97 protein-coding genes (2 of these 97 cut by a window edge) are annotated in these 115,343 nt (G+C 44.1%); 51 read left to right on the top strand and 46 right to left on the bottom strand.

Annotated elements, in window-relative coordinates:
* The 5 genes from R7R24_RS07690 to cobT all read right to left on the bottom strand — a co-directional run.
* Positions 1-1,125, bottom strand: the 5' portion of a protein-coding gene (locus R7R24_RS07690; RefSeq protein WP_054729866.1) for a M3 family oligoendopeptidase. It extends 672 nt beyond the left edge of the window; the window shows 1,125 of its 1,797 coding nt (coding positions 1-1,125); its start codon is at positions 1,123-1,125; its stop codon lies beyond the left edge, outside the window.
* 128 nt (positions 1,126-1,253) lie between these two features.
* On the bottom strand, positions 1,254-1,868 hold the full coding sequence (cobC, locus tag R7R24_RS07685; protein ID WP_042521940.1) for an alpha-ribazole phosphatase: 615 nt from the start codon (positions 1,866-1,868) through the stop codon (positions 1,254-1,256).
* Positions 1,869-1,879: 11 nt separating this feature from the next.
* Positions 1,880-2,413, bottom strand: coding sequence for a bifunctional adenosylcobinamide kinase/adenosylcobinamide-phosphate guanylyltransferase (gene cobU, locus R7R24_RS07680; protein ID WP_042521941.1), 534 nt, complete (start codon positions 2,411-2,413; stop codon positions 1,880-1,882).
* On the bottom strand, positions 2,410-3,216 hold the full coding sequence (locus tag R7R24_RS07675) for an adenosylcobinamide-GDP ribazoletransferase (protein WP_213883550.1): 807 nt from the start codon (positions 3,214-3,216) through the stop codon (positions 2,410-2,412). Before R7R24_RS07675 ends, cobU begins: the two co-directional genes overlap by 4 nt.
* On the bottom strand, positions 3,216-4,259 hold the full coding sequence (gene cobT / locus R7R24_RS07670) for a nicotinate-nucleotide--dimethylbenzimidazole phosphoribosyltransferase (RefSeq protein ID WP_005377883.1): 1,044 nt from the start codon (positions 4,257-4,259) through the stop codon (positions 3,216-3,218). Before cobT ends, R7R24_RS07675 begins: the two co-directional genes overlap by 1 nt.
* A 248-nt stretch (positions 4,260-4,507) precedes the next feature.
* Between cobT and R7R24_RS07665 the strand changes: the two genes are divergently transcribed.
* From R7R24_RS07665 to purT, 7 genes are all read left to right on the top strand, one after another.
* Positions 4,508-5,197, top strand: coding sequence for an NAD(P)H-binding protein (locus R7R24_RS07665; RefSeq protein ID WP_054577910.1), 690 nt, complete (start codon positions 4,508-4,510; stop codon positions 5,195-5,197).
* Between the two features lie 200 nt (positions 5,198-5,397).
* On the top strand, positions 5,398-6,771 hold the full coding sequence (locus tag R7R24_RS07660) for an L-cystine transporter (RefSeq protein WP_005377885.1): 1,374 nt from the start codon (positions 5,398-5,400) through the stop codon (positions 6,769-6,771).
* A 157-nt stretch (positions 6,772-6,928) separates the two neighbouring features.
* A complete protein-coding gene (gene sbcB / locus R7R24_RS07655; RefSeq protein ID WP_053306939.1) occupies positions 6,929-8,350 on the top strand; it encodes an exodeoxyribonuclease I in 1,422 nt (473 codons plus the stop codon).
* Between the two features lie 55 nt (positions 8,351-8,405).
* A complete protein-coding gene (locus R7R24_RS07650; protein ID WP_005377887.1) occupies positions 8,406-8,780 on the top strand; it encodes a CidA/LrgA family protein in 375 nt (124 codons plus the stop codon).
* Between the two features lies 1 nt (position 8,781).
* Positions 8,782-9,459, top strand: coding sequence for an LrgB family protein (locus tag R7R24_RS07645; protein WP_053306940.1), 678 nt, complete (start codon positions 8,782-8,784; stop codon positions 9,457-9,459).
* A 430-nt stretch (positions 9,460-9,889) separates the two neighbouring features.
* Positions 9,890-10,777: a cytidine deaminase gene (gene cdd / locus R7R24_RS07640; protein ID WP_005377892.1), complete on the top strand. Its 888-nt coding sequence runs from the start codon at positions 9,890-9,892 to the stop codon at positions 10,775-10,777.
* 143 nt (positions 10,778-10,920) lie between these two features.
* Positions 10,921-12,096 (top strand): formate-dependent phosphoribosylglycinamide formyltransferase, encoded by a 1,176-nt coding sequence (gene purT, locus R7R24_RS07635; protein ID WP_191115719.1) that lies wholly within the window; start codon positions 10,921-10,923, stop codon positions 12,094-12,096.
* A 72-nt stretch (positions 12,097-12,168) separates the two neighbouring features.
* Here purT and R7R24_RS07630 read toward each other — a convergent pair whose 3' ends face one another.
* Positions 12,169-12,819: a thiopurine S-methyltransferase gene (locus tag R7R24_RS07630; protein WP_021707633.1), complete on the bottom strand. Its 651-nt coding sequence runs from the start codon at positions 12,817-12,819 to the stop codon at positions 12,169-12,171.
* 315 nt (positions 12,820-13,134) lie between these two features.
* Between R7R24_RS07630 and R7R24_RS07625 the strand changes: the two genes are divergently transcribed.
* Positions 13,135-13,914 carry a phosphoribosylglycinamide formyltransferase gene (locus R7R24_RS07625; protein WP_025766820.1) on the top strand — a complete coding sequence of 260 codons (780 nt, stop codon included), beginning with the start codon at positions 13,135-13,137 and terminating at the stop codon, positions 13,912-13,914.
* Between the two features lie 121 nt (positions 13,915-14,035).
* On the opposite strand, the gene ihfA is transcribed toward R7R24_RS07625, so the two are convergent.
* Positions 14,036-14,332: an integration host factor subunit alpha gene (gene ihfA, locus R7R24_RS07620; RefSeq protein WP_005377899.1), complete on the bottom strand. Its 297-nt coding sequence runs from the start codon at positions 14,330-14,332 to the stop codon at positions 14,036-14,038.
* A 534-nt stretch (positions 14,333-14,866) separates the two neighbouring features.
* Between ihfA and R7R24_RS07615 the strand changes: the two genes are divergently transcribed.
* On the top strand, positions 14,867-15,748 hold the full coding sequence (locus R7R24_RS07615) for an AEC family transporter (protein ID WP_005377901.1): 882 nt from the start codon (positions 14,867-14,869) through the stop codon (positions 15,746-15,748).
* A 213-nt stretch (positions 15,749-15,961) separates the two neighbouring features.
* Here the strand turns inward: R7R24_RS07615 and pheT are convergent, their stop codons facing one another.
* From pheT to R7R24_RS07585, 6 genes are all read right to left on the bottom strand, one after another.
* The gene (gene pheT / locus R7R24_RS07610; RefSeq protein ID WP_191115718.1) at positions 15,962-18,367 is read right to left on the bottom strand and encodes a phenylalanine--tRNA ligase subunit beta; all 2,406 of its coding nucleotides are present in this window, start codon (positions 18,365-18,367) and stop codon (positions 15,962-15,964) included.
* Positions 18,368-18,385: 18 nt separating this feature from the next.
* Entirely contained in the window at positions 18,386-19,369 is a 984-nt protein-coding gene (gene pheS, locus R7R24_RS07605; protein WP_005385470.1) for a phenylalanine--tRNA ligase subunit alpha, read from the bottom strand.
* A 191-nt stretch (positions 19,370-19,560) separates the two neighbouring features.
* A complete protein-coding gene (locus R7R24_RS07600) occupies positions 19,561-20,736 on the bottom strand; it encodes a hypothetical protein (protein WP_054577913.1) in 1,176 nt (391 codons plus the stop codon).
* Positions 20,737-20,746: 10 nt separating this feature from the next.
* Complete coding sequence (locus R7R24_RS07595; RefSeq protein ID WP_025766823.1) at positions 20,747-21,538, bottom strand: outer membrane lipoprotein-sorting protein; 792 nt, start codon at positions 21,536-21,538, stop codon at positions 20,747-20,749.
* Positions 21,539-21,556: 18 nt separating this feature from the next.
* Positions 21,557-23,935 carry an efflux RND transporter permease subunit gene (locus R7R24_RS07590; RefSeq protein ID WP_182016173.1) on the bottom strand — a complete coding sequence of 793 codons (2,379 nt, stop codon included), beginning with the start codon at positions 23,933-23,935 and terminating at the stop codon, positions 21,557-21,559.
* A 250-nt stretch (positions 23,936-24,185) separates the two neighbouring features.
* The gene (locus R7R24_RS07585) at positions 24,186-24,974 is read right to left on the bottom strand and encodes a TetR/AcrR family transcriptional regulator (RefSeq protein WP_005377913.1); all 789 of its coding nucleotides are present in this window, start codon (positions 24,972-24,974) and stop codon (positions 24,186-24,188) included.
* A 270-nt stretch (positions 24,975-25,244) separates the two neighbouring features.
* Between R7R24_RS07585 and R7R24_RS07580 the strand changes: the two genes are divergently transcribed.
* The gene (locus R7R24_RS07580) at positions 25,245-25,430 is read left to right on the top strand and encodes a hypothetical protein (protein WP_005377915.1); all 186 of its coding nucleotides are present in this window, start codon (positions 25,245-25,247) and stop codon (positions 25,428-25,430) included.
* Here R7R24_RS07580 and R7R24_RS07575 read toward each other — a convergent pair.
* From R7R24_RS07575 to thrS, 6 genes are all read right to left on the bottom strand, one after another.
* Positions 25,423-26,232 (bottom strand): helix-turn-helix domain-containing protein, encoded by an 810-nt coding sequence (locus R7R24_RS07575; protein ID WP_005377917.1) that lies wholly within the window; start codon positions 26,230-26,232, stop codon positions 25,423-25,425. The genes R7R24_RS07580 and R7R24_RS07575 overlap by 8 nt on opposite strands.
* Before the next feature lie 366 nt (positions 26,233-26,598).
* The gene (locus R7R24_RS07570) at positions 26,599-26,916 is read right to left on the bottom strand and encodes a heavy metal-binding domain-containing protein (protein ID WP_005377919.1); all 318 of its coding nucleotides are present in this window, start codon (positions 26,914-26,916) and stop codon (positions 26,599-26,601) included.
* Positions 26,917-27,105: 189 nt separating this feature from the next.
* The gene (gene rplT / locus R7R24_RS07565) at positions 27,106-27,459 is read right to left on the bottom strand and encodes a 50S ribosomal protein L20 (protein WP_004727974.1); all 354 of its coding nucleotides are present in this window, start codon (positions 27,457-27,459) and stop codon (positions 27,106-27,108) included.
* A gap of 40 nt (positions 27,460-27,499) precedes the next feature.
* On the bottom strand, positions 27,500-27,694 hold the full coding sequence (gene rpmI / locus R7R24_RS07560; protein WP_005377932.1) for a 50S ribosomal protein L35: 195 nt from the start codon (positions 27,692-27,694) through the stop codon (positions 27,500-27,502).
* A 121-nt stretch (positions 27,695-27,815) separates the two neighbouring features.
* The gene (gene infC / locus R7R24_RS07555) at positions 27,816-28,367 is read right to left on the bottom strand and encodes a translation initiation factor IF-3 (protein WP_080276913.1); all 552 of its coding nucleotides are present in this window, start codon (positions 28,365-28,367) and stop codon (positions 27,816-27,818) included.
* Between the two features lie 3 nt (positions 28,368-28,370).
* Positions 28,371-30,299: a threonine--tRNA ligase gene (thrS, locus tag R7R24_RS07550; RefSeq protein ID WP_005395892.1), complete on the bottom strand. Its 1,929-nt coding sequence runs from the start codon at positions 30,297-30,299 to the stop codon at positions 28,371-28,373.
* Positions 30,300-30,702: 403 nt separating this feature from the next.
* Between thrS and R7R24_RS07545 the strand changes: the two genes are divergently transcribed.
* Positions 30,703-31,680, top strand: a complete 978-nt coding sequence (locus R7R24_RS07545; RefSeq protein WP_053303168.1) for a DUF3187 family protein — start codon at positions 30,703-30,705, stop codon at positions 31,678-31,680.
* A gap of 6 nt (positions 31,681-31,686) precedes the next feature.
* Here the strand turns inward: R7R24_RS07545 and R7R24_RS07540 are convergent, their stop codons facing one another.
* Positions 31,687-32,430, bottom strand: a complete 744-nt coding sequence (locus R7R24_RS07540; RefSeq protein ID WP_017821818.1) for a sporulation protein — start codon at positions 32,428-32,430, stop codon at positions 31,687-31,689.
* A gap of 248 nt (positions 32,431-32,678) precedes the next feature.
* Between R7R24_RS07540 and hutC the strand changes: the two genes are divergently transcribed.
* The 6 genes from hutC (at position 32,679) to R7R24_RS07510 (ending at position 40,157) form a co-directional block, all read left to right on the top strand.
* On the top strand, positions 32,679-33,386 hold the full coding sequence (hutC, locus tag R7R24_RS07535) for a histidine utilization repressor (protein WP_017634851.1): 708 nt from the start codon (positions 32,679-32,681) through the stop codon (positions 33,384-33,386).
* A gap of 129 nt (positions 33,387-33,515) precedes the next feature.
* Positions 33,516-34,766, top strand: coding sequence for an imidazolonepropionase (gene hutI / locus R7R24_RS07530; RefSeq protein ID WP_054577915.1), 1,251 nt, complete (start codon positions 33,516-33,518; stop codon positions 34,764-34,766).
* A 1-nt stretch (position 34,767) separates the two neighbouring features.
* Positions 34,768-35,778: a formimidoylglutamase gene (gene hutG, locus R7R24_RS07525; protein ID WP_054577916.1), complete on the top strand. Its 1,011-nt coding sequence runs from the start codon at positions 34,768-34,770 to the stop codon at positions 35,776-35,778.
* A 73-nt stretch (positions 35,779-35,851) separates the two neighbouring features.
* Positions 35,852-37,549, top strand: coding sequence for a urocanate hydratase (gene hutU / locus R7R24_RS07520; protein ID WP_054578031.1), 1,698 nt, complete (start codon positions 35,852-35,854; stop codon positions 37,547-37,549).
* An 11-nt stretch (positions 37,550-37,560) separates the two neighbouring features.
* A complete protein-coding gene (hutH, locus tag R7R24_RS07515) occupies positions 37,561-39,096 on the top strand; it encodes a histidine ammonia-lyase (protein WP_017821814.1) in 1,536 nt (511 codons plus the stop codon).
* A 335-nt stretch (positions 39,097-39,431) separates the two neighbouring features.
* Positions 39,432-40,157, top strand: coding sequence for a DUF3581 domain-containing protein (locus R7R24_RS07510; protein WP_054577917.1), 726 nt, complete (start codon positions 39,432-39,434; stop codon positions 40,155-40,157).
* A 110-nt stretch (positions 40,158-40,267) separates the two neighbouring features.
* Here the strand turns inward: R7R24_RS07510 and R7R24_RS07505 are convergent, their stop codons facing one another.
* Together R7R24_RS07505 and R7R24_RS07500 are read right to left on the bottom strand one after the other, a co-directional pair.
* Complete coding sequence (locus R7R24_RS07505) at positions 40,268-40,729, bottom strand: methyltransferase family protein (RefSeq protein WP_054577918.1); 462 nt, start codon at positions 40,727-40,729, stop codon at positions 40,268-40,270.
* A gap of 73 nt (positions 40,730-40,802) precedes the next feature.
* Entirely contained in the window at positions 40,803-43,838 is a 3,036-nt protein-coding gene (locus R7R24_RS07500; protein ID WP_054577919.1) for an FAD-binding and (Fe-S)-binding domain-containing protein, read from the bottom strand.
* A 261-nt stretch (positions 43,839-44,099) separates the two neighbouring features.
* Here R7R24_RS07500 and R7R24_RS07495 point away from each other — a divergent pair, with 261 nt between their 5' ends.
* The 7 genes from R7R24_RS07495 (at position 44,100) to R7R24_RS07465 (ending at position 50,083) form a co-directional block, all read left to right on the top strand.
* Positions 44,100-44,780, top strand: coding sequence for a DUF3334 family protein (locus R7R24_RS07495; protein WP_005388843.1), 681 nt, complete (start codon positions 44,100-44,102; stop codon positions 44,778-44,780).
* Positions 44,781-44,988: 208 nt separating this feature from the next.
* Positions 44,989-45,684 (top strand): DUF2786 domain-containing protein, encoded by a 696-nt coding sequence (locus R7R24_RS07490; RefSeq protein ID WP_005377954.1) that lies wholly within the window; start codon positions 44,989-44,991, stop codon positions 45,682-45,684.
* Positions 45,685-45,901: 217 nt separating this feature from the next.
* Positions 45,902-46,561, top strand: coding sequence for an OmpA family protein (locus R7R24_RS07485; protein WP_005377956.1), 660 nt, complete (start codon positions 45,902-45,904; stop codon positions 46,559-46,561).
* Between the two features lie 76 nt (positions 46,562-46,637).
* The gene (locus R7R24_RS07480) at positions 46,638-47,612 is read left to right on the top strand and encodes a molecular chaperone DnaJ (protein WP_054577920.1); all 975 of its coding nucleotides are present in this window, start codon (positions 46,638-46,640) and stop codon (positions 47,610-47,612) included.
* A gap of 177 nt (positions 47,613-47,789) precedes the next feature.
* The gene (locus tag R7R24_RS07475) at positions 47,790-47,972 is read left to right on the top strand and encodes a hypothetical protein (protein WP_005377960.1); all 183 of its coding nucleotides are present in this window, start codon (positions 47,790-47,792) and stop codon (positions 47,970-47,972) included.
* A 411-nt stretch (positions 47,973-48,383) separates the two neighbouring features.
* Positions 48,384-48,776, top strand: a complete 393-nt coding sequence (locus R7R24_RS07470) for a SulA-like leucine-rich domain-containing protein (RefSeq protein ID WP_005377962.1) — start codon at positions 48,384-48,386, stop codon at positions 48,774-48,776.
* 203 nt (positions 48,777-48,979) lie between these two features.
* Complete coding sequence (locus R7R24_RS07465; RefSeq protein ID WP_033905133.1) at positions 48,980-50,083, top strand: phosphoribosylaminoimidazolesuccinocarboxamide synthase; 1,104 nt, start codon at positions 48,980-48,982, stop codon at positions 50,081-50,083.
* Between the two features lie 78 nt (positions 50,084-50,161).
* On the opposite strand, the gene R7R24_RS07460 is transcribed toward R7R24_RS07465, so the two are convergent.
* The 3 genes from R7R24_RS07460 to R7R24_RS07450 form a co-directional block, all read right to left on the bottom strand.
* Positions 50,162-51,835, bottom strand: coding sequence for an alkaline phosphatase D family protein (locus R7R24_RS07460; RefSeq protein ID WP_054577921.1), 1,674 nt, complete (start codon positions 51,833-51,835; stop codon positions 50,162-50,164).
* A 329-nt stretch (positions 51,836-52,164) separates the two neighbouring features.
* Positions 52,165-52,542, bottom strand: coding sequence for a hypothetical protein (locus tag R7R24_RS07455; RefSeq protein WP_005377965.1), 378 nt, complete (start codon positions 52,540-52,542; stop codon positions 52,165-52,167).
* 288 nt (positions 52,543-52,830) lie between these two features.
* The gene (locus R7R24_RS07450; RefSeq protein ID WP_053306966.1) at positions 52,831-55,185 is read right to left on the bottom strand and encodes a helicase-related protein; all 2,355 of its coding nucleotides are present in this window, start codon (positions 55,183-55,185) and stop codon (positions 52,831-52,833) included.
* Positions 55,186-55,403: 218 nt separating this feature from the next.
* On the opposite strand from R7R24_RS07450, the gene R7R24_RS07445 reads away from it, so the two are divergent.
* The 3 genes from R7R24_RS07445 (at position 55,404) to R7R24_RS07435 (ending at position 59,571) form a co-directional block, all read left to right on the top strand.
* A complete protein-coding gene (locus R7R24_RS07445) occupies positions 55,404-57,092 on the top strand; it encodes an NAD-dependent malic enzyme (protein ID WP_005377977.1) in 1,689 nt (562 codons plus the stop codon).
* Positions 57,093-57,246: 154 nt separating this feature from the next.
* Positions 57,247-57,981: a vancomycin high temperature exclusion protein gene (locus R7R24_RS07440; protein ID WP_005388862.1), complete on the top strand. Its 735-nt coding sequence runs from the start codon at positions 57,247-57,249 to the stop codon at positions 57,979-57,981.
* 219 nt (positions 57,982-58,200) lie between these two features.
* A complete protein-coding gene (locus R7R24_RS07435) occupies positions 58,201-59,571 on the top strand; it encodes an SLC13 family permease (RefSeq protein WP_005377981.1) in 1,371 nt (456 codons plus the stop codon).
* 142 nt (positions 59,572-59,713) lie between these two features.
* Here R7R24_RS07435 and R7R24_RS07430 read toward each other — a convergent pair whose 3' ends face one another.
* Positions 59,714-61,051 (bottom strand): GGDEF domain-containing protein, encoded by a 1,338-nt coding sequence (locus R7R24_RS07430; protein WP_053306954.1) that lies wholly within the window; start codon positions 61,049-61,051, stop codon positions 59,714-59,716.
* Between the two features lie 334 nt (positions 61,052-61,385).
* Between R7R24_RS07430 and R7R24_RS07425 the strand changes: the two genes are divergently transcribed.
* The gene (locus R7R24_RS07425; protein ID WP_053306955.1) at positions 61,386-62,216 is read left to right on the top strand and encodes a DUF2797 domain-containing protein; all 831 of its coding nucleotides are present in this window, start codon (positions 61,386-61,388) and stop codon (positions 62,214-62,216) included.
* Between the two features lie 90 nt (positions 62,217-62,306).
* Here the strand turns inward: R7R24_RS07425 and R7R24_RS07420 are convergent, their stop codons facing one another.
* Both R7R24_RS07420 and R7R24_RS07415 read right to left on the bottom strand, forming a co-directional pair.
* Complete coding sequence (locus tag R7R24_RS07420; protein WP_053306956.1) at positions 62,307-63,542, bottom strand: cysteine desulfurase-like protein; 1,236 nt, start codon at positions 63,540-63,542, stop codon at positions 62,307-62,309.
* Positions 63,526-64,182: a 2OG-Fe dioxygenase family protein gene (locus R7R24_RS07415; RefSeq protein ID WP_005377989.1), complete on the bottom strand. Its 657-nt coding sequence runs from the start codon at positions 64,180-64,182 to the stop codon at positions 63,526-63,528. Before R7R24_RS07415 ends, R7R24_RS07420 begins: the two co-directional genes overlap by 17 nt.
* A 359-nt stretch (positions 64,183-64,541) precedes the next feature.
* Here R7R24_RS07415 and trxB point away from each other — a divergent pair, with 359 nt between their 5' ends.
* The 3 genes from trxB to cydC all read left to right on the top strand — a co-directional run bounded on the left by trxB (position 64,542) and on the right by cydC (position 69,106).
* Complete coding sequence (trxB, locus tag R7R24_RS07410; RefSeq protein WP_054577922.1) at positions 64,542-65,501, top strand: thioredoxin-disulfide reductase; 960 nt, start codon at positions 64,542-64,544, stop codon at positions 65,499-65,501.
* A gap of 103 nt (positions 65,502-65,604) precedes the next feature.
* Positions 65,605-67,392 (top strand): heme ABC transporter permease/ATP-binding protein CydD, encoded by a 1,788-nt coding sequence (gene cydD, locus R7R24_RS07405; protein WP_054577923.1) that lies wholly within the window; start codon positions 65,605-65,607, stop codon positions 67,390-67,392.
* Positions 67,385-69,106, top strand: coding sequence for a heme ABC transporter ATP-binding protein/permease CydC (cydC, locus tag R7R24_RS07400; protein WP_054577924.1), 1,722 nt, complete (start codon positions 67,385-67,387; stop codon positions 69,104-69,106). The genes cydD and cydC overlap by 8 nt, the downstream gene beginning before the upstream one ends.
* 97 nt (positions 69,107-69,203) lie before the next feature.
* Here the strand turns inward: cydC and R7R24_RS07395 are convergent, their stop codons facing one another.
* From R7R24_RS07395 to R7R24_RS07385, 3 genes are all read right to left on the bottom strand, one after another.
* Positions 69,204-70,535 carry a D-serine ammonia-lyase gene (locus R7R24_RS07395; protein WP_054577925.1) on the bottom strand — a complete coding sequence of 444 codons (1,332 nt, stop codon included), beginning with the start codon at positions 70,533-70,535 and terminating at the stop codon, positions 69,204-69,206.
* A 90-nt stretch (positions 70,536-70,625) separates the two neighbouring features.
* A complete protein-coding gene (gene serC / locus R7R24_RS07390; RefSeq protein WP_005378000.1) occupies positions 70,626-71,720 on the bottom strand; it encodes a 3-phosphoserine/phosphohydroxythreonine transaminase in 1,095 nt (364 codons plus the stop codon).
* A 137-nt stretch (positions 71,721-71,857) separates the two neighbouring features.
* On the bottom strand, positions 71,858-73,126 hold the full coding sequence (locus R7R24_RS07385; protein WP_005378002.1) for a DUF945 family protein: 1,269 nt from the start codon (positions 73,124-73,126) through the stop codon (positions 71,858-71,860).
* A 186-nt stretch (positions 73,127-73,312) separates the two neighbouring features.
* Between R7R24_RS07385 and R7R24_RS07380 the strand changes: the two genes are divergently transcribed.
* The 3 genes from R7R24_RS07380 (at position 73,313) to R7R24_RS07370 (ending at position 76,587) form a co-directional block, all read left to right on the top strand.
* Positions 73,313-75,253 (top strand): ATP-binding protein, encoded by a 1,941-nt coding sequence (locus tag R7R24_RS07380; RefSeq protein ID WP_053349539.1) that lies wholly within the window; start codon positions 73,313-73,315, stop codon positions 75,251-75,253.
* Positions 75,250-75,747: a response regulator gene (locus tag R7R24_RS07375; RefSeq protein WP_005378005.1), complete on the top strand. Its 498-nt coding sequence runs from the start codon at positions 75,250-75,252 to the stop codon at positions 75,745-75,747. The genes R7R24_RS07380 and R7R24_RS07375 overlap by 4 nt, the downstream gene beginning before the upstream one ends.
* A gap of 291 nt (positions 75,748-76,038) precedes the next feature.
* Complete coding sequence (locus R7R24_RS07370) at positions 76,039-76,587, top strand: hypothetical protein (RefSeq protein WP_005378006.1); 549 nt, start codon at positions 76,039-76,041, stop codon at positions 76,585-76,587.
* Positions 76,588-76,780: 193 nt separating this feature from the next.
* Here the strand turns inward: R7R24_RS07370 and R7R24_RS07365 are convergent, their stop codons facing one another.
* The gene (locus tag R7R24_RS07365; protein ID WP_005378007.1) at positions 76,781-77,368 is read right to left on the bottom strand and encodes a TfoX/Sxy family DNA transformation protein; all 588 of its coding nucleotides are present in this window, start codon (positions 77,366-77,368) and stop codon (positions 76,781-76,783) included.
* A gap of 369 nt (positions 77,369-77,737) precedes the next feature.
* Here R7R24_RS07365 and R7R24_RS07360 point away from each other — a divergent pair, with 369 nt between their 5' ends.
* From R7R24_RS07360 to R7R24_RS07340, 5 genes are all read left to right on the top strand, one after another.
* Positions 77,738-78,658 carry an HDOD domain-containing protein gene (locus R7R24_RS07360; RefSeq protein WP_005378009.1) on the top strand — a complete coding sequence of 307 codons (921 nt, stop codon included), beginning with the start codon at positions 77,738-77,740 and terminating at the stop codon, positions 78,656-78,658.
* Positions 78,659-78,804: 146 nt separating this feature from the next.
* The gene (locus R7R24_RS07355; RefSeq protein ID WP_005378011.1) at positions 78,805-79,710 is read left to right on the top strand and encodes a lysine exporter LysO family protein; all 906 of its coding nucleotides are present in this window, start codon (positions 78,805-78,807) and stop codon (positions 79,708-79,710) included.
* 208 nt (positions 79,711-79,918) lie between these two features.
* Positions 79,919-80,431 carry a hypothetical protein gene (locus tag R7R24_RS07350; protein WP_017634875.1) on the top strand — a complete coding sequence of 171 codons (513 nt, stop codon included), beginning with the start codon at positions 79,919-79,921 and terminating at the stop codon, positions 80,429-80,431.
* 211 nt (positions 80,432-80,642) lie between these two features.
* Positions 80,643-82,289, top strand: coding sequence for a pyridoxal-dependent aspartate 1-decarboxylase PanP (gene panP, locus R7R24_RS07345; RefSeq protein WP_054577926.1), 1,647 nt, complete (start codon positions 80,643-80,645; stop codon positions 82,287-82,289).
* 311 nt (positions 82,290-82,600) lie between these two features.
* Complete coding sequence (locus R7R24_RS07340) at positions 82,601-83,455, top strand: MurR/RpiR family transcriptional regulator (protein WP_005378021.1); 855 nt, start codon at positions 82,601-82,603, stop codon at positions 83,453-83,455.
* Positions 83,456-83,531: 76 nt separating this feature from the next.
* Here the strand turns inward: R7R24_RS07340 and R7R24_RS07335 are convergent, their stop codons facing one another.
* Complete coding sequence (locus R7R24_RS07335; protein WP_191115713.1) at positions 83,532-84,776, bottom strand: iron-containing alcohol dehydrogenase; 1,245 nt, start codon at positions 84,774-84,776, stop codon at positions 83,532-83,534.
* 378 nt (positions 84,777-85,154) lie between these two features.
* On the opposite strand from R7R24_RS07335, the gene R7R24_RS07330 reads away from it, so the two are divergent.
* Positions 85,155-85,421 (top strand): GrxA family glutaredoxin, encoded by a 267-nt coding sequence (locus tag R7R24_RS07330; RefSeq protein WP_005378026.1) that lies wholly within the window; start codon positions 85,155-85,157, stop codon positions 85,419-85,421.
* Positions 85,422-85,596: 175 nt separating this feature from the next.
* Positions 85,597-87,279: an aspartate:alanine antiporter gene (locus R7R24_RS07325; RefSeq protein ID WP_005378028.1), complete on the top strand. Its 1,683-nt coding sequence runs from the start codon at positions 85,597-85,599 to the stop codon at positions 87,277-87,279.
* 78 nt (positions 87,280-87,357) lie between these two features.
* On the opposite strand, the gene fabV is transcribed toward R7R24_RS07325, so the two are convergent.
* The 8 genes from fabV to R7R24_RS07285 form a co-directional block, all read right to left on the bottom strand.
* Positions 87,358-88,560, bottom strand: coding sequence for an enoyl-ACP reductase FabV (gene fabV, locus R7R24_RS07320; protein ID WP_005388648.1), 1,203 nt, complete (start codon positions 88,558-88,560; stop codon positions 87,358-87,360).
* Positions 88,561-88,734: 174 nt separating this feature from the next.
* Entirely contained in the window at positions 88,735-91,017 is a 2,283-nt protein-coding gene (locus tag R7R24_RS07315; RefSeq protein WP_085569573.1) for an acyl-CoA dehydrogenase, read from the bottom strand.
* A 71-nt stretch (positions 91,018-91,088) separates the two neighbouring features.
* Entirely contained in the window at positions 91,089-91,724 is a 636-nt protein-coding gene (locus R7R24_RS07310) for a TetR/AcrR family transcriptional regulator (protein WP_005378033.1), read from the bottom strand.
* Between the two features lie 718 nt (positions 91,725-92,442).
* Complete coding sequence (gene nhaA, locus R7R24_RS07305) at positions 92,443-93,594, bottom strand: Na+/H+ antiporter NhaA (RefSeq protein WP_005378034.1); 1,152 nt, start codon at positions 93,592-93,594, stop codon at positions 92,443-92,445.
* Positions 93,595-93,924: 330 nt separating this feature from the next.
* Positions 93,925-95,049, bottom strand: coding sequence for a lipocalin-like domain-containing protein (locus R7R24_RS07300; protein WP_191115712.1), 1,125 nt, complete (start codon positions 95,047-95,049; stop codon positions 93,925-93,927).
* Positions 95,049-97,502, bottom strand: a complete 2,454-nt coding sequence (locus tag R7R24_RS07295; protein ID WP_170890566.1) for an ABC transporter permease — start codon at positions 97,500-97,502, stop codon at positions 95,049-95,051. The genes R7R24_RS07300 and R7R24_RS07295 overlap by 1 nt, the downstream gene beginning before the upstream one ends.
* Entirely contained in the window at positions 97,483-98,154 is a 672-nt protein-coding gene (locus tag R7R24_RS07290) for an ABC transporter ATP-binding protein (RefSeq protein ID WP_170890565.1), read from the bottom strand. The genes R7R24_RS07295 and R7R24_RS07290 overlap by 20 nt, the downstream gene beginning before the upstream one ends.
* 187 nt (positions 98,155-98,341) lie before the next feature.
* Positions 98,342-99,718 (bottom strand): MATE family efflux transporter, encoded by a 1,377-nt coding sequence (locus R7R24_RS07285; RefSeq protein WP_318119476.1) that lies wholly within the window; start codon positions 99,716-99,718, stop codon positions 98,342-98,344.
* Between the two features lie 94 nt (positions 99,719-99,812).
* On the opposite strand from R7R24_RS07285, the gene R7R24_RS07280 reads away from it, so the two are divergent.
* Positions 99,813-101,264, top strand: coding sequence for a DUF2867 domain-containing protein (locus R7R24_RS07280; RefSeq protein ID WP_054577931.1), 1,452 nt, complete (start codon positions 99,813-99,815; stop codon positions 101,262-101,264).
* Positions 101,265-101,294: 30 nt separating this feature from the next.
* Here R7R24_RS07280 and R7R24_RS07275 read toward each other — a convergent pair whose 3' ends face one another.
* From R7R24_RS07275 to rsuA, 3 genes are all read right to left on the bottom strand, one after another.
* Positions 101,295-101,957: a DUF2913 family protein gene (locus R7R24_RS07275; protein WP_005378053.1), complete on the bottom strand. Its 663-nt coding sequence runs from the start codon at positions 101,955-101,957 to the stop codon at positions 101,295-101,297.
* On the bottom strand, positions 101,957-103,159 hold the full coding sequence (locus R7R24_RS07270) for a Bcr/CflA family multidrug efflux MFS transporter (RefSeq protein WP_206946636.1): 1,203 nt from the start codon (positions 103,157-103,159) through the stop codon (positions 101,957-101,959). Before R7R24_RS07270 ends, R7R24_RS07275 begins: the two co-directional genes overlap by 1 nt.
* A gap of 436 nt (positions 103,160-103,595) precedes the next feature.
* Positions 103,596-104,297: a 16S rRNA pseudouridine(516) synthase RsuA gene (gene rsuA, locus R7R24_RS07265; protein ID WP_005388670.1), complete on the bottom strand. Its 702-nt coding sequence runs from the start codon at positions 104,295-104,297 to the stop codon at positions 103,596-103,598.
* Positions 104,298-104,418: 121 nt separating this feature from the next.
* On the opposite strand from rsuA, the gene R7R24_RS07260 reads away from it, so the two are divergent.
* From R7R24_RS07260 to rplY, 5 genes are all read left to right on the top strand, one after another.
* Positions 104,419-106,170, top strand: coding sequence for a DEAD/DEAH box helicase (locus R7R24_RS07260; RefSeq protein WP_021707635.1), 1,752 nt, complete (start codon positions 104,419-104,421; stop codon positions 106,168-106,170).
* Positions 106,171-106,325: 155 nt separating this feature from the next.
* Complete coding sequence (locus R7R24_RS07255) at positions 106,326-106,691, top strand: PepSY domain-containing protein (protein WP_372008595.1); 366 nt, start codon at positions 106,326-106,328, stop codon at positions 106,689-106,691.
* Positions 106,692-106,767: 76 nt separating this feature from the next.
* The gene (locus R7R24_RS07250) at positions 106,768-107,427 is read left to right on the top strand and encodes a response regulator transcription factor (protein ID WP_005378073.1); all 660 of its coding nucleotides are present in this window, start codon (positions 106,768-106,770) and stop codon (positions 107,425-107,427) included.
* On the top strand, positions 107,417-108,766 hold the full coding sequence (locus R7R24_RS07245) for an ATP-binding protein (RefSeq protein ID WP_005378071.1): 1,350 nt from the start codon (positions 107,417-107,419) through the stop codon (positions 108,764-108,766). Before R7R24_RS07250 ends, R7R24_RS07245 begins: the two co-directional genes overlap by 11 nt.
* Before the next feature lie 283 nt (positions 108,767-109,049).
* The gene (gene rplY, locus R7R24_RS07240) at positions 109,050-109,328 is read left to right on the top strand and encodes a 50S ribosomal protein L25 (RefSeq protein ID WP_005378066.1); all 279 of its coding nucleotides are present in this window, start codon (positions 109,050-109,052) and stop codon (positions 109,326-109,328) included.
* Between the two features lie 146 nt (positions 109,329-109,474).
* Here rplY and R7R24_RS07235 read toward each other — a convergent pair whose 3' ends face one another.
* Positions 109,475-109,990 (bottom strand): GNAT family N-acetyltransferase, encoded by a 516-nt coding sequence (locus tag R7R24_RS07235; RefSeq protein WP_054577932.1) that lies wholly within the window; start codon positions 109,988-109,990, stop codon positions 109,475-109,477.
* 758 nt (positions 109,991-110,748) lie between these two features.
* Here R7R24_RS07235 and ushA point away from each other — a divergent pair.
* Positions 110,749-112,437, top strand: a complete 1,689-nt coding sequence (gene ushA / locus R7R24_RS07230) for a bifunctional UDP-sugar hydrolase/5'-nucleotidase UshA (RefSeq protein WP_042522004.1) — start codon at positions 110,749-110,751, stop codon at positions 112,435-112,437.
* A gap of 415 nt (positions 112,438-112,852) precedes the next feature.
* Complete coding sequence (locus R7R24_RS07225) at positions 112,853-113,074, top strand: hypothetical protein (protein WP_005386686.1); 222 nt, start codon at positions 112,853-112,855, stop codon at positions 113,072-113,074.
* 135 nt (positions 113,075-113,209) lie between these two features.
* Here the strand turns inward: R7R24_RS07225 and R7R24_RS07220 are convergent, their stop codons facing one another.
* On the bottom strand, positions 113,210-113,458 hold the full coding sequence (locus tag R7R24_RS07220) for a DUF1289 domain-containing protein (RefSeq protein WP_005378062.1): 249 nt from the start codon (positions 113,456-113,458) through the stop codon (positions 113,210-113,212).
* A 184-nt stretch (positions 113,459-113,642) separates the two neighbouring features.
* Here R7R24_RS07220 and R7R24_RS07215 point away from each other — a divergent pair, with 184 nt between their 5' ends.
* Both R7R24_RS07215 and R7R24_RS07210 read left to right on the top strand, forming a co-directional pair.
* Positions 113,643-114,089: an META domain-containing protein gene (locus tag R7R24_RS07215; RefSeq protein ID WP_005378077.1), complete on the top strand. Its 447-nt coding sequence runs from the start codon at positions 113,643-113,645 to the stop codon at positions 114,087-114,089.
* A 435-nt stretch (positions 114,090-114,524) separates the two neighbouring features.
* Positions 114,525-115,343, top strand: the 5' portion of a protein-coding gene (locus tag R7R24_RS07210; protein ID WP_042522009.1) for an ABC transporter substrate-binding protein. 342 nt of this gene lie beyond the right edge of the window; 819 of the gene's 1,161 nt are visible here — the first part of the coding sequence; it begins with the start codon at positions 114,525-114,527; the stop codon falls past the right edge of the window.

The raw sequence follows: 115,343 nt of genomic DNA, 5'->3' as shown, positions 1-115,343 counted from the left end.
ACTCCAAGTCATAAACACAAGTGGTGTTCGCGTTGCTGGCAGTTTGGTGCAGTATGCGCCAAGACGCTTGTTAGCATTTGGCGCGGCATCAATCCAACCATTTTGTACCATCAAACGGACAAACTCCGACATCTCAGGGTTTACTGTTTCAAATGCTTCACAAATAACATCAATCGCTTCATCAAAGTCGTAAACCTTCGCTTCACCGCTCAAAGCAGGCATAGCCGCCAGATGATTCCAAGGTTTCATCTCATCCAGACCATGTACTTGCGCCATCAATAAACCCGCTTTCTGACCAATAGCTCGACTGTCTTTGGCTACGGTCATCATCGCATTTAAAGTTTCAGCTTGGATTCGGCTACCATGCAAACTCGGCTCTAGGAAGTGAACTTCACGCTTCGTAGAACGCTTTTTGTTTTCAGTTAAGCGCCATCCTGCTAACGCATTCAAAATCGCAGCGAATGATTCTTGGTGCGTTTGCATTGCATCTTGTACGCCTCGCCACGCGGCTTCTTGACGCTCGAATTCAGAACCATAAAGAATGCTTGCCGCTTGAGAAAACCCAAGCTCTTCACTATTACCATCTGTGTACTCAAGCTTCACTTTCAATGAGCCAGTCAGGTTATCGTATAGGTTACCCCAAGCCGATTTGCCATCCACACTCATCGCAGCCAGTAACTGTTCTTCTGCGTTGCTAAGACGAGTATCCGCCAACTTTCTAGAATTCAAGATAGAAAAAGCTTGCCCACTGATATCAGGATTCTCATGGTCTAACACGCGCAAGATAAACTCTTCGTCGGCATGCGTTAGTGTCAAATCAAAGGGACTGAACGCTTGGGAAAGCTCCGAAAAGATGCGGGTCATTTTACCAAGTAACGATTTCGCTTCGGCGTTTGTTGCATCAACAGAAGCATAACAACTCGCAAAATTTGCAACTGTACCCGCTAAACGACTCGCGGCTTCATTGGTCAAAATCGCATTTTGCATGATCTCTACGTTGCCACAATCTGCTGATTGTTTATTCAAAAGATCAATACATTGTTCTACAAGAGCAATATCGTCTTGAATTCGTGGGTCAGAAAGGTCGTTATAAACGATGGACAAATCCCAACTCGGCGTTGTCATTTCTATATTTCCTTTTTATGTAACTGAGTCAATTTTCGCTTCCTGCACCTAGCAGATGGGCTTCCACTGACATCTTCCGTGACTATGCCCGTAAGCAATATCGTTCTGGGCATTTTAATATTTATAAATTAACGAGTTAAAAGAGGTACGCCAATCGAACGCACCGAGGCGTAAATTTGCTCATCTATGGTAATTGTTAAATGCGTGACAGAAGCGTTTCCTATCGACAACGTCGAATACCACTTTGGGTTACGCCAATCTAACTCCAATACATGAGCAAGAATCATACGAATGACGCCACCATGCGTGACGATAAGTAGATTGTCATTGATATCGTTGATGATTTGAGACCAAACGCGACATATGCGCTCAGAAAATGTGCTTAAGCTCTCAGCATTCGGCAACGTATGTTGTGCTGGCGATTGCCAAAAAGCATCTAGCTTTTTCCACTGCTTAGTGAGCATATCAAAAGGCATACCATCAAAATCACCAAATGCCATCTCTTGTAAAGACTCATCCGTCATTACTGGTAATAATTGCTGTTCAGCAATGATGTTTGCCAGTTCTTGACAGCGTGAAAGCGGAGAAGAAATTATTCCACCCACACCTCGTCCACTCTCGGCCCAAGCCCGAGCAATACTCTCTTGATCAGCAGGCGTAACTTTTACATCTGTTTGGCCATGGAGTCCTGGTGGAGCGTCTACTTTTCCATGACGCACAAGATAGATATTGAGTGTTTTCATTTTGTTCCATCCTACTCTTTAAGAACCAACGGCAAACCAGCAGCAACAAAGGTAACGCGATGGCAAACACTGGCTAGTTTTTGATTCATCCGTCCTGCATTATCCACAAAATAACGACTAACCGCCCCCAAAGGTACAATGCCCATTCCAACCTCGTTAGAGACGAATATTAACGTCGCATCTGAGCCACGTACCACCTGTATAAGCTTTTCAATTTCTGCTTCTAGCTTCTCATTGGAACATTCATCACCTAACTCAAATATCCAATTGTTGAGCCACAAGGTTAAACAGTCGATCAATACAACATCGGTGATAGCGAAATTTGTCAGTAACTCAGATAAATGAAGGGGGCATTCATGCTCTTGCCACTCGCCCCCGCGTTGCTTTTGATGATGCGCTATTCGCTCTCGCATTTCTTGGTCAAATGGCAGCGCGGTTGCAACATAGTGTAATGCTCGCTGAGAAGCGACCGATAATTGCTTAGCTGTTTTTTCTGCCAAATGCGACTTCCCAGAGCGCGCGCCACCGAGTATCAATTGCTTCATGAGGAGTGATACAACCCAATCATAGTGAGATAAATAAGCAGTTCCGACAACTGTTGCGCTGCGCCAAGGCAATCCCCCGTAAAGCCGCCAATTCTCTTGGTTAACCAACGTTTGAACATCAAACGAAATACCACGAGAACAAGCGATATCAAGATCGCATCCGCGATACCAAGCACAAGCAATGTTACGCCACCAGTAAACAACAAAATGGAGACTTCTAGAGAAGACTGGCGACTTGCTAGCGGTTTACTTTTCGACGTATCACTGTCACTGACATAAGGCATGTCATAAATAAGCGTCGCTGCTAGTGCTCGGCTTGCGGTGTAAGCGACGACAATGACCAACCAAAAGTGCGGCAAGTTAGTCAGTTCACTCCAAAAAACATACTTAGCCAATAACGCCATAATGAGAGTGGCGGCACCATAAGTGCCAATACGACTGTCTTTCATAATAGAGAGGCGTCGCTCTACGGTCATGCCACCGCCAATGCCATCCGCCATATCGGTCAAGCCGTCTTCGTGAAAAGCCCCAGTTAACAATAAGCTAAACACCATCGTTAATACTATGGCAACCGACTCTGGGAAAAAAATTGAGGTGAGCGAGAATACCAAAGCGCAAAGTGCTCCAAGCACGAGACCAACTAACGCAAAGTAACGGCCTGCCTGATTCATGCGTTCTTCACTGTAAGGCAACGCTTGGGGCACGGGTAAGCGGCTAAAAAAACTGGTAGCTAATAGAAATAACTCCCACTGGTATCTTAACGATGACGGCGTGACTTTCTCAGAATTATCAGGGACTGACACTATACTGTAACTCCTGCACTCTCGAAGCTCGCCATTTTGTTGTAAAACTGAGCGGCAGCTTTTAACAAGGGTAAGGCAAGAGCGGCTCCTGTTCCCTCCCCTAGCCGTAAACCAAGGTCGAGCAGAGGTTCTGCTTTAAGATGTTCCAATACAAATTTATGTCCATTTTCTTCAGAGCGATGGGCAAACAACATGTATTCACGCGTTTCTTCGTCTAACAACGTCGCAATATAAGCCGCTACCGATACGATAAACCCATCCACTAAAACTGGAGTTTTAAGCCGCTTGGCTTCTAAAAAAGCGCCCACCATTTGTACGATTTCAAAACCCCCAACCTGTGCGAGAATCGCTTTGGTATCAAGACCTCGACATCGGTTTACCCCCTGTGCTACCAGTTTATATTTGCGGCTCAACTGCTGTTGATTGATTCCGGTGCCAACGCCAACACAATAATCAATATCTAATGAGCTCAGCGCCGATAACAGTGCTGAGGCCGAACTGGTATTACCGATGCCCATCTCGCCGAACATTAAGAGGTTTGAACCATGCAAAATGGTATGCTCAGCAATCTTCGCACCATATTCTAAACCTAACGCCACTTGTTCTGGGGACATCGCGGATTGTTTAGAAAAATTAGCCGTACCGTTACCCAACCGTTGTTCAACCAAGTTGGGATGGGATTTAAATTCTGGAACCAGCACATCAATAGGAGCCAACATGCCGCAATCTATTACTTTGAGTTGAATGCCATTAATGTCGCAAAAACAGTTGATGGCTGCGCCGCCAGCGAGAAAGTTAGCCACCATTTGCTGAGTGACTTCGCTTGGCGCAATGCTCACACCCTCCTCTGCAACGCCGTGATCTCCAGCAAATACCAGCATGCTCGGTTTGCAGATAGCGATGGAATCAACTGGCTGAGGTTTATTCTGACTTTGAATAAGAGCTAACTGCAGTGCCACCTTTTCCAATAAGCCTAAAGAACCGACGGGTTTGGTTTTGTTATCTATGCGTGCTTGTATCTCCGCAGCAAAAGAGTCATCCATTTTTTACGTTCCTTTGATGTTGTCTGGGTGAGAGGTGTTCTGTTGTTCAAGAGGTCTTGTTCAGCGACAGTTTTTGCGCGCCCACTATTGTATACACTTGCATCCAATTGGGGCAGCGCTAATCAAGTTTATCTCAGGATAGTCTGCCGAGTTCGCAGAGCGTCTCACCTTTCTTGCACGAGATTATAAGTAACTCGTTGAAATCCGCTACAATAGCTTAGACTATGTTCCCATATAGGAGAAAAGATATGGATAACAACACCTGCGCAATCATCACCGGTGCAACTGGCTTAGTAGGCTCAAAAGTCATTGCAAACCTCATAAATCAATCAGGTGTTGGAACATTATATTATCTTTCTCGCCGCCCACTCGATGGCGTCCTAGATGTGGACAACAAGCTTATTCCTCTCATTGATGCAGACCTTTCTATCCACCAATGGGATGAGAACCAACCAACACCAACCATCGGCTTTATCTGTTTAGGCACGACCCTTAAGCAAGCAGGCAGTAAGGATAATTTGCGTAGAGTAGATGTTGATCTGGTGTGCAAAGTCGCCCAACAAATGAAAACAATCGGAGTCAAACGCCTTGCGGTTGTTTCTAGCCTCGGTGCAAATAGTAAATCGCCATCCCATTACTTAGCTTGTAAAGGACAAATGGAACAACGAATCGAAGCTATGGATTTTGAGGAAATCGTATTTGTTCGCCCAGGCCCGCTTGTTGGTCAACGTCAAAACCCAAGAATGGACGAGAAGTTAGTACAAACTCTGTTTAAGGTAATTCGCCCACTTATGCTAGGCAAACTGTCCAACTTTTTACCTATTCGAGCAGAAGATGTCGCCAAAGCGATGATTTATCAACTTTTCAGTTATCAAGAAGACTCGGTGGTTTACTTACAAAGGAAAGAAATGCGTGAATTACTGCATCACTACGAATAACCATTTTGTACAATTAACGTGCTAATTCACACTCTCACGCGACTTAGATCTCGTTTTTATATTCATTTTAGATCTAGCTAATACCCGTTTGTCATTTTTAAAGTTATATCACGAGCGTTATCTTACGCTCCATAAATAAATCCGTATAAAACCCCGTATAAAAAACAACCGCCACTTCGGCTGGTTGATAAGGTCAAATTATGAATTTTGCAGTGATAGCCTCTCTAGCCGTCTTTGTTGGAATATTGTTCTTTCTATTTAATCAGCAACAAAAGAAACACACTCTTTCACGTCTCGTTTTGATCGGTCTTGTTACCGGTTCTCTTTTTGGTCTTGCTTTGCAACTCATTCACGGTGAAGGCAACAGCGCAATTGCTCAAACACTTGAATGGGTAGGCATTGTAGGCAGTGGCTACGTTGGTCTACTGAAAATGGTCATCATGCCACTAGTATTGGTATCGATGATCTCTGCAGTTGTTAAGTTGGAGAAAGGTGGATCTTTAGGTAAAATTTCTGGCCTGACCATCTCTGTTCTTCTAGTAACGACTGCAATTGCTGCACTTATCGGTATTTTGGTGACAACGACATTTGGCCTGTCAGCAGAAGGGTTAACTGAAGGTGCGCGTGAAACCGCTCGTATCGCCGTTTTAGAAAGCCGTGCCGGTACAGTAAGTGACTTAACTATTCCTCAAATGCTAGTTAGCTTCATTCCAACCAACCCATTTGCTGATCTAACAGGTGCTCGCTCGACATCAATTATCGCTGTTGTGATTTTCGGCGTGTTAACTGGTATCGCCGCTCGTAAAGTGATGATGGAAAAAGCAGAGTTGGAATCACCGATTCGTACTTTCGTAGAAGCTGCTCAATCTATCGTTATGCGACTAGTGAAGATGATCATGGCCCTAACGCCATACGGCATCGCAGCACTGATGGCAAAAGTGGTAGCGACATCAAGCGCAGGCGACATCCTAAACCTACTTGGCTTTATTGTGGCGTCTTATGTTGCTATCGCACTGATGTTTGTTGTTCATGGCGTATTAGTCTCTTTTGTCGGCGTTAGCCCTGCGGAATACTTTAAGAAAATCTGGCCTGTACTGACCTTCGCGTTTACATCTCGTAGCTCAGCAGCAACAATTCCACTAAACGTAGAAGCGCAAATCACGAAGCTTAACGTACCACCAGCGATTGCAAACCTATCAGCATCGTTTGGTGCCACTATCGGCCAAAACGGCTGTGCGGGTATCTATCCTGCAATGCTTGCAGTGATGGTAGCTCCGACAATGGGCATCAACCCACTTGATCTACACTTTATCCTGTCATTGATTGCGATTATCACCATCAGCTCATTTGGTATTGCAGGTGTCGGCGGCGGTGCGACGTTTGCAGCCTTGATTGTTCTTCCTGCAATGGGCTTACCTGTGACCATCGCGGCACTGCTTATCTCTATTGAACCACTGATTGACATGGCACGTACCGCACTAAACGTTTCAGGCTCAATGACTGCGGGTACAATTGCTAGCCGAGTGCTGAAGTCACCAGAAAGTGAAGCAACATTGGAAGAAACACGAGCATAGAACTCAAATTCCTTCCAAAGCGATAAAACATAAAATATCAAGCCGATGGTTCGCCATCGGCTTTTTTCATTTTCAAAAATTCAACTTGCATCTTTCGTTGCTAGTCAAGGCGTTGAATGGTCTAATACTGTCATCGGTTTTGTAAACGGTAAGCAGAATGCACCAAGATAATCAGCCCACTTTTTTCTTCTTTGATTATGAGACATGGGGAACCAACCCCGCGAAAGATCGCCCAAGCCAGTTTGCAGGTGTTCGTACAGATGAAAACTTTAATATCATCGGCGAGCCTTTAGTCATGTACTGTCAACCACCGGCTGATTATCTTCCGTCTCCTGAAGCTGCGCTTATTACTGGTATTACTCCGCAAAAAACGGTTCAAGAAGGCCTTTCTGAGCCAGAGTTTATCGCTAAGATTCACACTGAACTCGCGAGACCAAATACCACCAGTTTAGGCTACAACAGCATTCGCTTTGATGACGAAGTGACCCGTTATACTTGTTATCGCAACTTTATCGATCCATACGCATGGAGTTGGCAAAACGGTAACTCACGTTGGGATTTACTCGATGTACTACGCGCGTGCCATGCCCTTCGCCCAGAAGGCGTAGAATGGCCAGAAAACGAAGATGGCTTCACTAGCTTTAAATTAGAACACTTGTCTGTGGCTAACGGCATAGAACATAGTAACGCGCACGATGCCATGGCAGATGTGATTGCGACTATCGAAATGGCAAAGAAAGTAAAAGCAGCGCAACCAAAATTGTTTGATTACTTTTTTTCTATGCGCCAAAAGCGCAAGCTCAATGATTTAGTCGACATCGTCAACATGACACCGTTGATGCACGTTTCAGGCATGCTAGGGCGCGAATGTCAGTACACTAGCTGGATTGTGCCTGTTGCTTGGCATCCAACCAATAATAACGCCGTTATCACCATCGATTTAGCGAAAGACCCTCAACCTATTCTTGAGCTATCCGCAGAAGAGCTGCACGAAAGACTCTACACTAAGCGCGAAGATCTTGGTGAATTGCTACCAGTGCCAGTTAAACTAGTTCATTTGAACAAATGCCCTATTCTCGCCCCTGCAAAAACGTTAACGGCGGAAAACGCAGAAAACATCGGCATTGATCGTCAGAAGTGTCTCGATAATTTGGCACTACTTCGCCAGCACCCTGAGATTCGAGAAAAACTAATCGGCTTGTTCTCTATCGAACGTCAATTTGAAAAAAGCGATGATGTGGACACTCAACTTTACGACGGATTCTTCTCTCCGGCCGATCGCGCAGCCATGGATATCATTCGCGAAACCGATCCGAATAATCTTGCTGCATTAGACATTGAATTTGATGACAAGCGTATTAAACCTCTATTGTTCCGCTATCGTGCGCGTAACTTCCCAGGCACATTAGACGAGCAAGAACAAAGACGCTGGGCACTACACTGTCGAGAAGTGTTTGAAAGCCAAATTGAAGAGTACATGCTGAATTTAGAAAACTTAGTTCACGAACATGAAAGTGACGAAAAGAAGATTGCGATATTAAAATCCGTGTACCGTTATGTAGAGAGCTTAGCTTCCTAACTCCTCCTAATACAAGCGCACCTTATGGTGTGCTTGTTGTTTATATACTGTCAAAATGATTAAAGAACGATTCTTACAACTGATCCAACTGCTCATTTCAATCTTCCTCATCATGGGAGCACTTGGCATCGGAATTACCATTCAAAAGTTCACTGGCGTTTCCGTTCCAGGAAGTGTCATCGGTATGCTCGTACTGTTTTTCTCCATGACTCTTGGGCTTGTAAAAGTCGACTGGGTCAAACCGGGCGCCACGCTATTTATCCGCTATATGATCTTATTGTTCGTTCCTATCAGCGTCGGATTAATGCAGCATTTCGACCTACTACTCGCGAATGCGCTCCCTATCATCGCTAGCGCGGTTGGCGGTTCACTCATTGTACTGGTCAGCCTCGCTTGGCTGCTAGATTACTTGCTACAGGAGAAACACTGATATGTGGTTAGTTGTTACCATTGTGGTTTTTCTTATCGCTCGCCAAATCGCAATCAAAGTGAACAATCCTCTAGCAAACCCTTTGCTGATCAGTATCGCAGTGCTCATTCCTTTGCTTACTTACTTAAATGTGCCATTTGAAACGTATTATGCGGATAACGAAGGAATTAGCTTTTTGCTTCAACCTGCTGTAGTTGCTCTGGCTTATCCACTATATGAACAACTACCACAAATTAAAGCAAACTGGCGAATCATCACTTTCGCTTGCACAGTAGGCAGTGTGATGTCGATGATGACAACCACCTTGATCGCAGTCGCTTTCAAAGCGGATATCAGTTTAATCGCGAGTCTAGTGGGTAAATCCGTCACTACACCAATAGCGATGGAAATATCGAGTCACCTCGGTGGTGAAGCCGCCGTTGCAGCGATCTTGGTTCTGATTGTCGGTTTATTGGGCGCAATTTTGGCATACCCAATTTACAACTTGATTGGAATTAAACACCCGATTGCACGTGGTCTGACAATGGGTACAGTCTCTCATGCCCTAGGCACCGCTACTTGTGCAGAGAAACAGCCCATAGATGCCGCGTTCTCATCACTCGCATTGGTTTTATGTGGGATCATAACTTCTATTTTGGCTCCAAGTTTTTTTGCTTTGGCGGTCTGGCTATATCAATAGTTAAGCGCTCTCGGTCTGCCCTCCTTCCGGCAGGCCGTAGCCTTTCCATTTCTTACTTATCCCTTTCAAAATCCTATCTTATCTAGCAACCTCACCCAGTAATATCGTGAAGGGACTTGATCGAGATATACATTCATAGCGTTAGCATTCTAGATGCTACCACTCGCTCTAGATTACGTAGGTATAAAGTAGCATAGCGGTAAAAGTCGCGTTAGTAACATACTCCTGCTCCTTGGTCATATGAATATATACTGATATGGTTAATTGTGAGACGGAGATAACGCTTCACACCTGTGCAATCGAATACATGTGTGAGCTCACTCTAATTATGTAACAGAATTATCAATTGCATTATTTATCGTGATCTAACGCACGGAACATTTCTATCTTTCACATAGAATAACTGTCCATGCAATAACAAGGATTCAACATGAAAAGTCGCATTGAACAGGCGCTAGCAGGCGCTCCAGAAGCACTTTCCAAACAACTTGCTCCTATCATCCAAGCTGATGATTTTGATGCTACGCTTTCAGTTCAACAATTTGAGCAGTTGCTTTCAGCTACCGGTCTATCAGACAAAGAGCTTCGTGTTGCGCTACTTCCTTTTGCCGCAGCGTACTCCTATGCTCCCCTTTCTGACTTTTATGTCGGCGCTATCGTTCGTGGTCTTTCAGGTCGCCTTTACTTCGGTGCCAACATGGAATTCTTTGGTGTACAGTTGGGTCAAACGGTTCACGCAGAGCAGTCTGCGATTAGCCATGCTTGGATGAAAGGCGAACGTGGTGTTAAGGATATCACTATCAACTTCAGCCCATGTGGTCACTGCCGCCAGTTCATGAATGAGTTATCTACCGCAAACGAGCTTAAAATCCAGCTCCCAGAACGCGAAGAAAAGTCACTTCATGAATACCTGCCTGAAGCCTTTGGACCAAACGATCTCGGTATCGAGTCCGGCTTAATGGCAGAAGTTAAACACCAATTCTCATGTGATGATGAAGACGCACTCATCCAAAGTGCAGTTGAAGCGATGAACATGAGCCACTCTCCATACACCAACAACTTGAGTGGTTTAGCATTAGAGATGACTAGCGGCCGTGTATTCCAAGGCGCTTATGCAGAAAATGCAGCGTTTAATCCTAGCTTGCCACCGCTACAAGTTGCGCTAATCCAAGTTTTACTTGCGGGTGAAACCTTTGACAGCATCAAAGCCGCTGCATTGGTAGAAAACTCTGAAGGTAAGATCAGTCACTTAGCCGATACGCAATCAACGTTGGAAGCGTTGAATCCAGATATTCCGCTTAGTTTTGTCAACGTATAAACGACAAATTCAACAAAAAGCTCTACAACATGTAGAGCTTTTTTATTACCTAAAAACCAAAAGCAAACGTTTGCTTTGTCATAAAACTTCAGTATGATCTCCTGCAATTTCTGTCTCATCACTCTATTTTGTAAGGGAACACTATGTTTGGCACTGCAACTAGCGCAAATGCTACCCGTGTATTACTTTTAGGTTCTGGCGAACTCGGTAAAGAAGTCGCCATTGAATGCCAGAGACTTGGTTTAGAAGTGATTGCTTGTGATCGCTATGCCAATGCTCCAGCGATGCAAGTCGCTCACCGTAGTTATGTTATCGACATGTTAGATGGGAACGCCTTAGAAGAAGTTATTACGAAGGAACAACCTACTTACGTCGTACCAGAAATTGAAGCCATCGCAACCGGCAAACTGGTAGAGCTTGAAGAAAAAGGACTGAATGTTGTTCCAACCGCTAAGGCAACCAGGCTAACAATGAATCGTGAAGGTATCCGACGTTTGGCAGCAGAAGAACTGGAATTGACGACTTCACCTTATCGTTTTGCAGATAACTTTGAAGACTTCAAAGCCGCGGTTGAGCATGTGGGTATTCCGTGCGTGGTGAAGCCTGTGATGAGCTCTTCAGGTAAAGGGCAAAGTGTTATCAAGACCGAAGACAACGTTACAAAAGCATGGGATTACGCTCAGGAAGGCGGGCGTACGGGTGCAGGTCGCGTTATCGTGGAGGGTTTTATCGACTTCGATTACGAAATCACTTTATTGACCATCAGAGCCGTTGACGGTGTGCATTTCTGTGCTCCAATTGGTCATCGTCAGGAAGATGGCGACTACCGCGAATCATGGCAACCGCAAACTATGTCAGAAAACGCAGTAAAAGCAGCTGAATACACGGCTGAGAAAGTGGTAAACGCGCTCGGTGGCTACGGCATCTTTGGTGTAGAGCTATTTGTTAAAGGCGATAAAGTCATTTTCAATGAGGTCTCTCCTCGCCCTCACGATACGGGTATGGTTACAATGATTTCACAGGAAATGTCTGAGTTTGCTCTCCACGTGCGCGCGTTTACCGGAATGCCAATTAATAATATTGTGCAATATGGCCCATCTGCGTCTGCTGTTATTCTTGGACAAGGAACTTCCACAAACATTCGCTTTGAAAACCTAAGCAAAGCTTTAGCTCAACCTCAAACACAAGTTCGTCTATTCGGTAAGCCAGAAATCGATGGTCGCCGCCGTTTAGGTGTTGTCCTTACGCGACGAAAAACCACCGAAGAAGCCGTTCAAGATGCTGTTGAAAGTGCTTCAAAAGTGAATATCATTTATTAAATACGAACCACTCATACAAAAATAGCGCAGCTCAAATTGCTGCGCTATTTCGTGTTCCAAACCGAAGAGAGCCTATTCACTCTCGATTAAGTACACTTCTTCAGAGAAGCGACTTAAGCCTTTTTTCGCAATTTTAGGATGATTCTCGTCAGCTTCATCTACGTTCAAACAAGTAACTTTGTAACCTGAAAATAACTGCTCAATCTCTTCGACCGGCACGCTAAATGGAGGCCCCGCCATCTCTTCTTGAGGATAGTTGAGTGTAACAAGCAAAATACGACCGCCTGGGTTCAAAAGTTGCTTGAGACGCTCTACATACTCCTCTCGCATATCTTGCGGTAAAGCAACCAACGCGGCGCGATCATAAATGATATCGGCTTGAGATACTGGTGCAGTGAAAAAGTCCCCAGTATAAATAGAGAGCTCATCAAATTGATAAAGCTCGTGCATGCCATTAAGAGGCGTTACCGTTGGCGTGTAAAAATGTTCAGCAAAAAAGGCACGCACAGCAATATGGCTTAGCTCAACACCTTCAACCGAATCATGCTTCATCGCTAGCCAAATCAAGTCTTCTGACTTTCCACATAAAGGAACTAACACTTTATCTTCACGCTTTGGATTAGTGTGTTTCCAATATACTGGTAATAGCGGGTTTACATCTTCCAAGTGAAATCCGATCTGATTGCTGGCCCATTTGTTATGCCAAAATTCTTGGTCTCTCATTTTACTTTCTACTTGTCGGCTGTTTTCATTTTGAGAGGTAAGACTAACGTTTTTTTTCAATTTGTCTATGCCGTTCATCTTTGGTTAATACTGCGGTGATAGGATGTAATCGGTCTCATAGGAGACGCGCCTTTATCTGATAATCAGAATAAAGAAAAGAGAAATGGTGATCTAACGCACGATTCTACTTCAAGATAAAACTGAAACCTTGGAATCTTTCGTAATGGCCCCATTTATAAGTTAGTACCTGATTTGCCGAACTTAGCGACCTTTATGTTCCCTATTTTCTAAGTACAAGCAAGTTAAGGAGAGTGAATGAGCTTATTTCTTCGTACTACAGCATTGATGCTTTTGGTACTTAGCCGTGCACCGGCATTTGCCGCACTTCCAATTACCCCTGCGCCTAGTGGCGAACAAAATCGTTCAACCAGCCAAAACGAAGTTTGTTCGAAACTTTTTAAACACAGCCTTAGCGGTTTATATGGCATTCAGTCAATCGACACCACACCAACTCAGCCATATTCTGACTTCGACATCCTTTACAGCAAAGCTCACCAAGCACAATTTGAACTTGAAACTATCTGTAAGAGTACCGCACTTCTTAATGACGCTCAGCCATACTTCGCAGGCGTGAAATCCAAACAACGAGCAGAAGAAAAGATAGCTTTAGAGTTAGATGGGAAAGTTGAACGTATTACTGACCTAGCACGTGCAACGATTGTAGCTGAAGACGTCGCGAGCTTAGTCTCCATTTATGAAACGTTAGAGCGTGAAACAACTATTGTGAAAGTAAAAAATCGATTCAAAAAACCTGGCCCTTCAGGATATAGAGACTTGAACTTGCTCGTTCGTTTACCAAAAACAAACCTAGTAGCCGAAGTTCAACTGCACTTGAAAGCAATCGCAGATGTAAAAAGCGGTCCCGAACACGACCTATACGAAAAAATCCAGAAACTAGAACGTCAAGCGATGTTGGAAAAACGTGAGCTAAGCGAAATAGAGCTTGCCTCTATTCGCAACATGCGTACACAGTCTAAGAACTTGTACCAACAAGCATGGCAACCATACTTAACAACGCATCTAGAAGCGGCGTAACCGATATCATTAAGCGTCTCTCATAAACAGAAAAACCACCGCATTGCGGTGGTTTTCATTTGTATGCACACGAATTTTACGCAAAAAAAGACCACGCCTTAGCGTGATCCATTTATTCGGCTTACTGTACTTTCTTCAGGTTTTCTACACGAGCTTTTAACTTCTGACCCGGGCGAAAAGTCACTACACGTCGAGCAGTAATTGGAATATCTTCACCAGTTTTCGGGTTACGACCAGGTCGTTCATTCTTGTCACGAAGATCAAAGTTACCAAAACCTGACAGTTTTACCTGTTCGCCACTTTCCAGTGCCTTACGAATCTCTTCAAAGAACACTTCCACCGTTTCCTTGGCGTCCCGCTTACTAAATCCTAATTTATCAAACAGGTTTTCTGCCAGTTCGGCTTTTGTGAGCGCCATAAAACTTTCCTCAAAGCTATGTTAAACAATGCTACGTTAGTGTAGCGCCAGAGCAGTTTTACCCTACCAATTCAACAACATATCGGGGTTACATCAGGAAGTGTATGACAAGCTTATGATTTTCGCCAACTTTTTTCTTGGCGAACAAAAGGAATAGCACTACGTAAATTATTGTTAAACGCCAGAAATTTGATATTTTTGTTTTTGTTTCATCTTTATCAGGAAAAACATCCAGATTATAAAACTAAAAGTAGTTTAAATATCAACATTAAACACTATTTAATAAAAATATCAGATATTGGTTATTTAACAGACACTTAACATAGAACTTGTCGTAAATTCAGTGATTTGTATGTAACTCGATACGTAACAATTAGATTAAAAGGTATGACCACCTGTACTTTGTAACTGTGCTTAGAAAGCTTGATTAAACCCACGCTTCTCGCTGTTTAACGATGACGCCATATATAAAGATTGATAATGTGGAAGTTCGTGTATTTCCTCATTAGCTTCTTACACTGCTTCTAGGCGACCATGATTAATCAAATCATAAATATTCTTTTCCCTGTTTTTGCTCTTGTCGGAGTTGGCTATTTGGTCGGTCGTTACATCAAGCCTGACTTTCGCCCAATAAACCGCATTAATATTGAGGTATTCACGCCAGCACTGGTATTTTCGTCACTCGTTAGCATGCCGCTCGATTCAAATCAGGGGCCGCTTCTTTTGGCGGCAATTGTCGCGGTTTTAATTCCCGCACTACTCATGATCCCGGTATGTCGATGGACGTCACTCTCGTTTAAAACCTGGGCGCCACCACATATGTTTCGCAATAGCGGAAATCTAGCTATTCCTTTGTTTACCTATACGTTTGGAGAAATTGCGCTGTCGTCAGCAGTGCTTTTATTTGTCGTGTCAGCATGCTTGCATATCAGCTTAGGCGTAATGCTGCTTAGTCATGGCAACCCTTTTAAGCAAATAGTCAAGATGCCAATCTTTTTAGCAGCGTCGTTGGCTCTGTTTCTCAACGTGTCAAATGTGGGTGCATGGGCGCCTTTATACGAAGCCACGGCTCTACTTGGGCAAGCGGCCGTACCCGTGATGCTTTTATCTCTGGGGGCACAAATGTGTCATTTAAGATTGGACGGTTTAAAGATTGGTGTGTTGTGTACCGTGCAGTCACTGGCAACTGGTGCTGTCGCTTTTGCACTTATTTATTGGTTAATTCCCCTTCCAACGATGCAATTACAAATGATGGTGCTCTTCACAATGCTGCCGCCAGCCGTCATGAATTACCTATTTGCGGAAAGGCTGAATATAGAACCCATGAAAGTGGCGTCAATGGTACTATTTGGCAACTTTTTCAGCATTCTTACGCTACCTCTTCTGCTTAGCTATACCCTCTCACTCGCTGCCTAACCGCCAACAAGCTATCGTTAGCGTGTATTAGCTGAAAAACAATACGTTCCTAATCTCGGGTAAGGGCCATCCCTAGTTTGGTCTAGTATTTTAAAGTAATGAGGGATGGTGCGAGCAGTAAGGAACTTGAACAACGATAAGGTAATCCTAAAAATAAAAAACCCTGCCAAACTGGCAGGGTTTTCATTTCTTAAGAAGATACGTTACGCGAGATTAGTCACGCAGAGACGCACCAAACTTCTCAGAAACGTGAGCAACGATAGCGTCAACCGCACCAGCGATATCAGCATCTTCAAGCGTACGCTCAAGTGACTGTAGAGTCAGAGCGATTGCTAGGCTCTTCTTACCATCTTCAACGCCTTTACCTACGTAAACGTCGAACAGTTTCGCATCTTTAAGGAACTCGCCACCTTGCTCTAGACAAGCGTTAACGATGTCACCAGATGCAACAGCTTCATCCACTACTACCGCGATATCACGACGGTTTGAAGGGAATTTAGAAAGTGCTACCGCTTCTGGGATCACTTTGCTGTTGATTGCAGACCATTCGATTTCGAATACGATAGTACGACCGTTTAGACCGAACTTACGCTCAAGCTCAGGGTGAACGGTACCGATCACGCCTACTTCTTTGCCGTCTACGATGATTGCCGCAGATTGACCTGGGTGAAGAGCTGGATTAGCTTTTTTGCTTTCAGGTGACAGTGCAGCGAAAGAGTACGCTTTTTCGTTCGCAGATAGCTCTAGAATCGCTTCTAGATCGCCCTTAAGGTCGAAGAAATCAACCGTGTTAGTTTCGATATCCCAATGTTCTTCACCGCGAGTACCAGCAATAACACCTGCAAGCATAGGCTCTTGACGCATGCCGTTTTCTGCAGATTCACATGGGATGAAACGTAGGCCATATTCGAATAGACGAACGCGTGGCTGTTGACGCTTTTGGTTGTGAACAACCGTGTTCAGCAGACCTTGGATAAGACCAAGACGCATTGCTGACATGTCTGCAGAAATTGGGTTTGGAAGCACTAGAGGCTCAACACCAGGTACAACTAGCTTTTGTTGCTCGGGCTCAACGAAGCTGTATGTAATTGCTTCGTGGTAACCACGATCAACAAGAAGATCACGAACGCGTTTCAGTGGAAGATCCGCTTCAACGTGGTTGTGCATCTTAAGTGCTGCTGCTGGGTGTTGGTTAGGAATGTTGTCATAACCGTAGATACGGCCAACTTCTTCAATCAGGTCTTGCTCGATAGCGATATCGAAACGCCATGTTGGCGCTACTGCCATCCAACCTTCTTCTGAAGCTTCAACAGTCAAACCTAGACGCTCTAGGATTTCTACTACGTCGCTATCTGCAATGTGGTGACCTAGCAGGTTGTCTAGCTTAGTACGACGTAGAGCAACTTTGTTTGGCTTAGGTAAGTCTGCTTCAGACTCTACTGCAACAACAGGTGCTACTTCACCGCCACAAATTTCAACAAGAAGCTGTGTTGCACGCTCCATTGCGCTTACTTGCAGTGCGTAATCTACACCACGCTCGAAACGCATTGAAGAGTCAGTGTGCAGACCGTAGCTGCGTGCGCGACCACGGATGTGGTCAGGTGCAAAGAATGCACACTCTAGTAGAACGTCTTTAGTCTCAGTTGTTACACCAGACTCTTCACCACCAAAGATACCTGCGATTGCAAGTGCTTTGTTGTGATCAGCAACAACTAGTGTATCTGCGTTTAGCTCTGCTTCGCTGCCGTCAAGAAGTGTTAGCGTCTCACCTTGCTCAGCCATACGAACTACGATGCCACCTTCGATCTTCGCTAGATCGAATGCGTGCATTGGTTGGCCTTGCTCTAGAAGAACGTAGTTAGTGATGTCTACTACAGGGTCGATAGAGCGAATACCACAACGACGCAGTTTCTCTTGCATCCATAGTGGCGTTTCAGCTTGAACGTTTACGTTCTTAACTACACGACCTAGGTAACGAGGACACGCAGCTGGCGCTTTCACTTCGATAGACACTTTATCGTCGATTGAAGGGGCAACTGCTTCTACTGATGGCTCAGTCACGTCAGCGCGGTTAAGTACGCCAACTTCACGAGCTAGACCACGAATGCTGAAACAGTCTGCGCGGTTTGCTGTTAGGTCTACGTCTACTGTTACGTCGTCTAGACCTAGGAATTCACGGAAATCAGTACCGATTACTGCGTCTTCTGCTAGTTCCATGATGCCGTCTGACTCAACGTCGATACCTAGTTCGGTGAATGAACAAAGCATGCCGTGAGAAGGCTGGCCGCGTAGTTTCGCTTTTTTGATTTTGAAATCGCCTGGAAGAACAGCACCAACTGTTGCTACTGCTACTTTCAGACCTTGGCGACAGTTAGGTGCGCCACAAACAATGTCTAGAAGCTCTTCTTCACCCACGTCAACTTTAGTTACGCGCAGTTTGTCTGCATCTGGGTGTTGACCACATTCAACAACGTGACCGACTTTAACGCCAGTAAAAGAACCAGCTACAGGAAGAACGTCGTCTACCTCTAGGCCGGCCATTGTAATTTGGTGAGTTAGCTCGTCAGTAGTAACCGCAGGGTTTACCCACTCACGAAGCCATGATTCGCTGAATTTCATGTTGATGAACCCTCTGGATTACTTGAACTGTTTTAGGAAACGAAGATCGTTCTCGAAGAACGCACGTAGATCGTTCACGCCGTAACGAAGCATTGTTAGACGCTCAACACCCATACCGAATGCGAAACCAGAGTATTTTTCAGGATCGATACCTACGCTACGTAGCACGTTCGGGTGAACCATACCGCAGCCTAGTACTTCTAACCATTTACCGTTTTTGCCTTTCACGTCTACTTCAGCTGAAGGCTCAGTGAATGGGAAGTAAGATGGACGGAAACGTACTTCTACTTCTTCTTCGAAGAAGTTACATAGGAAATCGTGCAGGATGCCTTTCAGCTGAGCAAAGTTTACGTTCTCATCAACCAGCATGCCTTCCACTTGGTGGAACATTGGCGTGTGCGTTTGGTCGTAGTCGTTACGGTATACACGGCCTGGTGCGATGAAACGGAATGGTGGTTTACCATTTTCCATCGTACGGATCTGTACGCCTGACGTATGAGTACGAAGCATCAAGTCTGGGTTGAAGAAGAAAGTATCGTGGTCAGTACGCGCTGGGTGATCAGCTGCGATGTTTAGCGCATCGAAGTTGTGGAATGCATCTTCGATCTCTGGGCCAGCCTCGGTGTTAAAACCAAGTTCGCCAAAGAACTTCTCAATACGCTCTACAGTACGAGTTACTGGGTGTAAACCACCGTTTTCAATACGACGACCTGGTAGTGTTACGTCGATTGTTTCTGCTGCTAGTTTCGCTTCAAGCTCAGCACGTTGTAGTGCATCTTTACGAGCTGCGATAGCTTGCTGAACGACGCCTTTCGCTTTGTTGATCTCTTGACCAGCTTCACGGCGTTCTTCTGGTGGTAGTTTGCCTAGGCTTTGAAGTTGAGCAGTTAGCTCACCTTTTTTACCCAGATACTGAACACGCACTTCATCAAGTGCGACTAGCGATTCGGCAGCTTCAATTGCAGTGCTCGCGCTAGCAATGATCTCTTCTAGATGTTGCATCGTTTCCTCATCTACCTGTAGGTAGTGTCCATAAGGGAGTGATTGGTTTTTTGATAGCTGTACATAGTAGCCAAACCGGGCACCAATGCCAAATTGAATTACGAAAAGAAGAGGTTATTGAATAAAAAGAGCACAAAAACGTCAAAAATGTCATCTTTAGTTAATCTGCCGTTTAGTTGTGCCCTTTTGTTTTAGAAATAGTATTGAATAGATAGCTCGATAAAATCGTCATCTCTAGCGAAGTAGAGCAAATCATTTGGTGTTTCATTTTTAAACAACCAAGCATCAATTTGCCACTTAACGTGATTCGATATTCGGCTCGATGCTTCTAACTTAGCATTGTAAACATCATCGTTATCTAAATCCTTCGTAATTCCCGTCAATACTTCCGTTCCGTCCTCATCATTGAGCGCCCAACGAATACCTGCAAACACATCATTTTGACCGATAGTTTGTGCGTTGTTCCCACGACTGTCATAGAGGTACTCACCAATAACTCCCACATCCCAAACCGTGTCAAATGCACCGACGAAGGTATACTCAAAACCCGTCACAAGACCGACATGATTATCAGCGCTATCTCGATAAACACTTTCTAGTTTCCATAACCAATCGCCAACGATTCCTTGCACATCCAGACCGACATGACTCATCAGAGCGTAGTAAGGCTTTAATTCTCCGTACTCAAAACGAAAGTAAGGATCCCGGTTTGTTCCATATAAATAGCTCAGGCCTACGTCCCAATCGCCAAGCATTTTCGAATATCGAAAAGCCACATCTACGTGCTTCTCTTCTCTGCTTGATTCATAGATAGCATCATCAGAGACAACGGGGTCGGTTCGCAAGCGGCCATCTGTACCCGCAAACGTTCGTTCCCTAAAGTAAGGTAACAACATTGCGTGGACGGTGCCCCAGTCTTTGAAAGAGGTAAAATGTAACATCGGCTGACCGAGTTTATCTTCACCATCGACGGCTTCAATGGTATCTGTTTGGTTTACTACATCAACTAAATGGGCTGATTCAGTCACTCCCCAAAAGACCTTACTAATCCCAACTCGAAGCTCATAATCATCCCAATAAGTCAGATAAAGTGCCTCTCGTATGTCACCATGACTTCGCTCATCGTCTAGACCATCCAGACGATAGAAAGGTGTGAAAGTAAAGTTTGCATCACCATTTTGCATCTCCCAGTAAAATTCTGGCTGCAAAACCAATGACGTTTGCGCTTTGCTCTGACCCTGAGAGCCCGTTTTAAAAAACTGACGATGCTCAATATTGACTTGTCCTGCAAGCTCGACGGCAGTCAGAGGCATCGAGTAAAAAAAGGCTGCTGCACTAAGCAACAACCCAGCATTTAATCGCTTCATTTTTCCTCCACTATCTCACTCGCTTCAACACATTCTTATGAAAGTCATTGTCTTGTAATCCAGTGTTAAAACGCATTTCGCTAGTCGTTAGCTCAGTACTTTTTCCTGTTTGATGGTTTGTCATCGCCATAGTGTGCGCTCGCCAATATTGGTTGAGATATTGCTTGTAATCGGAAAAAGAAAGCGTTTTTAACAAAGAGCCTTTGCGGTCGTAAAACTCAACTTTAAGTGGACGATAATGCGCTTTATCTAACCATACCGTTTGCTTGGTATAACCTGAGTTCTTATCGGTCGGAATTTGCTCTACGACGAAAACATCTTGCCCGTTTATGCTGTCATCTTTTAGGTAGTTGAAACGGTATTTTTCAATCTCAAAGGAACTGAGATCCTCATACGCGAATTCACTGCCCATAAAAGGACCTGATTTGTTACGCGAGGAAATACGTTTCACACGTTTCAGTGCAGGAAGGTAAAGCCATTGGTCATCGGCACCCACCGTATGAGAATGGTTAAGAAACGCCGTGCCTTTTACATCTCTCGGTTCATCAAATATCGTGAGCCCTTTGTCACCATCGCCATCAACTTCGAGTGATTGTAAGCGCATTAAACGTGTGCTGCTTTCTCCTTGCGCGTTTCGCAGAATCATTTGCATCGTAGCAACAGAATCCCCCCACCCTTCATCACGGGCTTTGCGCTCTTGGGCAATTTCTAGTCCTTTGGCTTCATCCGCCAACACCGCATGACTCATAATAAGCGAGACAGAAAGTACTGATACTTTTAAGGCATTTTTTACTAAATTCATGTTCGATCCTTTAATTCGTTATGACTGAGTAACAGTCTTGGTTTGAGAGTCAGTTGATTTAAGCTTATTTCGGCGCTCCACCTCGTCGTAAACGCCTTTGTCAAACAACATCAGTAGAGTCGGTAGGAAGATGAAATCCACAACAAGGGCAATAAAGATGACAATGGCACTCAGCTGTCCCATATCGGCATTTAAACGGAAGCTCGACATCGCCAGAACAGAGAAACCAGCAACAAGCACGACCGTCGTAATCCAGAGTGCGCGCCCCACGGTACGAAAGGCGTAGCGAACCGCTTGCTCCGCACTGTGGCCATCTTTACGAGCGTGTTGATATTTAGAAAGAAAGTGAACGGCGTCATCGACAACAACACCAAGCGTTAATGTCACAACGACAGACAATCCCAAGTTAATCTCGCCAGAAACCAGCGCCCAAATACCAAAACCAATAAGCGCAGGAGCAATATTCGGGACAAGACTAATTAAGCCAAGCTTGAACGAACGCAAGGCAAAGATCAGTAATGCAGAGATTAAGACAAGAGTAATGGGCAAGGTTGACAGCATGCTGGCCATATTCGTTTCACCAATATGCGCAAACATCAGTGAAGGACTAGACGCAACAACATCATATTGAGGCGCGTTTTCGTTAAACCATTGGTAAATGCGATTTTCCAAATCAACAAGCTCGACGCTGCCCAAGTTCTCCACGGTGAGAACCATCTTGATCGACGACTTATCTACATTGATTTGGTTGTTCAAATCTAAACCATACGGTAGTGACATTTCATAAAGCAGCAGATATTGAGCCGCTAATTCTCTGTCTTGAGGGAGCGAGTAATAAGCCTGATCATCTCCATGCATGTTCTTGTTTAGGCGCTTATAAACATCGCTCAAGGTCGCAACATGGTCCGTTTCTGGCTGCAACCTTAGCCAGTCAGTAAATTTACCCACGGAATTGAGAAAATTAGGATCGGCAATGCCCTGCGATTCGTTGGTTTTTATCGCGATACTGATGTTCGCCATGCCACTGATTCGCTCTTCCATAAAATCAGCCGCTCGGCGAAATTCATTGCTATGGCCAAAGTACTCGACGGATTCATCATTGACTTTGTTCAGCGGAATCAAGCTCGCACTCGCGACAATAACAAGCACCGACAACGGCAATAACGCATGTCGCTTTGACACCACGAAATCTCCTAAATGATCCATAAAGTGCTTTCTTTCATCAGAAGTATCCGACTTCACCGTAACCGGAAGGATATTAAGCAAGGCGGGAAGTAACGTGATGGAAAGGAAACAAGCAACCATGACGCCAAGGGCTGATAGGTTGCCGAAATCTCGCAGGATTGGAGAATCCGACATATTCATCATTAAAAAGCCGATCGCGGTGGTAATGGAGGTAATCAAGATAGGCATGAAATTGAGCGCAATACTTCGCTCAATAGAGTGGGCTTTACTAAAGCCGTTTTGCATAGACTGACGCATTGTCGCGATGATGTGTACACAGTCTGCGACGGCAAGCGTCATCACCAAGGTAGGCACATTAACGGTCGCCGTGCTTAAGAACATACCAGCCCATCCTGACAAGCCCATTGTAACCATAACCGAGCCGATAATAACGATGAGCGTCGCGATGACGCTAAGCAATGAGCGCAACATGATGGTCAGAAACACCAATATCACTAGTAACATAGTTGGCACTAATGTTGCGCTATCGTCTTGGGCTGCGGTCATAAACGCGTAGTTCATTGCAATAATACCAGCCTTGTGGAATTCCGTGTCTGGGTACACTTGCTGATAACGCTCAATCATTCCGTTTATGTAAGCAACCACCTCTTGTACTTCAGCAGTTTTATCTATTTCAGGGAGTTGGACCGTAATGTTTACGACCGTGACATCTCCTTTTTCAGAAATCAGTGAACTTTTCAAAACCGGCTCACTCAACGCAATACTTTTGACTTTCTCTATTCGTTGAGGTGTCAATTCATATTCGCTATACAGTAAATCTTCGACAAGAAGATCATCTTCAAACGCTTCGGTATGCTGGTAGTTAGCGAGGGAATCAACGCGGGTGGAGTATGGAACTTGCCACGCCTCGTCAGTGATCTGCTGAATAAGAGATAATGTGCTAGGAGTAAAAACAGTGCCGCTCTTTGGCGCTATAACCAAAGCAAGACTGTCAGATTTTGCAAAGGTGGTTTGAATTTCATCAAACGCAAGTAACTGCTCATTTGTTCCATCAAAGAAGATGTCGTAATCTCCTCTAAAGTAAAGATTTTTTCCTCCAATGGTTGCTATGAAAATCAATAAAACGGTAGCAAGCATCACCAATACACTGTAATTCGTTGGTAGCTTACCCCACCCTGAACGGGCGTATTGTTGAACGTTGTGATGTGGCATCACACTCTCCTTTTGTGACGTTTCGTCAAATTTAAAAACTAAAAAAAACAGCAAATGCTGTAAATAACCAGACAAACTCGACATGCAAACTTTAGATCGAATGAATTTGGCTACATAAGTTAGTTTTTAGTAACTTCCTATGCTTCTCGTGATCATTGGCTGAACGCCAACCTTCGAGATTCAATGACGATTCGTCACAATAGTGCGATAAAAAAGCCAACCATAACGTCAGATTGGCCTTTCCAGTTTATTAGCGATTCACTGACTCTAAATAAGCAAGCTCTTCACTAAATAACTCCTGCTCCACTCGACGCCAGGTTTTACGGTAGTCCCATTCTGTAGATAAAGGCGACCAACCTAAACCATCAAGTAACATATTCGCGTTGTGCAGTACTGAGAATGGGTCTTGAATTCGCTGAATACATCGACTGTTCGATGCATTTTGCGCCAAAGCGTTTGAACCGAATGCAATAGACCAGTTGGCGAATACAATAGCATCAGAACCAATTGCGGGAGAAAACTTAAGATCACCACATTCTACCGCATTGTTCACCAGCGCATCAGCACCATCTATTACTTGTTCTTCCAAGTTATTCAGTTCATTCACACGTTTAGGCGAAGCCTTCTCTAGAACCCAAGGCGTCTTTGCAACAATCGCACAAGTTGATAGTACTGGCTCCATACGAGCGTAAATACGATAACCTACATGCATCGCAATGATTTTTTCTCTGGTATTGCCATTAAATTTGGCGGTACGTTCGAAAAATATTGCTTCGCTTTTCAGCGAATGAATACAAAGCGCAAGAATCACATCTTCTTTGCTGCAAAAATGATTGTAGATCGTCCCTTTAGAATAAGGGCTTGACGCTGTAAGTTTGTCCATCGTTAAGTTGGCAAAGCCTTGCTCTTGAACTAGAGACTTAGCCAATTGAATAAGCTCTATCTCACGATCAGCAATCGCCTGTTGCTTTTTTGTTAGCCCTGAAGACACACGACATCCGTCTTGCTTACTATATTTTTTACAGCGAAAGTTAAACATAATCCTTTGATCCGTATACCAACACACTCCCAATAATTGTAACACGATTCTTTAATACAGGAACGTAACTAAAGTTGACGAACCGTCACAAATGACACTTCGTCATAATAGATCAAAAAACAAACATTTCAAGTATGAATTTATAATTAGAAGATAAATAGCCACCAATTATGCATACCCAAGTAGCTACAGAATGCTTGGTTCAACGAGAATGGTTTCTTTGTAGAGGAAGCGAGAGAGGCTTTGGGAGGAACAACGAAGGAAATCAGCATGTTAAAAATAACGAAAGTAGATGCTGAACAGGTATTATTCGAAATAAGCCCAAAACACTTTAAGTCTGAATTAAGAGCAAACACCGCTGAATGCCCTACTTACAAAGTATTTGCTGTCTTAGGCTTTTTCTTTTGCAACGCCCTTTCAGAAACTCTCTTCAAAAAAGGCTCAAAATCTATATAGATAGGCTTGGCTTATCACCTGCAGATGCGATGGCATAACGAATATCATCAATAAATCGCCCCTCTGTCTCAATAATGCCGTCAGAGAATGTGACTGGCTGATGTGGCCCAGCAAGTAGAACAATATTAGTAAAATCAGAGACATTAAAGTTCTCTGCTACAACATTTTTGGAATGAAAATCGATGACGGTCTTTGCGACTTGATCTTCCAGTAACAAAAGCTGTTCTTCGGTAATTTTCATACGCGCCAAAGCAACGCGAACACACTTATCGTGGGTAGTCGTCTGCTCTTTTATGATTTCGGTATATTTGTCGTTGAGCTTGGAGTTCTCTGCATAGCTATAATATAAAGGTCCGTGCAGCGTTATATTTTTATCTTCATCAACGTAAACGAGATCCAACAACTCTAATGCTTTTAAGTAATCGGACATGCTCTGCTCAGACAAGTCATACTTTTTCTTTAAAATAGAATAGCCGTCTTTACCTCGTAACATTCTCAATTCACGATAAAAGTCGTAAAGGTGAGGGAATTGAAAGAATACTTCATCCTGTGTGCGACTAAAGTAATCCTCGTCTTCACCTTGCAATTGATTTGCGAGCTTTTGTAGTTCATCTAACGTGCAATCAACCGCTCTACAATATTCCAGCAACTTATCTAAAGCGAGATTCGTGCTTGTAAGATGTCTCTTAAAGGTAGATAGTGGCATACCCATTTTCTCAGATAGCTCTCGATATGTTAGCCCTTTTGTTTTAATCGCTTGGCGTAATGCGGCTAGCAAGTATTCGGGAGTCAGATCTCTCATCTACAATTCCTTTTGGCAATGTTACAGCTGTATAGTATTTGTAACAATTTAGAACCGCTTGGCAAGGTATAAGTTCATATTTTTATAAGAAAAACATGAATTAATATACTGAAAAGAGAATTCACACAACAAATGAAAAATTCAATATGAATTCAATTTCATTATAGATATAAAATAATATGCAAAATAAAAGTGAAGCAATTACTCTAAATCATCGTGATTAATTTTAATAGTAACGTAAAGTTGAGAATATAAACCTATTCTCTCTACAAAAATCTAGAATAATTAACCTAAAAGGAACAGAACGGTAAATGCATAATAATTCACCGCTCTCTATTAGCATTTTTGCAATGCTATTCAAGTAGACTAGTCCGCTAGTTTCACTGCAGTACCAAATGCCAAAATTTCCGAAGAACCATCTACGATTGAGCTTGTGGTAAATCGAATCCCTACAATTGCATCGGCACCTTTAGATTCAGCGTCCGCCACCATGCGCTGTATAGCAATATCACGCGCGTCGGTCATCATTTCCGTGTAACCACGAATTTCGCCGCCAACAATGCTCTTGATACCCGCCATGAGGTCACGGCCAATATGCTTTGATTGAACAACATTACCAGTTACAACCCCTCTGATTTCAGAGATCTGCTTGCCAGGAATGCTTTCGGTCGTTGTGTAGATCATTTTTAATCCCTTATAAACGTAAAAATTTATACCCAAGCTACCTTATAACTAACATAAGATGCTAACCAATAAATTGAGAAGACTGATAAACAATACTCTAAATAGCCAAGCTAAAAGTCATTTGGGTATAAATTTTAGCAATAAAAAAGGAGAGCTAATGCTCTCCTTCTCTTAATCCTAAACTGCTAATTAAAGAGCAGCTTTCGCTTTTTCAACTAGAACTGCAAATGCAGCTTTGTCGAATACTGCGATGTCCGCAAGGATCTTACGGTCGATCTCGATAGATGCTTTCTTAAGACCATTGATGAAACGGCTGTAAGATAGACCATTTTGACGAGATGCCGCATTGATACGTGCAATCCATAGTTGACGGAATTGACGTTTCTTAGCGCGACGGTCACGGTAAGCGTATTGACCAGCTTTAGTAACTGCTTGGAAAGCTACGCGGTAAACACGTGAACGCGCACCGTAATAACCTTTAGCTTGTTTTAGAACTTTCTTATGACGTGCACGAGCTTGTACACCACGTTTTACGCGAGGCATTATGCTTCTCCTAAACTAAACGATTGATAACTAAAAAGAATTAAGCGTATGGCAACATACGGATTACTGCAGCCACTTCACATTTTGGAAGGATTGCATTCGGACGTAGTTGACGCTTGTTCTTAGTAGTACGCTTAGTCAGGATGTGACGTTTTGTAGCGTGCTTGTACTTAATACCACCAGCAGTTTTCTTAAAACGCTTAGCAGCACCTTTGTTGGTTTTCATCTTAGGCATGATGAATAACTCCGCATTGAGTAGGTTTAATAAACAACGTAATTAGGGCGAACAAAACCTAGCCGTTATGCCTTTATCGAAAGGAAAGCGGCTAGGTTTTAATTACTTGATGAGCCGTTAATTACTTCTTTTTAGGGGCTAGCACCATGATCATCTGGCGACCTTCAATCTTCTTAGGGAAAGATTCAACTACAGCAATTTCTGCAGTATCTTCCTTAAGACGATTTAGAACGTCAACACCGATGTCTTGGTGTGCCATCTCTCGGCCACGGAAGCGAATTGTTACTTTCACTTTGTTGCCTTCTTCAAGGAAACGCGTCAGGTTGCGTAGTTTTACCTGATAGTCTCCAATATCAGTTCCAGGACGGAATTTTACTTCCTTGATCTGGACCTGCTTTTGCTTCTTCTTCTGCTCTTTAGCAGTTTTGCTCTTCTCGAAGAGGAACTTACCATAGTCCATCACACGACAAACAGGTGGCTCGGCGTTAGGACTGATCTCAACGAGATCCATACCAGCTTCTTCAGCAGCTGCAATGGCTTCTTGAATCGATACAACACCAACTGATTCACCGTCAGCGCCTGTTAGTCGAACTTCACGAATACCACGAATTTCACCGTTGATACGGTGCGGGTTTTGTTTTACCGGCTGTTGGCCACGTCTTCCGCCTTTAATAGCTTATTCCTCCAGATTGAGCTTACGGCTAGAGATCTCGTCTTGGATGTATGCAATAAAATCATCCACTTTAAATTTACCAAGATCTTTACCTTTACGAGTACGCACTGCAATTTCGCCAGCTTCCATTTCTTGGTCACCAACAACAAGCATATACGGTACACGCTTCAAAGTATGTTCGCGGATTTTAAAGCCAATCTTCTCATTTCTCAAGTCCGCTTTAGCTCTAATTCCACTTTTTTGTAGTTTTTGTACTATTTCTTGAACATAACCTGACTGTTTATCAGTAATGTTCATAAGAACTGCTTGTTCTGGCGCCAACCAAGTTGGGAAGAAACCAGCATATTCTTCGATAAGGATACCGATGAAGCGCTCTAGTGAACCTAGAATCGCACGGTGAATCATTACCGGTACAAGACGTTCATTGTTTTCACCTACATAAGTTGCACCTAAGCGACCTGGTAGGTTGAAGTCTAGCTGGACAGTACCACACTGCCACGCACGGTCTAGACAATCGTATAGTGTGAATTCAATCTTAGGACCGTAGAACGCACCCTCGCCTTCTTGAATTTCGTATGGAATATCCATCGATTCAAGAGACTGCTTCAATGCTTCTTCAGATTGATCCCAGATTTCATCTGAACCTACACGTTTCTCTGGACGAGTAGACAGTTTCACTACGATGTTGTCGAAACCAAATGTTTGGTACGTATCGTACACCATCTTGATACAGTTTGTTACTTCTTCTTGAATTTGGCTCTCAGTACAGAAAATGTGAGCGTCATCCTGAGTAAAGCCACGTACACGCATAATACCGTGTAGTGCACCAGATGGTTCGTTACGGTGACATGAGCCAAACTCAGCCATACGTAGCGGTAAGTCGCGGTACGATTTTAGACCTTGGTTGAAGATCTGTACGTGACCTGGACAGTTCATTGGCTTAATCGCGTATTCACGGTTCTCAGAAGAAGTTGTGAACATTGCATCAGCGTATTTGTCCCAGTGCCCAGAGCGTTCCCAAAGAACACGGTCCATCATAAGTGGACCTTTCACTTCTTGGTAACCGTACTCATCTAGCTTAGCGCGGATGAATACTTCTAGATCACGGAAGATAGACCAACCATTGTGATGCCAGAACACCATACCCGGTGCTTCTTGCTGCATGTGGAATAGGTCGAGTTGCTTACCAATCTTACGGTGATCACGCTTCGCCGCTTCTTCTAGGCGAGTTAGGTGCGCTTTCAGTGCTTTCTTGTCGTGGAAAGCCGTACCGTAGATACGTTGAAGCATTTTGTTGTCGCTGTTACCACGCCAGTAAGCACCTGCAACATTCAGCAAAGTGAAGTGTTGACAGAAGCTCATGTTAGGAACGTGAGGACCACGACACATGTCGATGTATTCTTCATGGTGGTAAAGGCCTGGACGATCATCACGAGATACGTTTTCGTCTAGGATTTCCACTTTGTATGGTTCGCCACGTGATTCAAACGTATCACGCGCTTCCTGCCAGCTTACTTTTTTCTTAACCACTTCGTACTTGGTTTTCGCTAGCTCTTTCATACGCTTTTCAATCTTTTCAAGATCTTCTTGCGTTAGAGATTCGTCTAAGTCGATATCGTAGTAGAAGCCATTGTCGATGGTTGGACCGATCGCCATTTTAGCTTGAGGGTAAAGCTGCTTAAGAGCGTGACCAAGAAGGTGAGCACAAGAGTGACGAACGATTTCTAGACCGTCTACTTCATCTTTAACTGTGATGATTTCAAGGCTTGCGTCTTCTTCAATTAGATCACACGCATCAACGCGGTTACCGTTTACACGACCAGCGATAGTTGCTTTTGCAAGACCAGGACCGATCGATTGCGCAACTTCCATAGTAGAAACTGGGTTGTCAAATTGACGCTGACTGCCGTCAGGAAGAGTAATAATAGGCATGCTATGTCCTTTACAGTGGTGTTGCACACCAAGCAACACATGTTATTCAAATTAGAAGCTATTTGTTGAAAATAGTTGAGAGTCAATAAAGGCCTCTCGGTAACACGAATACCGGACCGTTATCGAAAATGGGATTGTACCTAGCTCACATTTAGAATGCAAAGCGCGATTTTGTTTTGTCATAAGAACTTAACCGCAGACCCGTCACGACAATCTGATCATGCTTTTTTAAGAGACCGCATAGCTGATGAATGGAATTGCCCCTCAATGAACTTACACAACAAATTACAATATCCCCTATTACGTGTGAACCGATACAAAGCCTAACACGCTGGGCGAGAGCTCAACGTGCGATTTAGGTATATAGTTGTTTTATAGAGTAGTTTGTATGTAGGTATTCATCATGGTCTATTTCAAATCGCGCTTTATGGTGCTTCTAAGCACCTCGATATGTTCTTTGCAAGCCTTCGCATCAAATGACTTATATGGCCCGCTGCGTTCTTACGCACAATCCCCAATGCAAGTGGTTAGTCACACCAACATACTGCGTTCAGGACATAGTCTGCCCTATGGTTTTGTCGAAGCCTATGGTTCAGGAACCGTGGCAAGTGTTTGGGCTCATACTGATGAATACGCACTGGATTATTACCACAATCAAATCGAATTAGGCAGCAAATGGCAAGTCAGCAACCGTTGGCAGTTGGAGCTCAACTATCGATGGGTCTTTGCCGCTGACAACCATTTAGATGGACTGACGAAAAGCTTCCATAAACTTTTCGGTATCGGACAAAATGGGCGGGATAAAGTAGACAGAGATCGTTTTTACATTTCAATGCCGCAATATGATGTGCTTGAAGATGATTTCGAAGGACAAACACTGGCCAATAACCTATCTACTTACTTACAGTATCAAGTGTTCCAAAATGAACATCACGGCCTATCGATTGGCGGCAGTTTGTATTTTAACGATGTGGCTCACGGCACTTTTCAAGGTAGCAGTTTCGAGCAAGGCTTCCAATTAAACTACAGCTACTTAAGTGATGCTCATGCATTTTATTCGATGATTGGCATGACTTTTCGCTCGGATGACCGTGCCTTGCTCGATCTGCCCTATCGACATAATACGATTGCCATTGCGGGTGGGTACCGTTATGCCTTAGAAGATAACCATCACCTGATGTTGGAATATCATTGGTATCAAGGGTCAACAGAAGGACCCACAGAGTTTGCTGATGCCTCTAATGAACTGGTATTGGGCTATCGATATCTAATGGAAAATTCAGCGCTTGAGTTTTTAGCCGTAGAGAACGCAAGAAACATGGATAACAGTACCGATATCGCTTTCACAATAGGATATCGGTACATATTTTCATCAAGGTGATGAGAGCTATAGATTTAGCGTTGGTGCAACTGCGGCTGCGACTTGAGCATCGGTTGCATTGATCGGCAACGTAAACGAGCGATATTGGTCACCGGCCAAGCTGAGCGAACGGTCAATCTCTGCCAAACAATGCATGACCTGCCCTTCCAGAATAAAAGAGAGCTCAATTTCTTTTGATGAGATAAAGCCGCTGTTACGGAACTCTAGCTCTTGATAAATACCAGAGCGAGAGGCAAACGAGCCACCGCGCAAAAAGCCTTTTTCAACATCGGCTTTAACCATAGTGAAGCCAGCTTGCTCGATCGCTTGAATAACCCGAGATGCTACTGGTAGTGGTTTCACTTCAATATAGTCACGATCACGCGGATCAATTGCAAAATCAATATCTAACGTCGTCTCAACCCAAACATGACATTGATTCTTAAGTGCGCTAACCGCAGTAATTGGCGTTTCATCATGCAATTTTAGCTCAAACGGAACCTGCTTTTCTTCATTAGGTTGAATCACAAAAGGGTCAACTGCTTTCAATTGATCAATAGTGAACGTTTGGTAACTTACGCTATCATCCACTTCGACTTTCATTTCCGTGTTCAATTTAATCGTAATAGCATCAATTTGTTGTTCGACGTCTCCGCCTTTGATATGAACATGCCCTTTCAGCGTCGCTCCTTGAAACACGCTCATTTCGTCCAAAATGGTATCTACTTTTGCAGAGCCGATCCCCAGTGATGCTTTCAATTTTTTAAACATACTTTTCCTTTTTTAGCGATTTTTCTTCTAATAATCGTTTATTTACACAATTGTTTTCTGCTGTGCAAGCAATAGACCACAAGAAAATGCTTGAATTCAATCATCAAGCCAAATAATGCTCAACAGCAAGAGTCATTCAGCCCTGCAATAGGATTGTTCGGTCACTAAGCGGTACATTCGTCGAGAAATGTTTGCAATTTGTACCTAAATTAAGCAGTATTTGTATAGTCAAATAAAGGAAAATGATTATGTCTGCACCACTCTACATTCAAATTAAACAATTTATCCTGGATAAAATTGAGGCTGGAGAGTGGGTAGTTGGTCATCGCATCGCCACCGAGATTGAGCTTACCGAGCAATTTGGTGTCAGTAGAATGACAGTGAACAAAGCAATTCGGGATTTAGTTAATGAGGGCCGATTACAACGTCGCCCACGCTTAGGCACGTTCGTGTGTGATCCTGGTGAAAAGTCAGAATCTCCCCTGCTAGACATTCGAAACATTGCCGAAGAAGTCAGCGATAGAGGGCGAAAGTATGGCAGTAAAGTGCTCAAACAGATTGCTATAAAAGCAGATGACAACATTGCGACAAAACTCGGCGTTATGTTAGGCACGACAGTGTTTTACAGTGAAATTATTCACTATGAAGACCAAACGCCGATTCAATTGGAGCTCCGCTGGGTGAATAGCCAATATGCCCCGAGTTATTTAAATCAAGACTTCACACAAATCACTCCAAATCAATACCTGTCAGATAATTGCCCACTCAGCGCGATAGAACATACTGTAGAGGCAATTGTGCCTGAAAGCCGTATTAAGCAAGACTTAAAAATGCAAGCCAATGAACCTTGCCTTCTCTTGAATCGCAGAACGTGGAGCCAAGATAAGTTAGTCAGTACCGCCCTACTTTATCACCCTGGTAACAAATATAAGCTGAGCTCAAAAGTGCTCATTTAAGGACAAGATTTGTCCTCTAGATCTACGTTTTGATCACATTTTAGCAACATCAATCTTGTCAGTGTTCTTATTTTGCTCTATTTATTTGTATATACATTTAATGATACAAATAAACACAGGGACACAAACATGGATTTGCTGATTGAAAACGCACGTCTAGTTACCATGCAATCGGGAGAATGCGGATACCTTCCAACGCCTCCAGCGCGCATTGGTATTCAATCTGGAAAAATCGTTGCGATCAGTACTTGTGCCATTGGTGAAGACGCACCGCAAACCGAGTCTCTGCTGTCTGCCCAACATTACCCTCAGAGTATCGACCTTCAAGGCAAGTTAGTTCTGCCAGGTTTGATCGACTGCCACACTCATCTTATTTACGCGGGCAATCGTGCCAACGAATTTGAAATGCGCTTAAACGGCGTGCCATATCAAGAAATTTCCAAACAAGGCGGTGGGATACTTTCAACGGTGCATGCGACGCGTTCAGCAACCGAAGCGCAATTAGTTGAGTTAGCGTTGCCACGTTTAGACGGGCTACTCGCGAGCGGCGTCACTTCTGTCGAAGTGAAATCAGGCTACGGATTGACACTGAATGATGAAGTAAAAATGCTCCGTGCAGCCAAAATGCTTGAACAAGAGCGCAAAGTTAAAATCACCACTACACTTCTCGCCGCTCACGCTATTCCGCCAGAGTTTCAAGGTCGTGCAGATGATTATATTGAGCACATTTGTCAGGACATAATCCCTGTTGTCGCAAAGGAAGAATTAGCTACGAGTGTCGATGTTTTTTGTGAATCGATTGGTTTCAATCTTGAACAAACAGAAAAAGTGTTTGTAGCTGCAAAACGCCACGGCTTAAAGGTTAAAGGGCATACTGAGCAACTTTCTAATCTCGGTGGTACAGCCCTCACTGCGCAATACAACGGTCTGTCAGCGGATCACATCGAGTTTTTAGATGAGCAAGGTGTTAAAGCACTTGCTCGATCAAACACCGTCGCCACTCTATTGCCTGGCGCTTTTTATTTTCTAAGAGAAACTCAGTTACCACCGATTGAGTTGTTGAGAGAGCATAACGTGCCGATGGCAATTGCTACGGACGTCAACCCAGGTACATCACCATTTTCTGATCTCACACTCATGCTGAATATGGCGTGCACGCTATTTCGCCTTACACCGCAAGAAGCACTGCGTGGTGTAACGCAACATGCAGCCAAAGCTCTGGGTTATCAAAACTCACGTGGCGAAATCAAAGTAGGGTTTGATGCGGACTTCTCTATCTGGGATATCGAAAGCCCTGCGGATTTAAGCTATCAAGTCGGAGCAAAACGTCTGGTAGGTCGTATAGTAAATGGTGAATACATTTCACACGGAGGCCAATAATATGTCTCAGTTCGACCTACACTCTCCCCTATTTCATTGGCAAGGTCGTCATGATGCCGAGGACGGCAAGCTTGGTCAGCGAATTCATCACGTTGTTCAACGCCAAAAAGCAGATGAGTTGAGTGCCGTTGCGCATGGCGTCTCATTACTCGGTTTTGCTACCGACGCTGGCGTTGCGAGAAACAAAGGACGCATTGGCGCGAAAAAAGCGCCAGACTTAATCCGACGAGCACTCGCTAATTTAGCATGGCACCAAGACGCCCCGCTATATGACTTAGGTACTGTGGTGTGTGAAGACGACTTACTGGAAGAGAGCCAAACTCTATGTGCAGCAACTATTTCAAGCGCACTGCCCCATACGCCAGTCATCGTGCTAGGTGGTGGGCATGAGATTGCGTGGGCCTCCTTTTCCGGCTTAGCGGGGTATTTTAAAGAGCACTATCCAGAGAAGAAGCCTAAAATCGGCATTATTAATTTCGATGCTCATTTCGATTTGCGCGCATTTGAGAGCAACCTCGCCGACATAAGACCGAGCTCTGGTACACCCTTCAACCAAATTCACCATTTTTGTCAACGTAACGATTGGGACTTTCATTACGCTTGTATTGGTGTAAGCCGCAGTAGCAACACTAAAGCGCTATTTGAAAAAGCAGATGCGTTAAATGTTTGGTATGTAGAGGACAATCAGCTCTGCTACTTAAACCACAGTTATCACTTAACTCAGCTTCAGCATTTTATTGACGACTGTGACTACCTCTATTTGACCATTGATCTGGATGTATTTCCTGCCGCAACCGCACCTGGAGTCAGCGCACCAGCAGCTCGGGGAGTGAGTTACGACACTATTGCACCCTTTTTAGATCGAATTCTTCATTACAAAAATAAGTTAATGCTGGCTGATATCGCCGAATACAACCCAAATTATGACGTCGATAGTCAAACAGCACGATTAGCTGCCCGTTTGTGTTGGGATATCGCCAACGCAATGGCGGAAAAACAGCACAAACCATAATGCATCCCAGATGCCACTGATTATTACGACCAAGCAAGTACTTGGTCATCACGAGAAACTAAAGGAGTCTGAAATGACACAGCGCCAGGGACAAGATCCACGACTTGATACAAGCAGAACAATTCGTGCACCTCACGGAGATAAACTGCGCGCAAAATCTTGGCTAACCGAAGCCCCTCTTCGTATGCTGATGAACAACCTTGATCCTGATGTTGCAGAACATCCACATTCACTGGTTGTATATGGCGGCATTGGCCGAGCAGCGCGAAACTGGGAATGTTACGACAAGATTGTTGAAGTACTTGAAAGACTCGAAGATGACCAAACGCTTTTAGTTCAATCAGGCAAGCCTGTTGGTGTTTTCCCTACTCATAAAAATGCCCCACGCGTGCTTATCGCAAACTCAAACCTTGTTCCGCATTGGGCAAACTGGGAACACTTCAACGAGCTCGATAAACAAGGCTTGATGATGTACGGCCAAATGACCGCTGGCAGCTGGATATACATTGGCTCGCAAGGTATCGTACAAGGCACATACGAAACGTTCGTATCTGTTGCAAAAAAACACTTTGACGGTGAAGCAAAGGGCCGTTGGATTCTAACAGGTGGTCTCGGTGGCATGGGTGGTGCTCAACCTCTCGCTGGTACAATGGCGGGCTTCTCCATGATTGCAGTAGAGTGTGATGAGTCACGTATCGATTACCGCCTACGTACAGGCTATGTCGATAAGAAAGCGACTTCTTTAGATGAAGCGCTAGCTATCATTAAAGAGTCAGACACACCAGTATCGGTTGGTCTACTAGGTAATGCAGCAGACGTTTTCTCTGAGCTGGTAGAACGTAATATCACGCCTGATGTAGTAACAGACCAAACGTCTGCACACGACCCGCTCAATGGCTATTTACCACAAGGCTGGAGCATGTCTCACGCAGCAGAAATGCGTTTGCAAGATGAAGCAATGGTCGTAAAAGCAGCGAAAAAATCCATGGCTGTGCAAGTTCAAGCGATGTTAGAGCTGCAAAATCGCGGCGCCGCAACACTCGACTACGGTAACAACATCCGCCAGATGGCCTTGGAAGAAGGCGTAGAAAACGCATTTGATTTCCCTGGCTTCGTTCCAGCCTACATTCGTCCTCTATTCTGTGAAGGTATCGGTCCTTTCCGTTGGGCTGCTCTCTCTGGCGATCCTGAGGACATTTATAAAACCGACCAAAAAGTAAAAGAGCTAATTCCAGATAATCCGCACTTACATAACTGGCTAGATATGGCTCGCGAACGCATCCAGTTCCAAGGTTTACCTGCGCGTATTTGCTGGGTTGGTCTTAAAGATCGTGAGCGTCTTGGTCAAGCATTCAACGAAATGGTGAAAAATGGCGAACTTAAAGCGCCCGTTGTCATTGGTCGAGATCACTTAGACTCTGGCTCTGTAGCAAGCCCGAACCGTGAAACCGAAGGTATGATGGACGGTTCTGACGCCGTATCAGACTGGCCATTATTAAACGCGCTACTCAACACGGCGGGCGGCGCAACTTGGGTTTCACTGCACCACGGCGGTGGCGTAGGTATGGGCTTCTCGCAACACTCAGGTATGGTTATCTGCTGTGACGGCAGTGAAGATGCCTCACAACGTATTGCCCGCGTGCTGCATAACGACCCAGCAACAGGCGTGATGCGTCATGCTGATGCGGGATACGATATCGCTAAACAATGTGCAGCAGAGCAAGGGCTAGATTTGCCAATGCTCAACGAAGAACTGAAGAAGCTCAAGTAAGGATGAAAGAGATGTTAAATTTAACGCTAAAGCCAGGTCATATTAGCTTAAACGAACTACGCCAAGTGAGCCGTTCACCAGTCAACCTTACTTTGGATCCTGAAGCCATTCCGGCCATTGAAGAAAGCACACAGGTCGTAGACCGAGTCATCGCGGAAGATCGAACGGTTTACGGAATTAACACTGGTTTTGGGCTATTGGCTAACACACGAATAGCACCAGAAGATTTAGAAACACTGCAACGCAGTATCGTTCTTTCTCATGCGGCAGGTATCGGTGAGTTTATGTCAGATGAAACGGTTCGTCTGATGATGGTATTAAAAATCAATAGTCTGTCTCGTGGCTTTTCTGGGATTCGCCTAAAAGTCATTAATATGCTGACCGACCTAGTCAACGCACAAGTTTACCCTTGTGTACCTAAAAAGGGCTCTGTTGGCGCATCAGGTGACTTAGCTCCTCTAGCCCATATGAGCACTGTATTACTGGGAGAAGGACAAGCTCGCCACAACGGTAAAATCATTTCCGGGCAAGAAGCATTAAAAATCGCAGGTCTAGAGCCTATCACTCTGGCGCCAAAAGAAGGCTTAGCGCTACTAAATGGGACTCAGGCATCCACAGCGTTCGCATTGGAAGGCCTGTTTATCGCGGAAGACCTTTTCGCGTCAGCAACCGTTTGTGGTGCAATGTCTGTTGAAGCCGCTCTCGGCAGCCGACGTCCATTCGATCCGCGCATTCACCGTGTACGTGGTCATCGCAGCCAAATGGACGCAGCACTCGCATACCGTCATTTGTTAGACACATCGAGTGAAATAGGTGATTCGCACACTAACTGTGAAAAAGTACAAGACCCGTATTCTTTGCGCTGTCAGCCTCAAGTGATGGGCGCGTGTTTACAGCAAATCCGCAATGCGGCGGAAGTATTACAAGTAGAAGCGAACTCCGTATCAGATAATCCGTTGGTGTTTGCTGAAGATGGTGACATCATCTCTGGCGGTAACTTCCACGCGGAGCCTGTTGCAATGGCAGCCGACAACCTAGCACTTGCGATTGCCGAGATCGGTAGCTTGTCTGAACGTCGTATGGCATTACTTATCGATAGCGCGCTATCAAAACTACCACCGTTCTTAGTCGACAATGGTGGTGTGAACTCTGGTTTCATGATTGCTCAGGTTACCTCTGCTGCGTTAGCAAGTGAAAACAAAACACTCGCTCACCCAGCGTCAGTAGACAGCTTGCCAACATCTGCAAACCAAGAAGATCACGTGTCAATGGCAACATTCGCGGCTCGCAGATTGAAAGAAATGGGCGAAAACACTCGCGGTATTCTGGCGGTAGAATACCTCTCAGCAGCACAAGGCCTAGACTTTAGAGCACCAAACAAGTCCTCTGAGCGTATCGAGATTGCGAAACAAATGTTGCGTGAAAAAGTATCGTTCTACGATAAAGATCGCTACTTTGCTCCAGACATTGAACAGGCAAATACTCTGCTTAAGCTGGCTATCCACAACACGCTCATGCCAGAGAGCTTGTTACCAAGTGTTCAATAACCAAGCATAACTGGCATTTCATCGAATAAACAGATAATGACTTGAAGGCTCTACGTTCAGCGTGGAGCCTTTTTACATACGATTAAACATGTTGATGGCACTATTTATGAACGCCTGTCTACTTTGATGGCTATACTTTAAAAGATAGGCGAGCGAAAAGGTCGTTGTTTATTGTTTTCACAAATAAAAGCGTTGCTAAAGTATGCGTTTTTAACGGTTTATCCGCCGAAATAGTGTCTTATTGTTAGGATACGGTGAAGTTTTCACTGGATGGACCATTGCTACGCAGATATTCGCATATAATCCCACACAGTTTTGGTTACTACGTAAAAATTATGTTTCTAACACCTTATTTTTCAAACACTAATCACCAGTTTCAGTTCACTCGCGAACAAGCAAGCCACTTTGCAAAACGTGTCGCAGATGACTACAACCCAATTCATGATGAAGACAACAAACGCTTTTGTGTCCCTGGAGATTTACTTTTCGCTGTGCTTCTTAGTAAAGAAGGCGTTAGCCAAAAGATGCGTTTTAACTTCTCTGGCATGGTAAACGATGGTGTAGCACTTCATATTGAAAATAAGTGTGACAAAGAAAGCGCTGTTGTTGACGAGGCAGGTAAAGAATACTTACACATGTCCCGTGAAGGTGAAACTAACCACGATCCGGCATTTATTGAGCATGTAGTGACAAATTACGTGCAATTTTCTGGTATGAACTTCCCTCACATCATGGTTCCTCTTATGGAAGAGAAGCAAATGATGATTAACTGCCAGCGTCCATTAGTTATTTATGAAAGCATGGAAGTCGAATTTTCACGCTTAGACCTTACGCATCCAGAGGTGGATTTCACTGGCGCAACATTCGACGTAGAAGGAAAACGAGGTGTAGTCACCTTAAACTTTGCGTTCAAAGAAGACGGTGAAGTCGTTGGTAAAGGTATTAAGCGCATGGTTGCAAGTGGCTTGAAGCCATATGACCAAGAAGCGGTTGACGACCTTGTACGCCGCTTTAATGAACGTAAGGATGCATTCCTAGCAAAGTTCGTTAAGGCAGCCTAGTCGACTGCCCTATCAGAAGCGCACAAAAAACGTGTTTACTAAAAGAAAGCCCAACGTCGACCGTTGGGCTTTCTTTTTATGTCTCATCCAAACAAAACTAAACGCAATGCTTAGAGCCAACGACGAACATGGTTTTTATAATCCACATACTCTTCACCAAACAATCGCTCTAAAACGCGTTCCTCAGGCTTGATTTGAAACCGATTCATATAACTGACAAATATCACGCCACAAAGCACCACACTCAAGTGCTGCCACCACAAACCAGTTGCTATGATTAGAAGCAATAATGCCGTGTACATAGGGTTGCGTGAAAAGGCAAACACACCAGTTCTTACAACAGAAGATGCCGCTTCAGGTTTTACTGGGTTCACTGTGGTTTTTACTTTGCGAAATTCATACACGCCAGCAATGCTCATGTAGCCAGACAACAAAGTTAATACACCTACTACAAATTCAACAAAGGGGACTCGAATGTTCATGCTCGGCGTCAAAACTTTAAGTCCGTACATCAAAAGTATGACTAGCAAAAACACCGCAACAGGTGGGACTTTGAGTTCAAGTTTTCTCAAGATTCATATCCTTTGAAAGGGTCTAAGTACGGTTTCTAAAAAGCCCAGTAAAACTGGGCTTGATTTAGTCCGATTACAACAAAGTTAACAATGCCTGAACGGGATGCTTGGGCTTCGTTCCTTCAAAGCGTTTCACTTGGCTGCGGCAAGAATAGCCTGTAATCAAACATCTCTCGTTATCCAACTTATCTAAGCTTGGCTTCCAGCTTAAATTGTAAATATCTTTCGACATCGACAACTTATCAACCTCATGACCAAACGTACCCGCCATACCACAACAACCAACAGGTACCGTATTCAAAACTGCACCAAAGTGAGCAAAAATAGCGCCCCACTCTTTTTCCGCATTTGGCATTTTGGTTTTTTCAGTACAGTGCGCAAACAGATACCAAGGTTCCTGCGCCTTATGCTCTCCGCTTTCAAACGCTTCTAGTCTTGGGTAAAGCCATTCGTGGGCTGTTAGTACATCGAAATTACCTCGCTTACTGCCAAGCACTTCAGCGTATTCATCTCGATAACACAGCACCAATGCAGGGTCGACACCAACTAATGGGATATCCAAATCCGCTACCATCGCCAAGAACTTCGCTGTGTCGGCTGCTGTGTCCTTAAACTGACGTAAAAACCCTTTAATGTGTTGTGCTTTACCATTCGGCTTAAACGGCAGAAGTACCGGATGCATACCCAGCTTTTTCAATAACTTAACGAAGTCTTCAACGACATCAGCGTCGTAGTAGCTAGTGAATGGGTCTTGAACAATTAAAACATGCTTGCTCTTTTCAGACGAAGACAAACCACTGAGCGCTTGCAGATCATAAGGCGTTGTCAGCGACTCTACTCGTTGTTTCAAGGTGGGTACTGATAACAACGGCGCATCGACATACCCGACCGTAGATGCCGTTAAACTTTTCACCCACGACTGCTTCAAAACACCATTTACGACACCTGGCGCTTTCGCCATCATCGGCAGCATAGTCTCAATGTTGGCAACCAGATAGTCTTTTGCAGGACGTTGGTAACGAGAGTGATAGATGTTTAAAAAGCGCGAGCGAAAGCTCGGAACATCGACTTTAATCGGACACTGACTCGCACACGCTTTACACGCCAAACAACCATTCATCGCTTCATACACTTCGTGAGAGAAGTCATACTCGTGACGACGATTGATAGAATGACGTACACGGTCAATCATGGTTTTGATTGATGTTCTGTTTTCTAGCGTTTGCTTTTCTAAGTCAAGGATATCAATGCCTTGTTCAGTGAGCTGACGCAACCACTCGCGAACCAAACCCGCACGACCTTTCGGTGAATGACGACGATCGGCTGTTACTTTCATCGATGGACACATTGGCGAGCTAGTATCGTAGTTAAAACACAAACCGTTACCGTTACATTCCATCGCTTGTTTAAAGCTGTCACGTACTTGAACGTCAATCTGACGGTCATAGTAACCACGTTTGGTATCGGTAACTTTGACAAGCTCTGCATCACTATCCAGCGGTGTACAGATTTTGCCCGGGTTCATTTTGTTGTGTGGATCGAATGCCGCTTTCACACGTCTCAGTTCAGTAAACAACTCGTCGCCGAAAAACTCAGGGCCATATTCTGAACGGAAACCTTTGCCGTGTTCACCCCACATCAAACCACCGTATTTCGCCACCAGCTTGACCACTTCATCAGACACTTCGTGCATCAATGCTTCTTGGTGCGGGTCACACAAATCCAACGCAGGACGTACGTGAAGCACCCCAGCATCGACGTGACCAAACATGCCGTAATTCAGAGACTTGCTGTCTAACAGCTCTCGAAACTCTACAATAAAGTCCGCCAGGTTTTCTGGTGGCACACAGGTATCTTCAGCGAATGCGACCGGTTTAGCACGACCTTTTGCTGCGCCTAACAAACCCACCGCTTTTTTACGCATGTTGTAAATACGCCCAATGCTCGCTACATCATTACAAACTTGGTAGCCGATAATGCCCGCTTCTTCTGTTTCCAACATGGTATCGAGCTTGGCGGTCAACGCTGCAACCTGAGCAGCAACTTCCTCTTCGTCCTGACCTGCGTATTCCACCATATTGATGCCAAGCATCTCTTTATTTGGAACATCGGTAAGTAAATCGCTCACGGTGTGCCAAACGATATCTTGCTTCGCGAGATTAAGCACTTTTGAGTCAACGGTTTCTACAGACAGCGCTTTCGCCTCTACCATAAACGGTGCATTACGCAGTGCAGAATCAAAGCTGTTGTATTTAACGTTAACCAAAGTACGTGCTTTCGGAATTGGCGTCAGGTTAAGCTTTGCTTCGGTAATAAATGCCAATGAACCTTCCGCGCCGCACAGTACTCGTGTGATATCGAAACGGTCGTCGTCTTCATTCAAGGCATTTTTTAAATCGTAGCCCGTTAAAAATCGGTTAAGAGGAGGAAACTTATCTACGATCTGCTGGCGTTTTTCACGACATACGGATTCCGTTACTCGTAGCGCCTTGGCAGCAAACTCGCCTTCTTTTGGGTAGCCGTTGGACAGATCTGATTCTAAAACTGAGCCATCAGCAAACACCGCTTGTAGCGACAAAACATGATCGGATGTTTTCCCGTATTTCAGAGAACCTTGACCAGAAGCATCGGTGTTGACCATGCCGCCAATCGTTGCACGGTTACTGGTAGATAAGTCTGGAGAGAAGAAGTAGCCATAAGGGCGAACTGCGTCATTTAACTGGTCTTTCACTACACCAGTTTGTACACGAACCCAGCCTTCTTTCTCATTAATCTCAAGCACTTTGTTCATGTGGCGAGACATATCCACCACAATACCTTTGGTTAGCGACTGACCATTGGTCCCCGTGCCGCCACCACGAGGTGAAAAGGTAATTCGTTCGTACTTTTCTTTATTGCTCAGTTTCCCGAGGAGAGAAACATCTTCTGTCGTTTTGGGATGAACGACAGACTGAGGAAGTTGCTGGTAAACACTGTTGTCAGTGGCAACCGCTAGTCGACTTGAATATTGGCTTTCGATATCACCAGTGAATCCGGCGTGCTCAAGCTCTTTCAGAAAACTAAGAACAAGAGGATCGACATCAGTTTGCGAGTGTAATCTTGGTAACATTTGCTTCCTGCCCCTACGACGCTGATCCGATCAGCTGCGGGTTGTGTAATTATTTGCTCACTTCTCATACAAATTGGCGCTAAGCGAAAAAACACCACAAAAGAGTTAGTGAAGTAATATTCTTTGAATTTCGTCACTTTACAACATTTAAAAAGACGAGCAAATCAGAATCTCGATACAATAATTAAACTTATGCTTTATTTTTTCACGCTTGATGCCTTACATTGGGGAACGAATCGCGTTTCTAGATGAGTTTTCAGAATGAAAAAAAATAAAATTGTGACCACTGAAGATATCCTTCTCAAACTTTGCCAGTCTGTTTCTGGCGTACTTACTTCGGCGACATCTTCTCAAGTAAATTATTCAGCAATGGTGCAAAAAATCCACAAGACTAGCCTCAAACCAGATTTTGGCTGTTTTGTTCTGTTTGATGGCGGATTTACCGGGCTAGTTGTGATTAATTTTACGGCAAAAGCCGCACTGGAGATCTACACCAACTACATGCGTAATATGGGCATGCCAGAAGAAGAACTGGCAATATCTCATACTTCTGACGAGGTAGGCGATGTTCTGGGTGAACTCATGAATCAACTGGTCGGAGACTTCACTAATAAAATTCGTAAAGACCTGCAAACGAACATCACACAAAACCAACCAAAAATGCTGGCGCTGAATAAGCAAGTTATCTTACAAGTTGATACCAACCTTGACCGCCCTCAAGCGCGCAGAGTGACGTTCTCCACCGAAAACAACAATATTTTCTATCTCGAGCTAGCAATGGATAAAACTGAGTTCATCCAACTGGAAGAGTTTGAAGTTGCTGAAGACGAAAACCCAGACGACATTTTAGAAGCAACACGTAAACAGTTGGCTGAGAAAGAATCTAAATCGTCGGGATCAAACGATGATGCCGATGACTTGCTCAACCAGCTCGGGTTGTAATTCTAACGAATCTTAATGAAGAATGGCTTCTTAGACACAAGTACGGCTTCATACTGATTACGACGAACTAAAACGCCAGCCTCGCTTAATGCGAGGCTTCTTTTTATGTGCAGAAATTATCTTCAGTCCCACCTTGTATTTCGTTTTTATGTCAAAAAAGGTAATATATCTGACTTCATAAATTTTCTGCTTTCGTTACTGGTTGTCGATGGATAAACAAAAAGCTCTGAAAAAAATCGCCAAGTGCTTAGAACTGGGCAATTCCGCTAATGTTAATGAGGCTGCCAATGCTATCAAAATGGCACATCGCCTCATGCTTAAATATGGTCTCGATAAAGACGATATTGAGTTCATCAGAATGGGAAAAACACAATCTTCTCATCTGCTACCAGCGAACATCAGTTCTACCATATTGCGAGTGATTCGCGGCATTAACACAAAATTCGGTGTCGAAGCAGTATTGTTGAATCACAAAGGGCTCAAACGTGTCGAATTTATCGGTGAAGCAGATCGCGCTATTTTTGCTGCATTTGCTTTCGATATTGTTTATCGCGAGATGAACGAAAGTACCGGACAATTCCGAAACAGCTTTGCTGGCACCGGCACCTCTTCTCAGGAAGTGACTCGCCGTGTGAACTCATTTGTATCTGGCTGGGTGGAAGGCGCGATTGAAAAATTGCCAATTATTTCTCCAGATGAAGAGTCGGCCAATAAAATTAATGACTATATTGATAAAGAATTCCAAAACATTGACCGCGAAACGTTCAAGAAGCAATTGAAAGAAGCGATGAAAAACCTAACTGAAGACTACGAAGTGGGCTTAAAGAAAGGTAGAAAGGTTTCAGTTAACCGTGGAGTGGGCGGCGAACAAGCACGCAAAATGTTGGGCGATTCATCGAAATAGCCAGAATAGTAAAGGATTCACATAAGCAGCAATGACTTCGATGTCGATGGGGCTTACTTTGAGAGCTTTGGCAGTATTGATAGGAATTTTCTTACAGAAACTCTTATCAATCTTACTTTCTCATAACAAATATCAATGCTTGTTTATTCATAATTCGCATCCCATTATGAGGCATGGTTTCGCCTCAGTTTTATACGGAGATTTTCCCTTGAAAAAGATGCCTATTGCACTAGCTCTAGTGCTAGCTCTTACTGGCTGTCAAGCCACTCAACGCCAAAATGCAACAACGGGTGAATACGAAACTAACTCCACCACGCAAGGCGCGCTTATTGGTGCGATCGCTGGCGCAGCAATCGGCCTAGCAACGGGTGATGATGCTAAAGAACGTCGTCAGCATGCACTCATTGGTGCAGCCGCAGGCGGAGCGACTGGCGCTGGCGTTGGTTACTACTTTGACCAACAAGAAGCGGAATTACGTCGCGCTTTGCTAAACTCTGGCGTACAAGTTCAGCGTGTTGGTGAAAATCAGCTTTTACTGCGTATGGAAAACGGTATCGGCTTCTCTTCAAGCTCTTACCAGCTTGATGCTAGTATCCATAACACTCTACGCGGTGTTGCTCGCATCCTAGTTGAGTACCCAGATACCAGTCTCGTTATTGACGGTTACACGGATAGCACAGGTAGTGAGTCATACAACCAAACGTTGTCAGAGCGCCGTGCAGAGTCCGTACGTCAATTCCTAGTATCTCAAAACGTTGCACCTGGTCGTGCAATTGCACGCGGCTACGGCGAACGTAACCCAATTTGCTCAAACCAAACTTCTGAAGGTCGTGCGTGCAACCGTCGTGTTGAAATCCAGATCTTGCCACTGAAGTAATTTGGTTGCACCATAACGGTAATAATAAAAAATTACCGGAGCAGGCCTAACCATTATCGTTAGGCCTGACATATTAATGTCTGTCAAAACGTCTGCCCTACTCTGCTTATTTAGCCTCAGCTTTTCTGGCTACTCACTTGCCTCTCAAGCTCCAAATGACCCCATCGAACAATACGAGTACGCACAACAATTATTGGCATCAAACAAAGCTGAAGCCTCACCAGAAACGCGCTACTGGCTAGAGCAATCCGCCAACCAAGGTTACCTCCCTGCGCAAAAACAGCTCGCGAACGACTTTGCTAAAGGGATAAATGGCGAAAAAAATGAAACACAAGCGTTATATTGGCTAACCTCTATCGCACTCAATGACCCAACCGATCGTGGCTTTCTTCTCGCCGATTTTATTCAGCGCAATCCAGATAAGGTCACAACTGCTCAATTGACTGAAGCCTTGTATCAAATGGCTTCTCAGCATAATCCAGCAGCAGAACAAGCTTATAATCAACTGTTAGAGCAGCGCTTCAACCAACTGCGAGCTAAACAAGTCTCGCAAATAAAGTCGCTCGATAAAAAGGCTGAGCAAGCACAGGAAGAGAAAAGCACAGTTGCAAACCCCAAAGTAGAACACTCGCAGTTTTTATGGCTGATCTGGCTAGCGGCGATACTCATCATCAGCGGCTTAAGTTTTCTCGTAATCAAGAAACTTAAGCAGAATAGAAAAGCGCTTGAAGCCAAAGAGGAAAGCCAAAATCAACGAATGGCGAAAAAAATAAAAGAGCTAGAGTTTACGAACAAGCAACTGAAACGCCAGCTAGAGAAAGTATTCAAAGAATTTAAGAAATCCAAAACCCAGGCAGAGAACCATAAGCTAAGCGTCGCGTGTGCTATGTTTGGCTACACACCACAACACATCCCTGATTTACAAGCAATCAAGCTACGCTATAGACAGCTATCAAAGCTTTATCATCCTGACACAAGAGGCAGTGAAGAAGAAATGAAGCGACTCAATCATGCCTTTAAGCTCGTCTCACAAAATGTTACAAAACAGTAAAAATAGGTCAGGATACTTTGGCTAGCATGCTTTTAGACCTATATAATCAAGCGCCGCAATCGATCTCCCTCTCAAACAAATTAACAGACATTTAACTTAAGTCGCGCTTTTATGCCATAATGCCCGGCGCAAAATAGCACCTAACGACTCAAATTAATCTAGGTGGGGAGAAAATCAATGTTCACTGAAGAAGGCACCTGTGATTGGTGTAAAAAACCTAGCCTTGTAACTCGTCACGATTATTTAGATGGCAAGCACCACTACTCATGTAAAGCTTGCTACGATATGGCGAAAATCGACGTGCGCCTATTTAACCAAGGCGAATTACAAATGCGCGAACGCTTGCAACGAGCGAGCTAAGCAAGACGGAATCAACGGAACTGATTTTCAAAGGCGCCTTTTAAGGCGCTTTTTTGATCGGCCAAGCCCTATTTCCAATCTCTATCTCGTATTCCCTCCTATCTTACATAGCACGTCGCATCGGTTATCAGCCCTCTCCCACTGTATACAAACCATTGTCCGTGAAAAACACCTGTATATACAGTAGTAAACCCCTGTATGTCTCTCGTCCAGTTTTCTACTCACCTCACATTTTTAAATTGATGTTAGACATATCAAAAATGAAAAACAACCACATAAATTCAATTACTTAGAATCAAATCCTTTTATTTCCTTCTCAAAAAACCGCAAATAACTTTTGAGAAACTGGTTGATCAGGTCACCAAAACAAACTACTGTATACACATACAGCATGTATAAAGGAACAGTAAGATGCAGTTACAAAGTCAATCTCATACATACTCTCGTTACAACGTATTGGCACAAGCAACTAAGCCCATGGCCGTTTCGGATCAGCTTCTATCTAAGCTGGCTGTTTTATCGCAGCAGAAACAATGGATTTTGTTTACAGCAGACTGCCCTCGTCCAGACTTTGAACAACTCACTGCTTCTAATATTTGCTGTAAAAACGTTATTCAAATGAAGCCCTCTCAACAGCTTTCAGAAGTCGAGATCGTGATAAAAGCCATCCGATCAGGCAATGCCAGTGCTGTTGTCGCATCCAATAAAATTGCACTTATGAATCAATCTATGTTGCGCGACATGGCGCAGCGCTATCAGTGTGAAGTCTTTTTCGTCGAAGGCAGAGTTAATAAGTACCACTAATAAGTTCGACGTTATCCATCCTGCATCTCGCCTCCTTTTTAAGGGGGCTTTTTTTGTATTAAAGAAAACAGGCAAACGTTTGCTTTTTCTCTGGCGAGTTAAAATAGTTCTGGTATGATGCCCACATTCGATTTATTCAGCGCCCACATTTTGCTGAATATCTTCTCTTTCTGACGTTTGATTAAGATGATAGGAATGTCGCAATGAGCCTTGCTAATCAAGTACTTGCCGTCAATGACGACCTGCCAATTCGCACCCATAAACCCGTTCATAGTGGAAAAGTTCGTTCAGTTTACTGGTTAACTGAAGAAGACAGCGCCCGACTGATCAAAGAAAAAGGATACAATGTCGCTCCAGATGCGCCTTTGGCTATCATGGTGATTAGCGACCGAATCTCTGCATTCGATTGTATTTGGCATGCTGAAGGTGGTCTTAATGGTGTCCCGGGTAAAGGGGCTGCGCTTAATGCGATTTCTAATCACTGGTTCAAACTGTTCAAAGAAAATGGCTTAGCAGATAGCCATATTCTAGACATTCCTCACCCTTTTGTTTGGATTGTACAAAAAGCCAAACCGGTAAAAATCGAAGCCATCTGCCGCAAATACATCACGGGTTCGATGTGGCGCGCTTACGCAAATGGCGAGCGCGAGTTTTGTGGAATCCAACTTCCTGAAGGGTTAGAAAAAGACAAAGCACTGCCAGAGTTGCTAATGACCCCATCCACAAAAGGCATTCTAAAAGGCATTCCCGGTGTGCCAGAAGCGGATGACGTGAATATTACTCGTCAAAACATCGTAGACAACTACGAAGCATTTAACTTCTCAAGCGCTGACGATATCGCACTCTACGAAAAATTGCTGAAAGAAGGCTTTAACGTTATCAGCCAAGCGTTAGAAGAAATCGACCAAATCTTTGTCGATACCAAATTCGAATTTGGTTATGTTCATGATGCTGCTGGCAATGAAAAGCTGATTTACATGGATGAAGTGGGTACACCAGACTCGTCTCGTATATGGGATGCTAAAGAGTACCAAGCAGGTCACATCGTAGAGAACTCAAAAGAAGGTTTCCGCCAGTTCCTACTTAACCACTTCCCTGACCCAGATATCTTGCTAAACAAAGAACGTATGCCTGAGCGCGAAGCTCTCGCTCGTGATAATGCTTTGCCCGTCGAATCTTTGATGGCGATTTCGAGCACCTACATTGGTATTGCCGAGAAGATTACAGGCAAGCCGATTCATTTGAGTGAGAATCCGAAAGCGGAAATCATCGAAGTTCTGAGCAAAGAATACGGATTGATTGACTAGCACTGTCGCTAGATTGCTAAATGCTTTCCAATAAAAAGTCCGCACTAGCTTGCGGACTTTTTTCGTATTAGGCTCAGTTTAGCCGATATTTAACGTAGTGCCATCTGTTGTAGAGGCTGACTTGGTCGTCACCTGATATGTTTTGTCTTTAATCGTTGATACGAAATACCAGGTCGACTCTGCCTTGTCGGGCGTAAAAGTAACGCGCATAAAGCCACGCTGTTTGATGTCTGCCCACTGTAATTCTGACACTAAGTGCGGCAGCGTGTATTCCATTTGAGCGATCGCAACAGGGTCTAACGCGAGGTAGGCCTCTAACCCAGGGGAACTCACAGAGCTAGTCGCAAACTCTACCCCGATAGGATGCTTAGATACGTCTTTAAGCTCACTTGCCCATGCGTTGTGCGTATCTCCTGCCAAACAGACAAAGTTACCACTGCTGGCTTTGGCCAGTTGATAAACGTTCTCTCGCTCAACGTAGTAACCATCCCATGCATCTAGGTTATATGGCAAAGCAATGGTATCTAAACTTGGGTCAGAGAGATAACCCGTAATCGCAGAGTTTACTGCTAATAACGCCTCTGTTTTTTGTTCTTCAGTGGCAGTAAACAATTGAAACATCGCGGTCATAACCGAACTTGGCAACTCCATACGAGACATTAACACTTGTTGCCCTAGCACATTCCAAGTTGCGTCGTGCGTACTGAACGCATCCATCAGCCAAGCGAGTTGGTCACCGCCTAACAGCTCTCGGTCTTGACTGCGCGACTGAGCAACTAAACCGCCAATCGCTTCCATCGTTGGTGAGCTGAGCGAGAAATAATCCAACGGTTTATCACGCCCCACAAGTCGCGTGTCGAGCATCATCAAATTGACTAAACTTCCAAACGAAAACTGACGGTAAATCAGCATGTTTGAGAAAGTGTTTTCACGAACGGGCAACCATTCTGTCCACGCGGCAGCCGCAGCTGCACGACGATCATTAAAGCTGCCTTCCTCTTCTTGATGGTTTTCCGCACCATTTTTCCAACTATCATTTGCAAGCTCATGGTCATCCCAGACTGCAATCATTGGTAGGCTCGCATGTAACGCTTGCAGATCAGCATCTTGGCGATATTGCGCATACCGTTTTCGGTAATCATCTAAGGTAATGCATTCAGTGCCTTTGCTTGGCTCTCGCCCTAGTGCCTCAGCATCTTCACTAGCGTAGCCACCAGCCCCATACTCATAAATGTAATCACCGAGATGAAGTACCACATCAAACGGTTCTTGCTCATGTTGATTTAAGATCTCTCGATACACATGGAAATAACCAGCAGGATAGTTTGCACAAGAAACAACGGCCATGGATGCCTTTTCTACACCACCCTCTGGTAATGTTTGAGTTTGCCCGACTTCGCTAGTGACATCTCCAACCATGAATCGATAGTAATAGTGAGAATTTGCGTTGAGGTTTTGAACATCAACTTTTACCGTAAAATCTCGGCTCGTATCTGTAGCGAAAGTGCCACTTTGCACGATATCAGTAAAATTTTCATTAGAAGAAACTTGCCAGCTTACATCTGCGTAGCTTGCTGAGGTCGTAACTCGAGTCCAAATGATTACTTGTGTTTGAGTAGGATCTCCACTCGCCACTCCGTGCTCAAAGGTAACCGCAGCAGATTCACTAGCATCGCTACCACAGCCCACCAGCCCGGTAACAATCGCCGTTGAAGAGGCAGCTTTCATAAAGTCTCGACGAGACAAAGACATATTGACTTCCTTTCTTATTGTGTTTGTTTTTATGCCCAAATGACGTGGTGACTCGATCATCCTTGTATGCCAATAAGGGACGTTAATTCGAACTTACAGTACCAACCACTTAGTCGGTAATTTGTCCTAAAAACACAAAGTTAGAAGCTAGTTATGACAATTGCATTTCCAAACGTTACATTTTTGTTAATTTAAGTGCAAATACTCTATATTCATCACATTTCCTAAGACCTGCGACAAAAACCTCAAAATAAAAAGCGACCTACTTTGAGGTCGCTTTTCATTGCACTATTGTTAAGTGGTACATCGATGAAGTGGAAATGTTCAGCCTAAAACTTGATGTTAAGGACATCTTGTTCTGACGTATCCACCTTCAACTGACTGCGAGATTCTATGTACTCGATTTGCTGAACATCGAGCGAATATGGCATAACGACTCGCAATTCATTGATCCCTTCATGTTTAGCTAGCTGGGTTAAGCGGACCAAATTGGATTCATCACTTTTACGAGAAGACATCGATTTTAATGCGGCATCCCACAACCGATCTTCAGGCTTGCTCAATTCCGCAATGTTCTGTTTCCACATCAAACCGAAAATAGGCGCGATGGTGGCAAATGCCTCTAAAAAGGTCCATTTCTTACTACCTGTCGCTCCTAAAAAGCTAGTGTAGTCGAATTCAATGCACGTCTTTCCTTGTTGATCCATTCTATGCCCCCGACACTCGAAAATGAGATATACCAAATATCGTTCAACTGTTTTGATATAGCAATGGGATATAAAACATTCGTCTTTTATGCCCTAATTTACATACAAAAGGAAATATTAAAACCAGCTTTGTAACAACTGATGTACAGCTTCGCCATATATAAGCATTCAATTGATTAATATTTCAATTAAGAAACTAAAAACAACACACAAGTAACGCTATCAATATGAAATAATTATAGATTCACCAAGAAAATATCAATTCTTGTCACAACGTCATCCGCCGACCTACTTCACATCAATCACTCGACTGGCCTTTTTATACTGTATCTTCCAACCAGCCCAGCGTGGCAGCTCCCAACGCTTCGGGTCTCCCTTACGGTTTCCCTCTCGATAAACGACCTGTACCAGCTTGCGAGACGCGTAATACTCAACATCCAGTTGGAGTTCTGGCAGCGAAAGTTCTAAAGGGTACTGCTCCGTGAAATCGTCGTATTCCCATTCTGGAACACCGTTAAATGTTAAGTCTTCCGGTTCAAATAACGCCATATCATCGACATTTTCAACGCCTAATGTTTCCAACTGATCCTTTAACCAGCTAGAAAATGTCAAGGAGGCCAAGTCGTTAACCTCTTCTCCTTCGACATTAAGGCCCAATGCGTTGTAGAGTTTCCAGTGTTGGATTTGTTGTTTTCTTTGAGAAGCAAAACCTGGTAACAGTGTCTCGTCTTCTATCATTTCGACAATAGACTGAACAGCAACATCACCTTGTAACGCTTGGTGTTCAGAACAGACTGTTCGCCCGGCGTAGACCAAATGCATTGTTGCTCTTGGCGTCTCTTCTTCATAATTCGTCTCACCTTGTCGCCACTCCCCAAATTCAAGTTCGCGTAACAACGTCAGCGGGATAGGCATCATAACCGATGCGAGGTTTAGTGTTTGCTTAACGCCTCGTCCTGGCACGCTATGGCTATCTAGCACGATTGCCGCTTCTTCTTTGTCAGGAAAGCGGCTGTTACGCCCAACCAGCATCTCGACTACGCCATTTCCTAGAGCATCCCTTCGACGAGCTCGTCGGACAAACACAAGCTCAGGGTGCAATGAGGCGATGGAGAAAAAGAGCGCTTCACGTTTATATCGAGAGGCAACGTCAAGTTCCGGTAATTCAAATACTTCTCGCATTTGTTTCGCTAAACCTTGTGCCTCTTCGAGTGCGCTGGCATCAATGACAATGCCCGGAAGTCGCTCCCCTCGAACCAAACGGATCAGCAAAGAGGCATCACATCCGTATGGCTCCTCTTGAGATAGAAGCTCAGCAACTTCACCACTTTGTCGCTGATAGAGCTGCGCAGGCACAGATAAGGCGGCAGCCAAATCAATCATTGCTTCCTTCTCTGGCTTCGCTTGAATTCTGGTAACGAGATCGGCAAACAGTGCATCAATAGGTAGTGGATATACTTTTCTCCCGTGCTGCGTGACATTGCCATCCTCATCAATCGCTTCCATGGATAACAACGTCGAATGAGATGCCTCTAGCGACTTTGGGGGAATTGAGTCGAGAAAATCGAGTGTTGAGAGACGGTACCCACAACAAGCCGCTGCCAGCATGGGCTCGACGAGCTCTTCTCTGTGTAATTCTGGAGGTGTCACCAACTCTAAAGGCGCGTGCTCACCATATAGACGAATACAAGCCCCTTCGGTAACGCGACCTGCTCGCCCCATTCGCTGCGCGGCACTGGCCTTAGAAATGTTGGTTAATGTCAGTGCTGTACGTCCATTTCGTTGTACAGTTCTGCGCTCTAAACCACTATCGATTACCACACGGATATTAGGAATGGTCAGAGAGGTTTCCGCGACGTTGGTTGCCAATACGACTTTCCGTTGCTTTTGTACCGTCAGCGCACGATGTCGTTCTTCATCACTGACCGAGGCATGAAGTTTAACCACCATGACATCGCCGCAACTTTGTAGCATCTGAGCACATTGGGTGATCTCTTTGCGTCCTGGGAGAAAAACAAGAATATCGCCACCTTCATCTTCCAGTGCTTCTTTTACCGCTCCGACAACCTCCTGTTCACATCCCTTTTTGTTCGGTAAATAGCGGCTGTCTGTGGAACGATGTGTCACCGTGACTGGAAAACAACGTCCCTCCGAACGCAGACGCTTAGCATTCAGGTAACGAGCAAGCTTTTCGCCTTCTAAGGTAGCGGAAGTGACGATCAATCGATGTTGATTTCCTTGCTTCAAAATGGCGGTTAATAGATCAATATCCCAGCGTCGCTCGTGAAATTCGTCCACTATCACGACATCAAAGTCTGCTAGCTTGTTTTCCGAAAACCAACGCAGTGCAACCCCCGGAGTGACAAATACAACTTCGGTTTTTTCATCAAAGTAGGCATGAAGCTTGATCGCGTAACCGACTTTGCGACCTATTGGCTCTCCTGATTGCTCCGCAAGAAATTCAGCCAGCGAGGTACAAGCAATTCGACGTGGTTCAATAACCAGAACGCGTCCGTGTTTTGCCGCCCACATGGGCAAGCGGGTAGATTTACCCGACCCGGTTTCGGCTTCCACCACCAGATGGTTAAGGCTTACATGATGGTCAAACTCGGCTTGCAGGCTGTCGATAGGTAGTTGAAACATAGAAATTGGATTTGATTTGATTTGATGATGCAAAACATTATACCCAAGTAAAAAAATCCTGCTTTAGGTATCTCTAAACAACCAATATTGCCGATATTTTCGTCGGTATCTGAATTTTTTTGCGACATTACATTGATGTGCATCAACGCATGTTTACAACTAAATAGTGAACCCGTTAAAATTTGGTGCGCATCCTTCAACCCTACATAAGGCACCCAATGAACAACGATAAACGCCCACTATATATTCCATATGCGGGTCCGGCTCTTTTAGCAACCCCTCTTTTGAACAAAGGCAGTGCATTCTCTGCTGAAGAACGTAGTTCATTCAACTTAGAAGGTCTGCTTCCAGAGTCGACCGAAACTATCCAAGAGCAGGTGGAACGTGCCTACCAGCAATACAAAAGTTTCGAAAGCGATATGGATAAGCACATTTATCTGCGTAACATCCAAGACACCAACGAAACATTGTATTACCGCCTAGTGCAAAATCACATTTCTGAGATGATGCCTATCATCTACACGCCGACTGTTGGCGCAGCATGTGAAAACTTCTCTAACATTTACCGTCGTGGTCGTGGTCTGTTCATTTCATACCCGAACCGTGACCGTATTGACGACTTGCTGAACAACGCAGCAAACCACAACGTTAAAGTGATTGTTGTGACAGATGGCGAACGTATCCTTGGCTTGGGTGACCAAGGTATCGGCGGTATGGGTATTCCTATCGGTAAACTATCACTATATACCGCGTGTGGTGGTATCAGCCCTGCTTACACGCTACCAATCGTGCTTGATGTGGGTACCAATAACCCGCAACGCTTAGCTGATCCGATGTACATGGGTTGGCGTCATCCTCGTATTACGGGTGCAGAATACGATGCATTTGTAGAAGAGTTTATCCAAGCGGTACAGCGCCGTTGGCCTGATGCTTTGATCCAGTTCGAAGACTTTGCTCAGAAAAATGCGATGCCTCTTCTAGAGCGTTACAAAGACCGCGTGTGTTGCTTCAATGATGATATTCAGGGTACTGCAGCTGTTACTGTTGGTTCTCTACTTGCAGCTTGTAAAGCAGCAGGAACTCAGCTTTCTAAACAACGTATTACCTTCCTAGGGGCAGGGTCTGCTGGTTGTGGTATCGCAGAAGCGATCATCGCACAAATGGTATCGGAAGGAATTTCTGACGAGCAAGCTCGCTCACAAGTTTACATGGTTGACCGTTGGGGTCTGTTACAAGAAGGCATGCCTAACCTTCTTGATTTCCAACAACGCTTGGTGCAAAAGCATACCAATACGAAAGAGTGGGAAAATGAAGGAAATGGCTTCTCACTACTCGATGTTATGCGTAACGCCAAGCCAACGGTACTAATTGGTGTTTCTGGTGCTCCTGGTCTATTTAGCCAAGAAGTCATCGAAGAAATGCATAAACACTGTAAGCGTCCGATTGTCTTCCCACTGTCGAACCCAACAAGCCGCGTGGAAGCGACACCGAACGACATCATTCGTTGGACAAATGGTGAAGCACTGGTTGCAACAGGTAGCCCATTTGAGCCAGTGGTTCATGAAGGTCGCACTTACCCTATTGCACAATGTAACAACAGCTACATCTTCCCAGGCATTGGCCTTGGTGTACTTGCTGTCAATGCAAAACGTGTCACTGACGAGATGCTAATGGAATCAAGTCGCGCGCTAGCAACATGTTCTCCTCTAGCAATCAACGGTCGTGGTGCACTACTTCCACCACTGGAAGAAATCCACTTAGTATCGAAAAAAATCGCATTTGCCGTTGGTAAAAAGGCAATTGAACAAGGTGTCGCATTAGAAATTACTGATGAAGCATTGAACGTGGCAATTGAACAGTCGTTCTGGCAACCTGTTTACCGCCGCTACAAACGCACTGCGTTCTAAGCTTGAGACAATTCGTTTAATAATTAGCCCCTACCATGTAGGGGCTTTTATTTTTTTATCATCCTAACCAGATTTTGGCATAAATGGGCTTCTCTCTTTTTGTTTCTATCAGATATGATGAGAACTACATTTTTAGTTAAGGATATAAAACGTTTTGTTGTTTTCTCGCATAAGATCAAAGTGGAAGCTGAAATTTTCCTGGAAGCGATTTGCTTTGATTTTGTCGATCTCTGCACTTAGTCTGCTTGTTTCTGTTATTGCCATCGACCGATGGGTGGTTTTACAAGCCAAAGAGAGCATTTTCACTGAATACGAGCAAATCCCTCAACATGAGGTTGCCGTAGTTCTTGGTACCAGTAAGTACATCGGAAAGATCCTCAACACTTACTACACTCATCGCATTAATGCGGCGATTGAGCTTTACAACCAAGGCAAAGTAAAACAGTTTTTATTGAGTGGTGATAACGCCCACCGTTCATACAACGAACCGTGGACAATGAAACGCGACTTACTTAAAGCAGGCGTGCCTGAAGAAGTGATTCACCTTGATTATGCTGGCTTTCGTACCTTAGATTCGATTGTACGAGCGAAAAAAATTTTTGCTTCGGAGCGATTTCTGATTGTGACTCAGCGCTTTCACTGTGAACGCGCACTGTTCATCGCTGATGCTTACAGCATTGATGCGCAATGTCTCGCGGTAGCAGGGCCGACGGCCAACAAGCAAAAAACATCGATGCGTGTTCGAGAACTGCTAGCCCGTGTGAAAGCGTTTTTAGACCTGTACATTATCAATACGCAGCCTAAGTTTCTTGGCCCTCAAGAACCTATCGTCGCAGTAAAAGAGCCAAATAAAGCAGCTAACGAGCCTCTTCAAGTCCCCGTCGAATAGAGGAATAACGTGGCTCACAAGCCTAGTAACATTTCTATAAAACAAATGGGTAGTTTTCTACCCATTTCCAATTCTCAACATCACACTTTCTAATTTGCTCTACGATTCAGGCAAAACTCTTTTTCGCATTCAAAGTAACATTTCATCAATAAATAACTACAAGTCAGTTACTTTGCCATAAAAAAACCGACAAAAGGCAATGCAAAAGGAGCACTACCCATGACCGCACTCGCTGTGACATTGAAGAATTGGTTCTTCACTCGCAACAGCATGATTTTGAACGCGAATATCCTATTGTTCATTATCTTGTTTAATACCTTACCCTTTGAACCACAAGTAGTAACCGGCCTGAGCATCTTAGTTTTTGTTGCTATTCTGTGGCTAACCGAAGCGATTCACGTCAGCATTACCGCGCTGCTCATACCACTACTTGCGGTATTTTTGGGTGTGTTCAACACTCAAACCGCACTGAATAACTTTTCCAACTCCATCATTTTTCTATTTTTGGGTGGTTTTGCACTAGCTGCGGCTCTACATAAACAAAAGTTAGATCAAGCTATTGCAGATAAAGTACTATTGCTGGCAAGAGGAAAAATGTCTGTCGCTGTATTCATGCTATTTGGTGTGAGTGCTGGCCTGTCAATGTGGATTTCAAACACCGCCACCGCCGCGATGATGTTACCGCTTGTGCTGGGTGTGATGACAAAGCTAGACGCCAAGAAAAACCACAACACCTTTTTGTTTGTTCTACTCGGTATAGCTTACAGTGCTTCAATTGGTGGTATTGCAACACTGGTTGGTAGCCCACCAAACGCAATTGCAGCCGCTGAAGTTGGCCTAAGCTTCACTGAATGGATGAAGTTTGGTGTACCTATTTCCCTAGTATTAATGCCAATCGCTATCCTCGTATTGTACACGATGACTAAGCCTGACCTTAGCCACAAGTTTGACCTTGACCATCAACCAGTCGAATGGACAAACGGCAAAATGATTACGTTAGCGATTTTCTTACTGACCGTGACGTTGTGGATATTCAGTAAGCCTATTAACGCTATGCTGGGTGGCTTCGCGAAGTTCGATACTCTTGTAGCTATTGGCGCCATCCTTCTACTTGGTGCTTCTCGCGCCGTCGAGTGGAAAGATATCGAGAAAACAACCGACTGGGGTGTGTTAATCCTATTTGGTGGTGGTATCTGTTTGAGTAACGTCCTAAAAGCAACCGGAACAAGCGTATTTTTGGCTCATAGTTTGTCAGGCTTTCTTGAGCAAGCTGGTATTCTCTTAACGATTCTTGCAGTGGTTGCTTTTGTTGTCTTCTTGACTGAGTTTGCGAGTAACACCGCCAGTGCTGCGCTACTTGTCCCTGTATTTGCGACCATTGCAGAAGCCTTGGGTATGTCTCCGGTTATTCTTTCTGCACTGATTGCCGTCGCTGCATCTTGTGCATTTATGTTACCAGTTGCAACACCTCCAAACGCGATTGTGTTCGGTACGGGTCATATCAAGCAAAAAGAAATGATGCGAATTGGTTTCGTATTAAACATTGCCTGTATTGCTGCACTAACGCTTTTCGCTTGGTTGTTCTGGTAAAAATAGCAAGTTCGATTAGCACTACACTGCTGCTCACGGTAATCGTATCGATAACCCAAACTTCCCCCCTAAGTGGTGTTCAGCAGTTTCCCTCTTGGTGGCCAGTTGGCCACCTTTTTTCTTTCCTTTAAGTGAACGGCTATCAGGCTTGCTTCTTTTCGCAAGCAAGTAAACCATAATGAGCTTCCACTCGGTTGCGACCATTGCGCTTCGCCTGATACAACACTTCGTCAGCTCTCGCCATGGTTTCTGAGACGCGTTCATTCTGCATTTGGGCAACGCCAATACTGCAAGTTAATGATTCACCGTGCACCCACAAATGATCCTCCACATTTTTGCGAATCATTTCTGCCTTCTCTAACGCTTGTTCAATATTGGTATCAGGGCAAAATACGACAAACTCTTCGCCGCCCCAACGAACGAGTCGATCGTCTGAGTAAATAGAAGTCGCTACCACCATGACAAATTCGCGCAATATGTCATCCCCCATTTGGTGCCCAAATTTGTCGTTCACCTTTTTAAACTTATCCAAGTCCAAATAGAGAATACTGAAGGTGTTATGCCCCCAGCGAACCTGACGAGATTGTTGTTCCAGCCAGTGTTGCACAGCATATCGGTTCATCGCGCCCGTCAAAGCATCTCGATGCGCTAACTCTGCAAACTCATAGTTTTGAGCTCGCAAAGTATCATTAACCTTCTCCAAATGACGGTGACGCTTTTGTGCTTTTTCATAAGCCACTCTATTTTTTCGTAACTCATGCAGTGAAAACGCCAGTCCAAGCGCCATCCAAGAGAATAATAATGCATACAACAATGTTTCTTGCGCAAGGTAAGCGCCTTCAAACTCAATTTTATCAATCACAATTCTATGTTTACCAAGTGCCGCACCAGACCCAGTTGCAATATCAATACGTGTGATGTTTGAAAATTCAGGTGCAGAGTGTTCAATCGCGACTCCGTTATCTGCTAACCACCAGGTCATCACCTGAAGATTTTTAATCGGAATTTCGACAATATCGATCGAACCCGACGGAGAAAACTGCATGCCATTATATTTAATGGTGTACTCGTCGTCCGGTTTGGAATACTCAGAATTATAATTGCGAAGATACAAACGTAGGTCGTGGCTAGGGTTAGCCCCTATTCCTGCCTCTTCATATCGCACCTTCAATCGAATCGTATGGTAGTTGGAAAGGTCAATACCCTGTGTTGGCGTTGCTGAATCGGTATAAACCGAGATTCCGCAATAAGGCCAAGCATACGAGCTCTGCTTTAGTTCACAGCTAAGAACTAGGCTTTGCCGATCGTATGTGATATCAGCCTCACTCACACCTCCTTCACTGGCATCTTTAGTTGCATAGATATTGAAATGCTCAGGTGTAATGGTCAGCTTTCGCGTATCGCCAAGCACACTATAAAGGGCAACCAAACTGATAGTGCAAATAGAAAGAGCAAAGATAAAGTTATGGATCCACTTCATGGGCAAGTGACCTGCTGAGATTATACAATACGTGGGGTTCAATAATTTCAAAAAATGAAATCAAGGTGATTTATCAAGAAATAAAATCGCTTTTTCATTCAATTCTTAGTTTCGACACATAGTAACGGATTTTGAACCGTTATCACGTTTCAAAATTTCTAAAAAGTGCAGCCCAACTTCTATTTGCGAAGCATTTCACAGCCATAATTTTTAGCAAATAAAACACGATGCATAATAATTTAGTGCAAGACATTTACTTTAAAGCTCCTGTCAACCCTGCATCTCTTCTCCACTTCAGTATATACTGTGCAAAAACACAATAATGAGTAATGTCATGTCATTAATTGCAACTGGCACGCTAAACAAAATGCGTGCTTCTCTGGACGGTGCCGTCAACTACCGTCTTCCTGTCGGTGAGGAAGAGATCGACTTAACTCCGTTTCTGGGTAAAACGCTCACACTGACTCACACTGGCAATATTTTTTGTTGCTCATGTGGAAAGAAAACGAAAAAGAGTTATTCGCAAGGCCACTGTTTTGTATGCATGAAAAAGCTAGCAAGCTGCGACATGTGTATCATGAAGCCAGAGACCTGCCACTACGATCAAGGGACTTGTCGCGAACCACAATGGGGTGAAGAGAATTGCATGGTGGATCACTTTGTCTACCTGTCCAACACATCCAGCTTAAAAGTTGGTATTACTCGTCATACTCAAATCCCGACTCGTTGGATTGACCAAGGCGCGACTCAGGGCTTGCCAATTTTTAAAGTAAAAACTCGCCATATCTCCGGTTTAATTGAAGTTGAACTGGCGAAACATATCGCAGACAAGACCAATTGGCGCACACTGCTTAAAGGTGACGGTGAACCTATGGCATTGCAGGACCGTTTTGCTGAGCTATTGCCTTTAGTCGAAGAGAAAATTGCCGAGATAAAACAGCAATTCGGCGAAGATGCCATTGAAGTATTAAACGAAAGCATTACCGACCTTAGCTACCCGGTACAACAGCACCCAACGAAGATCACTTCGCATAACTTCGATAAAAACCCGGTTGTTACTGGCACTTTGCAAGGCATTAAAGGTCAATACCTCATCTTTGATACCGGCGTTATTAATGTAAGAAAATTCACTTCCTATGAAGTTGAAGTTGAAGTTAGTGCGTAATCGCTTGTAAAACGCGTTGATTCAAATAAAAACGAAAAAAGCTCGAGTTTGACTCGAGCTTTTGTTTTTCTATTAGGAAGAAATCGTTAGTTATGCGTCAAGGATGCTTTCTAGCACATCGAATAACATATCGACTTCTTCTATTGTGTTGTAATGCATACAACCAATTCGCACTACACCACCCGATTCTTCTAAACCAAGTTGACGAACTAAGCCCAACGCATAAAAGTGACCATTCCATACACAAATGTTATGTTCACCCAGTGTTTTCGCGATGAATTCTGGAGAATATCGGTCAAACGTTAGCGCAAAAGTTGGCGTGCGGAGTTGGCTATCTTCCTTTGCGATACCGAATAGATTGACACCATCTAATGCATTCAAACGCTGTAAGAAGCGCTCACTCAAGCGCTGCTCATGTTGTTCATACAGTTGGTAGCTTTGCTCCAATCGTTGGCGAAGAGGTAAACCGACTTCACCAAATTGAGCCAGATACTCAACCGCAGAAACGACACCAGCAAGACCTTCAAAACTTTGCGTTCCTGTTTCAAATCGACCAGGGCCTATATTAGTGGCAGGCTCGACTTTGTAAGGGCGAATACTGTGGAGCCACTGATCGGCTATGTAAGCAATACCAACGTGCGGTCCGAAAAACTTGTAAGCTGAGCAAGCTAAAAAGTCACAACCTAACGCTTGAACATCAACCAAATGATGAGGCGCATAATGGACGGCATCCACATAAACTTGTGCCCCAACATTGTGCGCCATGCTGACTACTTGCTGTACATCCACAATAGAACCCGTCGTGTTCGATGCATAAGTCACAGCGACAATGCGCGTTTTATCAGAAAGAAGGCGGCTTAAATGCTCCATATCAAGCGTACAATCTTCTTCGTTGATACGAACTTGATGAACCGTAACGCCTTTATCTTCTGCCGCTTGCTGCCAGCTGGATACATTTGAATAGTGATCCAAAGCGGAGACAATGATCTCATCTCCTGCTTGCCAATCTCGACTAATCGCGCGACTAAGCTGAAAGGTTAGTGAGGTCATATTGGCACCGAAGACAATATTGCCAGATGAAGGGGCATTAAGTAGAGCCTGAGCCGACTCACGCGCATTTTGCATTACGTCAACGGTCACTTGGCTAGAAAAATAATGCCCGCCTAAGTTAGCGTTGAAACGACCTAAATACCCAACCATGCTGTCTAGTACTGATTGAGGCACTTGTGAGCCACCTGGACCATCAAAAAACGTCACGGGCTTGTCGTTGTGGTATTGAGCCAACGCCGGAAATTGCTCTCTGATCTGATTAAGATTGAAGTTCATTACGCTTATCCGTAGCCGTGAGTACAAATACATCCATATGGCCCGCTTCGTCATCAATAACAGAGCGGATTGGGCACGCGTTATGCCACAGCTTGCTATCAGCCAAGATTGCGACCTCTCCGGTTTCTAGCACTTTACGGAAAAATGGGGCTTGGTTATGGCTGCTGTACAGCATGATGTCGCCACCGATGATGTTATGGCGTCCCACACCAACCATTGCAATGTGATCAAAACCGTCTTGGTGCACACCTTCAGGTGCTACTTGGGTTTCTTCTTCCAGTGCCCTGATACGGATTTGGTGAATTTCTATTTCTTGACCGTTTGGCAGATGATTCGCATTGACAAACAATTCACACATTTCTCGAAATCCATCGCTGGTAAGAATATCCTTCTCAATTGGCTCGAATTGTCTTACAACATCACCTTGAAATCGGTTGATATCAGAGGATTGAACAAAGCTATTTTTATTTAAGTCGATGACTTTGCCGTTATCAAAACCAACCACAGAATAACGTCGTAGTCGATACTGACCATCTGCATGTTCGGTACGAGGCAGTTCTTCAAACGATGGGGAAAGCTGCTCAATTGCTGCCATGCTGAGCTGTGTTAAATGTAGAGTATTCTCACGTGAATGTAACATCATTTGCTCCTTTAATGAGGCACATTAATTAACATTTAATTTACACACTAGGTTACGCAAATATTCTGCAATTACCAGCTTTTAACGTTGATAGCTTCAACAAAACGACGAAAACGACATAACAAACCAAATCAAACCACAAAAACAGAACCATGTTTCAGTTTTACGCTTTGACAATATTTGAAACTAGACTTCTCTACTACGAATAGAATTTTATGCTAGAAGTCAACGTTCTCTATCAATATTTAGTGGGTTCTAATCTATAACCAATTATTCGATCACAATCGTTGTTTATGCTTTTAAAGCACTAAGAATTTCCATACAATCGAGGGAAATGTTACGCCCTTTTTGGAGCCATAATGAGCGACGTAAAACACTGTAAATTATTAATTCTTGGTTCTGGTCCTGCAGGATACACAGCTGCCGTCTACGCAGCGCGTGCAAACTTAAACCCTGTGCTTGTGACGGGAATGCAACAAGGTGGTCAGCTAACCACCACAACTGAAGTTGAAAACTGGCCAGGCGATGCTGAGGGACTGACAGGACCAGCATTGATGGATCGCATGAAAGAACACGCCGAGCGTTTTGAAACTGAAATCGTATTTGATCACATCAATGAAGTAGATCTATCACAACGCCCATTTCGTTTAAAAGGCGACTCAGGTGAGTACACTTGTGATGCCTTAATCATATCTACCGGCGCATCAGCAAAATACCTTGGCCTTGAGTCTGAAGAAGCATTTAAAGGTCGCGGCGTTTCTGCTTGTGCAACCTGTGACGGTTTCTTCTACCGTAATCAGAAAGTTGCAGTTGTGGGCGGTGGTAACACGGCTGTTGAAGAAGCGCTATACCTATCTAACATTGCGTCAGAAGTTCACCTGATCCACCGCCGCGATTCATTCCGCGCAGAGAAGATCCTTGTGAAACGTCTGATGGATAAAGTTGAAAGCGGTAATATCGTTCTTCATACCGATCGCACTCTCGATGAAGTACTGGGTGACGATATGGGCGTAACGGGCGTCCGCATTAAAGACGTGAACAGCGGTGCGACAGAAGATATCGATGTAATGGGTGCATTCATCGCAATTGGCCACCAGCCAAACACACAAATCTTTGAAGGCCAAGTAGACATGAAAGATGGCTACATCATCGTTCAATCAGGTCTTGAAGGCAACGCAACACAAACTAGTATCGAAGGTGTATTTGCAGCTGGCGACGTAATGGACCACAACTACCGTCAAGCGATCACCTCTGCAGGTACAGGTTGTATGGCTGCATTAGATGCTGAACGTTTCTTAGACTCACTTGGTGACAAATAACTTTTCACATTTGTGTCATATCCTTAAAGCCCAGCGGTATTCCCGCTGGGTTTTCTTTTGTATACTACCGCCTCATTAAAACAATTATCATTAAGCCTTCACGATGGATAAGAAAAAGCAAAGCAGCTTGAATAAGTGGCTGAAGCAACAAAGTAAGTTAGCCAAGCGCTGGCTTATGATTGCGATAGGCCTAGGCGTACTTTCAAGCGTGTTTTTATTGGCTCAAGCAGCCCTGCTCGCCTCCATTCTGCACCAGTTAATCATTGACCAAGTCGACAAAGCCGACCTCATTTGGCATTTTGTTGGGCTCGGTGGCACGGTTATCGGTCGAGCTGCTTGTACCTGGGGTCGAGAGCTTGCCGGTTACCGTTGCGGGGAGCAAATTCGAGTTTATATTCGCCAACTCATTTTAGATAAAGTTCATAAACTTGGGCCAGCTTACATCAAAGGCAAACCTGCTGGCAGTTGGGCAACGCTCATCTTAGAGCAGGTAGAAGATATGCAAGATTTCTTCTCACGCTACTTGCCTCAAATGTCATTATCGGTACTAGTGCCTTTCATCATTTTGGTTGTCGTATTCCCAGTAAACTGGGCAGCAGGCTTGATCTTCCTGGTCACTGCACCACTAGTGCCTATTTTCATGGCACTGGTTGGGATGAAAGCCGCAGAAGCAAACCGTAAAAACTTTAAAGCGATGCAGCGTTTGTCGGGTCACTTTTATGACCGCTTGCAAGCAATGACGACCATTCGCTTATTCGATAGAACAAAATCTGAAACTGAAACTCTTAAGGGTGCTTCAGAAGTCTTTCGTACTCGTACCATGGACGTTCTGAAAATCGCGTTTCTGTCTTCTGCGGTGTTAGAGTTTTTCACTTCTATTTCTATCGCAATTACCGCTGTCTACTTTGGCTTTAGTTATATCGGGGAGCTGGACTTCGGCTACTACGGCACGGGTGTTACGCTCTTTGCTGGTTTGTTCATTCTGATTCTTGCGCCAGAGTTTTATCAGCCATTACGTGATTTGGGCACGTTCTATCATGCGAAACAGCAAGCGGTTGGCGCAACAGAAAGCATTGTCGAATTTCTGGATTTGGAAGTCGATCAAATCAAAGATGGTACCCAAGCGTTAGATAAAAACAGCCCTATCCATATTGAAGCGGACCAGTTAACCATTTTTAGTCCGGAAGGTAAGCAGCTCGCAGGTCCCCTATCCTTCTCTCTTGAAGCCAACAAAAGTACGGCTTTAGTTGGACCAAGTGGCGCAGGTAAAACAAGCTTGGTAAACACCATCCTCGGTTTCATGCCTTATCAAGGTAGCTTGAAGATTAATGGTTGTGAATTGTCGCAACTGGATCTAGCCACATGGCGAGAGGCAGTAAGCTGGATTGGTCAAAACCCGATGCTATTACACGGTAGCATTCGAGATAACATCACACTAGGTAAGCACAATATTCAGGATGCAGACGTACATTGTGTGTTGAATGACTCTCACGCTGCTGAATTTGTTGAAATGCATGGGTTGGATTATCCGATATCTGATCGTTCTGGTGGTTTATCTGTCGGCCAAGCGCAGCGTTTAGCACTGGCTCGCGCCATGCTACAAAATGGTCGTTTTTGGTTATTAGATGAACCAACCGCAAGCTTAGATGCTCGCAGTGAAAAACTCGTTATGGAAGGCATTAACAAGTATGCGCATGCCACAACGAATTTGATGATTACTCACCAACTTGCGCCTTTACAAAACGTATCGCAAATTCTTGTTATGCAGGACGGCCAGATTGTTCAACGTGGTGATTACGCCACACTGTCGACAGAATATGGCTTATTTAAAGACATGTTGGAAGCGAACCTCGCACAACGTGAAACAGACAAGGGGAACTTAGATGCGTGATTTACTCCCTTATCTAAAACTCTATAAGAAACACTGGTTTGGTCTTTCGCTAGGTATGCTACTGGCATTTCTGACCTTAGCGGCGTCTATTGGCTTATTAACGCTATCAGGTTGGTTTATTTCAGCCGCAGCGGTGGCAGGCTTGACGGTTGCTCGTGAGACCTTCAACTACATGTTACCAGGTGCCGGGGTACGCGGCGCTGCAATGGCTCGAACCGCAGGTCGATGGGGAGAACGTGTAGTTAGCCACAATGCAACGTTCAAGCTACTTACCGATCTACGTATCTTCTTCTTTAAGAAACTTGCACCACTGATTCCGGGTCGTGTTTCTACGATGCGTGATGCCGATCTGCTCAACCGCCTAGTAGCGGACGTAGATGCGATGGATCACGTTTACCTTCGACTTATCAGCCCTGTCGTGATTGGTGTTTTTGGCATATTGAGTTTAACGGCTGTCCTGGCGTTCTTTGATTGGCATCTCGCCCTACTGCTTGGCTCGATTCTTACCGTCATGTTGTTTGTATGGCCAGTACTGTTCTATAAACTGGGTAAAAACAATGGCGAGAATCTCACTCATCATAAAGCGCAATTGCGAGTGGCGACACTGGACTGGCTTCAAGGCTACAGCGAACTGAGTATCTTTGGAGCAGAAGAGCGTTATCGCAATCTCATTCTAGAGAAGCAAAAGCAGCTGTTGTCTAATCAGTTTGTGAACGCGAATTTAACGGGCATGGCTTCAGGCCTGCTTATGCTGGTGAACGGCCTTACACTGGTTGTGATGCTTTGGTTTGCTGCAGACGGCGTAGGTGGTCGTGCTCCTGATCCTTGGATTGCGCTGTTTGCGTTTGCAACCATGGCGAGCTTTGAGATTCTGATGCCTATCGCGGGCGCATTCCAGTATCTCGGTCAAACGTTGACCTCTGCTCGTCGTTTAAATGAAGTAATTTTGGCTGAACCTGACGTTGTCTTCCCTGAGCAGTCGAAACATAAAGACACAACGTTAGACATTGAATTCGACAACATAGATTTTACTTACCCTGACGGTCAGCAAAAGGTACTGAAAGACTTGTCACTCTCACTACCGTTGGGCACTAAAACTGCAATTGTAGGTCAAACAGGTTCAGGTAAATCAACACTGATTCAGCTTCTTTGCCGCTACTGGGATGTTAACCAAGGTGAAGTTCGAATCGGTGGTACAAAACTGCAAGATTGGAACGAGTCGGACCTGCGAGCAGCAATGACTGTGGTCAGTCAACGCGTAGATGTACTAAACGGGACACTACGTGACAACTTACTCATGGCCGCTCCGGACGCAAGTGATGAGCAACTGTCTACTATTTTACAAAAAGTCGAGCTTGGCGGACTTCTTGAAGAGCCAGGTTTAGACGCTTGGTTAGGCGACGGCGGTCGTCAGTTATCTGGTGGTGAGAAACGCCGAATCGGTATTGCTCGAGCATTGCTACGTGATGCCCCAATCCTACTCTTAGATGAGCCGACTGAAGGCCTCGATAAGCGTACGGAACAAAAAGTGATGGCGCTTTTCAATGAACACTTTGCTAATAAGACAGTAGTATTCATTACACACCGACTGATAGAGTTAGAAAGTATGGATAGCATCTGTTTGATGGAACAAGGTGAGATCATCGAACAAGGCGACCATCCAACGCTACTCGCTCAAAAAGGTCGTTACTACCAGCTATTACAATCTCTATAATTCGATTTTCAGTGACGAGAAGGGCTCATCAAACGATGAGCCCTTTTGTTATTCCTGTATTATTAGTTACCTAATTAAGCACGTATACAGTGCTGATTTACCGACCAGATTTTTTGAGATAAGCCGCCATTTCATCTTCCGGAACCATGCCCCCACCTGTTGCCCAAACAAGATGTGTTGCGTTTTTGAGTTTTTCTTCGTCAAATTTCATTCGAGACTGATAAGCATGGTTATTCGAGACGTGCACTGCCCCAATCATACCGGCTAATGCAGAAGGCTCTAGATTAATACCTTCCAGTTCACTTAACTCACCCAAGTGGTGATACATACGAGCGTCATCAATGGTGTAAAAACCATCAAGTAGCCTTTCCATCGCTCTTCCGACAAATCCCGAGGCACGCCCGACTGCCAAGCCATCAGCGGCGGTGATGTTATCGATACCCAAATCTTGTACCGAAATATCGTCATGCAAGCCTGTATGTACGCCCAACAGCATGCACGGGGAGTGCGTTGGCTCTGCGAAAATACAATGGACATGCTCGCCAAACGCTACCTTCAAGCCAAATGCCACGCCACCAGGCCCGCCGCCAACACCACAAGGAAGATAAACAAACAATGGATGATGCTCATCAACAACGATTCCTAAGTCATCAAATTGCTGCTTAAGACGCTCACCCGCAACAGAGTAACCTAGAAACAGCGTCCGTGAGTTTTCATCATCGATAAAGAAACAGTTGGGATCTTTTTCTGCCTCTTTACGACCTTGCGCGACAGCAATACCATAATCTTCTTGGTGCTCTACGACATTAACACCATGTGACCGGAGCTTATTTTTCTTCCATTCCCGCACATCCGCAGACATGTGGACTGAAACTGAAAAACCCAGCTTCGCACTCATGATACCGATGGACATACCAAGATTGCCGGTTGAGCCAACTGCAATACTGTACTGCTTAAAAAACTGCCGAAACTCATTGCTGAACAATTTGCTATAATCATCGCTTTCACAGAGCAAGCCGGCTTCAAACGCCAACTTTTCTGCATGAGTGAGCACTTCATAAATACCACCTCTCGCTTTGATCGAACCAGAAATTGGCAAATGACTGTCTTTTTTGAGCATTAAATGGCCCAATATTGGTGTGTCGTATTGCTGCTCCAAACGCACTTTCATATTGGGAATATCCACCACTGCGGACTCAATAACGCCACGCGACGTTTCCGTTTCGGGAAACGCTTTCATCAAATAAGGCGCAAATCGTGCTAGCCGTTCACTCGCCGCTTGAATATCTTTTTCATCTAACCCGACATGAGGTAAGCCTTCCTCCAAGGAAGTGATATGGGGGTTAAACCAACAAACCTCTTCAAGATCAATAAGTGCTGCCAAGAGTGGGAACTGCTTAGTCAGCGCTTCAATATTTGCCTTGGTCATTTTACCTTCCTGGAATGATGTGAGTTGAGATAAACAAAAGCGCCGCAATAGCGACGCTTTGGAGAACAAATATCAGTTATCAGTTTGAGCTTACGCGTAGTTTTTCTCAAACTCTTGCATGAAGTCTACTAACGCTTGAACGCCTTCAAGCGGCATTGCGTTATAAATGGATGCTCGCATACCACCAACTGCTCGGTGACCTTTTAGCGCTTTCAGCCCTTTAGAGTCTGCTAGCTCAAGGAAGGTTGCATCCAGTTCAGGCTTAGCAAGTTGAAATGGCACGTTCATCAAAGAACGGTTTGCTGAGTGCACGCCATTACGGTAGAAATCAGACTGATCGATGTAATCATACAGTAGCGCGGCTTTAGCGCGGTTCACTTGCTCAATCGCTTTTACTCCGCCCTGTGCCTTCAGCCATTTGAAAACAAGACCAGACAGGTACCATGCAAAGGTTGGTGGCGTGTTGAACATTGATTCTTTTTCTGCCAAAACAGTGTAATCCAAAATACTTGGTAGTACCTGCTTCGCCATACCTAATAAATCATCGCGCACGATAGCAATAGCAATGCCGGAAGGACCAATATTTTTCTGAGCGCCCGCGTAAATCACACCGTATTTCGACACATCAATTTCACGAGAAAGAATTGTCGAAGACATGTCAGCAACAATCGGTTTGTCGGTGATAGGAAGATCGTTAATCTCAATACCATCAATGGTCTCATTTGGACAGAAGTGAACGTAAGCCGCTTCTGGAGCAATTTTCCATTCACTTGCAGGTAGAACCGCGACTTTCCCGTTGATTTCTGTTTTTGCATCAAACACGTCTGGTTCGCAGTATTTTTTCGCTTCAGCTACCGCGCTTTCAGCCCAATAACCACCATCGATGTAAGTTGCCGTATCGGCATCACCAAGTAAGTTTAGAGGAACAGCAGCAAACTGAGCACGAGCACCACCTTGGCAGAACAGTACTTTATAGTTGTCCGGAATATTCAGAAGATCACGTAAATCCTGCTCGGCTTCTTCTGCAACTTTGATGAACTCTTTGCTTCGGTGGCTGATTTCCATGACCGAAGTACCAAGGCCTTGCCAATCGATTAGTTCCTGTTGTGCTTGCTGCATAACTGCTTTAGGCAGACCTGCTGGCCCTGCACTGAAGTTAAATACGTTGTCCGTATTTTGTTCCATGATGCTCATTGCTCCTGCTATGTAAATATTACGAAATTAATATCACGTTTTCGCAGTGATAAAAACAAGAAAAGAGGTCTTACGACCTCTTTTTAAAGACTAAGCGTTGAATTGGAACAAATTCGCAACAACACGAATTACTGTTGTTGCATCAAAGCAGGCATAAGTAGAGCCACCAATGGGAACTCATGCCCATTTTCGAACTTCAATTTGCCTTCACCAATTTCTGCTTTTAATTGATAACCGCCCTCTACTTTTTCGATCAACTCCATTATAAGGAGCTCATCAATCCCTTCTTGAATAAATGGGTAATGCGTTACTAATTCATCAGAGAAGTAAGTGCTAAGTTCACCAGTAGTGGCCGTCACCAACTTCATTGGATCTTGAGAAATATGCTCAGTACCTTCAGGGATGGATAGTTGCCACTCATTGTGGAACTTGCCGTCACCGAACGCGAGTGAAAGCTCGTTCACGGATAAATCAAAACCTTTGCTAAACAGCGTATCGACATGCGGCAATAAATTCGCAATTTCCTGTTCATCTAGCATAGGAGAGCTTTGATAGATAGACATAATTTGATCAAAAGACTGGCTATCCACATCTGCAATTGAGAAATCCAACTTAAAGTTATCGACATCCGTCCCATCAGTTAAACGTAGTTTCTTAGCATCTAGGTTTAATTGACTGTTCAGCTTATCACCAGACTCACTCATCGTAGTGTTACCACGGTAGCTCGCATTTTCAATCAAAAAGACAGGCGTCAAGTTCGCATCAACCACATCCAGCTTCTCTAGAGAAAAAGATTGCTCACCCAGCCAATAGCCTTTTGCTTGCTTTCCTTTACCTTGCCCTGTCAATGCATTCAGATGAAGCTCTTCACCGTTTTCAAAATCCACTTGAACAGAAGGAACGGAAACTTGGTAATTGAGATCACCCAATACCGTCACATCACCTGTTACTTTTGCAGGGCTTGTAGAAACAGAAACACCTTGCGCTTCGTTACGATAATGCCAACTGTCTAGGTCGAGGATAAATGCTGTATTGCCATTTAGTTGAGTCTGGCTATGCATCGTGAGAGGCAAAAAGTCATTGTCCACCAATTTTGAATCTGCTGTTAGGCTTGTTAGACCGTGGCTAACATCACTGGTTACGTCAAACGTCGTTGGCATACCATCACGCTCTAACTGCGTTTTAAGCTCAGGATCAACAACTGAATAACGAGTCAGCACGACTGAAGACAAATAGCCACGCTGATACTCGACCACTTCGCCTTTAATCATTTCATCATTCATATTGGTAATACCATCTTCAATGATGGACTGACCAATTTGTCCGACAGCCAATGGCCAACACAGTGCTAATGAGATAGCACCACCAATGGCGCCGATTTTTTTAAGATTTTGCATAACGTCACTTATTAGATATTTTCGGTCAGTCTACCCCAAACCACCTGCGGAGAAAACATTGAGACAAATCAGACTATTGATGCTTATTCTAGTCCATTAATCAGGAATCATACTTGGCTCCCACTCATCATGTCCTTTTATTGTTAAAGTTTGCGTGGCGAAGTTTTAACCGGAGCTAAAACATCTGTGAATCGTTATGCTGTGTTGTGTCTCGACAACAACCCAATCAGTGCTGAACAGTTTCGATTGGAGCTGTCTGCCTTCTCAAGTAAGTTTGATATTTTTTCTGTCGAATCGATAGAAGAGGCTCAAAGCGCTTTAGAGTATCTAGAAGAAAGAGAACAGACTGTTGCTTTAGTTATAGCGAGCCATCACGCTCATTTTAACGGCGTGGATTTTCTTATTGGTTTAGACCGGATGCCACATACCGAGCAAGCAAGAAAAATTCTTATTAGCTGCTCGTCTGATATAGAGGCAATTCTCACTGCCGTTAATGAGGGCAGGCTCGACCACTGCCTCACTAAACCTTTGCCAGATCACGTCTTATTTAACACAGTGCAAAAAGAGCTGACCCAATTTATCTTGCGAAATGGCAAAGAAGACCTGCTAAGTTACAGTCAGATATTGGATCATCACAGCTTGTTGCGAGCGCACATCAATAACCAGATGAGCCATTATCAAGCCGGATTCTTACACGACTACCACTCGATGTCTGATGCCGAGTTAGCCGAGCAAGTGATCTCCGCTCTCCAGCAATTTTTCAAAGATAATGACGAAACAAGAGCGTGCCGTACATACTCACCTGAACACTTATTAACCGTGGAAGGCGAGCCAAATTGCTTTTTGTGGTTTATCACCGAAGGTGAAGTGGCTCTGTACAAGCGCGATGAGCAAGGCATGCAGCGAGAGGTTGTACGCCATAACAAAGGGAATATTGTCGGAGGCATGTCGTTTGTTACTGGGGAATGTTCTTTCTCGACAGCTCTAACACTAACCAAAACAGAAGTTATCAAACTCGATCGCAACGTATTCAATAAAGTGATGCAAAGCGACTCAAACTTACTGCCTCTTTTTACAAACTTGCTTTTACGCCACTTCAACCGCCGATTGCAAAGAAGCATCAACACCAAACTGCAACTTCAAAAAACGCTCGAATCTTTAGAATCAGCCCACCAGCAGCTCATTGAAAGAGAAAAAATGGCGATGCTTGGCCAATTGGTTGCGGGAGTGGCACACGAACTAAACAATCCAGTAGCCGCGATATTGAGGGGCGTAGAGAATTTAACGCATACGCTAGAACGATTACTTAACGATGCGCCCAGTTCCGATATACAAAGCAAAGGCATTGAATTACTGAGCAAAGCGCAAACCTCAAAACCCGCTTCAACCGCCGAGCTCAGATCACGCGTAAAAGCGCTTAGCCATACTCTTCCAGACCGAGCATTGGCAAAAAAAGTGGTGAGCCTTGGATTAGAGTCCGATCAAGAGCTACTTACCCAACTAACGAGAAAGCAGAAAGCGTCTTATCATGCTCTCAATACACTAGAGCAATACCACAAAGCAGGTTCTACACTTCGCTCAATTAATGTCTGTGCAGCACGAATTGCTGATATGGTAAAAAGCCTGAAAGGATATGCTCGGTCAGATGATGAGACCCTGCACTATGCCGATATTCATGAGGGCATTGAAGACACCTTGGTGATTTTCGAGAACAAATTAAAAATGCACCAAGTTTCAACCGACTATGCAAACTTGCCTTCCATCCTTTGTCAACCGATCGCACTCCAACAGGTGTGGACGAACTTGGTCTCTAACGCCATTGACGCATTTCCAGAGAAAGGTGTGTTAAACATACAAACACGCCTTATAGAAAAAGAGCACACACATTATGCCGTTATCTCATTTGAAGATAATGGATGTGGCATTCCTGAATCGCAAAGAGACGCCATTTTCGAGCTGAACTTCACCACAAAAAAAGAAGGTAATTTTGGCTTAGGCATCGGGCTGTCCATCTGCCAGCAAATCGTAACAGCACACAGAGGGTGGATTGACGTCGAATCAGAGATCGGCCAGTTCACACGAATGACCGTCTGGTTACCAGTCATCGAAGAAGGAGATGAAACATGACCAAGTATCTAATTTTATGTGTCGATGACGAACGAGAAGTCTTGGATAGCGTGCTCCAAGATCTTGCTCCCTTCGAGGAGAACTTTGTCGTCGAAGGAGCGGAATCGGTGACTGAAGCTCGGCAAGTGATTGAGGAGATGGCGGAAGAAGAAGTTCAGCTTGCGCTCATTTTATGTGACCACATTATGCCGGAACAAACTGGGATCAGCTTCTTAATCGAACTCAGTCAAAATGGTGACACAAAAGCAGCGCGCAAAGTTTTACTCACAGGACAAGCTGGTTTGGAAGACACCGTAGAAGCCGTAAATAACGCGAGTCTCGATTATTACATTGCCAAACCTTGGAAAGGTGAAGCATTGAGAAAAGCAATCGTGTCTCAGCTTACCGCGTTTGTGATTGAGAATGATGATAACCTGCTATCCTGGACTCAGATCCTTGATTCTGAGGCAATCCTCAACGCCATGGCAGAAAGAAGAGCAAGCTTTGGCGAGTAATAAAGTGTTTGGTTCTAACTTGAACTCAACGATGCTCATTGCACCACCTAACCTCGCATAGTCGAATGAGGTTAGAAAAACATCGTTACTTGTCCGAGTGAAATTCTCGGACACTACGTATATGGCGTAGTTTTTGCTTAAACCAAGGAACTATTAAGTTAATTGACAAAACATCGACACATTTTTGTTGGTCGTGGACCTTCCTTTTTATTATGATGTCGGACAAATCAGATTACGGTTCAAGTGGTTGCTTGAATCCATGGAAATAATGAACAAGGTTTATCGTTAGTTATGCGTAAAACACTATTAGCCGCTGCCTTACTAGTGGCATCAAGCCATGCCCTAGCTGCAAACGATCGCAATGCGCCAGCAACTATGAGCAACTTTAGCTACGACTATTTCGAAGCACGTATTGGCGCAAGTCCTGTGACATTTGGTGCTGGATTCAGCAAATCAATTCACCCGAACGCGCATGTTATTGCTCGTATTGACTCTGAGTTTGAAAGTGATTTTGACTCAGCTGCAGGCTTTGGCTTCCATTCTCCGCTAAACAACTGGGCAGATCTTACTGGTGAAATGCTAATGCGCGTTGTGCAACCTTCGAATGAGAGCAGCACAGATGTTGGTATGGAGCTTAACTTAGGTGTTCGCCAATGGTTGGGCCCTCAATTAGAAGTAGGCGGCAAAGTCGGCTACGTTTCTATCGATAACGATGACGATTGGACTGGCTCTGCCTACGCTCGATTCCACTCAACAGAGCTTTTCTCTTTGGGTGCTGAAGCTCGTATCAACGATTTTTACGGTGATCAGGTAATGTTCACTACGCGTTTTAAGTTTTAAGATTTGTGCTGTAAGAAAAGAGCAAATTAAAAAAACAAAAACCGAGGTCTCTGCCTCGGTTTTTTTGTCTAATTTAATGACTAACTCAATGAAGTGGTAAAAAACTTCAACGTCCTTTTTCCGCTTTTCACACTTGCTTTTACGACCCGCTAACTCCATCGAAACGAGTCAATCATTGTGCGATCAGCTTCGCTTAGTCACACAGTGCCAATAACTGTTTTTTACGCGGCTCTTGGATCAGTTTCCAATGTACGCCATCAGTTGCACCAGCAAATTTCCACAGTAGCTTTACATCAACATCATTACCGTAAGCCGTTTTAACTTTGTTGAAGACTTTTACAGGTCCAAGTTCTAAAAAGGTTTCTACGTCATCAACACCGGCTTTCTTGACCATACGTTCAAGGGTTAGTTGCATGTTGGGTAAGTCTCTTAAGCGTCTACTGGCAGAGGACTTTTGATATTTCCGTTCCTTAATTGAGTATTCAATTGATTTCTGTACCAGTTCATCAAGCCCTACATATCCGGATTCGAATAAATCGGTTACATCATAATAATTTACGGTTGCCGTCGTCTGTTTTTTGACGTGCTTATACTTCTCACAGCTCAGTTGAGTAAACACTTCATCTAGCCCATTACCACCACGTAAGTAGCAGCAATCATTGCTGACAAGCGCAAACATAGCATCATCGGTGAATAAACCAATACCACCGAACATAGAACGTTTTTGGTACTCACTGAAGGTGCGTACATATTTAAAAAAAGCTTGGTCTGTCATGTCCATTGACCTCTTTAATCTGAATAAATTACCCCGATTAGCGATGTCACCAGATAAACAGCAGCTTATAGCGAATTATAAATGTCGATTTGTTGGCGATATTTTTGTGAGTTGTGCTCACCAACTTGCTTAATCATACTTAACGTTGAAAAATAAGTTAGGACATAGGTCACATATAAAAAAGTATAAATTCTGCATACGTGATTAGTTTCACACTTATTATTTGTGTGGTGATATTTTTTTGACGCATAGCATGCCTAAAACACGCCATCATTATGATCTCGCTGGCAATTACGGGCACATAATACGCATTTAATTGATAAAGAATACGCTGTAAGGGTACACTGTACGAAAGATCTCAAGTACAGCGTCACAATGGAACATTTATCATTTTTTTGGCTGCCAAATAATAAAGATAAGCTTATAAACGCACTGGAATCCGAGTTTGCTCAGCTGGTAGAACAGTCCATCGCCACGGGTAAGATTTCGTTACCTCCTATTCCTGATGTCGTGCTTAAAATTCAGCAGTTATGTGTCGAAGAACACACCACGATTGCCGATGTTGCTAACTGTTTATTGGAAGATCCCGGATTAGCAGCGGTCGTTTTACGAGTCGCTAACTCTGTGATTTTCAATCGCAGAAATATCACCTGCAACGACTTAACTACAGCGGTATCTCGTCTCGGAATACTTCGTGTACGTGATATTGTTACCGCACAAGCGATCGAGCAACTTAAACACTCAGTTAATCTCACTAAAGAATGCAATGCCATCTTGGTGAAGAGTGCGGCGATATCTCGTGAGCTCGGTGCCGTCATGGTGATGTTGGTTCAATCGTTTCGTAGCCACGAGCCAGGCACTTATGGTCATCTAGAGCAAGAAAAGGCGTTATTGGTCGGTCTATTAGCCGATATAGGGTTATTTTGCCTAATTAATGAGTACCACTTGTACTTAGATAGGGGCAATTACTTAGACCCAGATATTGCATTGCAGATCTTCCAAACACGTTGTTCTGCCACAAGTAAACTGGTACTTGAGCGTTGGGGGTTTGACAACGACTTCAGAGAAGTATCCTCAAACGAAAAATACGAATTAACGCGACCAGAAGTGAGTTATCTCGACATCGCTAGAATTGCGCATCATTTATTGATGTTCCGCAATCACGATGAACGCATTGACGAACATGAAGTTGAATTCAACTTAACTGGTGCAGAAGTCTTGTATGAACTTAGTAACATGAGTGATACTGACTTCAATGATCAAATCCGTGCTGTACTGAATGCTAGCGGTTTGTAATTTATCGTTTTCTGATAATACCTTATCCGTGATAAAACGATTCGCTCAAGGCTGAGCTGTGTGTGGTGAAATGTCTCTAATTTCAACCGATAGATAATTTGATTTATGCGTGTTGATGTTATCTCAAAAAGGAATCATTGAGCTTTATGTTCTCAGGGATGCTATTTATTTTCGCTCCGCTTGTGGTGGGGTATCTAATTCCTATATCTCGATCTTCGTTATTGGAGAAGATCAATCAGTCAACGTCCTACCTTATTTACGTCATTTTGTCGTTGATGGGTCTTAGCTTAGCGGCGCTCGATAATTTAAGCAGCAACTTACAAAGTATTCTCCTCTATGCGAGTACGTTTTTTTTGTGTCTAAGTGCCTGCAACCTGTTGGCTCTGCCTATTATTGATAAAATTATTCCACTCCAGACCAATCAGAATCAAAAGAAGTTACCGTTATCTTCGATGGCTTTAGAGTCTGTTAAGCTTATCGTGGTCGTTGGCGGCGGGTTAGTGGTTGGCCTGCTGTTACCCATTGATTTAAGTTGGGTAGATACAGCAAGCGAATGGATACTCTTTCTACTTCTATTTTTTATTGGTATTCAGTTGCGCAATAGTGGACTTACTCTGCGTCAAATCCTATTAAATAAACAAGGAATGGCCATTGCGGCTGTTGTCATCGCAACATGTATGCTTGGTGGCGTTCTTGCAGCGGTGCTTTTGGATCTTCCTCTTTATCAAGCACTCGCAATGGCTTCAGGTTTTGGCTGGTATTCACTCGCAGGTATTTTAATGGGTGACGCTTTTGGTCCGGTATTTGGTGGCGCGTCGTTCTTGATTGAATTGATGAGAGAGCTAGTCGCACTGGTTGCCATTCCTCTCTTTATTCGTAGCTATCCGTGCACCGCAATTGGTTATGCCGGTGCAACAGCAATGGACTTCACCCTACCCGTTATTCAAACCACCGGTGGTGTGCGTTGTGTTCCTGTTGCTATCGTTAGCGGCTTTATTTTGAGTTTATTGGTACCAGTTATGATGCTTTTCTTTGTATCACTTGCTAGCTAGATCTCAGGTTTTCGCTTTAACATCCATTACAATACGGCAAAAATTTAAATACCCAGTTAACGTCAAAGTGGTCAATATTTTTTGGCAAGACCCCTCTTTCTTTTCGTCATTCAGCCCAACGATTTGTCACGACCAAATAGAAAGAAGGGAGAAACATCAAATGATGCGCATTGCGTTAATAAAGGGATAACAACCAGAAGGAAGAAGAATGAAACGCTTTGTCGTTGCAGCGCTCCTCGCTACAAGCTCAACTTTTACGCTTGCCGCAGATCAACAATGTCTTGCTAGCAAATACGATGGCTACGTCGATGCCTCACTACAGTGGTATCAAGATCTTGTTGATTTGACGGTTACCCAATATCCAGATCTGAAAGAAGTTAGTCAATGGTTCTTGGATGGACGTAAACATCACTTTGAATTAAACCGCGAAGCGGTTCACTACTTTCTAGAGAACGACCCTAGCCGCGTTGCGACGGAACAGCCAATCGAAGCATGGTTAAAACTAGAGCAACATGACGTTAAGCAGTTAGCGACCCGAAGCGATAAGTTAGGTGAAGTTGCAAAACAGACATTTAGCGACCGTCAATCAACTAACCACCCAAAAAACTACGAGCTTCGTTCAGCATTCGCTGATCTGCTTAGTCATCCCCAACAAATTGATACCGCACTTAATAAGTACAATCAGTCAATAGAAAAGATTGAAAAGCAGAAATGTGACTAAGATTGCTCACATTAGTCGTTGATTAGCATTCGATAACATCAGAGTGTTTTAACGTACTCAATCTAGAATTTTTTAATGTGAATATCGTAACCTTCACCTAAAATTTTCATTTCTACAACTTGGGTTTCAACAATTAAAACGGGACTTTGCGCCCGTTTTAGTTTAGATTGTGCCGCTCGCATTACCAAAATAACTACAAAGATTCTTTGCTATGGTTAAGGAACAAAAAGCCGCTGATGTTAGCTTTGAGAGCTTGCTAAAGATCTTCACTGTCCCAGAAGGTCCGGACTCAACGTTAACTAAAATTGACGAGAGCCTCTCGCGAAATCTAAATCAATTTCTTCGTGAACACATCGTGGCAGAAGAAAAGCCTTTACGCGAAATCGAAAAAGACTTTTCTTCTGCTCAGATTCCTGAGCAGCCAGAGTTCGTGTCAGATCATACAGAGCACTTACTCGACACTTTGGTGTCGCACTCAGTTCACACATCTTCACCAAGCTTCATTGGTCATATGACATCGGCACTGCCTTATTTCTTGATGCCACTGTCAAAGATCATGATCGCCTTAAACCAAAACCTGGTAAAAATAGAGACTTCCAAAGCCTTTACGCCACTTGAGCGTCAAGTTTTGGGTATGCTGCATCGCTTGATATATGGTCAGAATGATACTTTTTACAATCAGTGGATGCACAGTGCAAACCACTCATTAGGCGCATTTTGTTCCGGCGGCACCATAGCCAATATCACTGCGCTTTGGGTAGCACGTAACAAAGCGTTAAGAGCCAATGGCTCATTTAAAGGCGTGGAAAAGGAAGGCCTTTTTAAAGCCATGAAGCACTATGGCTATGATGGCTTAGCGGTGCTAGTGTCTGAGCGTGGTCACTACTCCCTTAAGAAAGCGGCCGATGTATTAGGGCTAGGCCAAGAGGGCTTGGTTGCGGTTAAAACCGATACCAACAACCGTATTATTATCGACGACCTTAAAGCGAAAATTGTTGAGCTCGAAAAACAAAATATCAAGCCTATTGCTGTTATTGGTGTGGCTGGCACAACAGAGACAGGTAATGTTGATCCATTGCCTGAAATCGCTGAAGTCTGCCAAGCTCACGGCTGTCACTTCCATGTAGATGCCGCATGGGGTGGCGCAACACTTATGTCTAACCATCACCGTCACCTTCTTAAAGGTGTGGAAATGGCAGACTCAGTAACTATTGATGCGCACAAGCAGCTCTACATCCCGATGGGCGCTGGTATGGTTCTGTTCAAAGACCCTGACGCAATGAAATCCATAGAGCATCACGCTCAATATATATTGCGCAAAGGTTCAAAAGACCTAGGCAGCCATACATTAGAAGGTTCACGTTCGGGTATGGCGATGTTGGTCTACGCCGCAATGCACATCATAAGTCGCCCAGGTTACGAGCTTCTGATTGACCAAAGCATTGAAAAAGCTCGATACTTTGCGGATTTAATCAAACAGCAAGATGATTTCGAGTTAGTTTCTGAACCAGAGCTTTGTCTGCTCACATACCGTTATTTGCCGCCATTCATCCGTGAAGCATTAGCACAAGCAGAAGGCTCACAAAAAGAACAACTGAATGAGCTGATCAATGAGTTAACACAGTTTATTCAAAAGCGTCAGCGCGAAACGGGCAAATCGTTCGTTTCACGTACAAGACTGAACCCAGACCAATGGCAACGCATGAATACGATAGTGTTTCGAGTGGTTTTGGCAAATCCACTGACCACAAAAGAAATTTTGAGCTCAGTGCTTGATGAACAACGCGAAATCGCCAAGCAAGCACCAAATTTGATGAAAAGAATTCAACAGCTGGTTGTTGATATTCAATCGTCTTAACGGCCAGATCGAGTTACATCAATTTGAAATTTTTTTTCGTTTTGATGTAACTCAAACATCATTATCGTGCGACTAGCGCAACAAAACTTCGTTTACACATCCAATTCTGTAGTTTTTACAACATTTTGTTTGAGGCCTGTCAAATTCTCACTAAATAGTACCCGTTATTGGTTTAGACTGATTGAAGATCAGGTTTATACTGATTCTATGGCGCTGGTTGTTTTCGTTAACGCCCCACTCTACTCCGGAATCTTCGTGTTTCCTTTCGTTAGCAGAGCCAGCGAGTTGTTCTCTATACCCTCGTGAACACTATGAATACATTAGAAAAAATTCAAAAAAACCTGGAGAATTTCAGTAAGTCAGAGCGCAAAGTTGCGGAAGTAATTATGGCGTCTCCACAAACTGCAATTCATTCAAGCATTGCAACGCTGGCTAAAATGGCCGACGTTAGTGAGCCCACTGTAAACCGCTTCTGTCGTCGTCTGGACACCAAGGGCTTTCCAGATTTTAAGCTTCACTTGGCACAGAGCCTAGCCAACGGCACCCCTTACGTTAACCGTAATGTGGAAGAAGACGATGGCCCAGACGCGTATACCCATAAGATTTTCGAATCGACGATGGCGTGTTTAGATGTCGCTAAAAATAGCCTAGATCCAATGCAAGTGAACCGTGCGGTCGATTTGCTAACGCAAGCGAAGCGCATTTCATTCTTTGGCCTTGGTGCATCATCTTCTGTTGCCCGAGACGCACAAAACAAGTTTATTCGCTTTAATATTCCAATTACTTGTTTTGAAGATATTGTTATGCAGCGCATGAGTTGTATCAACTGCAGTGATAATGATGTTGTGGTTCTTATTTCTCATACCGGTCGAACAAAGAGTCAGGTAGAAATAGCGAACCTTGCTCGTGAAAATGGCGCAACGGTTATTGCGATTACAGCGAAGGATTCTCCTCTAGAAAAGGCAAGCTCGCTGGCCATCACGCTCGATATTCCAGAAGATACCGACGTTTACATGCCAATGGCAAGCCGAGTTGTACAAATGACAGTGATTGATGTGCTAGCAACTGGCTTCACTCTTCGCCGTGGTACAGGTTTCCGTGAGAACCTAAAACGCGTAAAAGATGCGTTGAAAGACAGTCGCTATGACAAATTAAGCCAGTACTAAGCACTAAAGCTTAGTCAATACTTTATCTAGGGGAGCTCAAGGCTCCCCTTTTGTTTTAATGCAGCTAAGAAAGCAATCACCCTAAGTCGTTGACACTCGATAAGTCCGTTCTTGATTCCAGTACTTCAACAGAACTGACATGTTGTGCACTCTCAGCTGCGCACTCTCCGCTACAATCACAGACTTGCTGCAATATGTGTATCAAACGTTCCTGATTCAGGGGTAAAGGATTCCCTTTGATTGCCATTGATTTAAGCGCATCATTCGCCACTTGCTCAAAAGAGGTTTGGCATACTCCAAATTGAGCCAGTAGCGGTAACGCTAACTTATCTAGCACCATATTTACCCAAAGAATTCCATCGTGTTCGTTCGCGTTTACTCGCTCAGTGACTAATTGGGCCAACTTGCGATAACGACTTATCACATCATTCCTACCCGCGAGTTTAGCGGCGTTAATGTTCTCCTGCATCACGTGTGGAGCTAGGCGAGCCGTAATAACGCTATGGGGGGCGTCTAACTTGCCTCCTAACGCCGATGCTAACCCATGAGCGGCACCTAATTTGGCATTAGTAATCGCCATACCACCAAGCAATGCAGCGAACGATAAATCAGAGCGCGCCTTATGATTATCTTGCTTACAAGCGGCAATCACTGAACGGCTTAAGCGGCGTAGCCCCTCTTCGCAGACCATATCAGTAAGAGGGTTTGGCTCACCACACACATATGCTTCCATTAAATGAGTGAACGCATCCATTGCGCCACGTCCAGATGTGTATTGGTTGGTCCCGTAAGTAAGTGTCGGGTCTACAATGGCAACGTCTGCGAGCATATCAGGGCTTCTAAGACTCACTTTCACTTTATCTTGTCCTGATTTCAGCACAGCATTTCTGGTCACTTCTGAACCGGTGCTTGCTGTCGTAGGAATCGCAATAAAATGAAGAGGCTTTGCTTTTAAAGGGACGCTTCTTCCTACCACTTCTACGTAATCGTAAACATTGCCTTGATTGGGAATAATGGCAGCTAAGGCTTTGCCCATATCGATGACGCTGCCACCACCTATCGCAACCACCATATCAGGTTGGAATTTTCTACCGAGCACTGCGGTCTCTTCTACCATCGTGATGTATGGTTCACCAACGATAGCTACGTGCTGGTAACGCATATTTTGAGCTTTAAGATATTGGATAATGGGGGCGGCTCGTTGGGTATCCTGCCCAGTAACCAGCAAAACACTGTAGCCAAATTGGTTAATAACGGACAATGAAGATTGAAGTGCACCTTCACCAAATATAATCCTTGTTGCAGTCATAAACTGAAACATACACACCCTCCCAAAAGAATATACCCAAATAACCTCTCGCCCTCTGATTTAACACTTATGTAAGAGTTGAAGTTATTTGCGTATAGCCAAAATAGATTGCTATTTTTTTAAACAAAAAAAATTGACCAATTCCACCTTGCCATCATTAACCCTTTAGAATGTATGTTTTTTATGCGTCACTTCACATACTTCAGAGCCGTAAAATAAGCACGCGCGTTTAGTTTTTATTCGATAGATTTCACCTATAGAACCAAGAGGTAATTGCCGCTTTATTTCCGTATCTGGATCGGGCATAGTTACTCCAACAAAAGAAAGCGCACTCAGCCGCTATGTTTTGTACGCTTTCAAAAAAAGAATAGATTTAGGAGAAATAAGATTATGTTCGTTGTTATCTTTGGTCGCCCTGCATGTCCTTTCTGTGTTCGTGCAAAAGAGCACGCAGAAACGCTAAAAGCAAAACGTGATGACTTCAACTACCGTTACGTTGATATTCACGCTGAGGGTATTTCTAAAGCAGATCTTGAGAAAACAGTTGGTAAACCAGTTGAAACCGTTCCCCAGATCTTTATCGACCAAGAGCACATCGGTGGCTGCGACGAATTCGAAGCATACGCGAAAGAGCACCTAGGTCTATTTGACGAATAATAAAGACTGTTTTCAAAAAAGCCGCTTCATGCGGCTTTTTTATTATTTTTCAGCTGGTTATTACGTTAAGTCAACTAATGGTAAAACCTAAAAAAATTCACTTATCTTTTTGCTATATTTAGTTACAATTCACAGTTCTTAATCTTTTTTGGCACACACTCTACCGAGCCACACAGTGAACATAGACGTCGTATACCTTCTTGAGCAAAACCCTATCCTTCTAATCTTCGTCGTATTAGCCATTGGCCTTGCCATCGGAAAAATTCGATTTGGCAAATTACAATTAGGCAACTCTATTGGCGTTCTTATTACCTCTTTGGTAATGGGCCACCTTGGTTTCTCATTTAATGCAGAAGCTTTAACCATTGGCTTTATGCTGTTTATCTACTGCGTTGGCATTGAAGCTGGACCAAACTTTTTTGGTATATTCTTCAGAGATGGTAAGCATTATTTTATTTTAAGCATGACTGTTCTCGTGTCTGCGGTCAGCTTAACGTATGGTTTGAGTCACTATTTCGGCCTCGATTTTGGCTTATCCGCCGGTATGATGGCAGGCGCATTGACCGCAACGCCAGTACTGGTTGGTGCACAAGATGCTCTTAACTCTGGCCTTGCGACTATACCGCGGAATATGGAATTTTCTCTGGTATTAGAAAATCTATCCGTAGGCTACGCGATGGCTTATCTGGTCGGCTTAATTAGCATGATCATGTTTGCTAAATTGTTGCCAAAACTGCAAAAACAAAACCTTTCTGATTCCGCGCAGCAAATCGCACAAGAGCGTGGCCTTGGAAATTCAAGCCAGAGAAAAGTGTATTTACCCATTATTCGAGCTTACCGAGTGGGCCCAGAGCTAATTGACTGGACTGATGGTAAAAACTTGCGAGAACTGGGTATTTATCGTCAAACTGGCTGTTACATTGAACGAATCCGTCGCAATGGTATTCTCGCCCACCCAGATGGTGATGCTATCTTGCAAGAGGGAGATGAAATTGCACTGGTTGGCTTCCCTGACAGCCATGCTCGCTTAGACCCTAGCTTCCGTAATGGTAAAGAAGTATTCGACCGTAACTTGCTTGATTTGCGCATCGTTGAAGAAGAAATCGTCGTAAAAAGTGACGCTATCGCTGGTAAGCGTTTATCGGATTTGAATTTGTCTGAGTTTGGCTGTTTCTTAAACCGCGTAGTTCGCGCTCAGATTGAAATGCCTATGGACTTAGACATTGTGCTCGCTAAAGGGGACGTCCTTCAAGTGAGCGGCGAGAAAAGCCGAGTACATGGACTGGCGGAAAAAATCGGTTTCATCTCGATCCACAGTCAAATGGCCGATTTGCTCGCTTTTTGTAGCTTCTTTATTTTGGGTATTCTGTTTGGCCTCATCACAATGACGTTCGGTCAGGTGTCTTTCAGTTTGGGTAATGCGGTGGGTCTTCTGTTGTCCGGTATTACGCTTGGTTTCTTACGAGCAAATCACCCTACTTTCGGTTATGTCCCACAAGGGGCGCTGAATATGGTCAAAGATCTAGGGTTAATGTTCTTTATGGTGGGAATTGGTCTAAGTGCAGGTGGAAAGATGTTCGAGCACCTAACGCAAGTAGGACCAAAAGTCATTGGTTTGGCATTTATTGTCAGTGTTGTGCCTGTAGTTCTGGCTTACTTAGTTGGCGCACACGTACTCAAGATGAACCGTGCTCTGCTCTTCGGTGCCATTATTGGCGCCCGTACTTGCGCTCCAGCTATGGATGTCGTTAACGACTACGCTAAGTCCACCATCCCTGCCCTTGGTTATGCGGGTACCTATGCGATTGCGAATATTTTAATGACGCTAGCTGGTACGATTCTGATAATACTAAGTTAATACTCACTTTGACTATGAAATACAAAAAGGCGCTCAATGAGCGCCTTTTGTTTATTGGTTATCTAGTCTGTGATTCGATTAGATTTGAATGAAGTCTGCTTCAACTGCTGGATTCACATCCGCTTCGTAATCTACGCCTTCAACGCCGAAACCAAATAGTTTCAAGAACTCTTCTTTGTACTCAACGTAGTCAGTCAGCTCTTTTAGGTTCTCAGTCGTAATTTGAGGCCATAGCTCACGACAGTGCTGCTGAATGTCGTCACGAAGTTCCCAGTCATCCAGACGTAGGCGGTTCATCTCATCAACTTCTGCCGCGCTACCGTCTTCTTTGTATAGACGTTGGCTGAACATACGGTAGATTTGTTCCATACAGCCTTCGTGTACACCTTCTTCGCGCATTTTCTTGAATACCATTGCGATGTACAGTGGCATAACAGGAATTGCAGAACTCGCCTGAGTTACAACAGATTTAAGTACCGCAACATTGGCACTACCACCTGTTGCTGCTAACTTGTCGTTTAGCGCTTTCGCTGCACGGTCTAGGTCCATTTTTGCTTTACCTAGTGCACCATCCCAATAAATTGGCCAAGTTAGCTCAGTACCAATGTAGCTGTACGCGACGGTCTTACAACCTTCAGCAAGAACACCAGCATCAGACAACGCATTGATCCAAAGTTCCCAATCTTCACCGCCCATTACAGTGACAGTGTCTTTGATTTCTTCTTCTGTTGCAGGCTCAACGCTAGCTTCGATGATCACATCTTTGTTGGTATCAACAGCCGTTGATGTGTAAGTTTCACCGATAGGTTTAAGAGATGAACGAACTAATTCACCAGTTTCTGGCATTTTACGTACTGGAGATGCCAGTGAGTAAACCACCATATCGATTTGACCTAAGTCTTCTTTGATCAGCTCGATAGTTTTCTGTTTCGCTTCATTTGAGAAAGCGTCGCCGTTTAAGCTTTTTGCGTACAGACCTTCTTCACGCGCTAGCTTTTCAAAAGCAGCGGCATTGTAAAAACCTGCTGTACCTGGCTTCTTCTCAGTACCTTCTTTTTCGAAGAAAACACCGATAGTTGATGCACCGCCACCAAATGCCGCAGCGATACGAGAAGATAGACCGTAGCCACTTGATGCACCAACAACAAGAACACGCTTAGGTGCGTTTTTGATTGGACCTTGCGCTTTGGTGTACGCAATTTGTTCTTTTACGTTAGCTTCACAACCAACAGGGTGCGTTGTAGTACAGATAAATCCACGAATTCTAGGTTTGATGATCATATTCAACTTCCTTTAAAAAACCTTGTTAGGATAAAAGTTTCGTTGGGATTTCGCATCTAATTTCTGTAAAAATGCTCTTAAAAGGCAAGTGGTTGGAGCACTATCCCACCATCCACTCCCCAAGAATACAAAAAAGCACCTCATTGAGGTGCTTTTCTTAACATTAGTTGTCTATTATGCCGCCGGATTCAACTGCGACTTTTTTGGGCTATGAGTTCGCACTTCAGAAAAGTCATGACTAAAGTGGTCAACTTGAATCGCCTTGTAGCGCAATTTATCTGCAGCCATGATTTGATCAATTTCTTGTTCAGTTAACACGCCTGCTTCAAATGCTTGCTGCAAACGATCATGTAGCAGACCTTTACGAGCCACTTTACCATCCTTCGCAGCCTTCATAAGTTTACGCTCCAAAGGTTTAATGTCGTACATTGCAAGGAATGCATTCTCCATTAAGCCTACGCTGTCATCCTCTGATTTTCCGATGTAGCACAGATGCGTGAGGCGATCACGTTGCGCGCCTGGCGTCATCATCGCTTCAGCCAAATTCACACACAGCTCATCACTTGGCTTATTGAAATGATTACCAAGCGGGAACAATAGCCCCTTAAGCACACCGCCAACGTATTTCACAGGGAAGTTGGTGTAAGCCTCATTTAATGACTTAGAAGCGTTATACAAACAGTGTTGAACAGCGTAATGAACGAAGTCTAGATCGCCTTGTTGACGGCCTTCATCTTCATACTTTTTCAAGGCAGCAGATGCCATGTATAGATAGCTTAATCCATCACCCAAACGTGCGGAGATCATTTCTTTACGCTTCAAGTCTCCACCTAAGGTTAACATCGCAAAGTCTGCACTTACTGCAAGTGCACGACTGAGACGAGTAATGTCTTTGTAGTATTGCTGCGTTGGGCCACTCATGTGCGCGTTAACAAATCGAGAACCAGTTAGTGCTGCACCAAATGCACCGAATGTATTACCGAGCGCGTGCTTGATGTGTTTAAAGATCAAGTTGTCAAATTCTTTCGCACCTTGTTCAGAATCTGGATTCGCCGCTGCTTCCATTTCTTTTAGAACATATGGGTGACATCGAGTCGCACCTTGACCAAAAATCATCAGGTTACGAGTCAGAATATTCGCGCCTTCAACGGTGATAGCAACCGGGATACCAAGGTAATGTTTAGCAAGATAGTTCATTGGGCCATCTTGAATCGCACGACCCGCATGGATATCAAACGAATCATTTAGAATGGTACGCGCGATTTCCGTCATGTGGTACTTGGCAATCGCGGTTACAATCCCAGGTTTTTCTTTCATATCGAGAGAAGTCGTCGTTAGCGTACGCGTCGCTTCTAGTAGGTAAGTAAGACCACCAATGCGCCCCATTGCTTCTGCAACACCTTCAAACTTACCGATGGACATTCCAAACTGTTTACGCACGTAAGCATAAGCACCTGTTGTACGTGTAGTAAGGTGACCAATCGCTGTGCCAAGCGCTGGAAGAGAGATACCACGACCAGCAGAAAGACACTCAACCAGCATACGCCAACCTTTACCTGCGTAATCAGCGCCACCGATCAACCAGTCCATAGGGATGAAGACATCTTCACCACGAGTTGGGCCATTCATGAACGCAGACCCCAGAGGATCATGGCGCTCGCCTATCTCGACACCTTCATGGTCAGCGGGAATCAACGCACATGTAATGCCAACCTCTTTCTTGTCTCCAAGTAGCCCTTCAGGATCCTGCAGTTTAAATGCTAACCCGAGCACTGTCGCAACTGGCGCAAGCGTGATGTAGCGTTTATTCCAACTAACTCGCACGCCAAGCACTTCTTTGCCTTCATGGGTGCCGTAACAAACCACGCCTTGATCAGGTATGCCACCTGCATCAGAACCCGCTTCAGGGCCAGTTAGGGCGAAACAAGGGATGTCTGTACCATCAGCTAAACGAGGCAACCAGTAATCTTTTTGCTCTTGCGTACCATAGTGCGATAGCAGCTCACCAGGGCCAAGAGAGTTTGGTACCATTACCGATACCGCGGTACTGATACTTCGAGTCGCAATACGAGAAACAATGGTTGAGTTCGCCAAAGCGGAAAATTCACGACCACCATATGCTTTCGAGATGATCAAAGAGAAAAATCGCTCTTTACGTAGGTATTCCCATACTTCAGGTGGTAAATCCCTGTCTTCTTTGACAATCTTCTGGTCATCAAGCATTTCTAGCAGGGTTTCAAGCTCATTATCCATAAATGACTGCTCTTCTGCCGTCAGTGTAGGCGTTGGATAATGATGCAATGTTGTGAAGTTTGGCTTGCCTGAGAATAGTTCGGCATCCCACCATACACTACCCGCTTCCATCGCCTCTTTCTCGGTGCTAGACAGAGGTGGCAATACTTTTTTGAACACTTTAAAAGCCGGGTCACTAATCCATTTTCTTCGTAGAGAGCTCATAGTTCAGATCCTTTTGTTCACGTAACCGCTCGGGGTATAATCTTATTATTGGTTTAACTTTCTTATTTGTCTTATGCCAACTGCTTTGCTGACATTCCTGCTGACAAATATGGAATCAGTAAATCGACGACAGATTTCACATCGACTTCCTTTTCAAACTTACTTTCTGCCAGCTCCGAAAGAGCTTGGCTTGAAGCCATCGTAAATACACAGGTCCCTAACGTGAAGTGCAGTCGCCAAAACAACTGTTCTTCACATAGTTCCGGGTTCGCCTTCATTATCGAGAAAGTGAAAAGGTTTAGTACCTCTTCGTATCTGGTGGTAATGAACCAGCGTAGATGACCTTGAACGTCTGTATAACCGCGGCCAATTAACAACATAAATAGCGCAGTACCATTTGGGCGTACATCATTTAATGTACGTAAAGGTAATCGCAATGACTCAAAGACATCGTCCATGTTGTAGCTATCGCGCGTGTTTAGCTCAATTAATGAAGTCTTAATGCTCGGCATTAGTGCTTCTAAATACCTATCTAAAACCGCTCTAACCAGCGTTTTTTTATCGCCAAAGTGATAGTTTACCGATGCTAAGTTAACGTTAGCTTTACCTGTTATCGTTCTTAGCGAAGTATCATTAAAGCCATGTTCAGCAAAGAGTCCTTCTGCGACATCGAGTATTTTTTCTTTTGTTGATGTTCTCGGGGCCATTTTAATCACTCGTATTAAACAACTGTTTGAAAATATACTCCCGAAACTTAAGATTAACAAATGATTAACATCACACTTTAACCAATTGGTCTGACCAGACAGTAAAAGGTGTGATCTAATCTTTTGAAATTCAATCGAATACTCCAGTGAAGCTTGTCAGAAGAAAACGATCAAATTTCTCAGTCCAGCGCAATTGAAACGCTAACAATAGCCTTGGCGGCTCGGAGTGAGCGACGAGAGTATGAAATACATCTTCGGTTCTAGGGGAGATAAAATGAGAAACACAGAAGTTAGTAACTTCGCCAAGTTGGTAATCCATCTCGATTTTTCTATTACTTTCGGATGTGTAAGAAGCTAGAAAGCATTAAGTAGAAATTTTTTGAAAAAAAATGGAACTGTTTGGAAAAGGCTCGGTCTGAATATACGTAACAGTTAGGGCATTTGAAGTTTCACTGGCCGTCAAACTTGTTTCCATCTAATTGTTACGTTGCTGCTTTTTTCTTATTAACTCCTATGTTTGTATCCGCCCAGTCAAATTTTCGGCTGGGCTTTTTTTCGCCTATAGATTTACCAAGCGCCTCTTTCGATGATTTGCCCTAACTCCATCAGCTAGACCTTAGTTGGTCACAAAAGTAACCACCCTGAAGTGGTTGATGTGCCGATCTGCAAGACATAAAAAAGCCTCCCGAATGGGAGGCTTTACTAAACAGTGTGTATCTTACGCTTGCGCTTTCTTAGGCAAAGAAAAGTGCAGTAACGCGTAGCCAAGTAACGCGGCTGTCGTCGAGCCCATTAAGATACCTAGTCGAGCATAGGTATCAAACTCAGGGCTTACATTTCCAAACGCTAAAGAGGAAATGAATATAGACATTGTAAAACCGATACCACACAACACAGAGACCGCAAAGATATGCTTGAAGTTAATGCCTTCCGGTAACTTAGCTACACCCATTTTCACAGCTGCCCAACTAAAGGTGAAGATACCTAGAGGCTTACCAACCAGTAGTCCCAAAGCAATACCTAATGGCAGCATTGAAGTTAGGCCTGACATCGATACGCCTTCTAGCGAAATCCCCGCATTTGCAAATGCGAATAGAGGTAATATACCAAATGCCACGTATGGATGAAGTGCGTGCTCCATGTGCTTAAGTGGGGAATGTTCGCCCTGTTTACCCTTAAGAGGAATAGCAAAGCCGATCACTACGCCTGCAAGTGTTGCGTGAACACCAGATTTAAGTACCGCAAACCATAAGATCGCGCCGACTATCATGTATGGTGTCAGTTTCGTTACTTCCTTCGCATTCAACATGAACAGGACACCAGTCATGATGAAGCCAACAAGCAGCGCCATGCTAGAAAGATCACCTGTGTAAAACAGTGCAATAATAACAACCACGCCTAAATCGTCGATAATAGCGAGAGCTAACAAGAACACTTTAAGGCTTACTGGTACGCGCTTACCTAGTAGCGCCATGATACCTAGAGCAAATGCAATATCCGTCGCAGCTGGAATTGCCCAGCCAGAAACCGCCTCTGGGTCGTTAGCATTAAACGCAACGTAAATAAGAGCAGGCGCTAACATACCACCAACCGCTGCAATCGCAGGGAAAATTGCGGTTTCTTTTGATTTTAGCGCTCCTTCAAGTAGCTCTCGCTTCACTTCAAGGCCAATAAGTAAGAAGAAAACAGCCATTAGGCCGTCATTAATCCAGTGAGAAACTGACATACCGAATACATAAGTATGCAGTACAGATTGATAAGTTTCGCCCAGCGGTGAGTTAGCAATGGTCATCGCAATTGCCGCTGCAATTACGAGAAGAATACCACCTGCTGATTCCATTTTGAAAAAGTCACGAATGACATCGTTCATGGTTTCGTCCTTATATTTATTATCTTAATAAACGATTAACAAAGAGTGATAAGAGTGTATAGCTGTCGAAAACTTTAGAATAATCGCTTCTTCAGAGTATAAACTTCGGTTTTTTCGATGTTAAGTTTACTATACATCGTATTTTCCAACATAACACTCAATTTTGATCGGAGATCGTATTTGTTTTTGTCGCACCAAATATTTATCAAGATGATGAGAAAATCAGCATAACACGGCTTGTACCATCATGATAACCCCGTACTTTTGAGAAAAAGCCAGGAAGCTTCGCGCACTAAAAAACCACCCGTAGGGGGTGGTTTTCTTCACAACTCAATAGCCTGTCAGCTGCATAAAGCCCCAAGCTTCATTGGAGCCGGAAGCTAAAGTAGGCCCTTCCCAGTAAGGTATTACAAAGGGTAGCCACATATCTGACTTGATAATGCGGGTAGTCAAGTTAATTTGATGCTTCGGAATATTGATAATCCACTGCAAAGGTAACCTTCTTCCATTGGATAAACTGGTCACTTGCATTGGTTTAATACTGATATCATCGTCTGAGAGGTTGATGACTTTACCTGAGCGTGTCGACAACGTGCCAAATACGTGCGGTGTTTGCCCATGGTGACGATAACGGCTAACAGTTAATGCTCGACCATCATCTAAATTGAAAACAAACCAATCCCAGCCTTGTTGCCCCTCACCAATTAAGCCGCTGCCCCACTCTTTTTGCGCCCAAGCAGAACCCGTCACTGAGAATCGCTTACCATTTAAGCTTAAGCTGCCTTTTACTTTTAAAAATGGAGCACTGAAGCTGAAAGAAGCAACAGATTGCAACGCATGTTTAACTTGGAAGCCTTTGTCTCCATTCACCACAAAGGGGCCGTTTGTCATGGTATTGAGCTTAAGTCCAAACGTATCAGTATTCACATTCAAGTTGCCCGGGAAAGGCGTCGCACCGAGTGATCGCCAAGTCCAATTATCAATCCATAACCTGAAAGGACGATTGATCATACCAGCTTGGCCTATCCCACCTCTAGCTACCCGTTGCTCTTTCCATACATGCGAGCCATGACTGACGACAACATGTGAAATGTACAATTGAGGGTTCTGCCAACCGCTGGTTTCTCGCTCGTCCGTCGCAACCCTGAAATAGCTCCATTGAACATTGTAGATCTTGCCTTGCTCATCTTTTAGTTTCGCAAAGTAGTGCCACCATTCATGCTGATACTCGGGATGAAAGCGAAAGTCTGAGGGTAAAGAGACATGCTCATTAGGTAGTACAGGCTCGAAAATCGTTTGATTTTCACGCGTTAAGATAGAATCAAGTTCGCTTTCTCGTGTTGTTGTCGCCTCTAACCAAAAAGTTGAGTAAAAAGCAGCCCCAGTCAGAAAAGCGAACGTAACAACAATGAGCGTTGAAACCAACAAGCGTTTTTTAGAGCCCATTTTTTTCATTACAACGCGTCCCTTAATGACTTCATCGGTGTACTTTTGATCATTCTAATAACTGGCAATGCGCCAGCAACCATGATGGCAAGCATCGCCCAAGCAATGGTTTGAGCATACTCCCATGGAATCGTTTGAAGCTCTAGAGACCAGCCAAATGATTGCTTAATGATAATATCAACGATCAAATGTGCGAGCGCCAAGCCGAGCGGCACTGCAATAATCGCAGAAATGGCTCCGAAGACGAATAGCTGCAAACCACCTAATACGACAAGTTCTTTTCCGGACACACCCATGCACCTTAATAAGGAAAAATGCCGCTGCCGTGAAAGTTCTCCTGCCAACGTCGCAAAGAATAAACCAAACACGGCAATAATCAGCGTGATATTGCCCAAGGTTCCTGCTATCGCAAAGGTATGATCAAACACTCTCATTGCTTGGCTATAAATATTACCGTTATCAAACACACGATCTTGCGGGAGACGGAATACATTCTCTAAGCGATTTTTCAGCCCTTCTCCATTGACGTTATCTTTTAATACTACGCCAAGACCAACATTACCCGTACCTGCAAATGCATACAGCCAATTCCGGTGCGACATCATCACCTGGTTATATGGGTTTCCATAATCGTAGTAAACGCCTACGACTTGCCAATCACCACCAAGCGGTTCTTGCAAGTTAATGAAATCGCCAGGGCGGATATCCAGCTTCAAGGCCATCGACTCACTGACCATTAAGCTCTTGGTAGCGTGCAGTTGATACCAGTAATTTGGGACACCTAACTTGACGGTAAGTGAGTCTAACTCACCTTCAGAAGAGCCCGTACTTACAACTTGTAGAGCACCGTGCTCGGTCGGCATATCTTTTTCCCAGCGCCACCAAACCGAGTTCACCTCTGGCTGATTCTGGAGCCATGCGCTCATCCTAGCGGCTGAATTGTTGGTCGGATAGATGTACACATCAGCGGCTAATCGCTGATTTAGCCACTTATCGGTTGTATCTCGAAAGCTTCCGACCATTGTTTCTACACCAATGTTTGCCGCCAGCGCTAACATAAACGCCATCGTAGCCACACCGCGATAGCTCATGCTGGCTGCTGCATCAGCAAAAAACCAACGGACACGAACCCATCGCATGGTATAAGAAAAACTTTGGAACATATGCCACATAATAAATGGCATAAACAACGCCACACTAACCAACATCAGCGCAATAATTGCAAAGCCGGTTTCTTGTGTTTTCGGCGCCTGATATACCGCTATTGCAGCGACACAAAACGCACATGCCGCAAGCGCCTGCCAAGAGAACTCTCTTCCAGCAAATCGCATTAGCGACAGTCGAGAAGAAAGGCGGATTGGTTGTGACTTCAGCAAACGGATTAATGGCCACAGACACGATATCAACGCACCCATCGCTGCCATGATTAGGCTATATAAGCTAGATTGCCATGACCATCCTATGGTTAAACCTACGTTGGCATCATACAAATCACTCAGGCTCGAAGACACTGCTGGGATAAGTTCATTCGCTAAGATCAAGCCAAAAAAGTTACCACACGCCCACGCAATAAAGACGAGCAAAGACAACTCTAGCAATAAGGCTTGCGCTAACTGTGTTCCGTTAACACCAGTCTGTCTCAAAATACCTACCAAACGTTGTCGCTGGATGAAAGACAGAGACATCGCTTGATAAAAAATAAACAACCCGACCAAAAACGACAGCATTCCCATCGCGGTGAGATTCATATGGAATGCGTTAGTTAGCGACTCAAGCTCAGTACGCGTATTCCTAACGAGCGTCATTCCGTTTGGCAACATGTTTTTCAGTGCTATCAGCTTTTCCTCTGGCATTTCGCCACAAGAAATCGCAGACAAACCTGAGCTCCGCTTGAGCATACGCAACAACGATATATCAGTAACCAGCCGAGTACCCGAAAGCATCTTGTCCTTATCTACTTGAATAGGCCCAAGACGGCTTCCGTCATTCATCTCAATGAAGTCCCCATCCTGCCAACTCATGTAAGCGGCCAAATCTTGACTAACGAGAATAGGATAAGGAGGCTTCATTAGTGATAAAACAGGCATCTCACCTAGCGGTTTTCCTTGTTGTAGTGGGATCATCGCGACAGGATCTATCCCCACCAACATCAGGCTCATATCGGTCTTGGCATCTAGATGCAGCACGTCAAACGGTGCACATTGGTTGAACCCAGCTCGACGTAACTGAATATAGAAACCTTGAGGAATTTTATTGGCAGAGTGCTTCGTTCGGATTCGGTATGGCAAAGGATTGGAGAAAAGCTTTTCCCCAGTAGCATAACTTTGTTTTGCATGCTGGTTGATAGAAGTAACACCAACAAGGAGGGACACGCCTAAAGTTAATCCCAGCCAGACAAGAATAATTTGTAGAGGGTAACGACGGTAATGACCGAGTAGTGCCTTAACTACGGGCCATAACATGTAGCTGCCCTCCTTGAAGTCGAATCTTTCCTTTCATATGGGCGGCCACTTTTTCACTGTGCGTCACTAACAGCAAAGTACACTCCAATTGGCGAGCGAGACTCGTTAATAAGCGCATTACTGCTTCTGCGTTTCGCTCGTCTAGGCTACCAGTTGGCTCATCAGCAAGCAGGATTTTGGGTTCCATATAAAGGGCGCGAGCAATCGCCGCACGTTGTTGCTGACCACCAGACGCCTCTTCCGGATAACGTCCTAGCAATGGCATTAAGTCCAAAGCAGAAAGAATTTGACGCCACAACTCTTTATCTTCCGGCAGACCTTTTAACTGACGACAAAAACGAATATTGTCGGCAATATTAAGTGTAGGAAGCAGGTTGAATTGTTGGAAGATATTACCAATATTGTTGCGGCGATAAAGGGTTCTTAAATGCTCCGGTGCTTCATGCATAGCAAAATTTGGAAACTGCACTTCACCAGAGTCAGCAGTATCTAATCCGGCGATTAAATTCAGCAGAGTACTTTTACCCGAACCACTTTCTCCCATCAGAGCAACTTGGTCGCCTTGCTGCAATGTTAATTCTGCCCCTTGTAATACAGGGTGAAACTCTCCCCCGTCTACATAGCCTTTACATAGGTCTGACAGTTTTAACATTGATTATGCCGCTCGGATGGTGTTTAAAAATTGGGATCAGAATCTACACTAAAATCCTGTTAGTAGAAAGTATTTTGAATGCTTGATCACACTATGGAAGTACAAATGCAACTCGATTCACTTTCTGTTGCTAATTTTGTTGACGTTTTGAGCAGATTTTTGCAGCCAAAATAAACTCTGTTCCTCCTTACTGGCCAATCAGGTTTTTCATCCATTTTCGGCTAACCATTCTTGGCAAGCAAATCGCCCACTTCACAACTTCTTCCGTCAAAAAGAGTAAGTAAACCCATTGTGGGTCCCAATTGAGATAAATCGCTGCAAATGCTGCGAGTGGAATCCCGATCACCCACTGCGCCAAGATGTCTTGATACAAACAAAACTTAACATCACCGCCCGCGCGTAATACACCAACAATCGCCATCATCGGCACCGAGCGTAACACGACACCCAACGCTAGAATCACCATAAACTGTTCAGCTAGCTCGCGAGTGTCTGTTGTCAGTGCACTAAACGCATTAAGGATCCATTGATTTGACACTATCAACAAGATGGCGACCACAAATGCGATAAGCACATTCAAAATGACCGTAGCCCATGCTTGATAATAAACGGGTTCAAAATTACGAGCGCCGAGCTGGTTCCCGACTAGAACTGCAGCCGCATTCGATAAGCCAATCATCATCGCCAATGCGATCGACTCAACAGGTGTCATTACGGAAAGTGCCGCCAAACCTTGTACGCCTGCTTGCCCCATGATGGCGTGATAAGCAAACAGCCCACCAGCCCACGCCAAGAAGTTAAATGTGGTTGGCAAAGAGAGGCTCAAGAAACGCGTAATTTTATCTAAGACCAATCCTGCGCGTATATCATCCCAACCAAATGCGATTATGTGTTTTTTCAACCATAGATAACCAAACAGGCAACCTACTTCGATCGCGCCACTGATTACCGTTGCGATCGCTGCTCCCGTAATACCCAGAGCAGGAAAGCCTAATTGACCAAAAATTAAAACCCAGTTAAGAAACACATTAGATAAAATGCCTATACCACTAAAAAAAGTGCTTAAGCCTGGTTGGTGCATCGCCCTTAGGCCCACCGACATACTGGCCACACATGCAACAGTAAACATGCTAACCGACGAAATAATGAGATAGCTGGCCCCTAGCTCAATCACTTCTTGTGAATCGGTAGTCAAACTCATGATGGGCTGTGGAAAAACAACAAACAAAGCAACAGCAATCGCAGCAAACATCATTGCGATCATCCATGTTAAAGCGGTACTGCGACGCACCCCAACTTTATCGCCAGCCCCCCAATATTGAGCGGTTAACAATGCACCACCCGTTGTCACCCCAACTAACATAATGGTGGTGACGAAAGTCGCGCGCGCAGCAACTCCAACTGCGGCAATTTCTGCTTCACCAAGTTGACCAAGCATAAGAACATCGACGAGGCTTCGGCTTGAAAACATCATGCTTTGCAGTGTAATTGGTAACGCGATTGCAAATAAACGACGTAAGAATGCTTTATCTGCGTGTATTGAGAGTTGAGAAAGAAAAGTCACAAGCGCTCCAACGACAACTTATTGATAGAATGGGGAAAGTGTCTCATGATTATACTCTGTGGTGTTTATTCCACCAACGATAAAAGGACAGATAATGAAAAAGGTGTTGGTGCTAGGCGCCTCGGGTTACATTGGCTCTCAACTTCTTCCGTTACTTTTAGATAAAGGTTACGCCGTCACAGCAGCGGCGCGACATATTGATTATTTAGAGTCAAGAACTCAGCCTCACCCTAATTTAACGTTAAGGTATCTCGACTTGGCTGACGCAGAGACCACGAAGGCTGTAGTGAACGATTTTGATTTAGTATTTTTTCTCGTGCACGGGATGGCTCAAGGTGATGACTTTGTTGAGTACGAACTAAACCTTGCTTTGAACTTCAAATATGCGTTGGAACAAAGCTCCGTCGAGCATGTTATCTATTTGAGTGCCATTCAACCTCAAACCGGAAACTCTCGCCATTTAGCCGCTCGTAAAGCCACGGGAAAAATAATTCGACAGTCTGGTGTTCCAGTAACTGAATTGCGTGCTGGCGTTATCATCGGCCCCGGCTCTGCCGCTTTCGAAATCATGCGTGACTTTGTCTACAACTTACCTATTTTGATCGCGCCTAAATGGGTCGACTCAAAAGCGAACCCTATTGCCTTGCCCAATCTCAACCACTATTTATTGAAGTTAGCAGAAGCCCCCTCTCCAGAAGAAAGTCACATTTATGAAGTTGGTGGGCCAGATACACTTAGCTACCGCGAACAGTTCAAAGTCATTTGCCGAATCACGAACAAGCCGTATCGGCTGTGGTCGACCCCGCTACTTACTCCGAAAATGGCATCGTACTGGCTAGGTTTAGTTACCTCAGTGCCAACTAGTATCGGTAAAGCATTACTTGCGGGCTTAGAGCACGACTACATTGCAGACTCCAAAGCGATTGAAGAACGATTTCCTCAAACGCTGATCAGCTACGAGCAAGCGGTAACTGATACCATTCAAGATGAAGGCACATTTGTACGCAGTAATGTCTGGGGGTTTGAACCCGCAGCGCTTCGTCGATGGCAACCAGGATATGGCTATTACCCAAAACAAGCTGGAGCGAGCATTAAAACTCATGCCTCCGCTGCGGCATTATGGAAAGTGGCGCAAAAGATCGGGAGTCGCGAAAAAGGCTATTACTTTGCCAACATCTTGTGGCGTACACGTGAATGGCTCGATATCTTTTTTGGTGGCGGAAAACCGATTCGCGTTTCTCCTCCTGGACCAGAGCTTAAAGTCGGTGATTTTATTGACTCTTGGAAAGTGATTCGCTGCGATAATAATCAGTTTCTTTCACTGTTTTTTGGTATGAAAGGCCCAGGCCTTGGGCGTTTAGAAATTACCATCAAAGATCTCGGTGACGAACGAGAGCTGGATATTACCGCCTGGTGGCACCCGCAAGGGTTTCTTGGGCTGCTTTATTGGTTTGCAATGATGCCAGCCCATCTTTTCATATTTAAAGGCATGGTCAAAGCCATCGCGAAAGAAGCAAACCGTTTAGAAAACAAAAAGCCCCAATAACAGGGGCTTCTAAACACTCACAATGTCACTTTAGTCAGCTTTGAACGAGAGTGGAATTTCGGCTAACTGGTTGCCTTCGTTTGCTGGAAAAATAAGGTACTCGCCATGGTATTTCACCATCGATTTGTAGTCTGTTACCTTATGAACCATAAAGCCCGCTTGCGCTGCTTTCTCAACAAACTCAGCATGATTGCCGCGTACAAACCAACTCATTGGCTTTACGAGCAACTCGCCATCAAAACAGCTTTCGCATTGGTCTGCACATAACGCTAAAGAGTTTTGACCTTCAGTGAAGATTTGTACTTTGCCGCACCCAATCAGTTGCTCAGATGTTGAGACTTCCCAGCCTGCTTGCTCCATCAAATCAAGAAAAGACTCAATATCTGAATCTTTGAACACTTTGGAGTCTTCACCTTCAGGGAAGAATTGCGCATAAAAAGCAGAAATACGCTTGAAGATAAACAACAAACCAGCATCGTTCCCCTTTGAGCGACCTGCTTTTTGCCAACGCGTTAAGTCATCGCCTACCGTACGTCCGAAACGTTGTGATTTTAGCGCCTTTGTTACCCAACGCACTAAATAATGGTTATTCGCAACAGGGGCATTGGCTAACTTACCTGAGCGATGCTCTTGATCTAACTCTTCAAGTGCTGAGTTAACCAAGTTTTGAATTTCTTTGGTGTAATTCGACATTACGCCTTTCTTCCTAAAGTCCAATAAAACAGTGCTGAAAGCACAGAACAAGCAAACATCACGATGATCATCGGCCAAGCAACATTCCCGGGCAGTGATGCCACCAGCGCACCAACCAATGAACCGATACCGAATCTTAATGTCCCCGCTAGAGACGACGCCGTACCCGCCATTGATGGGTAACCACTTAAAAGCAGCGCCATCGCGTTACTACCTATCGTCGACAATGTACCGATAAACAGCACAACAAAAGGCACAATGCCCCATAATCCGAAGTCCATTAACCAACTTACGAATAAACCAATCCCCGCCAAAAGTTGCACGAACAACCCAAAACGAAGCATGGCATGGGAACCCACTTTCTTCACCAAGCGACCATTAATACTGGTCATGATGATCATCGCCACAATGTTCAAACCAAATAGGTAACCAAAGTGGTCTGGTCGAACACCATATAAATCAATATAAACAAACGAACCCGCCGTCAAAAATGCAAACATTCCGGAAAATGAAAACGCACCTGAGAGCATCAAACCGATCGCTTCAGGATTGGAGCATAATCTGGCGTAGTTTCTCAGCGTCGTGCGGAAACGAAGAGGCTGACGATTTTCAGGCTGTAACGTTTCAGGGATTTTCCAAAGTACGAGAAAAATCACAACTACAGCGAAAATAGCTAGTACCCAAAAAATGGAACGCCAACCAAACCAAATCGCGAGATGGCCACCGATCATCGGTGCCACCAACGGCGCAATAGTAATGACCAGAGTAACGAAGGACATTGCGCGTGCAAAGTCTTCACGGTCAAACATGTCACGCACGACGGCTTGGATAATGACCGCCGCTGCCGCGCCAGCAAAACCTTGTGCCGTACGTACATAGGACAGCGCATCAATGCCATTTGTTGTCGCACTCACAACAGCAGCCAAGCCGAAGAAAAGTACGCCTAAAATCAACACAGGTCTGCGACCAAAGCTATCGGCAAGCGGCCCGTGAATTAACTGGCCGATCGCAAAACCCGCGGTATAAGCCGTCAACGTAATCTGAACCGCGCCAGGCGCGACCCCCAAATCTTTCGCTATTGTCGGCATCGCAGGCAAATACATATCGATCGCCAAAGGCGTCAAAGCACCAATCGCTCCTAGTACCAGAAACAATAGAAAACTGATTTGGGATTGCGGAGCACTTTGAGCTTTTTCTATCATTCTTTTACCTCTTGTTGGAGCCCTACCGTCAATACTTGCAGAACAAAGTGAAAATAACGGAAGTTCTCATATCGCTGAATGTAGAAGCCAAAAACCTGTTCTATCCAACGTTCGAGAATCATAAGGGCAAATATGTACCAAGGTGTGACCTTGACGAACTCGACATAGAAAAGCATGTGAAAGCGAAATGTGTTTATGGGAAACAAACACAATGCAGTAAAAATGATGGCGTTGACACCATCATTCCATTCACCGTAGCCGAAGGCTTTGCAATAAGAGTATGCATGCATCAGCTAAATGCAAAGGCATATCACTGAGATGAGTAAGCACACCGGAATTGTCTAGGCACTAATTTTGGTAGGAAAATTTATTTTGAGCCAATTCCTACCAAAAGACTAGTTCCTATTAGGAACTAAAGAATTTCCCATGCCGACAATTAATTCCAAATAGAATCAATTTCTTCTTGCGTGAGGTAGCGATAATCACCTGGTTCTAGTGCCTCATCAAGTTCGATAGAACCAATACGCTCACGATGTAAGTACTCAACTTTATTTCCTAACGCCGCGAACATACGTTTCACTTGGTGATACTTACCTTCCACGATAGTTAACAATACTTCATTCTCGGCCTCGTTCACGATTTCCAAACGAGCGGGCAATGTTGCTTCTGATTCATTGCGCAAAATGATGCCTTGTTCGAGCTTTTCCGCGTAATCTGGCTGAATAGCATCGACGAGCCAAACACGGTACGTTTTCTCACACTTATGCTTAGGTGAGGTAATACGGTGAGACCACTTACCATCATCCGTAATCAACACTAAACCAGTTGTGTCGACATCTAATCGGCCCGCAAAGTGAAGGTTTTCAATTTTAGGCTCATCAAGCAATGCGAATGCAGTTTGGTTGTAGCCATCTTCATGTGAACAAACAAAGTCAGCAGGCTTATACAACATAATGTAACGAGGACCAGGAGCACCAATAACACGGTCTTCCCACATCACTTCCGCACCTTTAGGTACTTTAAATGCACCACTTTTTTGAACCTCACCGTCAACGGTGATGTCTCCACTTTTGATGATCTTTGTTGCCTGTTTGCGTGTTGCACCCAGAGCGTCACACAAATATTTATCTAAACGCATGAATACCTCATTGAATTATACCCAAGTAATCTCTAAATCTTGGTTTAAAGGTCACTTGGGTATAAAAGTCAGGTATTATAGCGTTCCTCGTTCGAATAGTTGAGCAATTTCACATATTTTCATGTACACACTTCGTCCTTATCAAGCCGACTCGGTTAAAGCCGTTATTCATTACTTTCGTAAACACTCGACACCAGCAGTGATCGTGCTGCCAACCGGTGCAGGAAAAAGCTTGGTGATCGCAGAACTTGCTCGCCTTGCGAAAGGACGAGTGTTAGTCCTCGCCCACGTAAAAGAACTGGTCGAGCAAAACCACGCAAAGTATGAAGGTTATGGTTTAAAAGGTTCCATCTTCTCAGCAGGATTGGGACGAAAAGAAACTGACCAGCAAGTCGTGTTTGCTTCGGTTCAATCGGTCGTACGTAACTTAGATTCGTTCAAAAACCAGTTTTCTCTGCTCGTTATTGATGAGTGCCATCGTGTGCCAGATGACAAAAACAGCAGCTACCAAAAAGTTATTACTCACTTACGAGAACTGAACCCTGGCATTAAGGTGCTGGGACTAACTGCAACGCCCTATCGTTTAGGAATGGGCTGGATTTATCAGTATCACACCCGAGGTCAAGTGCGAACCGAAGAGCCTCGATTCTTCCGCGATTGTATTTTCGAACTGCCGATCCGTTACTTGCTCGACGAAAACTTCCTCACTCCAGCCCGCATGATGGATGCGCCCGTTTTGTCTTACGACTTCTCTCAGCTGAAGCCCGCTAACACCGGACGCTACAAAGAAGCAGAAATGGACATGGTGATCGATAAAGCCAAACGTGCGACTCCACAAATTGTTGAGCAAATCATGCAATATGCGAAAGAGCGTCAAGGTGTCATGATCTTCGCTGCAACTGTTCGACACGCACAGGAGATACACAGTTTATTGCCAGAAGGCGAAACTGAAATCGTCATTGGTGATACACCTACGCCGGAGCGCGATGCGATCATCCAAGCGTTCAAGAATCGTCAAATAAAATACTTAGTCAATGTTTCGGTACTGACAACCGGGTTTGATGCGCCGCATGTCGATTTAATCGCGATTTTGCGACCAACAGAGTCAGTCAGTCTGTACCAGCAGATAGTAGGACGAGGATTACGCTTATCAGACGGAAAATCAGAATGTTTAGTGCTTGATTACGCAGGCAACAGCTACGATTTATACCAACCTGAAGTCGGTGATCCAAAACCAGACTCTGACAGTGAAATTATCACGATTCCTTGCCCGGCTTGCGGATTCAATAACAACTTCTGGGGTAAGTTGGATAGTAACGGTTTCTTGGTTGAACACTTTGGCAGACGTTGCCAAGGTTACTTTGAAGATGAAGACACAGGCGAACGTGAACACTGTGGCTACCGTTTTCGCGCCAAATACTGCGGTGAATGTGGTGCGGACAACGATATCGCTGCACGAATTTGTCATGAGTGTGATGCGACGCTCGTAGACCCAGATAAAAAGCTAAAAGAAGCCCTTAATCTCAAAGATGCATTAATCTTTGAATGCACAGAAATGGACCTATCTGTATTTAAGTCCAGTGATGGTAAATCTCAGCTAAAGGTGACGTATTCTGGTGAACCATACCAAGGCGAAGGCAATGCGTTAGTTCATGAGTTTTGGTCATTGAGTACCAAAAAACAAAAACAAACGTTTAAAGATCAGTTCGTACGCCCCCACTTAGCAGACAAGCATCGCCCTTTTGAAGAGGCTTCACCGACACGCGTTGTCGCTAATCAACATCGTTTCCGTTTGCCTCAGTTTGTTATTGCTAGAAAATCTGGTCGCTTTTGGAAGCTGCGAGATAAAATTTTTGAAGATGAGTTGAAATAACATCCACAACACATGGCAAAACTTAATTAGCTGATTCACTCTCTGTTCATCTATATCCGATATACTGCGGCTAACGATCCAGAAAAGGTTTGACTATGTATAAAGCAACGACTTCTCTACATTCTGCGTTACTTTTCGGCCTTATCACGACATTCATGTGTGCACCAAGTTTTGCCAAGCATGGCAACGAGTACACATCACAAAATGGCCACGCCATCGTGCAAGATGTCGAAAAGCCAGGAACACGCATCGAATTCGATGAAGATCAAGATGAGGTCTATCGCGCGGTTCAACAAGGATATATACGACCATTTTCGGAGCTTTACGCCGCAGTAGAAAACGACCTATACGGCCGCATCATCAAGGTCGAGCTTGAAGAAGATGATGATGCTTGGGTGTATGAATTGAAAATTCTGTACAACAATAGCGTCCTGAAAGTTGAGTACGACGCCGCCACGCTGGAAATGCTTGAGATCAAAGGTCGCAGCTTTAACAAAGCGTTAAAGCCGCAAAACAACTAAACTTGTCTAATGCGTAATCCAGACGCGATGCGTAGCTTACTTCGATAAAAATCCAAACATAATAAGAATCATCAATATGAAAATACTTGTTGTTGAAGATGATCCTCGTTTAGGCGAGCAAATCATCGAAACATTAGAAAGTACCGGCTGGGTACCAGAATTGTCCCAAGATGGCATAGACGCTCTGTATCGCGCGACTTCGGAAGAATGGGACGCCATTGTTCTCGACCTCGGCTTGCCAAAACTGGATGGTCTTACCGTCCTAAAAGGCATCAGAGATGAAAACATTAATACTCCTGTCGTGATTCTAAGCGCTCGCGACACCCTAACGCAGCGAGTTGAAGGCTTAAACGCAGGTGCAGACGATTACCTAACTAAACCATTTGAAATGGTTGAGCTTATCGCTCGTATTCGTGCACAGCTGCGAAGAGCCTCTGGTAATGCCTCTCCTGTGATGCAAATTGGCGACTTGAGCTTGGATACACGCACTTCTAAAGTCATGTGGCAAGGTCAAGCGGTAAGCTTGACGGCGCTAGAGTATAAAGTGGTCGCTTACTTTATGCATAACCCGGAAAAAGTGATTTCTCGAACCGAACTCGTCGAGCACATTTACAAACAAGACTTTGATCGTGACTCCAACACAATCGAAGTTTTTATCGGCCGAATTCGCAAAAAAATCGCACCAAAGATCATCAAAACCGTCCGAGGGTTGGGATACCAATTAAATGCCGAATAGAAACAGGCTACCGTTGAACGCAATAAAACGACTGAGTATCAAAAGTCGCCTCGTTTTAGCGGCGATCGTTTGGTTAACAGCAATGATCCTCGCCGCTGGTGTGACGATACCGACGCAGGTCTACAACTATATGGTTGATGACACTCGCTCACAGCTCAGCATTTTTATGGATGAAGTCGCCGCACAGTTAGAAGTCGATAACACCGGGCATCTTTCACTCGCAGCTCAGCTATCAGACCCTCGATTTAACCGACCTTACAGTGGTTTGTATTGGAGTGCCTCTACAGAGGCAAGCCTCGAACGTTCTCGTTCGTTGTGGGACAAAAAAATCGAATACAAAGGTTTGGATAAAGATGCGTATGGAGCAAGAGGCGAAAAACTAATTACGCTAGAAAAAGCGCTGTATCTTCCTGATTACGATGGTCCTATTCACATTATTATTGGTATTGACGAAGAGCCCATTAAAAATACCCTTCAGACGTTAATCGGCCAACTTTGGCTTATTTTGGGTTTATTATTCGCGGGCGTACTTACCGTCATTTTACTGCAAATTGCTTGGTCATTGAGTCCGCTTACAAAGCTACAAAAAGAATTAGCCGAGCTGAAGTCTGGTAATAAAAAGAGTCTAGAAGAAACCTACCCAAAAGAGATTTCTCCTCTAATCTTCGACCTCAATGCTCTGCTGTTCCATTACCAAGAATTACTAGAGAGAGCTCGCAATCATGCAGGTAACCTATCTCATGCACTTAAAACGCCACTTTCTGTTCTAAAAAATGAAGTTCAGACGTTAGAACCTGAGGCACAATCCCGTCTCCGAGCTCCAATCAATCAAATACAAGACCATATCGATTACCATTTGGGTCGTGCCCGTATGGCCGGATCGATGAACATATTATCAGTGAAGTCGAACCCAGCAGATCGTGTGGATGCTATCTCAATGGCGTTTGATAAAGTGTATGCGAGCCGAAGCATTACCTTAATTAATGAACTTGATTCAGAGCTGAATGTAGCAGTAGAGCAGACCGATCTCGATGAAATGCTAGGTAACTTGCTAGAAAATGGCTATAAGTGGGCCAACAGCATGATTCGTGTGCACTCCTCTCAGGATAAGGAAAATATACACATCATTATTGAAGATGATGGGCCAGGCATCCCTAAAGAGAAACTGAGTCAAGTAATCAAGAGAGGAGTTAGATTGGATGAAACAACCCCTGGCTCAGGTCTTGGTCTAAACATAGTCAGTGAAATGGCACACAGTTACCGAGGTCAATTAACATTGGATACAAGCGCTTTAGGTGGATTAAAAGCATCTTTAGTCTTACATCTCAGCCGAACATAAAGCATATAACAGTAAACTTTGTTCTTCGGACCTTGATCAGTAAACCGATGAAAATGAAGTCGATGTGAATAAAATCCAAGCAAAGCGTTAAAAGGGATAGCCTTCCACCCCGCTAAATCATACCTTTTTGTTGATTTGGATACGATTTGGGTTGCCCATTTATAAGTGGAATGATAGTATCCGCGCTCGCTTGAACAGTTCCTGTTTCAAGCTTTACCACGAACAACAAGGTCGCATTGTTGATTGTGAACATTTGATTTTTACTAATTTGAGAGTAAATACTATGAAATTCGAAGCAGTAGTACGTACTGAACTAGGTAAAGGTGCGAGCCGCCGCCTACGTCACGCTGGCAAATTCCCTGCAGTTGTATACGGCGGTGAAGAAGCAGCAGTAGCTATCGTTCTTAACCACGACGACATCGTAAACCAAATGGACAAGCCTGAATTCTACGAAGGCATCGTTCTAGTTATCGATGGCAAAGAAGTTAAGGTTAAGCCACAAGACGTTCAACGTCACGCGTTCAAGCCAAAAGTTGAACACATGGACTTCATCCGCATCTAATTCCCTACCAAGGAATTAATCGGATTAAATCCAAACCTTTTGCATAAAAGATAATCGGACTTACCAACCGAGACATCTAAAAATTTCAAAACCCCGGAGTCTTACCACCTCCGGGGTTTTACTATATTTGGCATATAACATTTGATTTATGAACGGGCAATATACTTCACTAAAGTGAGATCGGTCAGCGTCATACTCTCAATCACTTCCGACTCTTCCTCTCCAGTACGCACAAAACCACACTTCTTGTAAAAGTTAAGCCCATGTTGATTAGTATCCAGTGCTTTCAAATTGATCTGCATAACTGACGTAGAGAGCAAACGTGTCTCTAACTCATCTAACAGTGCACTTCCTGCTCCTTGCCCATAATGTAGCGGCGTAACGTAGCAACATGTCACTAATGCCGTTTTATCTTCGCTGGTGTGGTTAGGTAACTCGTAACTTAAAAAGCCAACAATTTCTCCTTGCCTCTCAACTACGATCAATTGGGCCAGTTGCTCCGTCATCACTCGCGCCCACATCCTTTCTCGACGCTCAATCGTAAACTGCTCTATGTAGCTCTTTGGCATTAATCCTTTATACGCCACCTGCCAAGAATCAACGTGTATCTTGGCGATTTGGGCTACCTCCTTTTTGAGTGCGTCCCTTACTGTGTATCTCATAAGCATCCTTTCTTAGCGTTCACCACTTACAAATTCTTTTAACCCTACCCTTTAAACCAAAGCTCAAAGATAACAGCTATAGTCGCAACGCTTTACATTAATCCATTTCATTTTCATTTTCATTAATTAAATGATAGTTCACATCATAATATTCGAAGAAGAACGGTCCATTATTTACTTTTCATTTTGACTCATTAGGTTGAACCTATTTGTTTAAACACTCGAGTGTCAAATGCGGAATAAGCACGATAAGGTATCGGATGAGGATAAATAAACGATGCCTAAAGCATAAGATTTCTAAACGATCGCAATTATAGTAAAGTGATAAATACAATTTTTGATAGAGTTAGGCAGAATAAAGCCATGATCAAATGAGTTTAAGTTCTGTGCTGTTCATTATGCATACAAACCGCCACCCCTCATCATTAGAGCGAAAATTTATAACGATTTGTGTCATGCCTATTAGGAAAAACATAAACTTGGCAAAATAATCACCAAAATCAGTGTAATACTTCGCAAAAATGCGCACTGATTCACACAAACAACACACATTCAATTAACTACCTCACAAAAAATAGAGCTAGCGATATAAAATAAATACTAAATACCAATTCTGTTTATTTATAGACGTAGTTTGCAGGCTTATTAATTCATTTCTCCGATAGAAGTATAAATAAGAGATAGATCACTAAAGTTTCACATTAATTCCGTATATTTCACGCCGTAACAATAACAAAATCACAAAGAAAGGATCCCTTATGAAGTTTTCCAAATCTCTTTTGGTAGTGGCAGTGGGCGCTGCGCTAGCAGGATGCGGCTCAGACAGCGACAATTCTCCAGTAACCTGCGAGACTGCAGATTCTTGTACTAAGTTCACCGTTCTCCACACTAACGATAACCATGGTCGCTTTTGGCATAACAGCGACGGCGAATACGGCATGGCTGCGCGTCACACTTTAATCGAATCTATCCGCGCAGAAGTCGAAGCAAAAGGCGGTGAAACCATTCTGCTATCTGGCGGTGATATTAATACCGGCGTACCAGAATCAGACATGCAAGATGCGGTTCCAGACTTCGTAGGGATGAACCTACTTGGTTACGATGCAATGGCTGTCGGTAACCACGAATTTGATAACTCACTAGATATTCTCGATATGCAAGCCGAGCTAGCTGACTTCCCTATGCTGGCTGCGAATATCTATAAAAAAGATACAAACGAGCGTTACTTCGACCCTTACAAAGTATTTACTATCAACGGCCTTAAGATCGCTGTTATTGGTCTAACAACGCAAGACACTGCGAAGCTAGTCAATCCAGACAACGTATCAAACATCCACTTCGAAGACCCTCAAGTAGAAATCAAAAAGGTACTGAAGGAAATCGAAGAGAACGAAAAGGTAGACCTAGTATTTGCAACGACGCACATGGGTCACTACGAAGATGGCAAAAACGGTAGTGAAGCACCAGGTGACGTTAAACTCGCTCGCTCTCTTGAAGAAGGACAGCTAAACGCTATCATCGGTGGTCACTCGCAAAACCCTGTATGTATGGAACCAGGTACCAATGAGTATGCTGATTTCAAACCTGGGGATGATTGTGCCCCAGACCAACAAAAAGGTACTTGGATTATGCAAGCGCATGAGTGGGGTAAATATGTGGGTCGTGCAGACTTCGAATACTACGACGGCAAGCTTCACTTAGCAAACTACGCACTGATTCCTGTAAACCTTCTAGACGAAAACGATGAAGTTATCGGTGAACGAATTCAACAAGATGCAACAGTAAAAGCGTTACTACTGCCATACCAACAACAAGGTCAAGAGTTATTAGATGAGAAGATTTCTAATACGACGGGTAAGTTAGAAGGTGATCGTAACGTAGTTCGCTCTCAACAAACTAACCTAGGTCACCTACTCGGCGAGGCATACCGTACTTACAAAACGGTAAATGCTGACTTTGGTGTGATGAACTCTGGCGGCGTGCGTGATTCAATCCAAGATGGTGATATCACTTACCGTGACGTACTAACGGTTCAGCCATTTGGTAACTTCGTGACTAAAGCAACTATGACAGGTAAAGAAGTTAAAGAATACCTAGACGTGGTTGCGACGAAATCTGCAGGGTCTGGTGCTTACGCTCAACTAGATAACATCACTTTAGATGTAAATTGTGATGCTGGCTCAGTAACCATTACCGATATTAACAATAAAGGCTTCGATCTAAACGAAACGTACACATTCTCTGTAATCAGCTTCAGTGCTGCTGGTGGCGATAACTATCCAATCATCGATGTTCAATCTACACAGCTAACTGATGCATACGTTTTGCGCGAGTTCTTCGTAAACAACCCACAAATCTCTGCGGATAACTACGACAAGAACTTAGAGAACATCAAATACTTCAGTAATGGCCAACCAGTAAAAGGCTGTCCTGCAACTGGTAGCTAATACTCAACACCTTACCCCTGGCGCTAAGAGCTTTTACAAGCAATTTCGTCAGGGCTTTCCTTAAAACCGAAGCTTTGTGCTTCGGTTTTTTATTTTCGATAAATTACTGAAAACTCTCCACCTTCACAATATGTTCAAAAATTGTTCATTTGTGTTATTGACGCCCCTGTGTTGGGCTTCTATGTTTGATAAGGTCTTTTAAATATGCAGGTTCATCGGCTAAATTTCGCGAAACATTTTCAATCGCACAGTCAATGATTCTGAGAAAGATGTGAATGGCGTTACAAACACTGCTCTCAAACAATTTGTCTTTGGACTTCAAACGATGGTGATGTGCCTCCACGCGCACACTAATGAGCAGCGATCTGGACGTCAATGTGTTCAAACTGCTGCCATCGAGTTCTGGAGGTCAAAAATGAAACGAGCCAGCAATAGCTACAGACTCCAAATGATCAAAGAAGTAGTTACCCGTAGAGAGCGTGAAGCTTGTACGGATCCTATGGCGAGATACATTCATCAACTCATGGATGAACGCCCAACAAGTAAATTAGATGTTGAATTCAATCATCGATTTTCAGGAAATCACTTCGACGAACAAGCGGGAGGCTGGGTTAGCGACCGTTGGTCGATGAAATAACGCCAATTACCGCTTTATAGGGAAAATGGATAGGAGATTCCCGGTTCTTAAAGGACACCTTGCCGGACCGGGAATATGTAAAAGCCTAATCAGAACCGAAAGCGAAGGCGTAACCCCACAGACTGAACAAGAGTTCTAGAATAAGTCTTGTTGAGGCGATGACTCATCTTGAAGCTGTTCTGGCTTCGTCTTCCCTGCCAACATCTTTCTTCTGTACCTTTGACGACACAACTTAATAACGTGCAACTGCTGAGCGGGGGTTAAGTTAAGCCAATTAAACCTTTCCTCTCTCTTTCTCATACACCCCTTGCAATACCCTTTTTCATCGGAGGTACATACTCCAACACAAGGGCTTGGGACAGTAAAAAACTCCAGTTGCTCCATACTAAAACCGCTCTTTCCATATTAGGGCGTATTGGCCTAGTTTAAATAATGAGAAGATTAGTCAGCAACAAAACTTGCTATATGCTTCGTTATGTCAAAAACATACGAAACCATAACCTTATGCTGACAAAAACAGTGTTTTATTACTTATACTTACCGCGTTTATAAAAACGGAGTCTATAAAATGAAGCTTAGCCTAAAAACGTTAGTTACAGCAATCTCTCTCCCTGTTCTTATGACTGCTTGTGCTAGCAACGGTGATGATGTGAAAGAAATAACGGCTCAAGATTTGCAGCACCACAACTGGGAACTTGTTCAAGTTGATGGCAAAAATATCGTTCTAGACGAACACCAAAAAGCGGCTCGCCTAGAAATCGGTGAAAATCTAACCGCAAACGGCAACGCAGGTTGTAACAACTTCTTCGGTCAAGCCGAGCTGAAAAACAACCAACTACGCATCGAAAAAATGGGCATGACCATGAAGATGTGTATGGAAGATCAAATGAAGATCGAAAACGCAATGACACAAACACTATCTAACTGGAGCGATATCACGCTAACTAAAGATGGTCTTGTTCTGAAAAGTGCCGATCACGAATTGACGTTTACACTACGTGACTGGGTAAACTAATCCCAACTAAGTAAACCAGATAGTATCTTAAAGCAGCCAAACGGCTGCTTTTTTTATATCGATGAATCGTTAGTCATGCATGCTAAAGTCATTTAAATGGCCAACTTTCTTTCTCTTTTCGCCCTCAATTCCATGCTTTAGACATCAATTTTGCTCTGTAAAACAACCTATTCATATCTCTGGGGACAATAATTTTCAATTACTTGAAAGAATATCCTCAAACAAACGGTCCGCTCCTAAAATGACACCAAATTTGTCCTTTATTCGTTTTGCTTCACATTGAGAGTAATTCTTTGAATCAATGAGTGATTCCGTTTGGGATTGGCATTGATAATAGAGAGAGATGAATTACTATCCTTGTAACAGAGCGGAACGACTTGCGAAAACGTCAATAGAAACGAAAGCAAGAACCAAAAGACATAACACGGAATAGATATGAAAAAGCTACTCAGCAGCATTGGCATTTTAGCCACGACTTTTGCGACACCTTCTTTTGCCGATTCATCAGTGAATAGCGAATGGCAAAAAATCGAACAACAAGCCGACGGGCAATCCGTCTACTTTCATGCTTGGGGCGGAAGCCAAGAAATTAATCGCTACATACAGTGGGCGAGTAGAGAGCTAAAATCACGTTATAACGTGACGCTAAACCACGTTAAAGTAACTGATATTTCTGAGACCACTACTCGACTTATCGCAGAAAAAGCGGCAGGCAAAAACAGCGGTGGCAGTGTTGATATGGTTTGGATCAATGGCGAAAACTTCAAATCAATGAAGGACAACCAATTGCTATTTGGTCCTTTTGTCGAAGGTTTGCCAAGCTGGCAATATGTGGATAAATCTCTACCAATTGATGTGGACTTCTCCGAGCCAACAGAAGGTCTAGAAGCACCTTGGGGAGTAGGACAATTAGTGTTTATCCATGACGAGCAAACCCTCCATAACCCTCCAAAATCATTCGCAGAAATGCTGAGCTATGCAAAAGCGTTCCCGAATCGCCTGACTTACCCTCGACCACCAGAGTTTCATGGCACAAGCTTTATCAAAGCATTACTCATTGAACTGTCTAACAACGCCCCTGAGCTGCAACAACCAGTTACCGATGACACGTTTGAGCAAGTCACTCAACCGCTGTGGTCTTATCTAGATGAGTTCCATAAAGTCGCTTGGCGCGGTGGTAAGCAGTTTCCAGGCGGTACAGCAGAAACCCTTCAGCTACTAGATGATGGTCAGACTGACCTGGCGATTACCTTT

The sequence above is a fragment of the Vibrio sp. 704 genome, assembly GCF_033339295.1.
The sequence above is the reverse complement of the archived record's forward strand: the minus strand, read 5'-3'. Positions and strand labels throughout refer to the sequence as shown.

Excerpts from the sequence above, each read along its gene's own strand:
- cobC (WP_042521940.1), bottom strand. The coding sequence starts at position 1,868 with ATGAAAACACTCAATATCTATCTTGTGCGTCATGGAAAAGTAGACGCT.
- cobU (WP_042521941.1), bottom strand. The coding sequence starts at position 2,413 with ATGAAGCAATTGATACTCGGTGGCGCGCGCTCTGGGAAGTCGCATTTG.
- cobT (WP_005377883.1), bottom strand. The coding sequence starts at position 4,259 with ATGGATGACTCTTTTGCTGCGGAGATACAAGCACGCATAGATAACAAA.
- R7R24_RS07665 (WP_054577910.1), top strand. The coding sequence starts at position 4,508 with ATGGATAACAACACCTGCGCAATCATCACCGGTGCAACTGGCTTAGTA.
- R7R24_RS07660 (WP_005377885.1), top strand. The coding sequence starts at position 5,398 with ATGAATTTTGCAGTGATAGCCTCTCTAGCCGTCTTTGTTGGAATATTG.
- sbcB (WP_053306939.1), top strand. The coding sequence starts at position 6,929 with ATGCACCAAGATAATCAGCCCACTTTTTTCTTCTTTGATTATGAGACA.
- R7R24_RS07650 (WP_005377887.1), top strand. The coding sequence starts at position 8,406 with ATGATTAAAGAACGATTCTTACAACTGATCCAACTGCTCATTTCAATC.
- R7R24_RS07645 (WP_053306940.1), top strand. The coding sequence starts at position 8,782 with ATGTGGTTAGTTGTTACCATTGTGGTTTTTCTTATCGCTCGCCAAATC.
- cdd (WP_005377892.1), top strand. The coding sequence starts at position 9,890 with ATGAAAAGTCGCATTGAACAGGCGCTAGCAGGCGCTCCAGAAGCACTT.
- purT (WP_191115719.1), top strand. The coding sequence starts at position 10,921 with ATGTTTGGCACTGCAACTAGCGCAAATGCTACCCGTGTATTACTTTTA.
- R7R24_RS07630 (WP_021707633.1), bottom strand. The coding sequence starts at position 12,819 with ATGAGAGACCAAGAATTTTGGCATAACAAATGGGCCAGCAATCAGATC.
- R7R24_RS07625 (WP_025766820.1), top strand. The coding sequence starts at position 13,135 with ATGAGCTTATTTCTTCGTACTACAGCATTGATGCTTTTGGTACTTAGC.
- ihfA (WP_005377899.1), bottom strand. The coding sequence starts at position 14,332 with ATGGCGCTCACAAAAGCCGAACTGGCAGAAAACCTGTTTGATAAATTA.
- R7R24_RS07615 (WP_005377901.1), top strand. The coding sequence starts at position 14,867 with ATGATTAATCAAATCATAAATATTCTTTTCCCTGTTTTTGCTCTTGTC.
- pheT (WP_191115718.1), bottom strand. The coding sequence starts at position 18,367 with ATGAAATTCAGCGAATCATGGCTTCGTGAGTGGGTAAACCCTGCGGTT.
- pheS (WP_005385470.1), bottom strand. The coding sequence starts at position 19,369 with ATGCAACATCTAGAAGAGATCATTGCTAGCGCGAGCACTGCAATTGAA.
- R7R24_RS07600 (WP_054577913.1), bottom strand. The coding sequence starts at position 20,736 with ATGAAGCGATTAAATGCTGGGTTGTTGCTTAGTGCAGCAGCCTTTTTT.
- R7R24_RS07595 (WP_025766823.1), bottom strand. The coding sequence starts at position 21,538 with ATGAATTTAGTAAAAAATGCCTTAAAAGTATCAGTACTTTCTGTCTCG.
- R7R24_RS07590 (WP_182016173.1), bottom strand. The coding sequence starts at position 23,935 with ATGCCACATCACAACGTTCAACAATACGCCCGTTCAGGGTGGGGTAAG.
- R7R24_RS07585 (WP_005377913.1), bottom strand. The coding sequence starts at position 24,974 with ATGTTTAACTTTCGCTGTAAAAAATATAGTAAGCAAGACGGATGTCGT.
- R7R24_RS07580 (WP_005377915.1), top strand. The coding sequence starts at position 25,245 with ATGTTAAAAATAACGAAAGTAGATGCTGAACAGGTATTATTCGAAATA.
- R7R24_RS07575 (WP_005377917.1), bottom strand. The coding sequence starts at position 26,232 with ATGAGAGATCTGACTCCCGAATACTTGCTAGCCGCATTACGCCAAGCG.
- R7R24_RS07570 (WP_005377919.1), bottom strand. The coding sequence starts at position 26,916 with ATGATCTACACAACGACCGAAAGCATTCCTGGCAAGCAGATCTCTGAA.
- rplT (WP_004727974.1), bottom strand. The coding sequence starts at position 27,459 with ATGCCTCGCGTAAAACGTGGTGTACAAGCTCGTGCACGTCATAAGAAA.
- rpmI (WP_005377932.1), bottom strand. The coding sequence starts at position 27,694 with ATGCCTAAGATGAAAACCAACAAAGGTGCTGCTAAGCGTTTTAAGAAA.
- thrS (WP_005395892.1), bottom strand. The coding sequence starts at position 30,299 with ATGCCTATTATTACTCTTCCTGACGGCAGTCAGCGTCAATTTGACAAC.
- R7R24_RS07545 (WP_053303168.1), top strand. The coding sequence starts at position 30,703 with ATGGTCTATTTCAAATCGCGCTTTATGGTGCTTCTAAGCACCTCGATA.
- R7R24_RS07540 (WP_017821818.1), bottom strand. The coding sequence starts at position 32,430 with ATGTTTAAAAAATTGAAAGCATCACTGGGGATCGGCTCTGCAAAAGTA.
- hutC (WP_017634851.1), top strand. The coding sequence starts at position 32,679 with ATGTCTGCACCACTCTACATTCAAATTAAACAATTTATCCTGGATAAA.
- hutI (WP_054577915.1), top strand. The coding sequence starts at position 33,516 with ATGGATTTGCTGATTGAAAACGCACGTCTAGTTACCATGCAATCGGGA.
- hutG (WP_054577916.1), top strand. The coding sequence starts at position 34,768 with ATGTCTCAGTTCGACCTACACTCTCCCCTATTTCATTGGCAAGGTCGT.
- hutU (WP_054578031.1), top strand. The coding sequence starts at position 35,852 with ATGACACAGCGCCAGGGACAAGATCCACGACTTGATACAAGCAGAACA.
- hutH (WP_017821814.1), top strand. The coding sequence starts at position 37,561 with ATGTTAAATTTAACGCTAAAGCCAGGTCATATTAGCTTAAACGAACTA.
- R7R24_RS07510 (WP_054577917.1), top strand. The coding sequence starts at position 39,432 with ATGTTTCTAACACCTTATTTTTCAAACACTAATCACCAGTTTCAGTTC.
- R7R24_RS07500 (WP_054577919.1), bottom strand. The coding sequence starts at position 43,838 with ATGTTACCAAGATTACACTCGCAAACTGATGTCGATCCTCTTGTTCTT.
- R7R24_RS07495 (WP_005388843.1), top strand. The coding sequence starts at position 44,100 with ATGAAAAAAAATAAAATTGTGACCACTGAAGATATCCTTCTCAAACTT.
- R7R24_RS07490 (WP_005377954.1), top strand. The coding sequence starts at position 44,989 with ATGGATAAACAAAAAGCTCTGAAAAAAATCGCCAAGTGCTTAGAACTG.
- R7R24_RS07485 (WP_005377956.1), top strand. The coding sequence starts at position 45,902 with ATGCCTATTGCACTAGCTCTAGTGCTAGCTCTTACTGGCTGTCAAGCC.
- R7R24_RS07480 (WP_054577920.1), top strand. The coding sequence starts at position 46,638 with ATGTCTGTCAAAACGTCTGCCCTACTCTGCTTATTTAGCCTCAGCTTT.
- R7R24_RS07475 (WP_005377960.1), top strand. The coding sequence starts at position 47,790 with ATGTTCACTGAAGAAGGCACCTGTGATTGGTGTAAAAAACCTAGCCTT.
- R7R24_RS07470 (WP_005377962.1), top strand. The coding sequence starts at position 48,384 with ATGCAGTTACAAAGTCAATCTCATACATACTCTCGTTACAACGTATTG.
- R7R24_RS07465 (WP_033905133.1), top strand. The coding sequence starts at position 48,980 with ATGAGCCTTGCTAATCAAGTACTTGCCGTCAATGACGACCTGCCAATT.
- R7R24_RS07460 (WP_054577921.1), bottom strand. The coding sequence starts at position 51,835 with ATGTCTTTGTCTCGTCGAGACTTTATGAAAGCTGCCTCTTCAACGGCG.
- R7R24_RS07455 (WP_005377965.1), bottom strand. The coding sequence starts at position 52,542 with ATGGATCAACAAGGAAAGACGTGCATTGAATTCGACTACACTAGCTTT.
- R7R24_RS07450 (WP_053306966.1), bottom strand. The coding sequence starts at position 55,185 with ATGTTTCAACTACCTATCGACAGCCTGCAAGCCGAGTTTGACCATCAT.
- R7R24_RS07445 (WP_005377977.1), top strand. The coding sequence starts at position 55,404 with ATGAACAACGATAAACGCCCACTATATATTCCATATGCGGGTCCGGCT.
- R7R24_RS07435 (WP_005377981.1), top strand. The coding sequence starts at position 58,201 with ATGACCGCACTCGCTGTGACATTGAAGAATTGGTTCTTCACTCGCAAC.
- R7R24_RS07430 (WP_053306954.1), bottom strand. The coding sequence starts at position 61,051 with ATGAAGTGGATCCATAACTTTATCTTTGCTCTTTCTATTTGCACTATC.
- R7R24_RS07425 (WP_053306955.1), top strand. The coding sequence starts at position 61,386 with ATGTCATTAATTGCAACTGGCACGCTAAACAAAATGCGTGCTTCTCTG.
- R7R24_RS07420 (WP_053306956.1), bottom strand. The coding sequence starts at position 63,542 with ATGAACTTCAATCTTAATCAGATCAGAGAGCAATTTCCGGCGTTGGCT.
- R7R24_RS07415 (WP_005377989.1), bottom strand. The coding sequence starts at position 64,182 with ATGTTACATTCACGTGAGAATACTCTACATTTAACACAGCTCAGCATG.
- trxB (WP_054577922.1), top strand. The coding sequence starts at position 64,542 with ATGAGCGACGTAAAACACTGTAAATTATTAATTCTTGGTTCTGGTCCT.
- cydD (WP_054577923.1), top strand. The coding sequence starts at position 65,605 with ATGGATAAGAAAAAGCAAAGCAGCTTGAATAAGTGGCTGAAGCAACAA.
- cydC (WP_054577924.1), top strand. The coding sequence starts at position 67,385 with ATGCGTGATTTACTCCCTTATCTAAAACTCTATAAGAAACACTGGTTT.
- R7R24_RS07395 (WP_054577925.1), bottom strand. The coding sequence starts at position 70,535 with ATGACCAAGGCAAATATTGAAGCGCTGACTAAGCAGTTCCCACTCTTG.
- serC (WP_005378000.1), bottom strand. The coding sequence starts at position 71,720 with ATGGAACAAAATACGGACAACGTATTTAACTTCAGTGCAGGGCCAGCA.
- R7R24_RS07385 (WP_005378002.1), bottom strand. The coding sequence starts at position 73,126 with ATGCAAAATCTTAAAAAAATCGGCGCCATTGGTGGTGCTATCTCATTA.
- R7R24_RS07375 (WP_005378005.1), top strand. The coding sequence starts at position 75,250 with ATGACCAAGTATCTAATTTTATGTGTCGATGACGAACGAGAAGTCTTG.
- R7R24_RS07370 (WP_005378006.1), top strand. The coding sequence starts at position 76,039 with ATGCGTAAAACACTATTAGCCGCTGCCTTACTAGTGGCATCAAGCCAT.
- R7R24_RS07365 (WP_005378007.1), bottom strand. The coding sequence starts at position 77,368 with ATGGACATGACAGACCAAGCTTTTTTTAAATATGTACGCACCTTCAGT.
- R7R24_RS07360 (WP_005378009.1), top strand. The coding sequence starts at position 77,738 with ATGGAACATTTATCATTTTTTTGGCTGCCAAATAATAAAGATAAGCTT.
- R7R24_RS07355 (WP_005378011.1), top strand. The coding sequence starts at position 78,805 with ATGTTCTCAGGGATGCTATTTATTTTCGCTCCGCTTGTGGTGGGGTAT.
- R7R24_RS07350 (WP_017634875.1), top strand. The coding sequence starts at position 79,919 with ATGAAACGCTTTGTCGTTGCAGCGCTCCTCGCTACAAGCTCAACTTTT.
- panP (WP_054577926.1), top strand. The coding sequence starts at position 80,643 with ATGGTTAAGGAACAAAAAGCCGCTGATGTTAGCTTTGAGAGCTTGCTA.
- R7R24_RS07340 (WP_005378021.1), top strand. The coding sequence starts at position 82,601 with ATGAATACATTAGAAAAAATTCAAAAAAACCTGGAGAATTTCAGTAAG.
- R7R24_RS07335 (WP_191115713.1), bottom strand. The coding sequence starts at position 84,776 with ATGTTTCAGTTTATGACTGCAACAAGGATTATATTTGGTGAAGGTGCA.
- R7R24_RS07330 (WP_005378026.1), top strand. The coding sequence starts at position 85,155 with ATGTTCGTTGTTATCTTTGGTCGCCCTGCATGTCCTTTCTGTGTTCGT.
- fabV (WP_005388648.1), bottom strand. The coding sequence starts at position 88,560 with ATGATCATCAAACCTAGAATTCGTGGATTTATCTGTACTACAACGCAC.
- R7R24_RS07315 (WP_085569573.1), bottom strand. The coding sequence starts at position 91,017 with ATGAGCTCTCTACGAAGAAAATGGATTAGTGACCCGGCTTTTAAAGTG.
- R7R24_RS07310 (WP_005378033.1), bottom strand. The coding sequence starts at position 91,724 with ATGGCCCCGAGAACATCAACAAAAGAAAAAATACTCGATGTCGCAGAA.
- nhaA (WP_005378034.1), bottom strand. The coding sequence starts at position 93,594 with ATGAACGATGTCATTCGTGACTTTTTCAAAATGGAATCAGCAGGTGGT.
- R7R24_RS07300 (WP_191115712.1), bottom strand. The coding sequence starts at position 95,049 with ATGAAAAAAATGGGCTCTAAAAAACGCTTGTTGGTTTCAACGCTCATT.
- R7R24_RS07295 (WP_170890566.1), bottom strand. The coding sequence starts at position 97,502 with ATGTTATGGCCCGTAGTTAAGGCACTACTCGGTCATTACCGTCGTTAC.
- R7R24_RS07290 (WP_170890565.1), bottom strand. The coding sequence starts at position 98,154 with ATGTTAAAACTGTCAGACCTATGTAAAGGCTATGTAGACGGGGGAGAG.
- R7R24_RS07280 (WP_054577931.1), top strand. The coding sequence starts at position 99,813 with ATGAAAAAGGTGTTGGTGCTAGGCGCCTCGGGTTACATTGGCTCTCAA.
- R7R24_RS07275 (WP_005378053.1), bottom strand. The coding sequence starts at position 101,957 with ATGTCGAATTACACCAAAGAAATTCAAAACTTGGTTAACTCAGCACTT.
- R7R24_RS07270 (WP_206946636.1), bottom strand. The coding sequence starts at position 103,159 with ATGATAGAAAAAGCTCAAAGTGCTCCGCAATCCCAAATCAGTTTTCTA.
- rsuA (WP_005388670.1), bottom strand. The coding sequence starts at position 104,297 with ATGCGTTTAGATAAATATTTGTGTGACGCTCTGGGTGCAACACGCAAA.
- R7R24_RS07260 (WP_021707635.1), top strand. The coding sequence starts at position 104,419 with ATGTACACACTTCGTCCTTATCAAGCCGACTCGGTTAAAGCCGTTATT.
- R7R24_RS07255 (WP_372008595.1), top strand. The coding sequence starts at position 106,326 with ATGTGTGCACCAAGTTTTGCCAAGCATGGCAACGAGTACACATCACAA.
- R7R24_RS07250 (WP_005378073.1), top strand. The coding sequence starts at position 106,768 with ATGAAAATACTTGTTGTTGAAGATGATCCTCGTTTAGGCGAGCAAATC.
- R7R24_RS07245 (WP_005378071.1), top strand. The coding sequence starts at position 107,417 with ATGCCGAATAGAAACAGGCTACCGTTGAACGCAATAAAACGACTGAGT.
- rplY (WP_005378066.1), top strand. The coding sequence starts at position 109,050 with ATGAAATTCGAAGCAGTAGTACGTACTGAACTAGGTAAAGGTGCGAGC.
- R7R24_RS07235 (WP_054577932.1), bottom strand. The coding sequence starts at position 109,990 with ATGAGATACACAGTAAGGGACGCACTCAAAAAGGAGGTAGCCCAAATC.
- ushA (WP_042522004.1), top strand. The coding sequence starts at position 110,749 with ATGAAGTTTTCCAAATCTCTTTTGGTAGTGGCAGTGGGCGCTGCGCTA.
- R7R24_RS07225 (WP_005386686.1), top strand. The coding sequence starts at position 112,853 with ATGAAACGAGCCAGCAATAGCTACAGACTCCAAATGATCAAAGAAGTA.
- R7R24_RS07220 (WP_005378062.1), bottom strand. The coding sequence starts at position 113,458 with ATGGAGCAACTGGAGTTTTTTACTGTCCCAAGCCCTTGTGTTGGAGTA.
- R7R24_RS07215 (WP_005378077.1), top strand. The coding sequence starts at position 113,643 with ATGAAGCTTAGCCTAAAAACGTTAGTTACAGCAATCTCTCTCCCTGTT.